Raw genomic sequence first — 115343 nt, forward strand, 5'->3', positions numbered from 1 at the left:
GGTTACGGTCGACCAGACCCTGAAGGCGGCGGGCGCGCTCCTTGGGCGTCTCGTCCGAGATCAGGTCGCGATAGGTCAGCCACAGGGCCGGGTGAGGGCGCGCGGCCCAGGCGGCTTCCAGCACGTCCTCGGCGCGGCCGATCTTGTTGGCCTTGCGCAGCAAACGCGCGGCGATAATGGCGGCCGGCGTGAAGGCCGGCTGCAGCTTGGCGGCGCGCAGGGCGTAGTCGAGTGCCTGGTCGCGCATCTGGGCCTCGTCCGAGGTTTCCAGGCGCGACGCCGAGGCCGCCATCAGAGACGCCTTGGCGCGTTCGGAGAACAGCGGCGAGATCAGTTTGCGCGTCAGGGCGCCTTCGATCAGGTCGAGCGCCTCGGCCCATTCACCCGCCTCGAGCCGGGCCTCGAACAGGGTCGTGAAGGCCCACATGGCGGGACGCGGCTGATTATAGGCTTCGCCGGCCAGCTTGACGGCCTCGGCCTTTTCGCCCTGGCTCTGGGCCAGTTCCATCAGGCCCTTCAGGCCGGCGGTCTTCAGTTCCGGTACGCTGATCATCGCCGAATAGGCGGTCTTGGTCGCCATGGTGTCGCGCGAGGTTTCGGCGGCGAGCGCATTGAGAATGCGCACCAGGACGATGTTGTCGCACAGGTCCAGCGCCTTGACGGCGTGGCGGCGGGCTTCGGTGCCATCACCGGCGGCGACCGCCATGAAGCCTTTGGTCAGGGCGTCTTCACCCTGGCGGCGGCGGGCTTCGGCGCGGCTGCGTTCAGCGCGCTGCGGCGAGCGGGCCAGCCACAGGGCCAGGTTCCAGAAGGCAACGGCGCACAAGGCAAGAAAGCCGATCACGATAAGGGTCACGGTGGCGGTGGCGTCGACGCGGTAGTTCAGCCAGCTGAGACTGGCCGTGCCGGGGTCGCCGGCGGCGCCCACCAGCAACATCAGCGCGACCAGGGCGATAATGCCGGCCAGGATCAGAAGTGTACGGATCACTGGACGCCTCCCGTCGCCGGCTGGGCGGCGTAGTCGCTGCTCTGGCTGAGTCGGGCCAGGGCGCCTTCGGTCAAACGCTGGGTGGCGTCATCGACGCTGAGGCGGTCCTGGGCGCGGTCCAGCCACGGCTTGATCGCGGCCTGTGCCGTGGGCGACAGCTTGGTCAGGTAGTTCACGGCGCCACGCAGGTCGCCGACATTCAGCCGCGTTTCGGCGCGCTGCAGATTGGCTTCGGCGCCTTCACCCTCGATATTGCCGGTGTGGCGCACGGAAATACCTATGGCATGCAGAACGCGATTCAACAGGCTTTCCTTGCCTGTACTGGCCTTGGCGGCCAGGTTGGCGTGCGCCGCGACGGTCGGGAATTCGATGGCCAGGGATACCTCGCTGGGGATGCCTTTCTCGGCAAAGGGACGCAGCAGGGCAATGGCGGCCGGGTCGTCGACACTGGCCTCGACCACGCTTAGCTGCGAGACGAACGGCGCGTCACCCCGGGCGGCCTGTTGCAGGGCCGCGGCGGCATTGGCGGCAGCCGCTGCACGCGCCAGGGCGCGTTGATTGGCTTCGATGCGGTCGACGCGGGCGGCCAGTTGCGCCAGGGCGGCAGGATCGGCGGAATAGACCGGTGCGCCCGGCATGACGGGTTGGCCGGCCTGGGCCTGGAGGGTAAGAATCTGGTTGCGCAGGCGGGCGATCTCGGCGTCCTTGTCGGTCACCGCGGCCGCCGCCGGCTGAGCCGTCGTGGCGGGAGCCTGGGCCGTCGGCGAGGACGGATGCCGGCTCGTCCAATAGAAGGCGAACAGCAGGATCGCGAACATGATGGCGAAGGGCACGGCCGCGACAATGAACCAGCGCGTCATCTTGCTGGCTTCGCGGCGATGCTCGCGCAGGGCAACGTCCTCTGCGTCGTAGTCGATAGGCGCGGTATCGGTCGAGTCGCTCATAGACGAAGTCCTGGCATAAGGTTAGTCGATCAGTTTTAGCATGGAAGCTTCATCAGGAAACGGCGAAATGCGCCGGATCAGTCGCTCGGCCGATATATTTTTGTCACCCGCCAGGCCGTGTTCGACCCCACCCCAGGCGCCTTGCGACAGACACACCAGGACCAGCCTGTCCAAGGCAAAGCGGCTGTGGTTGGCTGCGATCACCGCGGCAACGCCGCGGCCGGCCTTGGCCGAATGGACCAGGACATGGGTCATACGCCCCATATCGGCCGGGCTGAGCACAGGTGTGACCGGCCGGGTCTCATAAACGGCGGCCTCGCGGACCAGGAAGCCGGCTTCCCTCAGTTCGCCGCCCAGGTCGCCAGCGGGCTCCTTCGGCGCGGCATAGAACAGCCGGCTGGCCTTGTCCGCCGTGTCGAGAATCAGCTGTTTCAGTGCCGTGACGTCCCCGGAGGCGGACAGAACGGTCTGGAACTTGGCGGCGCGGGCGGCATCGGCCGTCGCTTCCCCGACGCACCAGGCGGTGATCGAGCGACGCTGGACCAGGTTGGTGAAGGCATTCAGCCCGTTGCGCGAGGTCAGGATGACGGCATCGAAACTGTGCGGGTCGATGATCGGTTTCAGGACGACGACCTTGAGCACAGGCGCCAGGATCGGCTCGCCGCCCAGGGCCGTGATCGCCCGGGCAGTGCCCTTTGCCCCGTCGGGCGTCCGCGTGACCCAGACAACCGGCTTGGTCATAGTGCCGGGCTCACAATCAGTTCGGCACCGGCTTCCGCCTTGATTTCGTGGCCGAGTTTTAGCCCGAGGGCGCGTACGCTTTCCACTTTCACGTCGAATAAGGTGGCGTGACGCCGCCAGCGCTTGCTGCCGTCGCCATTCAGGGCTTCAACGGTCAGGTCAAGATGGCCCTGTGACAGCCGCGCATAGGCCCCGACGGCCGTCCGGCATGAGGCTTCCAGCGCTTCCAGTGCGCCGCGCTCGGCCTGGACGCACAGATAGGTGTCCTGGTCATGGACCGTCGCCATCCAGTCAGCGCCGAGATCTGCGGTGCGGCATTGGATGGCCAGGGCGCCCTGGCCCGGTGCGGTCGGAGATTTATTCGCGTCGATATAGCTGCGGATATGGTGCGACAGGCCAAGCCGGTTAAGCCCGGCTGCCGCCAGCAGCAGGGCGTCGCATTCGCCGGCGGCCAGCTTGGCCAGGCGGGTATCGACATTGCCGCGCATCATGACGATCTCGAGGTCTGGCCGCTGCGCCAGGCATTGGGCGGCGCGGCGCGCACTGGCCGTGCCCAGCCGTGCGCCCTTCGGCAGATCGGCCAGCGTCTCATGGTTCAGCGATAGGAAGGCGTCACGCGGGTCTTCGCGGACGGGAATGGCGCACAGGCTGAGCCCAGGCACTTCGGCCGCGGGCATGTCCTTCAGCGAATGAACGGCGACATCGACCTCGCCGCGTAGCAAGGCGTCCTCGATTTCCTTGGTGAAGAGCGCCTTGCCGCCGGCCTCGATCAGCTTGCGGTCCTGGATGCGGTCGCCCTGGGTGGTGATGATTTTCAGCGGAGCGATTTCGTCAGCGCGCGCCGGATCTTCGCCCATGGCCGCTACGATCTGCCTCTGCACCCATCCGCACTGGGTCAGGGCCAGTTTCGAACCGCGCGTGCCGATTATCAGCTTTGGGGTGAGTGTCTTCATGGCTCTCCATCTAGCACTTTATTCCTCCCTTTCAAGCAAAACACTTGACGCTTTCGTCAGGGACAGCATCTAGGGGACATGCCGAAAAGCACACAAACCAGCCTGACTGTCCTGGGCGTCGAATCGAGCTGCGACGAAACCGCAGTTGCCGTGGTGCGCCGCCATGATTCGGGCCAGGTTGAGGTGCTGTCGAGCGTCATTCACTCCCAGGTCGTCAAGCACGCCGAATTTGGCGGGGTCGTGCCCGAAATCGCCGCGCGCAGCCATGTCGAGACCATAGACGACCTGGCGAGACGCGCCCTGTCCGACGCCGGCGACCCTGAACTCGACGCGATCGCCGCCACGGCGGGACCCGGCCTGATCGGCGGCGTCATGGTGGGTTTGAGTTTCGCCAAAGGGTTCGCCCTGGCGCGCGATTTGCCGCTGATTCCGGTCAACCATCTCGAAGGCCATGCCCTGTCGGCGCGCCTGACCGAAGACGTCGCCTTTCCCTTCCTGTTGTTGCTGGTCTCGGGCGGACATTGCCAGCTGTTGGCGGTGAAAGATGTCGGCGATTACGAACGTCTGGGCACGACGATCGACGATGCGGCCGGCGAGGCCTTCGACAAGATCGCCAAGGTGCTGGGCCTGGGTTATCCGGGCGGTCCGGCGCTGGAGCGGGCGGCGGCATCGGGTGACGTGACGCGTTTTGTCCTGCCGCGCGCCCTGCTGGGCCGAAAGGATTGCGATTTCTCGTTTTCCGGCCTGAAGACCGCCGCGGCGATCCTTGCCTATGAACATGTGAAGACGGAACAGGACCGCGCCGATCTGTGTGCCTGCGTCCAGGCTGCGATTGCGCGGCAGCTGGTGGAGCGCTCAGCTCGCGCTATGAAGGTGTTCAGGGAACACAACAGCGTGACCGGATCGCCTTTTGTTGTCGCCGGCGGGGTGGCCGCCAATGCCACGGTCCGCCGCGAGCTACAGGCCCTGGCGCAGGCCAACGGCTTTGTTTTTGTGGCGCCGCCGCTGAAATACTGTACCGACAATGCCGCCATGATCGCATTGGCGGGCCTTGAACATTTCGCCCGTCTTTGTAACAAGGAACCCATGGATCGGGCCAGTCTGGTGGAATCGGGTCTGGCTGCCGTAGCGCGACCGCGCTGGCCGCTCGACGAAGCCCGAGCGCACAGTACGCCGGTCCACAAAAAGCAGGGGCGCAAGGGAGCCAAGTCTTGAAGGGAACCAGGTCTTGACGGAAAGATTTACGCGGGTCGGTGTGATCGGGGCAGGGGCCTGGGGTACAGCCCTGGCCCAGGTCGCGACCTTTGCCGGCCACAAGGTGATCCTCCAGGCGCGCGAGCCCGAGGTCGTCGCCAGTATCCGCGAAGACCAGCAGAACCCGATCTATCTCAAGGACGTCGAGCTGTCGCCGGACATCCGCGCCACGCCCGACCTGGCCGACCTGGCCGATTGCGACCTGATCCTGGCCGTGCCGCCGGCCCAACATATGCGCGCGACCCTGAAGGCGCTGGCGCCGTTTGCCGCCGACGGGCTGCCGATCGTCCTGTGTTCCAAGGGCATCGAGCGCGACAGCGATAAGTTGATGAACGAGGTCCTGCGCGAGGTCATGCCGAACGCGCGCGCTGCCGTCCTGGCCGGGCCCAGCTTTGCCTCCGAAGTGGCGCGCGGCTTGCCGGCAGCTGTGACCCTGGCCTGCGACGATAAGGAACTGTGCGCTCGCATCGCCGCAACCCTGGCCGGGCCGACCTTCCGGCCGTATCAATCGACCGACATGATCGGCGCCGAGGCGGGTGGAGCGCTAAAGAACGTCCTGGCCATCGCCTGTGGGATTTCCGAGGGTAAGGGATTGGGCCGTAACGCTCATGCCGCCCTGATCACACGCGGCTTTGCCGAGATGTCGCGCCTGGCGGTGGCCATGGGTGCCAAGTTCGAGACCATGGTCGGGCTGTGCGGCCTGGGCGACCTGGTCCTGACCTGTTCCTCGAACCAGTCGCGCAATATGAGCGTCGGCTTTGCCCTGGGCCAGGGCCAGACCCTGGAAGAAGCGCTGGCCGGCAAGGTGTCAGTGGCCGAAGGGGTGCAGTCAGCGCCTGCGGCGGTCGACCTGGGGCAGAAGTTCGGCGTTGAATTGCCGCTGTGCACTGCGGTCAATGCCGTCCTGTCAGGCGGAATGGATGTGCGCACGGCGATCGAAGCCCTGTTGTCGCGGCCGCTGAAGTCCGAACGGGCTTGATCGGTCAGCGGACAAAGGCCTGGAGATTGGGGCTTAAACTCACCGTCGTGTGTCTGCGGTCCGTGTTCGGCTACATATTTCCAAAAATATTGTTGATTTTACAGCAATTTTCAACGCGGAAAGCGCGGAAAAGTCGGACAAGGCGCGGAAAAAGAGGCATTGGACGACCTGCGCCCGAAGGGCTGTCAATCCGGAAATTCGGCCATCACACAGCAGGAAGGCGCTTCGCGCGGTAGAAGTAGCAACCTAAATTTCAGCGTCTTTCCGTTTTTTCCGCGCTTTCCGCGTTGAAAACTACTGTAGTTTCAAAATATTAAGCGGCAGTTGATGCCACCCGTAAACGGCGTTAGCTCGCCGCAGGATATTATCTCCCGGTCCATTTCCCCCGCACGTCGAAGGTCATCTTCTCAAGCGTCACCTCGACCTTCTGCCGGATATCGTCGGAGTCCGCGCCCAGCATCACCGTGTAGGTGCCGGCCGCGACGGTCCAGGTCTTGGAGCCCGAATCATAGGTCGCCAGCAGGCGCGGATCGATCGTGACCTCGGCCGATTGGCTCTCGCCTGGCGCCAGGTCCAGCTTGGCAAACCCGCCCAGACGCTTGGGCGCTTCCCAGGCAGTGCCGGCGACATAGACCTGGGCGACGTCCTTTCCGGCAACGGTTCCGGTATTCTTCACCGTAAAGCCAACAATCAGGCCGTCGCGCTTGATATCGACCGGGTGGATCTCGGTCATCTCGAACGTCGTATAGCTAAGCCCGTAACCGAACGGGAACAACGGTTTCAGGCCTTTCTTGTCGAACCATTTGTAGCCAACCGCCGCGCCTTCGATATCGTAATTGACGGTGTAGATCCGGTTGCGGTCGGAGGACTTGTTGCCAACATTGCCGTCCAGAACCGGACGCGGCAACTGGTCCAGCGACGCCGGGAAGGTCGTGGGCAGGTGGCCGGACGGATTGACCTCACCGGTCAGGACGCGCGCAATGGCCTCTCCGCCCGAAGTGCCTGGGAACCACGCCTCGACCACGGCGCCGACGTCGTTCAACCATGGCATGGTGACGGCGCCGCCGGTCTCCAGCACGACCACAGTCTTCGGATTGGCGGCTGCCACAGCCGCGATTAGCTTGTCCTGGTCGTGCGGCAGGGTCAGCCCGTCCTGGTCCATGCCCTCAGCCGCCCATTGGGTGGCGAAGACGATGACGACGTCGCTTTTCGCCGCCAGGGCCGCGGCGGCCTTCACGTTCTTGCCGTCGGCATAGGTCACGGTGGCCGATGACCGCGCCTGAATGCCCTTCATCGGCGACGACGGATAATAGACCATCGGTCCCGGGAAGTTGTCGGGCCCTTCATTGGGCACGGCCATACCGCCGCGCGGATAGACCTGGGACGAGCCGCCGCCCGACAGAACGCCGACATCGGCGTGACCGCCGATTATGGCGATGGTTTTCGCGGTTTTAGCCAAAGGCAACAGGCCGCCGTCATTTTTCAGCAGGACGATGGCTTCCTCGGCGTCCGTCTGGCTGGCGCGGCCGTCGGCAGCGTAGTCGAGGCTAGACGCCTGGTCGCCCTTGACCGGGTCGTCGACCGCGCCTGTGGCGAACAGGCCCCACATGACGCGTCGGACCATGTCGTCGAGGCGTGATTGCGGCACTTCGCCCTTGACAATGGCGTCGCGCAGCGGTTGGCCGAACCAGTCGGTCTTGCCGAAGGGAAATCCTGACTGCTGGTCAAGGCCGCTATTAGCAGCCTTGACGGTCGAATGGGTGGCGCCCCAGTCGGTCATGACATAGCCCGGATAGCCCCAGTCCTGCTTCAGTACCTCATTGAGCAACCATGGATTTTCGCAGCCGTAGTCGCCGTGAATGATGTTGTACGAACACATGACTGAGGCCGGCTTGCCTGTTTCATTGGCGAACTGGAAGGCCAGCAAATCCGAGGTTCGCGCCGCCGCATCCTCGATGTGCGAGTCGAGTTCCGACTGCGAGGTCGACTGGTCATTGAAGGCATAATGTTTCAGGGTCGAGACGATGTGGTTGGACTGGATGCCACGAATCTGTTCGCCGACAATGACGCCGGCCAGCAACGGGTCTTCGCCGCCATATTCGAAATTTCGCCCGTTGCGCGGATCACGCAGCAGATTGACCCCGCCGGCCAGCATCACATTGAAGCCCGAGTAACGCGCTTCGTGGCCGATCATGGCGCCGCCGGCAAAGGCGACGTCGCGGTTCCAGGTCGCGGCGGTGGCCAGGCCTGACGGCAGGGCGGTGCGTTCGCGCGGCGTCGGCGACCGTTGCGTGGCGACCCCGACCCCGGCGTCGGTCTGCCACTGCGGCGGAATGCCCAGACGGTCGATACCAGGAATAAAACCGGCAGAGTCGGGCAGGGCGCCCTTGGGCAGGTCAAAGCCCATCCACGACGCCTTGGTGCCGAAATAGCCGCGCACCATCTGCATCTTTTCGTCCTGGGTCATGGCTTTGACGACCAGATCGGCGCGGGCGGCGGGATCGAGCTTCGGATCCAGCCACGGCCGATCGTCGGCCTGCACGGCAAAGGGCGCGGCGACAAGCGCGGTAGTGAGCAACAGAGTACGCAAAAGGCTCATCGGTGTTTCCTCAACAGGGGACGGCCTCTTGGTTGGGCCGTATTTGTCCATCAGCTTATCCGACTTGTCCGGCAGCGGCAATTGCGGCTAGTCTCGCGGTATGAAACACCCCCTGATTTCGTTAGCCGCCCTTCTGTCCGTTCTTGTGGCCGCGCCGGCCATGGCCCAGGACGATACGCCACCGACGCCGTTTATCGTCGTCGACCAGTTCGGTTACCTGCCAGATATGGTGAAGGTCGCGGTCATTCGCGATCCGGAGACCGGCTTCGACAGCGACTGGGATTTCACGCCGGGCGCGGTCTATCAGGTGGTCAATACAGTCACCGGCGCCGTGGTTTACGAAGGCAAGCCCGTGGCGTGGAACAGCGGCGCGGTCGATCCATCGTCGGGCGATCACGCCTGGTCTTTCGATTTCTCGTCCGTCACGGCGCCCGGCACCTATCTGATCCGCGACAAGCAGGCGGCCTACGATTCCTATGCCTTCGAAATCTCGAACAGCGTCTATAAGCCGATCCTGGTCGCCGCGCTGCGCGAATTCTATTATCAGCGCGCAGGCTTCCCCAAGGACGCGGCCTATGCCGGTGTTGGCTGGGTGGACAAGGCGTCGCACCTCGGTCCCGGCCAGGACGGCGAAGCGCGCCTCTACAGCGCCAGGGACGACAAGGCGACGCAGCGCGACCTGCGCGGCGGCTGGTACGACGCCGGCGATTTCAACAAATATACCAGCTGGACGGCGGACTATGTCGTGGGCCTGCTGTCGGCCTATTCCGAAAACCCCGAAGTGTGGACCGACGACTTTAACATCCCGGAATCCGGCAATGGCGTTCCGGATGTGCTGGATGAAGTGAAGTACGGCATGGATTTCCTGGTCCGCATGCAGAACCCGGACGGCGGTGTCCTGTCGATCGTGAGCCTGTCGCATGCGTCACCGCCATCGGCCGCTAAGGGGGCCAGTTATTACGGACCGGCGACGACCTCTGCCTCGTATGCCACGGCGGCGGCCTTTGCCTATGGCGCCAAGGTCTTCGGCGCCGATCCGCGCTTCGCCGATTACAGCGCCGATCTGAAACGCCGGGCGCTGGCCGCCTGGGCGTGGGCGCAGGCCCATCCCGACGTCACCTTCTACAACAACGACGCGTCGCACGGTTCCGAAGGCATAGGCGCCGGCCAGCAGGAAACCGACGCCTATGGCCGCAGCATGAAGGCGCTGGGCGCCGCCATCTATCTCTACGACCTGACAGGTGAAGTCGTTTATCGCGACTATGTCGACGCCCACTACCGCGAGACCCATCTGTTCGGCCAGAACATCAATCTGGATTTCGACTATAACAACAGCGCGCAACTGCTCTTTTACGCGTCACTGGCGGACGCGACACCAAAGACCGTCGCGGCGATCAAGACGGCTTTTGTCAGCGGCTTCGATAACGGCCTGGGCTGGGCACAGCAGGGCGTCGACCCTTATAACGCGTGGATCACCAACTATGTCTGGGGCAGCAGCGCCACCAAGGCCAATCACGGCAATATCTTCGCCGACGAAGCGCGTTATGGCCTGTCGGCCCACGACGCCAAGGCAGCCATGGATGCGGCAGCGGGCTATATCCACTACATCCACGGCGTCAATCCGCTGGGCAAGGTCTATCTGTCGAACATGAAGAGTTACGGCGCCGAAAACTCGGTCGATCGTTTTTATCACACATGGTATGCGCCGGGCGGGCAATGGGACAGCGTCTCGAAGTCGAAATACGGCCCGCCGCCGGGCTTTCTGGTCGGCGGCGCCAACCCCGGCTACAGGTGGGACGGGCGCTGCCCGCAGATAAGCCCGCAATGTGGCGCGGCCCTGTTGTCGCCGCCGGCCGGCCAGCCGGACCAGAAGGCCTATGTCGACTTCAACCAGGCCTGGCCGATCAATTCGTGGGAAGTGACGGAAAACTCCGAAGGCTACCAGACGCCGTATCTGCGCCTGCTGGCCCGGTTTGCCAGAAACGAATACCATCGGCCATAAAGCATGGCCGACGGGTATTCGCTTTTTGCAGCTCAAGCGCCGCATGGCGCGCGCAAACATGCGCGGCGGGCGGTCGCCCTTGCCAGGCTGCGGTGAGTCGAGGTCATCGCAGCCTGGAATAAACCCGGATCAGGCCAGGGCCGCCAGCAGGGCGGCGACCCCGGCGCCCGGACCTTCCGGATGGTTCCAAACGGCGCCCGATACAGCGATGAAGTCCGCGCCGGCATCAGCCACTTCGCGGGCATTGTCGGCCGTGATACCGCCGATGGCGACGCACGGTATTTCCATGATCTCCTGCCAGATGGTCAGGGTTTCCAGTTCGGCCATGTGTTCGACGGTCTTGGTCGTCGTCGGGAAGAAGGCCCCGAAGGCGACATAGTCGGCCCCGCCCTCGGCGGCTTCCATGGCCATGTGGCGGCTGTTGTGGCAGGTCACGCCGATCATCGCCTTGGGACCGAGAATACGTCGAGCTTCGCTGAGCTTCATATCCGACTGGCCGATGTGGGCGCCGTCCAGTCCCAATTCCTTAGCCAGGGCGACGTGGTCGTTCATCAGCACCGCGACATTATGACGATGGGCGACGGGCGTGATATGGCGCGTCACTTCGCGGATCTGGTCGAGCGAAGCGTCCTTGAGCCGGATCTGCAGGGCGGCGACCCTGCCTGCGGCCAGGGCGTCTTCAAGCCTGGCGGCAAAGGCGGTCGCGTCGATAATGTTAGGCGGCGTGATCAGATAAAGCTGGGTGTTCATGGCGGCGGTTTGCCTGAAAGCCGGGATGAAAGCAAGGATACATAAGGACAAGAGCTTACAGGGATTTTACGGTGGGGTGGTCCTTTCTACGCCTCGCCGGAATTGCCGCCAGGGCGGGTAGGGCTAAGATATCGGCAATGGGCGGGTGAATCTGTCTGCCTGAGGAGTTTTGCCATGATTACCAAGACTATGAAACTGGCGGCCGCGGCCGCTTCCGTACTGATGCTGGGCGCGCCGGTCGCGGCTCTGGCTCAGAACACATCCGAATCCTACGATGGCTACTGCTACGCCAAGAAGAACAACGCCAAGACGACGGGCACCGTCGTCGGCGCCGTTGCCGGCGGTGCGCTGGGCAGCCAGGTGTCGAAGAATGAAAAGGGCCTGGGCGCCATTGTCGGCGCGGTCGCCGGCGGTGTCTTAGGGCGCACCATCGCGTCTTCCACCGTCAAATGTCTGAACGGCGAATATTATTCCTACCAAGCGAGCAGCTATACACCGGAAGCGCCGCCGGAAGGCTATGACGTCGTCTATTACAAGCAACGCCCCAGCACCAATGCCTATTCCGTCGTCTATTACGACACGGCACGCCATACCTCGCCGAACTACGCCTATAACGGCAATGGCAATAACTATGGCCAACCCTACGACGGCAATGGCTACAATAACGGTAGCAGCTATAACAACGGGACCAGCTATAACAACGGCCAACAGGCCTATAACTCAGGCACGCAAGGCTGGAAGGACAATAATGGCAACTGGCACACCGGCCGCCCTGTTGCCCTGGGCTGGAAAGATAGCCAGGGGCGCTGGCACGAGGGCCAGATCGTCTCCTATGGCTACAAGGACACCCGCGGTTCGTGGCACGAAGAGACCGCGCCCAGCTACGGCTACAACACCAATAACGGCTATCGCAACGGCGGCAACAACTAGACAGGTTGACGCCACGATTGAAAATGCCTCCCGGTGCACGCCGGGAGGCATTTTCATGTGCGCGACAGGTGGTCGCCCTTGCCGAGCGCGATGAGTCAACGTCATCGCAGCTTGGTACTAAACTCTGACCTCACTTTGACCTGCCGCCATCAGGAGGTTTATTTGTCGGTAAGTCATAGGGGGAAGACATGTTCGGCTGGGTTAAAAAGAAACCGTCTGCGCCGCAAACCGCCACACCTAAATACTGGCCCGTGTAGTGCGGCCGGAATTTTAGACATCGACATAGATCAACTTGGCGCTCCAGCTGATGGCGCTGACCTTGCCGTTCTCAACAAAGACGAACACGTCGCCATCATACATGAATCGCCGTATGCGAAAGATCTCGGCCAGATCGCCAGGACGGCAGGCCACGGTCTCCGCGACATAGCGCTCGCAGCCGAAGACACCGTCGTCGCGCAGTCCCATCTCCAACAGGACCTGTTTCGCGTGCTCAAGGCTATCGCCGACGCGCACGCCAAAATTTGAGCCGGTATCGATATAGCCGTGGTAGACGCTATTCGTACCAAGCGGAATCGGGAAGGTCGTTTCCGCCGAAGCCGGCGCCGGCAACGATGCAAGAACGCCAAGCAACAAGAGCCCTTGTTTCAACTTCACCGCGCCACCTCCAACACCACCTTGCCGCAATGGCTGCCGTCCATCCAGGCATGGGCCCTGGCCGCGTCGGCGAAGGCAAACACCTCCGCCAGGACGGGCTTGATCAGCCCCTGTTCGATCAGCGGCCAGACGCGTTCGTGGACCTTGGCTGTCAGGCGCGCCTTTTCATCGGCCGAGCGCGGGCGCAACATCGAGCCCGTAATCACCGCCTGCTTCTGCATGATCCGGCGCAGATCCAGCTCGACCACCGCCGAGCGGCCATTGCCGACCTGGACCATCCGGCCCTTCATGTTGAGGCACAGGAGGTTTTTCGCCACGAAGTCGCCGGCGACGATATCGAGCACGACGTCGGCGCCGCCAAAAGTCTTCACCGCCTCGACGAAGTCCTCGTTCGCTTCGGTGTCGATGACCAGGTCTGCGCCCAGTCCTCTGGCAAAGGCGCATTTGTCCGCCCCGCGCGCCGTGGCGATGACCTTGGCGCCGAACGCCTTGCCCATCTGGATGGTCATGGCGCCGATGCCGGAATTGCCGCCGTGGACCAGAACGGTTTCGCCGGCCTGCAGGGCACCGTGCTCCATCAGGTTGGCGTAAACCGTGAGGGCCGCCTCCGGCAGGGACGCCGCTTGCGCCAAGCTCCAGCCTTTCGGCACCGGCAATAGATGGCGCAGGTCGACGGCGACAAATTCGGCATAGCCGCCGCCATTGACCAGGGCACAGACCTCGTCGCCGACCTGCCAGGCTACATCGTCGCCCGATTCCGCCAGGGGGTTGATCGTCTCGATCCGCCCCGACACCTCGAGCCCCAGGCCAGGCGCTGCGCCCGGCGGTGGCGGGTACAGGCCACGCCTTTGCAGGACGTCGGGGCGGTTCACCCCGGCATAGCTGGTTCGTATCAGCACATGACCGCGTCCCGTTTCGGGGCGCGGCGCATCATCGGCGAACAGGCAGGACGGATCGGCGCCGTCACCGCGAATGGAAATGACTTTCATGACCACGACCTCGAGGTGATTCTTTTTTCTTGATGTCTTCGCGTAAGAGGCGTTTCATCATTCTATTAACAATGGCCGGAAATGCCACCTTGTCCAGGACATAAACAGGAAGGTTTCCGATGATAGATGACGATCTGCCGCTGTCTCTGCGGCCCGGTCCGGCGGGCTCGGCCGCCTTGACCAGCCTTGTTCACGAAGACTTGACCCCGTACAGCGTCGAGGACCTCAACCAGCGTATCTCCATACTGGAATCCGAGGTCGTCCGTGTGCGCGAAGCCCTCGAACGCAAAAAAAACCGCTTATCCGAGGCTTCGGCTTTATTCTCTTTTAAGGGTAGTTAAGACTTAATAACCAAATGTGGGTTAACCGGCATGGCACAGGCGTTGCAGGCACCCCGCTTGAGGTTATGGTATGGCACGCGCCGGGCAACTGGCGGCACAGCGGGTCAGAACAGACCGCTAAATGATCAGCATAAGGCTTAAGTAATATGTCCGACAGCACCGCCCCCGCCCTGAATATGCGCCTGCACGTTGTGCGCGACTTCGCGTCTTCCGACCTGTTCGACCGCACCTTCAAGGAGGGCATGGCCCTGGTCGAAGAAACAGCTGCCTATCTGGATGGCGACGGACGCCGCGACTCGCGCCTGTTGTCGCGCGAAGACGCCCTGTTGTACGCTGGCGAAAGCATGCGCCTGACCACCCGTCTGATGCAGATCGCCTCGTGGCTGCTGGTCCAGCGCGCGGTCCGCGAAGGCGACATGGACGCATCCGACGCCTGTGACGACAAGTACCGCATCTCGCCCCTGACTGTCGACGCCATGGCTTCGCCGCAAGTCCTGCCAGGCGGCCTGCTCAGCCTGCTGGATCGTTCGAACCGTCTGTACGACCGGATCTCGCATATGGACAAGCGCATGTTCATCGACGCAGAATCCGACAAGGTGACGGTCAACGCGGTCATGAGCCAGCACCAGATGTTGCAATCGGCCTTTGGCATCGAACTCTGAGCAATACCTCAAATACGAATTCAAAAAGGGCGGCCTTCATCATGAGGGCCGCCTTTTTTGATGTCATTTTCGCCACAGAGTTAACCAAATGACAGCGCTGTCGTGACGATCTGTCGCATTTAACTTGTTACCCATTTCGCAGGCGCGTAAAATACAGTTGCGGACAAGTCTCCACATGGAGGTGCAACGGCATGAACATGCCAAACCCTGTTCCGCCAGCGACGACGCCTGCCAGGCATGTCAAGCCAGGGCGTTGGCTACTGACGGTACGCAAAGATCCAGACCCGCCAGACCATCTGGCCTTTTCACCGCCCGGATCGCTATTTTCTTTTTCCAGCCATACCCATACGACAGGAGAAATCGCCAAGACACCTGATCTCGGATTCCCCCCGCTCGCATTCGTATCGACGTTTGATCAAAGGGGGACAAGATGTTGAACTACAGTGTCAATGTCATTACCAGCTATATCCGTAACTTTACCGACGGCACCCTGTGGAGCCTGAAACGCCTGAACGACGAGGGCGAAAGCCATAAGCCGCTCTACCGCGTCGAAACCTCCAACTTCCTCCAGGTCCTGCCCGCCGACACCCGGCCCAATACGCTCGAAGACTACCGCGCCTTAACCAACGATCCCGAGCTCTGGGCGGCCTTCGAAGCCGCCCGGCTCGAGCCGTGCTTCCAGCATGTGCCTGATTTTCATCCCTTCGAAATCCACGCCGCCAATGACCACGACGCCATGCGTTACGGTGAAGACGCCGTCTCGCCGCTGGGCATCGTCAACCTGTCGCTGGACCGTATCGCCCACCGCTTTCCGGGCGGCGAAGGCCTGCCGGCGGATAATGACGTGCGCGACCTGATCACCGCCCAGACCCATGTCTTCCACTTCAACTACGCCAATCTGAACATCCGCCGGTTGGCCAATGTCCGCAGTTTCATGCGGATCACCCAGGGGCTTCAGGTCCTGTGGACGGTGTGGTTCCTCGAACTGTGTGTCGGCGACGGCGCCTTCCGCCCGCTGCACGCCGCCCTGGCGGTTGCCGGCGTCAATCCCGGCGGCGCCAACCCCGTCCTGGCCGTGCTCAGCAACCCAGTCAGTTTCGCAGTATTGACCGCGCTGCTCTATTTCGGCCTGTTCCGCCTGGCGCGCTATGTCCATGGCCTGCAACGCCAGCGCTTCGCCGCCTTTACACGCGCCTCGGCGGCAACCGTCAGCCGCTCGGTCATCTCGCGCCAGGACAACCTGGTTTACCTGACCCGCGCCATGCTGGAAGAGATCGATCGCGGCAAGGAAGCGGCCTGGGACGGCAATACGCTCAAGACCTGGGCCGGCGAGACGCAGAAATGGGCCAAGATGGTCTTCTGGTGCGACCAGCGCATCGAGGCAAATGAAGAGCATCTGCGCATGCACATGAAGCTGGCCGGCCTGGCCTATAGTGGAGTACGCAGCGAAGCTCGCTTCCGCGCCCTGCTGCTGATCAGCGGCCACCTCACCCTGGGTGCCGTTGTCGCCATCGCGGTGTGGATCGCCGGCGGCTTGATGGGCCTGCATGCCAACTGGCCGACGGCCCTGGGTGTCGGTGCCTATGTGGCTGCGACACTCTGCTTCGTGGCCATGCTGCTGGGCCTGCACAGCCTGGTCAAGTACGACGAAGCGCCACAAAGCCTGAACGACATCGTGCAGTGGGCCTCGACCCGGGCCATGAAGGGCTATCGCGACAACGCCCTGTATCGCGAAGTGGCCGAATTCATGACACGCGACAAACGCCGCCTGCTGCGCGAAGAAGAAAAGCGCCGCGCCGCTTAAGGTACGGTTGTTATGGCTCCGGGTTCGCCTTTCCTTGCCGCGCAAGGGAAGGCGAAGCCAATTATGGCGCTTACCCCCTTACAGGCGACTTGCAGATAACCTTGCTACGCCTTTGGCATGAGTTGTGAACCCAACAAGGCGAGCCGTCCCGTTATGGAACGTCGCGCCACACGAAACTTAGGGGTTTAGAAACCATGGCCACCGATATCGATCTTCACCTGGGCAAGCGTCTTCGTCGTCGCCGTCGCCTTCTCGGCCTCACGCAGCAGCAGCTGGCTCTGGCCGTCGGCATCCGCTTCCAGCAGATCCAGAAATACGAGTGCGGCGCCAACCGCATCTCCGCCGCCCGCCTGTTCCAACTCGCCAAGGCGCTGGAAACCCCGATCAACTATTTCTACGACGGCCTGACCGACGAGAAGACCGAAGTCGCCACCGTCAACAACGAAGGCATCGAAGTGTTCTCACGCAAGGAAACGCTCGACCTGATCCAGGCCTATTACCGCCTGTCCGAACGCCCGCGCCGCCGCCTGCTCGACCTGGCCAAGTCGCTGAACGGCGAAAACGAGCAAGCAGCCTAAGTCAAAGCGCGAGCGCTTCGCCTCAGGCTTTTTGCGTAAGAGATACCTCGCAACAGCTCGGGCGCGCCGTCGCGCTTGCCAAACGCCTAAGCGTTTGGAATTCTTTGGCCTTGTTCCCCGAAAAAGAAACGTGTGACGACTGGACCCGCCTGGCCTGACAGGCTATGCGGGTCCCATGTCCAGCACGCCCGATTTTTACCACCTCGAAGCGTTCGCGCTCGATCTGGCCGCAGCCGCCGGCGCCGTCGCCCTGCCGCTGTTCCGCACCAGCCTTGGCACCGACAACAAGCTGGCCCACCTGTCCCGCTTCGATCCGGTGACGGAAGCCGATAAGGGCGCCGAACGCGCCATCCGCGCCCTGATCAATCGCCATTTCCCCGATCACGGCATTATCGGCGAAGAATATGGTGAAGAAAACGCCGACGCCGAATATGTCTGGGTCCTCGATCCCGTCGATGGCACGCGCGCCTTTATCTCCGGCCTGCCCCTGTGGACGACCCTGATCGGCCTGCGTTATCGCGGCCGCTCGACCTTGGGCGTCATAGCCCAGCCGTTCCTGCAGGAAGTTTTTCTCGGCTCGCCGCTCGGTTCGCGCCTGATCACGCCGTCGGGCGATAGGCCTTTGCGCGTCCGCGCCTGTTCAGGCCTGTCCGATGCTGTCATCGGCACCACCGATCCCAACCTCTTCCCCGGTGAAGAAGGTATTGCCTATAACAGCCTGCGCGATGCCGTAAAGCTGGCGCGCTATGGCTGCGACGCCTATGCCTTCGCCATGGTCGCGCTCGGCACCATGGATATCGCGCTGGAAACCGGCCTGAAGACCTGGGATATCGAAGCCATCATCCCGGTCATCGAAAATGCCGGCGGCGTGGTCACCGACTGGCGCGGCGAGCCCGTGCCCGACACGGCCGGGCAGGTGATTGCGGCCAGTTCGCGCGAATTGATCGACGCCGCGCTGGAGCATCTGCGCCCCGCGGCAATCTGATTACGGCAGGACCGTCCCGGCCAGGACCAGGATGGCGATTAAGAGGCGATGGCCTCTCATGCGCTCTTCTGGTCTTCTTCGGTTGCGGTGGATACCGGTGCCTCTTCCGGCAGGCCATCTTCGCCGGCAACAGGCGTATCTTCGACCTGGTCGTCGCCAGCCTCCTCGAACCTGTCGCCGATCGAATCCGCGACCACGGCGCGGGTTTCGACGCGCACCTGGCCGGCAATACCGCGCGGCGCCACGAAATCGAGCAATTCGTCGAGTTGCGCCATGACCTGGTTGCGGTAGTCGTCGGACTCGATCAGCAGCTCGTGCTCCGCACCCGGAATTTCGACATACTGGCCCTTGAACAGCTTCTTGGCGAAGACCTTGGACGGCTGCTTGTTGATCAGCCGATCGTCGCCCGAACAGACGATGGTGACCGGCGTCTTCAGCTTCTTCAGCACCTTGCCCTTATCTCTAAGCAGGGTTTCACCGATCTTCAAGGCAAACGACAACCAACCCCAGGTCGGTGTGCCGACCGCCAGGTGCGGACAGGCGAACAACTGCTCGCGCCAGGTTTCGTAACGCCCGCGATCGTGAGTCAGGGCGTCGTTCTCGAAGGTGTGCTCGAATGGATCGTCGAAGATTTCCGGCACATAGTCCGTACCGCGGCCATGATTGACCTGCCAGTTGGTCTGGAAATTGACCGTCCACAAAGAATGCCGGCCCGTCTTCATGCGCAGCATCGGATTGCTGAAGAAGGCGCCGGAGATGCGCGGCTCGCCCTTGACCAGGGTGGCCAGGTTCAGGGCCGCGCCCATGGAATGGCCCAGCATGATCCACGGCTTGGGCGCCCGGTCTTCGAAGGCGTCCAGCAGGCGCTGATAATCGTCGAGGAATTCCTCGGTCGAACGGGCATGGCATTTCAGCCGGTCCGGCAGCAAACGCGCCGACAGGCCCTGGCCGCGCCAGTCATGGGCGACGACACACAGATCGCGCGCCAGCAGGTCGCGGATGGTCTCGTAATATTTTTCGATCGGCTCGGACCGGCCCGGCGAAATAAACACCGTCCCGCGAGCCGGGCGCTTCGGCTCCCAGAAACCCAGGCGCAGGCGCAGGCCACCGGCGCCACGAAACCATTCACCCGACCCGCCTTCGGGCACGCGCGACTCCGGGATCGACATCAAGGGTGCATTGGCAGACAGGGCGGCAATTCGGCTCATTGCGGCTTCCTGAATTTCAAGGTCATGCGATCGCTCTCCCCTATGGACTCATACAAGGCGCCGTCAAACTCCGGATTGGGCGCATCGCCGCGTTTGGCGGTCTGCCGGTACGGCGGTAATGTCCATACTCCGAAAGGATGATCCTTGTCATCCTTCGGATTGGCATTGATCTCGCTGCCCTGGACAAATTGAAACCCGACCTCGGCCGCCAGTTGCTTGACAAAGGGCTCCTGGACATAGCCGTTGGCCGCTGCCGGGTCCTGGGCGCTGCCGATATCGGCGCGGTGCTGCTCGACGCCCAGCACACCGCCGGGCTTCAGGGCGGCAAAGGCGTCGGTAAAGGCCTTCTCGGCGATTCCACGCGCCATCCACTCCTGGATGACCAGCAGCATCAGCACGCAGTCCGCCGACCCGGCCGGTACCAGAGGGCCGCTGTCGGGGCCGAAAACACTGTAGGCGACCGCGCCATACAGCTTCTTGTTACTCGAAAAATGTTCCTGGTATTTCTGATTGGCCTGAAGCTGGGCGCCCTGCGGCCCGCCGAACAGCGCCGCGACATAATGGCCCTTGCCATGCGTCAGGTACGGCGCCAGCACCTCGGTCATATAGCCTGTGGCACCCGGCCACATATCGATCACGGTCTGCTTCGGCCGAATCTCGAAGAATTTGAGCAGCCCCAGGGGATGGCGGTATCGGTCGCGCGATTTGTCAACGCTGTTGCGCCAGCCTCCGCTAACCGCCCATTCCGCCGTGCCGTCCTGACGGGCCAGCTTGGGATCGACAACCTCATCGCCTTCGGTACCGTCGGCAATGATCTGGTTTTCGTCCCGCTGACGCCGGCCGCAACCCGTCAATCCGGTAAGCAGCGTGCTGCTTCCCAGCGCGAGCCCCGCGCCCATCATGCCTCTGCGATCGATGACAGCCAAAATAAATTCCACACACACCAGATCAGATCCGGCGATCTCGTCCGGTCACGGTGCAAATTATGTGCTTCGTGGCAAAAGGTCAAAGAACATTAAGTATTAATTTGCGGAAGAGAATATTTCTGGCCGCCCGCTCAGCCCTCGCCTTCGATTTCCTTCATCGCGCTTTGGATGTAATTGGCCTCGCCCATCAGCTTGATCAGGCCGAGCTGTGTTTCCAGAAAATCGATATGGTGCTCGGTATCTTCGAGGATTCGGCGCAGCAGTTCGCGACTGACATAGTCCTTGTGGTCATCGCAATATTTGACACCGTCGACCAGAGTGGCGTGCCCGCCCGTCTCGACGCCCAGATCTGCCTGCAGACACTCGGTAATGGTTTCACCGATGCGCAGCTTGTGCAGGTCCTGAAGATTGGGCAGGCCGTCGAGGAACAGGACCCGCTTGATCAGCAGGTCGGCGTGCTTCATCTCCTCGATCGATTCCTTGTAGACGATGCGGCCCAGGTGATGCAGGCCCCAGTTCTCGATCATGCGCGCGTGCAGGAAATATTGATTAACTGCCGTCAGCTCATTGGTGAGCACCCGGTTGAGCAGTTTGATAACTTCGGGCTGACCCTTCATGGCGCAATCTCCAGAGATGATTTGCGCCGCACCATAATCCCGTCACTTCACCGTGTGAAGCGATTTTTACACATTAAAACAAAAACTTATGCGAATGAAAATGAGATTGAATCGCGGCCTGCGAATGCGTTTTATTCCGCCGCCATGCTGAGCGCCGTATTGGCCTCGTCAATCATTTCGCGGATTTCGCAAACGCACTTGGCGCATTGAGGACGGCAGCCGGCGTGGTCGAAGACCTGCCTGGGGGTAGAAGCGCCTGAGGAAATGGCGAGGCGGGCGTCGCGCTCACGGATGGCGTTGCAGTTACAGATGTACACGAAAAGGCCTACATATTGGTGCGAATGCCTCTCAATTAGCATGACCCAGAGTCTAATGCAAGTCATTCTCACTAAAATCCAAACCCGCTTGGTCCTGGATCGCGCATCTGAAGTGAACCGTTTGCCTCTCTGACTTCCGGAATCATGACCGAATGGCGCCACGTCCGGCTCAGACGGGGGGTGACGCCTCCGAAGCACATCACGGTCGTGTTCAGGCCGCGGCCGAGTCCGGGCGGATTTCGTCGGTATCCACGGCTGCGTCCGCGTGATGGTCCGGCTGTTGGACCGACTGCCGAATCGGCAGGATGACATTGACCGTCGTGCCGCTGCCTTCGACGCTGTCGATATCCATGTGGCCGTGGTGCATCTCGACCAGCGACTTGGTCAGGGCCAGGCCGAGGCCCGTACCTTCCTTGGTCTTGGAGAACTGATTCTCGATCTGCTCGAACGGGCGCGCCAGGCGTTCCAGATCGCGCTGTGCGATGCCGATGCCGGTATCGGCGACTGCGATATGGATATTGTCCTCGGTCATCGCCGCCGACACCGTCACCGTGCCATTCTGCGGCGTAAACTTGATCGCATTGGTCAGCAGGTTGAGCAGTATCTGTTTCAGGGCGCGGAAATCGGCCTCGATCTCGGGCAATTGCGGCAGGTGGACGCGGATTTTCAGCCCGGCCTTTTCAGCCCGCTGGCGTACCAGGCGCACTGTGTCCTCAACGACCTCGTCGAGGACAACCGGTTCGAAGCGCAGGCTCATCTTGCCAGCCTCGATCTTCGACATGTCGAGTATGTCGTTGATCAGGGACAACAGATGCTGGCCCGAGCTCAGGATATCGCCGGAATATTCCTTGTAGCGCGGGTGGCCCAGCGGCCCGAACATTTCCGATGCCATGATTTCCGAGAAGCCGTTGATCGCGTTGAGCGGCGTGCGCAACTCATGGCTCATATTGGCAAGGAATTCGCTCTTGGCATGGTTGGCGGCCTCGGCGCGGATCTTGGCCATCTCGTACTTGCGCGCCAGGACCATCTGCTGCTGGCGGCTCTGTTCCAGCTTCTCGACCAGGGCCTGAAGATCTTCCTCGTTCTTGCGGCGGAACTCCTCCTGGACCTTGACGGCCGTAATGTCGGCGCAGGTCAGGACGCGGCCGCCTTCCGCCGTACGGCTTTCCGAGATCTGGATCCAGCGGCCGTTGTTCAACTCGGCCTCGATGACGCCGTTGCGCGCATCCGGCGCCGGCTGCTGGCGGCGGATGGCGATCTGCATCACCTGGTCGATCAGTTCGCGCGGCGTGCCGACGCGCAGGAAGCGTTCGTCGATGCTGAAGGTGGCGCCGAATGTCGTGTTCCACATCAGCAGGCGGTGGCGGCGATCCCACAGGACAAAGGCGTCGGAGACCGAATTGATGGCGTCGAGCAGGCGGGCCTCGGCGCGTTGCGCCCGCAACTGGGCGATGCGCTCCTCGCTGACGTCAAGGGCCACACCGCTGAGGCGCATGAAACCCAGAGGGGTTTTCGCCCCCACCGACTGACCGCGCATGTCGATCCAGATCGACTGTCCGGTGGCACTGGGGACACGGAAGGAAACGTCGAAGGCGCCCTTGAAGCGCGCCGTGTCGAGCGCCTTCAGCACCTCGGCGCGTTGGTCCGGCGCAATGCGGTTCAGGACCTCGGCCGTCGAGGCGACGCCGCCGCCGCCCCAGCCCAGCATGACGCCGGTGACGTCGGACATGTAGATCAGGTCCTGTTCCAGGTCCCAGTCCCAGATACCGCAACGTGCCGCTTCCACCGCCAACCGGTAGCGCTGTTCATTGGCCTGGAACAGGCGCGTGTCTTCGCGGTTCTTGCGCGCCTGGAAGATCAGCAGCAGGCCGAACAGGGCGCCGATGAGCAATGGCCCACCGACGAAGATCACCCCCTTGATCAGGCTGCCCGACGGTGAGAAGAAGGGCTTGGTCGGCACGGCGGACAGGGCGACCATGTTGTCGTTCGAATCCTGGCCGACGGTAGGCGCCGAGGCAATCTTGTAAAAGCCGCCCTGGACGCGTGCGCCCTGGATCAGGTCGCGCGAGTCGGCACGGGAACGAAGCTGGCTGTAGGAAACATCAAGCGCCGACTTGATGTCCTGGCCGATCAGGTGCTCGTCGGAGGCGTCGAGGATGGTGCCGTCACCGCCGACCAGGACATTCAGCGCCTTGTCGCCGTCGGGCAGGCTGGTATCCAGGCGGGCGACCAGGGTGCCGCCGGTTGTGGCAAAGACCAGATAGGGGCGGGCAGACGAGGTCAGTCGCGAGCCCAGTGCCTGCAAACCGCCACTGGCGTGCGCGAGGTCCTGGGAAGCCCTTTGGGCGGCGCGCAGGACCAGATCGCTTTCATCCTCGCCACTGCGCGCCACGATAGCGCCATTGCGCACGACCGAGACGCTGAGAGCCGTGCGGTGGGACAGTTTCAGCCCCTCTTCGGCGGCGGCCAGGGGTTCGTCTGGATGCGCCGTCAGTTCGCTGCCGGCGGCTTCGAGTGCCGTGCGCACGGCATTGACATGCATGTCGACGCGGGCGGCGTTCAATTGCGCGGCGGCCAGCAAGACCTTGCCTTCGCTATCCTTGTCGGCCGACAGGCTGTTGCCCAGCTGCAGGGTCGACAAGCCCATGAACAGCACGAGGCCCAGGGTCAGACCCAGGGCGCCCAGGCGAATCCACAACGGCATGGCGGCGCCCACGGGGTAGGTCGCCATGGTCATGGCCGAGGCCTTGAGCACCTGCTTGAAGCTTTTGGACGGGGAGGCCCCGGACTCGGAGGCACCAGACGCGGGAGATTGGGCCCGGGACGCAGACGCACCGCTGGGTACCGCAGGTTTGCGAAGATTTTGACGCCCTGCCGCCACCTAATGTCCCGTCGTGATTCGCATTACTGTCGTGAGGGTAAACGTCTCGTTAAGCTATTGTCGAGAGTCTTAAGGTTTAATAAATCGTTCTGGCTAACGGCGCGTTTTTGCGGCGTGTTTTTGGCGCTGTTGCAAGATTGCGCCAAATCTCCGGCCCGCCTTCTGTCGCAGGTTGGCAGGGCAGGCGCCCTTCGTCTCTGATAGGCAGTAAAAACTAGCCGGCCGAAGTGTCATTGGGGTCGAACGGGTCGCCGGCGACCTTTTTCTTTTTGCCATGCATGGGTGGCTTGTGGTCTTCGCTCCAGCCTTCGCGGCGTTCCGGTCCGGCGTATTTTGGGTCGATCTTGCGGCGGCGGTCGGGGCCGAAATAGCCGCCGGTCTTGATATAGGGCCGCGGATAGTCGACGACGGCGACAACCTTGCGATGCAGTTCCAGGGCGGTGACCGGCTTGCAGCAAAATTCATTGGTGCCGGCGTCGCGGGCCGCCAGGACGCGCGAGCGTTCGGAGTGAGCGGTCAGCATGATAATCGGCACGTAGCGGTTCGGGCTGTCCGACGAGTTTCGCACCAGTTTGACGAACTCGACTCCGTCCAGAACTTCCATCTGATAGTCGGCGATGACGATGTCGATTGAATCGTGCTTCAGGCGGTGAAAGGCCTCGGTGGCGTCACGCGCCTCGAATATCTGCGTTGCGCCAAAACCGCGCAGGATGGTCTTGACGATATTGATCATGTGGGCGTTGTCGTCCACCACCATGAACCTGACTCGTTCAAGGCCTGCCAATCGTTATCTCCTGATCATTACGCGCAAAGGCCTTTGTATGGCCCGCAATTGTTGGCAGTTTCGCGGCATTTGGCTCAAAGCACTTCCCGACAAAGTGGACGCCACTTTTCGGATAAGAAGTGCGACAAAACAAAAACCTAGAGCATTTTTACCGATCAGTATGATCGGCAAAAGCTCTAGGATTGGTTAACAAACGTTAGCCCGTACTGGCCGTTCAGTGCTTTCCCGGCCAGTTCGGCGACATTCTTTGACAATTCAGGTGCCGCCAGGACCCTTTTTCAAAGCTTTTTGCATAGCTTCGCGATTAGCCCAGAGGCTCGCCTATCGCGCCACGGACTGCATCAAGGCAGCCAGGCGAACGATCCCCGGCTCAAGACGGTCGGCCGGCAGGCGACCGAACCCCAGGGCCAGGCCGTTCCGGGCCGTTTTCGGATCGGCGTAAAACCCGCCCAAAGACCACAGCCGCAAACCCTGGCGCGGACCCTCGATCTGGACCGTCATGCCCGAGATTTCCGGCTTCAACGCAACCGTCAGGTGGATGCCGCCTTCCGGGCTGATCGCGCCGATCCAGTCGCCGCACAGGTCGCGCAAGGCGCGCGTCACAATCTCTCGCTTGTGGGCATAGACCTTGTGCATCTTGCGGACATGGCGCGCCAAATGGCCTTCCGAGATAAACGCCGCCAGGGCGTCCTGCGGCACCTGCTGGCATTCCAGGTCGGCGATCTGCTTGGCGGCCAGCAAACTGGACGCGGCCCACGACGGCATGACGATAAAGCCCAGCCGCACCTCCGGAAACATGCTTTTCGAGAAGGTGCCGATGTAAAACACCGATTGGTCGCGGTCCAGGGTCTGCAGGGCGTCCAGCGGTTTGCCGGCATAGCGGAACTCGCCCTGGTAATCGTCCTCGAGAATGACGGCGCCGTGCGATCGGGCAAAATCCACCAACTGCATGCGCCGGCGCGCCGACATGGCGCAGCCCAGCGGAAACTGATGCGAAGGCGTCACGGAGATGATATCGACGTCGTCGGGGATTAAGTCGACGATCATGCCTTCGTCGTCGACCGGGACATGCACCAGCCGCGCGCCCGCCACCTGAAACGTCCGCCGGGCGGCAATATAGCACGGCTCCTCGACCGCCACCGTGGTCCTGCCCGGCGTCACCAGCACGCGCGACAGCAGGTCCATGGCCTGCTGGGTGCCGGCAGTTACCAGTATGTCCCCGGGGCCGCAGGCAATCGCGCGGGCAAACGACAGGTGGCGGGCAATGGCTTCGCGCAGGCCGGCGCGACCCTGGGCCTCCATATAGGCGCGCTCGCCCGGTTTGAACGCCCGCCCCGCCCGGGCGCACAGGCTGCGCCAGATGTCCATAGGGAAGTGGTGGGTGTCGGGGAAGCCGGGGTAGAAGTCGAAATCGATCGGCAGGCGGTGGCCGGGCCAGAAGCCCGCCGTCTGCCACAGGGGCCGGATATGGCGGTCGAGATGCGGCGAGCGTTCAGGTGTTTGCGGCGTGGGCGGGGTGGCGGCGGGCTGGAGGGTCAGGTGGCGGGTGACGAAGACGCCGACGCCGCGCCGGGATTCGATATAGCCTTCGACGCTCAGCCGGTCGTAGACGATGATCACGGTGTTGCGCGCCACGCCCAGGCTTTGCGCCAGTTCGCGCGTCGACGGCAGGCGCAGGCCCGCGGCCAGGCGGCCGTCGGCAATGGCACCGCGCAGGGTGCCGTAGAGACTGTGCGACAGGCCGCGCGACGGGACGTCGGAGAAGTCGATGGCGATCGGCAGGCGTGGTTCCATCAGATTTCGAATTCCTGGACCTTTAACAGGGCCACCCATAGGGATAATCCTTTATTTTGCTTGCCGCAACGGCCGGGTACAGTGCAGTGACGAAGAATTCTGGGATCAGGGATTCAGGGACGATTTTGGGGGATGTGCTGCGCGACTGGCGCCGCCATCGCGGCCTCAGCCAGATGGCCCTGGCGCTGGACTGCGGCATCTCGGCGCGCCATTTGAGTTTTATCGAGACCGGCCGTTCCCGGCCCAGCCGCGAGGTTGCCCTGCGTCTCAGCAACGGCCTCAACCTGTCGCCGCACGTCCGCGACCGACTGCTGCGGGCCGCCGGGCTGGCGCCGGAAATGCCGCAGCCCGTTCTGAATGTGCCGGCGCAGACAGTGATGGCGCAAACAAGTTTCGGGCAGGCTGGGGCCGGCCAAACGGGAATCGTCCAGACGGGGGTCGGGGGCGCCATGAGCGCGATCGAAGGTTTGCTGGCGGCCAGTGAGCCCTTTCCCGCCCTGGCCGTCGACCGCGCCTGGACCCTGGTGGCACGCAACGACGCCTTGTCAGCGGTAATCGGGGGGGTCGATGCCGACCTGTTGCGCCCGCCGGTCAATGTCCTGCGCCTGTACCTTCATCCGCGCGGCCTGGCTTCGCGCATCGTCAACCTGGCCCAATGGCGGGCCTATCTGCTCGACCGCCTGGCCGGCCAGATCGAACATGACGATGAACTGCTCCCGATCCTGAACGAGATTCGCGGCTATGGCGACAGCCAGCATGGCGGTAGCGGCGGCGCGACCGTGCCGCTGGTCCTGCAAGTCGACGGTGTGGCGCGAAACCTGCGTTTCCTAAACGCCACCACCGTCTTCGGCGGGCCTGGGATTGCCGGCGTCGAGCCCTTCGCAATGACCAGCTTCCTGCCGACGGACCCGTACACGCGGGCCTACCTCACGCGGTTTGCTTCAAGGCTTGACGCGTGGCCAGGGCGATGGTCAGCCCCACCAGGATCATGTGGGCGAACAGCGCCTTGGCCAGGGCCAGGTTGAGCACGGGCGGAACAGGCGGGTTGTGGCCCTGGGTGAAGTTCGACAGGGGGAGGACGATATAGGTCATGACGATGTACAGGCCGATGCCGTAGACGAGGCCGGCAGCGACGATATGGCGCGCCAGGACGGGTAAGAGACGGACCGCGAGATAGAAGACCGCAGCCATGACGGCAATGATGAAAAAGTGCAGGCCCAGCCCCAGCAGCATGGTCGGCACGCCTCCGCGAAAGGCCTCCTTGCCCAGTATGCCGGCGGCAATGGCCTGAGGGACCGAGGTCGGCCGGACACCTTTCAGGCTGGCCATGACGATAGCATAGACTATATCCAAAGTACCGGCAACCAATGTGCCAGTTATCATCCAGTATAAACGTTTCAACAGAACCTCCCAGGGGTGGATGTAAAATGCCGCCTTCGACGCGGCAGGCTCGCCTTTTGGGCGTAGTGGCGTGATGTCGCCGTCGGTAGAAATACTACCAACTTGTAATATTTGAAGGGTTGCGGGAAGGCGCGCCAACACCTTCCCGCGGTTTCATCCGGTCGCGGCAACCCGGAGTGGAAGCCTTGCCGGACAAAATGGCAAACTGTATTGGAGCCAGCCTATCGGTTCATATACTGGCATTTATGTCACATTTATTACCTTTCGGCATCGATACCGTCACAAACGACACTAAATGGCCACTGATGCCTGTGGCAATTACCTGCGAGGTAATTTCGGCCCCGATGCGGACCTGTTAGCAAAACAAGGCAGATTTGAAACTAACTGCACAGCAGCCCACATACGGAGAGAGTTACGTTGAAATTATCGCTGAAGACATCCGCCCTGATGGCGACGACTATGCTGGCCGGCCTGGGCGCCGCGTCGGTCCAGGCCCAGGACGCGGCGCCTGCCGCCGCCCCGGTGAACGACACTACGGTGGTGGTCATCACTGGGTCGATCCTGAAGAAAAAGAACCTGCAGTCGATCTCGCCGCTGACCACCCTGACCTCGGCCGACCTCGAAAAGCGCGGCGTCACCACGATCGAAAGCGCCATCCAGAACGTCGCCGGCAATAATGGCGGCGCCATGAACAATAACTGGAGCGCCGGCGGCAACTTCGCCGGCGGGGCGTCGGGCATATCGCTGCGCGCCCTGACCACCAACTCGACCCTGGTCCTGGTCGATGGCCTGCGCATGGCCTATTACCCCCTGGCCGACGACGCGACACGCAATTTCGTCGACCTCAACACCATCCCCAACGCCATTGTCGACCGGGTCGAAGTCCTGCAGGACGGCGCGTCGTCGACCTACGGCTCGGACGCCATCGCCGGCGTCGTCAATGTCATCACCAAGAAGCAGTTCAAGGGCTTTACCGCCAAGGCCATGGTCGGCTCGACGGAATACAACAAGGCCGGTGTCGGCGCGCTGGCGGCCACCTGGGGCAAGGGCGACCTGGACTCGGACGGCTATAATTTCTACATCAGCGGCGAATACCAGAAGAACGACGCCCTGATGGCCCGCGACGCCCGCTTCCCGTACAATACAGCCGATCAGAGCTCGTATTGCGCCCAGGTCGGCGGCCCGGCCGTCCCCGGCGCCGTCGACGCGCAAGGGCGGACCTGCCGCACCAACGGCATCACCAACGGCGTCCAGTTCGACGGCCGCTATACCGGCATCGTCGCCAATACCGTAGCGATGGTCCGTCCGTACAACGCCACCAATACCACGGCCCAGGGCAACTGGCAGCTGCTGAACCCGACGCGCGGCTGCGGCGACCTCACCCCCTATACCATCACGGCGGCCAACCTGCCGGTGGCGGTTTCGGGCATATCCGCCGGTACCCAGGTGTGCCAGCAGGACCTGACCCACGACTACAACACCGTCCAGCCGGAAGACACGCGCAAGAGCGTTTCGGCCCGCCTGACCAAGCGGTTCAGCGATACACTGGAAGGCTATGTCGCCATCAATCTGTATGAGAACGCCACCTTATTCACCGGGCGCAGCGGCCCGCGGACCATTCAGGGCGTGACCACGCCGGGTGTGGCGCGGACCTCGGTCAACCTGACCAATGTCCCGTTACCTGTCTATATCTGCCCGCGCACCACGGTCGGCGCCTGTAACTCGACCAACGGCGTGCTCAATCCCAACAACCCGTTTGCGGCTGCCGGCAATGTCGCCCGCATACAGTACCGTTGGGCCGACCTGCCCAACTATACCCAGACGCGTTCGGACACCGTGCGCTTCGCGGCGGGCCTCAGCGGCACGGCCGACGGCTGGGACTTCAATCTCGACTTCACCGCCATGAAGTCCAAACTGAACTACGACAAGTACGGTTCGCCCAACCTCCAGCACGTGCTGGACGTGATTAAGGATGGTTCGTACAACTTCCTAGACCCCAGCCAGAACAGCCAGGCGGTGCGCGACTATGTCTCGCCGCCCAGCCTGCAACGGGCCGAGTCAGAACTGGTCATGGGCCAGGCCAGTGCGTCGAAGAGCCTGATGGAGCTGGACGGCGGTGCACTGCAACTGGGTGTCGGCGTCGCCCTGCGCTATGAAAGAGTCAATAACCCGAGCGGCAATCCCGACCTGGTCGGCGCCAATCCGTTCGACCGCTACGACAGCGCGATCAACCCGTTCGGCGCCGTCGGCTTCCGCCACGTCACCTCGGCCTTCTTCGAACTGGATGCGCCGTTCACGCCGAAGCTGGACGTCAATTTCAGCGGCCGTTTCGACAGTTATTCGACCGGTTTCGCCAACTTCTCGCCGAAGATCGCCACCAGCTACAAGCTGCTGGATCAACTGCGGCTGCGCGGCTCGTTCTCCAAAGGCTTCCGCGCCCCGTCGATCGCCGAGAACTTCGGCGCACCGACGACCGGCTTCGTCGCCCAGAACGCGCCGCTGGCCTTCCGCCAGTTGCACAATGCCTCAGGTACGCCGGGCTACGGCCAGGGCTTCTCGCTGGGCCTGACCACGACCTCGGACCCCAACCTGAGGCCGGAGACGTCGGAAAACACCTCGCTGGGCGTGGTGTGGCAGCCGACCAAATGGCTGGGCGTTACCTTCGACTATTTCAACATCCACAAGGACGACATCATTGCCGGCGACGATCCATCCAGGGCGATCGAAGCCTATTTCGCCGGCCAGCCGATCCCGGCGGGCTTCACTGTGGTTCCGGGCGCCCCGGACCCGCTGCTGCCCAACACCCTGCCGGTGCCGGCTTTCGTCCAATACAACCTGATCAACCTGGCCGCCCAGGACATTGCCGGGGTCGACGCCTCGGTGACCGGGCGGTTCGTCTTCGGGCCGGTCAAGTGGACCACCTCGCTGGATGCCAGCTATATCCAGTATTACAGCCAGACCTATCCGGACGGCACGCGCCAGCGTTACGACGGCACGCTGGGCAATAACCAGATCACGTCCGGTTCGGGCACGCCCAAGCTGAAGGGCAACTGGCAGAACACGGTGGATTACGGTCCGCTGTCGGTGACGGCAACGGCCTACTACACCAGCGGTTACAAGTCGCTGGCGACCGACAATGGCGACGACTATTACGGCGAATGCGCCGATAACCAGACGGTCGCCTTCTACCGCGACGGCGCCACGCCGGTGAAGTGCGAGGTTGAGGGCTTCACCAATGTCGACCTGAACACCACCTATCGGGTCAACAGCCACTACACGCTGATGCTGGACGTCACCAATGTGTTCGACGCGAAGGCGCCCTACGATCCGTCGGGCACCTATGGCCTGGCCCTGTATAACCCGGCGTTTACCGCCACGGGTATGCTGGGTCGGTTCTGGAAGCTGAGCGGCAAGGTGACCTTCTAACGCATCTTTGAAATAATTGAGGAAAATCCGGGATTTGGGGCCGCCCCAGGTCCCGGATTTACTTTTTTCTGATCAGACGTCGGCCTTAAGGGGGCGCCGCAGCTCCCGTCTGGCTGTTCCTCGCCTTGCCGGCGAGTTCTGCGACGTTCTTCGACAAGTTCGGCGCTGCCAGGATCGCGTCGAGCGCCGCCTGCATAAGGTCGTTATAGGGAGCGGCGTAGTTTTGAAAGCGCGACAGGGGCTCGATCATACGCGCCGCCGTCATCGGGTTGAAGGCATCGACCGTCAGGACCTGATCGACCAGGAAGGCGTAGCCTTTGCCTTCAGCATTATGGAAAACGCTCTGGTTGGAAGCGAAACCGCCGACCAGGGCGCGCCAGCGATTCGGCACCTTTGCGTCGAAATCGGGATGCCGACTGAGCGCTTCGACGCGGGCCAGGGTATCCGGGTGCGGGCAGGTGGCCTGCAGGCTGAACCATTTGTCGATGACCAGCGGTTCGTTGCGGAAACGCTTGTAAAAGGCGTCGAGTGCGTCCTGGTATGGCGCGCCCTGGACGTGCATCAGCGCCTGAAGGCCGCCGACCATGTCCGTCATATTGGTCGCCCTGGCAAAATGCTGCTGGGCCAGGTCCGCCAGCCCCGCCGTATCGGCGGCCTCGGCACAACCGGCCAGCAGAAGGTCGAGCAGGGCATTGCGCAGGGCACGCAGGCCGGCCGCCTGGGCGTCCGGCGAGAAGCTGTCCGGGGTCGGGATCGCGGTGTAGAGACGCAGCAACGTGGCTTTCAGACGGCTTGACAGAGCCGCCTTCAAACGCCGGCGGTTGGCGTGGAGAAAAGCGGGGTCGACCGGTCTCACCGACTGGGCCAGGTCGCTTTCGCTGGGCAGGCCGACCATCAACGCCTTGAAGGCGGGCTCCAGGGCGTCATCGGTCAGGCAGGCCGACATGCCGTCGGCAAAGGCGTTGATCACATCCGCAGTTGGCGCTGCCTGCAACAGGATATCGCGCGCCAGGCCCTGGGCGGCTTCCCAGCGGTTGAAGGGATCGCTGTCGCCGCGCAGGCGGGCAAAGGCGTGGCTTGTGGGTTCGTCTACGCGCAGGACGACGGGCGCCGAGAAATGACGCAGGGCGGAGATGACCGGTCGTGACGCGACGTTGGTCAGCACCACATCCTGGCTCGCCTCACGCAGGACGATCAGCGTATCCGTTATGCCGTCGTTAAAGGTCAGGACCTTGCCCTGTTCGTCGAGCAGACCAAGGCGAATGGGAATGGGCAGGACCTTCTTGTTAGTCTGGCCCGGCGTCGGTTGGGTTTCCTGGCGCAGGCGCAAGGTAAGGGTTTGCGCCGTCGCGTCGTAGGCGGGCGTCAGGCTCAGATGCGGCGTACCGGCCTGGGTGTACCAATCGAGCATGCCGGAAAAATCTTCACCCGTGACCGCAGCAAAGCTGGCGACGAAGTCTTCCAGCGTCGCAGCCGTGCCGTCATTGGCGGCGAAATAATGGTCCAGCGCCTTGCGGTAGGTGTCGGGACCGGTCAAGGTCTTCAGCATGCCGACGATCTCGGCGCCCTTTTCATAGACGGTGGCAGTGTAGAAATTGTCGATCTTGGCATAGGAGGACGGCCGCGCCGGGTGGGCGAGGGGGCCTGAATCTTCCGGAAATTGCCTGGCCCTTAACGCCCTGACATCCTTGATGCGTGCGACCGCATGACCACGCTGGTCGGCTGAGAAACCCTGGTCACGGAAGACGGTCAGGCCTTCCTTCAGGCAGAGCTGGAACCAGTCGCGGCAGGTAACGCGGTTGCCCGACCAGTTGTGGAAATATTCGTGGGCGACGACGCTTTCGATGCGTTCGTAGTCGAGGTCCGTGGCGGTGGTTGCGTCGGCCAGCAACAACGACGCGTTGAAGATGTTCAGCCCCTTGTTTTCCATGGCACCGAAGTTGAAATCGCGCACGGCGACGATCATGAACAGGTCGAGATCATATTCGCGGCCATAGGCCTCTTCGTCCCACTTCATCGAGCGTTTCAGCGCGTCCATGGCGTAGGCGGCGCGGTCGCGCATGCCGGTATCGACGTAGATTTTCAGGGCGACATCGCGACCGGACATGGTGGTGAAACTGTCTTCGAGGACGTCGAGATCGCCAGCCACAAGGGCGAAGAGGTAGCAAGGCTTGAGAAAGGGATCTTCCCACTGGGCAAAGTGCCTGTCGTTGTCGAGATCACCTTGCTCGACCAGATTGCCGTTAGACAGCAGCCAGGGGAAGCCGGCCTTCGGGGCTTCGATGCGGACGCGGAACTTGCTCATCGCATCGGGGCGATCGAGATACCAGGTGATCTTGCGGAAGCCTTCCGCCTCGCACTGGGTGCAGTAACGGCCCGACGACATATAGAGGCCTTCCAGCGTCTTGTTGTCCGACGGATTGATCTCGGCCTCGGTCTCAAGGACAAAGCGATCGGGCACGCTTTTGATCGTCAGGGTTTCGTCGCCCAGGCTGTAGTCGGTGACCGGTTGACCGTCGATTGTGATGCTGATCAGTTTCAGGCGCTCGCCCATCAGGACGAGGGGCGCATCGGCCGCGCCCTGGCGTTCCAGGGTGAGACGCGCCCTGACCCGCGTGGCGGCGGGCGCCAGGTCGAAGGTCAGTTCGGTCGAAGGGATGGCAAAGTCCGGACGCTTGTAGTCGGCGAGGCGAATGGTCTGTGGGGTATCGGTGCGCATGAAAAAGGTCCGGTCTATGGGTTATCGGACCATATGGGGCGTCGCATCATGAAGGCAATATGCGATTGCAGTTGCCGGCTTAGTGTCGTGAAAATGATCTGGTGCTATCTTGCCGGTCGGCGGGCGGCGTCGGCGCCTTCGCCGTAATTGCTGCGCAGCCCGGCCTCGCGCGCCGCCTGGATGCTGAGGATGGAGGCGATGCGCGGCGCGTCCGACGTCCGGGTCAGCGGCCGTGCGTCGATATCGTACTGATGGCCGCCGACATTGAAGGCGGCCGGGTTGGCGGGGTCCTTATGGACCTGAAACGGCTGGTCGACGCCGTCAAGCTGGACCCAGGCACTTTCATACAGGCGAAAACTCATGACTTATCCAATATTCTGGCCAAGGTCCCGGGTGCCACGCAATTCGGCTGCCCCGCCGCTGCGAAACACACCCTGAATGGCGATCCGGGCGGCGGCGAGGGCGCCGGCGTGCGAAATATAGCCGCCGGACGGGCGGCCATCGCGCGTGACTTCCCACAGGTCGCCGTCCTGGCGGATTTTAAACCGAACGGGAATGTTTTCCTGCGCCAGACCCTGTTCGCCAAAGGTCGGCCACAGGTCGTCCCAAAGGGCGATGCGCGACAGGTTCCTGAGTTTCATCACGTGTTGCCTCCGCCCTGTCGAACCGTCGCCCAGCCAGGACCGGTTTCGTCGGCCGCGATATAGTGCCAGGCACCGCCGCAGCGTTCGATCCGGCCTTTCTCCCAACAGATAGGATCACTGGATTTGGCAAGATGTTCACGCATACCCTCATTTTCGCTGGTCTCTTCGGCCAGCCGATCCATGCGCAGGCGGGCCAGTAACAGCCCGCGGGAAAACTTAAATTGGTGGAGTGGCGCTCTGAGCGTCATATTGGCCCCTTTCCGGGGTGGGCCAAGGCTCCTGCGAGGCAGGACAGCTATAGCTTTTTCTTATATGGCGTCTCAGGGGGCGTAACGTAAGGGGCGGCGATGTCTTTAATTGCGGCTTAGCTCACGGCGTCCTGTAACGCAGCGCCGCCACGAGGGCTGAAAGGGCCGGTGAGGACTGCCGCCGGCTCGGATAATACAGGTGGTAACCGGCAAATGGCGCGCACCAGCTTTCCAGGACGCGGATCAATTGGCCGCGTTCCATGTACCGCAGCACCTGATCCTCCGGAACATAGGCCAGGCCAAGTCCGTCCAGCGCCGAACTCAGTCTTAGCGTCAGGTTATTATACACCAGTTGCCCTTCGACCCGGACATGCAGTTCCCGGCCATCCTTCTCGAACTCCCAGGGAAACAGGCCGCCATGGGTTGGAAAGCGCATGTTGATGCAGTTGTGCGCTGTCAGGTCATGGGGCGTGTCCGGTACCGACCGATCCGCGAAATAGGACGGGGAGCCGACCACGGCCATGCGCATATCGGGCCCGATCCGCACGGCAATCATATCCTTGGCGACCTGCTCGCCGAGTCTGACCCCGGCATCGAACCGCTCGGCGACAATGTCGGTCAAACCATAGTCGACTATGATTTCGACAGTTATGTCCGGGTGCGCCTCCAGGAAGGTCTTGAGTGCAGGTTCCAGGACGGACACAGCCGCATGTTCGCCGGCGGTGATCCTTATGGTTCCTGCAGGCCGCTCCCGCAGCGCGGTCAGCGCCGCCAGTTCGCTTTCGATCTCGTCAAACCTGGGGGCGAGCGTTTTCAGCAGACGTTCGCCGGCCTCAGTCGGAGAGACGCTGCGCGTCGTCCGGGTCAGCAATCTCAGGCCCAGACGTTCTTCCAGCCCACGTATTGTCTGGCTCAGGGCCGACTGGGACACGCCCAATCTTGCCGCCGCGCGCGTGAAACTCCGTTCCTTGGCCACAAGGGCAAAAGCGGCCAGGCTATCGAAACTGGGCGGCAACATTCATTAGCTCTTCTTATAAAGGCATGTGGATTATAGCATCTAATCGAATGGGTCTGCATGGGATAAATTCCACCGATGCCATATTTCCGAAAGGTGCATGACGATGCAAATTGTAACCCTGAACAACGGCCTGACCATGCCGGCCCTGGGCTTCGGGGTGTTTCAGATTGCCGATGCGAAAGACTGTGAGCGCTGCGTCATCGATGCGATCGAAACCGGCTATCGCCTGATCGATACGGCGGCTTCGTATCTCAATGAGGGGGCGGTGGGCAGCGGTATTCGCAATAGCGGTATCGCGCGGGGCGAGCTGTTCGTCACGACCAAGCTATGGATTCAGGATGCCGGTTACGACAAGACCCGGCGAGCCATCGATGAGTCGCTGCGGCGCCTGCAACTCGATTACCTGGACATGTATCTGATCCACCAGCCGTTCAGCGATGTGCACGGTTCTTGGCGTGCCATGGAGGAGGCTTATAAAGCCGGCAAGCTGCGCGCCATCGGCGTGAGCAACTTCCATCCCGATCGCTTGATGGACATCAAGGCGTTCAATGAGGTGGCGCCTGCCGTCAACCAGGTCGAGGTCAATCCGTTTCAGCAGCAAACCGATAGTGTGGACTTCATGACGTCGATCGGGGTCCAGGCCCAGGCCTGGGCGCCGTTTGCCGAGGGCCGCAACGGCCTTTTCCAGAACGCCTTGCTGCTCGAAATCGCCGCAAAGCACGCAAAGTCCGTGGGGCAGGTTGTCCTGCGCTGGCTGGTTCAGCGCGGGATCGTGGCGCTGGCTAAGTCCGTTCGCAAGGAACGCATGGCCGAAAACCTGGCCGTTTTCGACTTTCGGCTCGACGAGTCGGACATGGCGCGCATCGCAACTCTGGACACCAGGACCAGCAGCTTCTTCTCCCACCGTGACCCCGAAATCGTCAAATGGATGAGCGAGCGCAAGCTCGACATCTGAAAACGCTTATCTGATGGAAGGCTACGCCCATGTCCCGCCCCTCACCGAAAACTGAACAACCGAAATCGTTCGATCGCAGGCAGATGCTGTTTTCCGGCGCCGCCATTGCTGCTGCCACGCCTCTACTGGCCGCGGGAACCGCAACGGCTGCGGAAGGCGCCAATAAACCAGCCGGTACCGGCTCCGCGTCGCAACCCGTGCTCACGGCCGACACCCGGCGCCGGCTGGGCAGGCTGGAGGTGTCGTCGGTTGGCATCGGCGTCCAGAATATGAGCCGTACCTATCAGACGACGATTCCGAACCGGCCCGAGATGCTCACCATCATTCGCACAGCTTTCGATCATGGCGTCACCTTTTTCGACGCGGCGGAGGCCTATGGTCCGCATGAGGTTGAACGGATCCTCGGAGAGGGCGTTCAGCCGTTCCGCGACAAGGTGGCGATCACCTCGAAGTTCGGCTGGAATATCGATCTCGAAACCGGCGAACGGAGGCCAGGTCTCAACAGCCAACCTGCCCATATCCGGTTGGCCGTGGAGGGGATGCTGAAGCGCCTGCGGACCGACCGTATCGACCTGCTCTACCAGCACCGTGTCGATCCGCAGGTGCCGATTGAAGACGTTGCCGGCATGGTTGGTGACCTGATGAAGGAAGGCAAGGTTCTGCACTGGGGACTGTGTGAAATGGGGCCAAATACGCTGCGGCGGGCCCATGCCGAACAGCCCGTCACGGCCGTACAAAACGAATATTCGATGCTGTGGCGCGGACCGGAGGATGTCGTCCTTTCCCTGTGCGAGGAACTGGGCATCGGATTCGTGCCGTGGAGCCCCTTGGGGGTAGGCTTTCTCACCGGCGCTATCGACGCCAATACGCGCTTCGCCGACGGCGATATTCGCAAGGTTGAGGGAAGATTCGCGCCCGAAAACCTTTCGCACAACCTCGGTCTGGTCGCGCTTGTGAAAGCCTGGGCCGAACGCAAGCAGGCGACACCAGCTCAGATCGCCCTGGCCTGGTTATTGGCGCAACGGCCATGGATCGTGCCTATTCCAGGCACCACCCAGATGGCGCATATGCTAGAAAATACCGGTGCGGCTTCGGTGCGTTTCACGCCGTCCGAAATAGCCGAATTGAACGCCGCCGTCGCGGCCATTCAGGTTCAAGGCGCACGGCTGCCGGATCAGGTGCTGGCTTTTTCCGGCGTCGAAGCGCCACCAAAGCGTTGACAGCGGCTCCAAGCTGCGATGACACTGACTCATCGCGCTTGGCAAGGGCGACCGCCCGCCCGAGCTTATGCGAGGAGCCATGCGGCGTTTGAGCTGAAAAAATGCGAATACCAACCTGCACCTTGTGGGTCAGTATCTGTGCAGGTTGGTATTAATCGCGCGTAGCGGCCTCGACGTCGGTTTCGACCGCCTTGCGCAGTTGTTCGGCGCGCTTGGCCAGTTTCATCAGGTCGTCGTCGATATCGGCGCCGTTATCGCGGGCATATTCGCGCAGATCCTTGGCCAGTTTCAGCAGGCGCGGGGCCGCGGCGATCAGGCGGGCCTGCATCTCGATCAGGGCCGGGTCGCGCTCATATTCGGCGCCGGGCACGCGCCAGCCGCCCCAGTCGTTGATGTCGGTGACGACGATCGGATAGGTGCCGGGAAAGGGATGGTTGCGGCTTTCGTCCGGGCTCTGCCACTTGTTGCGCGCGCGCATCAGCCGCCAGTTGCCCAGATCGCTGTCCTTGGCCTCGGCCTCGCTTTCAGGGATCAGTTCATCGGCGGCGAAGTCGCGTCCCAGGCCGCAGTCATAGGTCACCTTGACGGGCTCATCGAAGCCCTTGACCCAGACCGGATTGACCTTGTCGATCACCGCCCAGGTGCCGACAGGCTCGACAAAAACGCGCTGGTGGCGGTGAAGGGTCGCTTTGGCCATGGCATCCTCGCTTATTTTCTTAGAGACTGTTTGCAAATCCGCCAGGCTGGTCTGCAAAGGGCCGTTTTCTGCGCTTCCGGTGCTCACGTACTTGAGTACGCTCCGCTCCGGTTCTCGAAACCAGCCCTTTTCGCCTCAGCCTTACGAATTTTCAAAACAGTCTCTTAAGCTGTCTTGAATGACTAAGCTTACACTCGAAGCGTTAAGATTTGGCACCGAGCTCTTTGCGGCTATTCGCTACGCGTATAGTCGAGCCGGACGGTCAGCGACTCTTTTCCGCCACGCGTTTCATAATAGTCGTAGCGGAAGTGGCGCGCGTCGGTGACGGTCATCACCTCCCTGACCGGAATGCCGGCTTCGCCCGGCGTCGATGCCGCCATGGTGCCGCGGAAAACATAGGTCTTCGAGGCGTCGTCATAGGCGCCGTAGGCCACCACTATGCCCGGAAAATTGACGTCCATCCAGGTGGTGAAATACTGCGCCGAACCATTATCGTAACCGATATAGCCCAGGCCTTCAAAGTCCGTGCCATCAGCGATATGCAACGACTGCCGCAGCTGCCGCTTCAGCACGACGGCAAAATCGGCGGTGCCTGTGTCGATCTTTGGGGACTGAGCGTCGCCGAGCCACAGCGACTGCTTGACGGTCCATGTGCCGGCCAATGACGCGAGCGCCTGGTGTTGTGGATCGATTGTCTGCGCACCGGCCGCTGCGGGAACCGCACACAACAGGGTTGCACACATAGCGATGATTTTCATGTCACGTCTCTCCCATGATCGATCCATTCAGATCGCATTCCGACAAGCGCAGTTCAACTACCTCGCAGGTCGTTGCGTTCAGTGCTAAGTCAGCCATTCTGCTCCCCTTCACCGAAAGAGCCGCCACGTGACGTCACCAGCCGCCAGCGAAGACTATCCGCCCATCGGCCTCCTGCTGCGCGAATGGCGCGCCATTCGGCGCATGAGCCAGTTCGACATGGCGCTGGAATGCGGCATGTCGGCACGCCACCTGGGCTTTGTCGAAAAGGGGAAGGCGCAGCCGTCGCGTGAGGCCGTGGGCCGTTTTGCCGACGCGCTCAGCGTCTCGCTGCGCGAACGCAATGCACTGCTGCTGGCGGCGGGTTACGCGCCCCAGCATCAGGAGAGCGACCTGACCTCTCCGGAACTGCTCCGCATGCATGACGCCGTCGCGCTGATCCTCAAGCATCAGAATCCCTATCCGGCCTTTCTGCTCAATCGCCAGTTCGATGTGCTCGACACCAATGAAAGCGCGGCGCGTGTTGGTGGCTTCATCAACCAGGGCCGCCCGCCCAAACACGCCAACCTGCTGCGCCAGGTGTTCGATCCGGAGGACCTGCGTCCCATTATCGCCAACTGGGACGAGGTCGCGGCCTGGTTCCTGCGCCGGCTGCAGGATGAACTGGCCGCCGCACCCGGCAACCTGACGGCACGGGCGCTTCTGGAAGAGGTGCTGACCTATCCCGACGTACCGCGCGAATGGCGCCATCCGAACTTTGGCAGCGATGCAAAACCGGTACTGACGATCGATTTCCGAAGCCCCGCCGGCCCACTGCGCTTCTTCGAGACCATTACCACCTTTGCCGCGCCGCTCAGCGTCACGCTCGACGATCTGCGCATCGACTGCGCCTTTCCGGTCGATGACAGGACGAAATCGATCTGTGAAGCCCTGGCGGTGGGCGAACTGGTCTGATAGCCGCCGTCGGCCCATTTGCGCGCCAATTTGTTGCATCTGCTACAACAATAATTGTCATCGTAAGCTATTGAATTATTTATTGATAACGCTAACAATTTTTGAAGAGTCAATTTGCTTTCTTGCGCTGCAGCAAAATCACGCTAAGCTTGCCGATTATAAAAAATTCGTCCGGACCAGCCACATCACGGACGCGGGGCAGTGCAACTTTTTGAAGGCTTATCAGCCATGACCGATACCGTGATCGACCACGTCCGCCAGAACGCCGCCATGCTGGAAGGCTATCTCAATGAAGCCGTTACGGACCAAGGGCGTGGCGCTGTTCTCGACAAGATCGAAGCTCTGACGCACGCGGATTTCGATTTCTCGACCTTGAGCGAATCCGATGCCGCCCATGCCGCACGCATCCTGACCTGCCAGTCGGCTTTGCAGGTGATCACCGAAGACGTATCGCAACTGGGCCAGATCGATACCTTCAAAAGCTTCGACGGCTCTATCCAGCCGATCAGCCTGGCCAATGCCGTGCGTTCGACCGTCCAGGAAGGCCTGGCCGACGCCGAGATCGAAGGCGTGCTCAAGGGCCTGCTGGCCTCTCCCGTCTTTACCGCCCACCCGACCGAAATGCGCCGGGCCAGCGTGGTCGAACGCGAATACGAGATCGCCACCCTGCTGCAGCAATATGAGAAGGTGACCAATCCGTCCGAGCGCGCCCAGATAGAGGACGACCTGTACCGCGCCGTGTCGCTGCTGTGGGGGACCCGCCTCAACCGGCCGGAACGGATCACCGTCCAGGACGAGATCAACAACCTTCTGGGCGTGGTTAAGCGTTCGATCCTGCCCGCCCTGGTGACGCTGTACAACGAATGGGGCCGCGACATTCCCCACGACGGCGCCCTGCCCAATATCTTGAAGCTGGGGTCGTGGATCGGCGGCGACCGCGACGGTCACCCGCATGTCGACGATGTCACGCTCAACTACGCCTTCAAGGAACAGGCCAAGGTCGCCTTTGCCTTCTACGCCCAGCAACTGGACAAGCTCGACACCGAACTGACCGTTTCCGACGAGGTGACCGAGGTGACCGAGGCGCTGAACGATCTGGCGCGCAAGTCGCTGAGCACCGACATCCACCGTATCGACGAGCCCTACCGTCGCGCCCTGTCGCACATCAAGCTGCGCCTGGCCCATACGCGTGCCAAAACCCTGGGCGAGGCGGTCGTCAACGGAGCTTCCGCCGCACCGCCCTACGAGACCTGCGACGCCTTTGCCCGCGAACTGCGAATTATACGCGACAGCCTGACCGGTCATGGTGGCCGCCGGATGATCGGGCGAACGCTGAAAACCCTGATCCGCATCGCCCGGTCGTGCGGCTTCCATCTGATGGCGCTGGATCTGCGGCAAAATTCCGACGTGCACGAGCGCGTCATCGCCGAACTTTACACCCAGTCGTCGGAATTGGTTGACTATCTCGGCATGTCGGAAAGCGAGCGTTGTTCGCTGCTGTTCGCCGAACTGACGACCGATCGTATGCTACGTTGGGAATTCGCCAAATATTCCGACGAGACGCGCAAGGAACTGCGTATCGTTGACGCGGCGGCGCAACTGATCAAGGCCTTCGGACCAGAGGCGTTCGGTGCCTATATCATCTCGAAGGCGGCGTCGGTCTCCGATATCCTGGAGCCCCTGGTCCTACTGAAACAGGCCGGCCTGGTGCGCGGCGGGACCCAGCCGCACACCATGATCAAGATCTCGCCGCTGTTCGAAACCATTGGCGACCTGGAAGCGGCGCCCGAGATCATGAAGAAGTGGCTGGGCAATTTCGCCGTGCGCTCGCTGATGGGCCGGCCGGCCATCCAGGAAGTGATGCTGGGCTATTCCGACTCGAACAAGGATGGCGGCTATACGGCGTCGCGCTGGCACCTGCATAAGGGTTCCAAGGCGGTCAAGGCGGTCTGCGACAAGGCCAAGGTCCAGCTTCGCCTGTTCCATGGTCGTGGCGGTTCCGTCGGCCGCGGTGGTGGACCGGCCTTCAACGCCATCCTGGCCCAGCCGGAAGGCACGGTCGGCGGCCAGATTCGCGTGACGGAACAGGGCGAGATGATCGCGCGCAAGTTCGGCAATGTGACGACGGCGCATAAGACGCTCGACAGCTTCGCGGCCGCAACCTACCTGGCGACGGCACCGAAGCAAAAGGACCTAAAGCCTTCGGACGACGCCAAACTGGAAGAAAAGTTCGCGCCCCTGATGGATAAGGTCTGCGACGCGTCGTTCGCCGCCTATCGCGGCCTGGTCTATGACGATCCGCATTTCCTGGCCTTTTTCCGCTCGGTGACGCCGATTTCGGAAATCTCCGACCTCAAGATCGGTTCGCGGCCGGCTTCGCGTACGGCTTCGGGTAAGATCGAGGACCTGCGGGCGATTCCGTGGGTGTTTTCGTGGTCGCAATCGCGCTTTGTCCTGCCGGGCTGGTACGGCTTTGCGGCGGCGGTGCGCGAGGTCGGCATCGCCGATGAAGTGCTACAGGAGATGGTCGGCTGGGACTTTTTCGACGTCTTTTTGGCCAATATGGAAATGGCCCTGGCCAAGGCCGATATGGACATCGCCGCGCTCTATGTCGGGCTGGCCAAGGAACCGGAAGAGGCCAAGCGCATCTTCGACAAGATACGCTTCGAATATGACGACACGGTCGCCCTGATCAAACGCATCCGCAAGGCGCCGACCCTGCTGTCGACCCAGGAACGCCTGCGCAGTTCGATCGAACGCTCGCGACCATTGCTCGATACGTTGAACCGGTTGCAGGCCTATCTGTTTGCCGTCCGGCGCGGTGGCAACCAGCACAAGCTGGTCAAGCTGGCCATGCAGCTGAGCGTCAACGGCATTGCCAGTGCCCTGCGCAATACGGGTTGAGGACCCCGGCTTTCAAGGCCTCAAGGTGCAGTGGTCGGGACTTTTAGGCTCGACTTCGAGGCAGGGAAGCTGTTTCCTGTGGAATCGAGGCGTCTGAAGGTTCGACCTTGCTCGCCAGGACCTTCGACGACGTCTTGTGCTTTTTCTCCTTGCCGCGGAGGATGGACAGGGCGATGGACGCAAGATGGTCGTTGATCTGGCGAAGATCGTGCAGCGTGTCGATTTCAACGGCGCTCGTCTCGACGCGTTCCGTCGAGCCCTGCCTGAGCCGATCGAGGTGAATGCGCGCCGCCTTTCCCTCCAGAATTTCCAGGGCATGTTTTTCATCGAACAGCGTCTTCAGGGATCGCTTGTCGCCGGTCATGAACACCGATGCCGTCAGCCGGACATTGGCGATCACGCGCCGGAAGATCGGTTCCAGATCCTGCCAGGCTTCCGTTGAGAAGGATTGCTGCCGTTTCAGCAACTTGCCGGCCCGTCGCGCCAGGCTGTTGCTGATAATATCGCCGACCTGTTCCAGCGTCGTCGCCGCGTAAAGCACCTGGTCGGACCTACGCCTGTCGCCGTCCGTGAACAGGTTCGCCGGAATGGCGGTAAGGTACATCTTTACGCTGCGGTTCAGGCTGTCCAGAATATCGTCGGTTCTGCGAATGGCGTCGACCTGGGTTTGGCCGGCGCCCTGGAAAGCCGCCGCGACCCCGACAAGCATGGTTTCGGCGACATCCGCCATGCGCATGACCTCTCGCCCGGCCGCCGCAACGGCAAGGTTGGGCTGCGTGGCCAGGGACGGATCGAGATAGATGGGCGCGCCGGCCTCGGTACTCAGCACCTCGGGGAAATACCGTTGCAGCAGACGCGCGCTGAAGCTGAGAAACGGCAGGCTGATCATGGCCATGATCAAATTGAAGACGAGATGGAAGTTGGCGGGGGCATGCGCCGTCAGTGTGGACAAGCCCGGCATGTGGGCAAACCAACCCAAGAGCGGGAGCGCGATCAGGCAGCCGAGCACCCGGTTGATCAGGTTGCCGACCGGCAGGCGAAGGGCAGCCGGATTTTTCCGCGACAGCATATTGAGCACGGGATTGATGGCGCTGCCCAGGTTGGCGCCCAGGACAAGCGAAAAGCTGACCGGCAAGGGGATCAGTTGCTGCTGGCTGAAGGACATGACCAGCAGGACGACCGCGATGCTGGAATGCATTGTCCAGGCCAGTACTGCGCCCAAAATCAGGGCGAGCACGAGATCACCGGTAACCAGGTTCAGCAGCGATTGGAAACCTTCGGTTTGCGCGGCATGGGTCAGCAGGGTCGTCATATGCGCCAGGGCGAACAGCATAAGGCCAAGGCCGATGGCGGCCCTGGCCAGGTCACGCTGCCGGTCTGTGCGGCCGAAGCGATGAAACAGCACGCCGGCGAGAACAAGAATGGGCGTGAAGGCGGACATGTCGAAGGACAGCAGTTGTACGATAAGGGTTGTGCCGACATTGCCGCCCAGTGTGATGGCCAGGCCCGAGAGGAGATCCAGCGTTCCTGACGCAGCGAGTCCGGCGGCGATGAGCGCCGTCGCCGTGCTGCTCTGGAGCAGCGTTGTGATGCCGAGCCCGGCCGCGAAGGCAATGAGGCGATGCTTCAGGCCGTGATGCAGAACGCGGCGGATCTGTGCGCCACAAGCCTCCATGACTCCGCCCTGCAACATGTGCAGGCCCCACAGCAGAAGGGCGACGAAGCCGGCGAGGTCCAGAAGTCCGAGAGTTTCCATTGCGCAACACTTTCACGACAGGCACGCAAAATATATCCGTGTTCGGATTAATTCAACTCACAATAAATTACGGAGTTTTGGAAAAATATGTTATTTTTGGCGAAGTTGGGCGGGTTTTTGAATTCAATAACCAGATGGTTGAAATCTGAAACAGGCGAAATTACGAAAAACTCGCCATGATGACGTCCATGAGGGAAGGACTGGTGACCATGGATTGTGCATGAACCGGTGATACCCACACCAAGGTGCGTTGACGGGCCTCCGGCCAGTAGGCCAGTTGGCGATCGACCCGCATCCTGTACACGTCGACGGAAAACTGTGACAGGACGTCCATGCCCTTGCGTTGTTTCTCGTAGGTGTAGACGCCGATCGGAACGGATTCGATTTCACCGATAAGGCCGGCCTCTTCGTAGGCCTCGCGGGCTGCGGCGTCCGGATCGCTCAGGCCTTCCATCGGCCATCCTTTGGGGATGATCCATTGTCGGGTGCCACGCGACGTCACCAGCAGGATTTCGACCTCGCCGGTCGTTGAGACGCGATAGGGCAGGGCGCCGACCTGTTGAAAGGGACTCTCTATCGACATGACATGGGCTTGCTAAAGAACCTGCCGCAGGCCGAAATACAGCAGCGCTGCGATGACAAGGGTTGCTGGCAAGGTCAGGATCCAGGCCAGGGCGATGCCGCGGATTGTATTCCACTGAAGGCCCGAGCGATTGGCCGTCATCGTGCCGGCAATGCCGCCCGACAGGATATGTGTTGTGGAGACCGGCAGGCCCAGGCGTTCAGCGGCAAAAATGGTGACGGCAGCCACCAGGCCGGCGGCCGCGCCCTGGCCATAGGTCATTTTCGAACTACCGATCTTTTCGCCGACGGTCACGACGATGCGCCGCCACCCGACCATGGTCCCCAGACCAAGCGCCAGGGCGGTGGCGACCTTGACCCAGTCCGGTATGAAGCGCGTCATGTCGTTGAGCGTCTTTTGCAGGCCGTCGAGCGACTTGATGTCCGCTTCCGGACTGGCCGTCTTGTCCGCCTTCAGTATCCCGACCGCGCCGTTGACCAGATACATGTCGTTGCGCAACTGTGACATCTCGCTGGCGGGAACATTACGCAGCGAACCGTGGTCATGAATCTGGCTTTCGATTCCCGCGGTCATCATGGCCAATGCGCCGAACACATCGCGCGTGTTGATCCTGCGCGCCCGGACGGCGGCATTCACCGCGCTGCGCGCGATGTCGAGTGTAGGCACGCTTGCGCCCTGGGCATGCGTGGCGAAGGTGGCTTCACCCGCCTGCAGCGCGGCAATATAGGCCGGCTGCCGGGCATCGGGCAGGTTGCGGTTCAGCGCGTAGGTGGCGGGCGCGACTCCGATCAGGATAATCATGATCAGGCCCATGCCCTTTTGGCCGTCATTGCCGCCATGGGCGAAGGAGACGCCGGTGCAGGCGGCGATCAGGGTTGCCCGGATCCACAACGGTGGCGGGGCTTCGCCCTGGGGCGCCTCGTAGAGCCTGGGGTTACGTATAAGCAGCTTCATGGCGATCAACAGCGTACCGGCGGCGATAAAGCCGATCAGGGGCGAGAAGATGAGGGCCTTTCCGACCTTGGCGGCCTGCGTCCAGTCGATGCCTGAGGTGGCGTGGACGGCCGAGGTCATCAGTTGGTTGGCGACGCCGACGCCCATGATCGACCCGATCAGGGCGTGAGAGGAGGAATTGGGAATCCCCAAGGCCCAGGTGCCGAGATTCCAGATGATCGCCGAGATCAGCAGTGCGAAAATCATGGCATAGCCGGCCCCGGTCCCGACCTGGAGAATCAGTTCGACCGGCAGCAACATGACGATGCCATAGGCAACCGCGCCGGTAGAGGCCATTACGCCCAGGAAGTTGAAAGCGCCCGACCAGATCACCGCGGTCAGGGGCTTCATCGAATGGGTGTAGATAACCGTGGCGACAGCGTTGGCCGTATCATGAAAGCCGTTGACGAATTCGAACCCGAACGCGACCAACAAGGCCAGGCCGAGAAAAAGGAAAGCGCCGATTGCGATCGGCTGGCCTATCTGTATGGCGTCTTCATGGACGCTGTAGCCGACATAGATCAGGCCCAGCAGGATAGGCACGATGAACAGGAGGGATGATGCCAGGACAAGTGTCTTGCGCGGTTTGCCCGGTCCCGCTGCGGGTTTGGGCTTTTGTGTTTCAGCGCTTGCGTCAAACATGATCGACTCGTGAAAATACCCGCCTGGCCGTCAGCCAGCGGCGCGTTGGCGCCTCATTGGCAGGAGATGGGCAAAGAGTCGATTTATTTTTATGACAGTTTTGTGACACCTGCCTGACCGCGCGCCGTCACCACGAACGGTCGGGAAACTGCAACTGCCGCCGTGCTCCTCGATTGCCTGGGTGATTTATTTCGCCGGCAAGTCGGAACCGCATCCTGTTGTGTTTCCAGCCTTTTTAAAGCGACCTGCACGCCCCTCCCATGTTGAATGCCGAGCCCTTGTGAGTCTTGGCTTTTACAAGCCGGTATTGTCTTGTCAGGACACGGAATTCTGGCCTATAGGGGACAGGTGCGCGCCCGGCTTGTGGCGCTGATTCCGATTAACGATTGACCTGCCCGAAGAGAGGGGCTATGACAGCGCTGTCATAAACGTTATCCGCGGACGCCCTGCTGACAGGGTGTTAACGGATAAACGATAAGCCTGATCCAACAGGCAGGTTATGTAGTCCAGGAAACGAACTTTTCATGTCGTCAAATTCAGCCGCGGCGGGTAGCCGTCAACAGGTATTTGTGCTCGTCGGGGGGACCGGCGATCTGGCCATGCGCATGCTGTGGCCGTCATTGGCCATGTTGGATCAGGACGGGTTCCTGAGTGACTCCCTGCGTATCATTTCGGTCGCGCGCGAAGACTGCGGCACCGAGGTCTGTGTCGATCGTATCGGCAATGCCGTTACTAAAAGGGTAGGGGAGTCGCTGGAAGCCGGCACCCTGGCGCGCTTTCGCAAGCGCATCGTCCACGTCGCGCTCGACGCCGCCAAGGACGACTGGGGCAGCAAGCTGAAGGCCGAACTGGGTGATATCGACAAGCTCGACATCGTCTTCTTCCTTTCGGTCTCGCCGTCGCTGTTCAAGCCGATCTGCGAACATATCGAGCGCGCCAGTCTCAACCGCGCCCCCAACCGCGTCATCATCGAAAAGCCGATCGGCCGCGACCTCAGCTCGTCCAGGGTGATCAATGATTCGGTCGCCCATGCCTTCGACGAATCGCGCACCTTCCGCATCGATCACTATCTCGGCAAGGAGACGGTGCAGAACCTGATCGCCCTGCGCTTCGGCAATATGGTGTTCGAGCCGCTGTGGAATTCGCAGTCGATCGACCACGTCCAGATCACCATCGCCGAGACCGTCGGGGTGGGCGAGCGTCTCGGCTATTACGACGAATACGGCGCCATCCGTGACATGTTGCAAAACCACCTGTTGCAGCTGCTGTGCCTGCTGGCCATGGAGCCGCCTTCGGCCCTGTCGTCCGACGCCCTGCGCGACGAAAAGGTCAAGGTGCTGCGCAGTCTCAAGCCGATCACGCCGGAAACGGTCAAGGACACGACAGCGCGCGGCCAGTATGGTCCGGGTTTTGCCGATGGCCATCCGGTCCTGGGCTACGAGGCCGAGAAGGGTTCGCCGTCCAACACCGAAACCTTTGTCGCCATCAAGGCCGAGATCGCCAACTGGCGCTGGGCCGGCACGCCCTTCTACCTGCGCACGGGCAAGTGCCTGCCGTCGCGTTCAACCGAAATTGTCATCCAGTTCAAGGCTTTGCCGCATTCGATCTTCGGCAGGGAAGCCCTGGCCAACCGCCTGTTGATCCGACTGCAGCCCGACGAAGACATCTCGCTGACCCTGAACAACAAGGCGCCGGGCCTGACCGCCGAAGGCATGCACCTTCAGGCGCTCGACCTGTCGCTGTCGCTGATCAAGGCGTTCGACAGTAATGGCAACAAGCCGCCGCGCCGCCGCATTGCCTATGAGCGGTTGATCCTCGACGCGCTGAACGGCAATAATGCCCAGTTCGTCCGCCGCGACGAGGTTGAAGCCGCCTGGATGTGGGTCGACGGCATTATCGACAGCTGGAAGACGGCCAATGTGAAGCCCCAGGCCTATCCGGCGGGCACTTTCGGACCGGTCAGCGGTTATCGCCTGATCGAACGCGACGAAGGCAGAACCTGGAATGATTAGGGTTTGGCAATGACTGAGGCCACCATTTCCGAGGCGCCTGAAGCCTCCCTGCTGCGCTGGAATGCGCCGCGCACCGCGCCCGGCGGTGGCGAGGTGCGCGTCCATACCTTTGCCAGCAAGGCTGAGGCCGGCCTCTATGTCGCCGGGGTCATCGCCGGCGCGCTGCAAGGCGCTGTCGCCGAACGTGGCGAAGCGCTGTGGATCGGTTGTGGCGGCACGACGCCCAAGCCGATCTATGAAAATCTCAACCGGCTCGATCTCGACTGGAAAAAGATTACCCTGGCCCAGGTCGACGAGCGTTTCGTTCCCGTTGACGACGCCAATTCCAACACGCGCATGATGAACGAGGCGCTGGATCCGATCCTGATGGAGGGGCTGACCTTTCTCAGCCTGATCGAGGACATCGATGACCAGGATGCCTGCGCCACCAAGGCCGAGGCGCGGTTGCGCGGACTGGCCGATGGCGCGGCACCCGTCTTCGACATCGCCCTGATGGGCATGGGACCCGATGCCCACTATGCGTCGATCTTCCCGCATCACCCTGTCAATGCCACGGTCTATGACACCGAACGCCTGGTTTTTCCGGTCGCGGCCAGCCTCAACGAGCATGAGCCGGCCCTGCCGCGCATCACCTTGACCGTGCCAGCGCTGAACAACAGCCGCCGCATCCTCTTCTTTATCACCGGCGAGACCAAGCTGGAGGTCCTGCGCACAGCCAGCCAGTCGACCGATCCGTTCCTGTCGCCGATCGGCGCTTTCCTGGCGCAATGTCCTTCGCCCGTCGATTTTGTCTGGGCCCCATAGATATGATACACCTGCATCCCGTCCTCGCCGAAGTCACCAACGCCATTATCGAGCGCTCGAAAGACCTGCGCGCCCAGTTCATGAGCCGCGCCGACCGCTATCGCTCGTCCGAACCCAGGCGCAAGAAACTGTCCTGCGCCAACTATGCCCACGTCGTGGCCGCCTCGGCGCCGGATGAAAAACTGCAGCAGGCGCTGGACGCCGTGCCCAATATCGGCGTTGTGACCTCGTACAACGACATGTTGTCGGCCCATCAGCCCTATCATGACTATCCGGAAAAGATCCGTCTGGCGGCGCGCAAGGTCGGCGCGACCTCGCAGGTCGCCGGCGGCGTGCCGGCCATGTGCGACGGCGTGACCCAGGGCCGCCCGGGCATGGAGCTGTCGCTGTTTTCGCGTGACGTCATCGCCATGGGCACGGCTATCGCCCTCAGCCACGACGCCTTTGACGCCGCCCTGATGCTGGGTATCTGCGACAAGATCGTGCCGGGCCTGGTCATGGGGGCGCTGTCCTTTGCCCACCTGCCGATCATCTTCGTCCCCAGCGGTCCCATGGGCTCGGGCCTGCCCAATCCCGAAAAGGCCAAGGTGCGCACCATGTACGCCCTGGGCCAGGTCGGACGCGACAAGCTGCTGGAAGCCGAGATGGCCTCGTACCATTCGGCCGGCACCTGCACCTTCTACGGCACGGCCAATTCCAATCAGATGCTGATGGAAATGATGGGCCTACACGTGCCGGGCGCCGCCTTTGTCTTTCCGGGCACTGGCCTTCGTGATGCCCTGACGGCCGCCGCCGTCGAACGCGCGGCGAAGACGGCCGAGAACTCGAAAAACCCGGCCAGGTTGGCCGACGTGCTGGATGCACGCGCCTTCGTCAACGGTGTGGTCGGCCTGCTGGCCACCGGCGGATCGACCAATCACGCCCTGCACCTGCCGGCCATGGCGCGCGCAGCGGGCGTGATCCTCACCTGGGAAGACATGGACAAGCTGTCGCGCGTCGTGCCGCTGCTCGCTCGCGTCTATCCCAATGGCTCGGCCGATGTGAACCATTTCCACGCCGCCGGCGGGATCGGTTTCGTCATTCGCGAACTGCTGGCCGCCGGTCTGCTGCACGGCGACGTCGAGACGGTATGGGGCCAGGGCCTGGCGCACTATGCCAAGGAGCCCATCCTCGACGATGGCCAGTTGATCTGGCGCGATCTGCCGGAAAAGAGCCTCGACGAGTCGGTGCTGCGGCCCATGTCCAATCCGTTCTCGCCCGAGGGTGGCCTGCGCGAAATCAAGGGCAATCTTGGCCGCGCGGTCGCCAAGGTGTCGGCCGTCAAGCCGGAGCATCAGGTGATCGAAGCGCCGTGCGTCGTGTTCGACGATCAGGACGACTTTCTTGCCGCCTTCAAGGCGAAGCAACTCCCGGAAAGCGATTTCATTTGCGTCGTGCGTTTCCAGGGGCCAAAAGCCAATGGCATGCCCGAATTGCACAGCCTGACTCCGTCGCTGTCGAGCTATCTCGACGCCGGACGCAAGGTGGCCCTGGTCAGCGATGGCCGCATGTCGGGCGCTTCGGGCAAGGTTGCGGGCGTGATCCACCTGACGCCGGAAGCGGTGGACGGCGGGCCGATCGCCAAGCTGAAAACGGGCGACCTGTTGCGGGTCGACTGCGAAAAAGGGACGATAGACTACCTCGGGGATGCCGCCGAGTTCGAGAACAGAACGAATGCCCAAAGGCCCGCAGAGGCCAACGGCGTAGGACGGGAACTTTTCGCACACATGCGCCGGGCGGTCGGACCGGCCGACGCGGGTGGTGCGGTTTTTTGGTAATCATATGACATCGTATTCAAAGACCGGGCATTTCGAGACGGGCTCCGTCATCCATTCTTCACGCGCCTTGCGGGGTTTGGTTGGCGATATCGGCGGCACCAATGCCCGTTTTGCCATTGCCGAACGCGTTGCAGGCAAGACGACCTTGGCGCATTTCAAATCGCTGGAATGTTCGGACTATAAGGACGTCTATGACGCCCTGAACGCCTATTTCGTCATGATCGGCGAAAAACCCGAACTCGACTATGCCTGCGTCGCCGTGGCCGGGCCGGTCAAGAACGGGGCGATCAAGTTCACCAATCTCGACTGGGAGGTCCGCGAGGATCTGCTGGCCCAGACGACGGGTGCGCGCAAGGCGCGCCTTATCAACGACTATGCGGCCCTGGCCTATTGCCTGCCGCATCTGTCGCACGACGACACCAAGACGATCGGCAGCGTCCGCACCGGCTTTGGCGATGTTCACGCCGTGATGGGCGCAGGCACCGGCTTCGGCGCCTCGGTCCTGGTGGGCGGCGAGTTTGGGCCCTATGCCCTGTCGACCGAAAGCGGCCACATGTCGTTTGCCCCGGTCAATGACTACGAAAGCGAAATCCTGCGTTTTCTGCGCAAAAAACATGGCCGCGTCACGATCGAGATGCTGTTGTCCGGGCCCGGCCTGGTCAATCTGTATATGGCGATCTCATCGATCCGTGGCGAACCGGCCCACGACTTGAACCCGGCCCAGATCACCCATCTCGATGGTGAAGACGCCACCGGATCGCGCTACACGGTCGAAGCCTTTCTCGACATCATGGCCAGCGTCTGTGGTGACCTGGCCCTGGCGCACGGCGCCGTGTCGGGCATGTTCATCGCCGGCGGCATTGCGCCACGCCTGATCAAGCATATCGACGAACTGCGCTTCCGCGCGCGCATGGAGGCCAAGGCGCCGCTGGCGCACATGGTCGCCTCCATTCCGTCGCGCATCATCATCCATCCGTATGCGGCGTTGCTAGGCTCGGCCAATGCGCTGACTGACGTTCAGATAACTGCGTAGATTAAGCACAGAGATCCACAGATTACACCGATTACACAGATTGTCGGCGAAGGTGCGGCTGCCCGCGCGAAGCGCAATATCTGTGTAATCGGTGAAATCTGTGGATGCCCTTTACATGACGTCGGCTGCGCCGCCGTCGTTTCAAGATAAGGATAACAGCCATGACGACCCATCCCGATATTCCGAAATACATGACCATGGGCCCAGTGCTGCCGGTGATGGTGATTCCGACGCTCGACCAGGCCCTGCCGTTGGCCGACGCCCTGCTGAAGGGCGGCATCCGCGTGCTGGAAATCACCCTGCGCACCGATTGCGCGCTCGAGGCCATCAAGCTGATCTCGAAGGAACGTCCTGACGCCGTGGTCGGCGCCGGAACGGTGCTGACGCCGAAGGATGCCGAAAAAGCCGCCAAGGCCGGTGCGAAGTTCCTCGTTTCGCCGGGCCTTACCAAGACCCTGGCGCAACAGGATGCCTGCCCGCTGCTGCCGGGTGTCGCGACCTCTTCGGAAGTGATGAAGGCAATGGAGTGGGGCTTTACGCACCTGAAATTCTTCCCGGCGGTTCCGGCCGGCGGCGTGCCCTATCTGAAGGGCATCGGCGGCCCTCTGCCCCAGGTCAAGTTCTGCCCGACCGGCGGTATCGACGCGAAAAATGCCGGCGATTTCCTGGCGCTGGACAATGTCCTGTGCGTCGGCGGTTCTTGGGTCGCGCCGGCCAAGGCCATGAATGAAGGCAATTGGGACGAGATTGCCCGCCTGGCCGCCGAGGCGGTTGCGACCTTTGGTAAGACCTAAGGCAGGCCCGAAAACGCGATAGGCCAGACAACGCCAGGGTTGACAAAGCTGTCAATGGCGGGGAATGCTGCGCAATAACACACTCATGTGATGTCCCGACAACGCAGGACACTCCCCGCTTGGCCACGCTGACAAAAGTTCCGCCACCTGGCACCGCGCCCAACACGGTGTCGACCATCAATGACGTGGCGCGGCTGGCTGGCGTATCGATCAAGACCGTATCGCGCGTCATGAACGACGAGCCGAATGTGCGCGACGAGACGCGCGCCAAGGTCAAGGAAGCCGCCAACCTGCTGCATTACCGGCCGAACCTGCTGGCCCGGTCGCTGGCCGGGTCGCGCAGCTTCCTGATCGGCCTGTTCTATGACAATCCGGTGCCATCCTATGTCTACGACCTGCAGATGGGCGCCATCAAACGCTGTCGGCGCAGCGGCTATCACCTGCTGGCCGAACCGCAGGACAGCCATGCCCCCGATCTGGAACGCTCGATCGCCGGACTCCTGGCGACGATACGCCTCGACGGGGTGATTCTGACCCCGCCGCTATGCGACATGGCGGTGGTTCTGCAGACGGTTGAGGCGGCGGGTGTGCCCTATGTCCGCGTGGCGCCATTCCTGTATCCAGGCCGGTCGGCCTGTGTACGCATGGACGATACCCGCGCTGCCTTCGAGATGACCGATCATCTGCTGAAACTCGGTCATACCGACATCGGCTTCGTGCTGGGCCATCCCGAACATGGGGCGTCGCACCTGCGTTACGAAGGCTTCGTCAAGGCGATGCGCGAGGCCGGGCTGGAACCGCGCGCCGAATGGGTCAAACAGGGCTATTTCACCTTCGATTCGGGTGTCGATGCCGCCAAGGCGCTGTTTGCCGGCACCCGTCGCCCGACGGCCGTATTTGCCTCCAACGACGTCATGGCGTTCGGCATGATGGCCCATGCCCAGCAAATCGGTTTGAAAGTTCCTGAAGACGTGTCGATCGTCGGTTTCGACGACACGCCCGGCTCGACCTTGATCTGGCCGCATCTGACGACGATCCGCCAGCCGATCGAGGACCTGGCGCATGAGGCGGCGGACATCCTGTTGGTCCGCGCCAATGGCGACGACGATGGCGCGCACCTGGGCCAAACCAGCCGCCTGCTGCCGTTCGAGCTCATCACGCGCAAGTCGGCGATCGCGCGCTGATTTTCCGCCAGCGCAAGTCGGTGGATGCACGTCTTCGGCTGTGGAATCTTGGATCACGAAAAGCACGAAAAAAGAGAAAAGCACGAACGGGAGTTACCGATACGCCCGCGCGAAGCGCCTCAATTCCTCCATGCCACTTTGCGAATGATTGCCCTTCGGGCGAGGAACGACCAGCGTGCTTCCGTTCGTGCTTTTCCCTTTTTTCGTGTGGTTCGTGTTGAAAAATTCCACTGTCAGGGCCGGTAAAACGCGGGCAGCGCTGTCGAAATGACCCAGGTCGAGATCAAAAAAAACCCGACGGATCCAAAAAGGAACCGTCGGGATTAAAGGCCAGTGCCTTCCAAATAATGCCACATTTAAGAAGGCGCTTTAAAACCACATAACACCCGGACAGTGAAAAAGGGAAAGAAGTCCGAACGTCAGCCAGCGGTCTTAAACACAAACCCGATACGTCATGAAACGCAGCGGGAAACAGGGTAGGGCCATCTATAGCCGCAAACTGACAACGCTGTCAAATAAATAATAAAACCAAAAATATTTTTCTTTTATGTTCAGCTGTTTGGCACCTTCAACGCCTGTCACAGCGCGATTTCGACCTTGCGTCAAAAAAGCGAGCGCGCTTGACGACGGGTGATAGCGCTGTCAATAGTCATACAAAAAGTCCGTATTATCATATGGTTCGTCACACGGTATTATGACCATCTGGAACATGCGGGCGTGGGTGTCGTGGTAAAGTCTGACTCCGGAGTCTGGCGTGTCGTCATCGACAGCAGCTTTGTTCCGTGCTTCGACCGTGCTAAACAACCTGAAAAATGTTGGGAAAAATGCGCTTAAGGAGCATCATGTCTGTCACGATTCCGCACCTCACGTTCAAGAGCGCGCTCAAGCTGGGTGCCGCGGTGGGCCTGGCACTTTCGCTGATCGGACCTACGCTTGCCGTCGATTCCGCCTGGGCGAAGAAGGCCAAGCCTGCGGCCCACAAGGTCGTCAAGAAGAAGGTGACGAAAAGGTCCGGAACGAAAAAGAAGGCTGCGCACAAGGCGACCCGCAAGGCTACCCGGGCAGCGCCAAAAGCCAAGCCGGCGCCCAAGGCTGTGGCGCAGGCCATTATTCCGGTCGATCCCGCCTGGCCCAAGCTGGGCGACGCCGGCCTGATCGATGCAGCGACCGAGGCGCGGATCAGCGACATCATGGCCCGTATGACGATCGAGGAAAAGGTCGGCCAGACCGTCCAGGCCGATATCAATTTCATCACGCCCGAAGAGCTCAAGACCTATCCGCTGGGCTCGATCCTGGCCGGCGGCAATTCCTCGCCCGGCGGCAACGAACGCGCTACGCCCGACCAATGGCTGCAACTGGCTGACAACTACTGGCGCGCCGCGCTGGATCGTCCAACCAATGCGCCGATTCCGTTGCTGTTCGGCATCGACGCCGTGCACGGCCACTCAAACCTGGTCGGCGCGGTCATCTTCCCGCACAATGTCGGCCTGGGCGCCATGCACGACCCCGAGCTGATCCGTCGCATCGGTGAGGTTACGGCCGACGAAATGGCGCTGGCCGGAGTCGACTGGACCTTCGCGCCGACGGTCGCCGTATCGCGCGACAAGCGCTGGGGCCGGTCCTACGAATCCTATTCCGAAAATCCCGGCGACGTCGCGTCCTATTCCGGCATGATGGTCGAGGGTCTGCAAGGCGTCGGCGCCGGCCATGACGGCGTCAAGCCCGGCCATATCATGTCGACCGCCAAGCATTTTCTCGGCGACGGCGGCACAAAGGACGGCAAGGACCAGGGCGACGCCGAGATGACCGAAGCCGATCTGGCGCGCATCCATGGCGCCGGCTATCCGCCGGCAATCCGCGCCGGCGTGCTGTCGGTCATGATCTCATTCTCGTCGTGGAACGGCGAGAAGATGGCGGGCAACAAGCACATCATTACCGGTGCCCTGAAGCAGCGCATGCATTTCGATGGCTTCACCATCACCGACTGGAATGCCCACCGCCAGCTTACGGGCTGCGAAACCGACGACTGTCCGCAGGCCATGAATGCCGGCATTGACATGTTTATGGCGCCCGACAGCTGGAAGCCGGTTTATGAAAACCTGCTGGCCGAGGTCAAGGCGGGCAAGATTCCGATGTCGCGCCTCGACGACGCCGTTCGCCGCATCCTGCGCGCCAAGATCAAGGGCGGCCTGTTCGAACTGGGCGCTCCGAAAGACCGTGCCCTGGCCGGCCATTGGGAAAATCTCGGTTCGCCTGAACACCGCGCGGTGGCGCGTCAGGCCGTGCGGGAATCGCTGGTCCTGATCAAGAACGAAAACCATACCCTGCCGCTGCGCGGGTCGTCGCATATCCTGGTCACCGGTTCGGGCGCCGACGATATCGGCAAGCAGGCCGGCGGCTGGACCATCACCTGGCAAGGGACAGGCAATACGCGCTCCGACTTCCCCAATGGCCAGTCGATCTGGGAAGGCATTGCCGAAGCCGCCGAAAACTACGGCGGCATTGCGTCGCTGAGCGTTGATGGCGTCTACAAGGAAAAGCCCGACGTCGCGGTGGTGGTGATCGGTGAGGATCCCTATGCCGAGTTCCAGGGCGATCGCGCCAATCTCGACTACCAGACCGGCGAACGTTCCGACCTGGCCCTGATCACCAAGCTGAAGCGCCAGGGCATCCCCGTCGTGACGGTCTTCCTGTCGGGCCGCCCGCTGTGGACCAACCCCGAGATCAATGCCTCGGACGCCTTTGTCGAGGCCTGGCTGCCCGGAACCGAAGGCGGCGGTATCGCCGATGTCATCGTCGGTGACGCCGACAAGCGCGTGCGCAACGACTTCCACGGCAAGCTGACCTTCTCATGGCCCAAGCGCGCCAACCAGGGTCCGCTCAATATCGGCACGCCCGACTATGACCCGCAATTCCCATACGGTTACGGCCTGACCTATGCCGATATCGGCGATGTGCCGCAGTTGTCGGAAGATTCCGGCCTGAGCAGCGAAGCCGTGGTCAATGTCGACACCTATTTCGCCGCCGGTCGCGTCAAGGCGCCGTGGCAACTCAACCTGATCGATGGCCAGGGCGCGACCAGCGGCGACCAGGGCAGTTTCTCGAGCCCGGGCGGCGTGGTCATGCAGAACGCCGTCGACGCCGGCAAACAGGAAGCCGGCCGGTCGCTGGTCTTTACCGGCCAGGGGCGTGGCGAAGCGGCCTTTGTCGGTGACGCGGTCGATCTCAGCCGTCAGACCACCGGCAAGATGGCGGTGGCCCTCAGCTATCGCCTCGACGCAGCCGTGACCGGTCCGGTCTATATGGCCATGGGAACCGGGTTGGGCGATGAACACGCGGTCGACATCTCCTCGGTCCTGACAGCGCCTACCGGCCAGTGGGCAACGCTGAAGATCACGCTCGACTGCTTCGTGGCGGCGGGTGTCGATGTCTCCAAGGTCGGGGTGCCGTTCTCCCTCAGCAGCGAGCAGCCCTTGTCGCTCAGCTATTCCGGCGTCAAGCTGGCTTCGGACGAAGGAGACGCGACCTGCCCTACGCAATAGGGGCATCTTATTCCAAGCGGCGATGACTTCATCGCGCTTGGCAAGGGCGCCAGAAAACACCCTTTGGCCGCCGCCGCCGCCGCCGATTCGGCGAGCCATCGGGGCCGGCCCTCCGGCGGCGCGTGAGCTAAAAACTAGAGCGGCGAAACCAATCGCCGCCATTCGCCTGTTGGGACCATAGGATTGATTTGGCGCTGGCGTCATGTCAATTGTATGATAATAACCGTGATAGGGACTAAAAAATCAACGGTCGCACAAAGCCGGCCATTTTACAGGGGTACCCATGCCTGATCTGAAGCAGTTTTTGCCGTCGGCGAATATTCTGTCCAGTTTCGATATCTGGATCGTGCTGTTCTACGCCGTCTCGATCTTCGTCCTGGCCCAGGTCGTTTCGCGCCGCAAGTCCGGCGAGGAAGTGTCGTCCAAGGGCTATTTTCTGGCCAATAACCAGCTGCCTTGGTGGGCTATCGGCGCTTCGCTGATCGCCGCCAATATCTCCGCCGAGCAGATTATCGGCATGTCGGGCTCGGGCTACCGTATCGGCCTGGCCATCGCCTCCTACGAATGGATGGCGGCGATCACCCTGATCATCGTCGGCAAGTACTTCCTGCCGGTCTTCCTGAAGAACGGCGTCATGACCATGCCGGGCTTCCTGCAGCAGCGCTTTGGTCCGTCGGTCAAGTACCTGATGGCCGTCTTCTGGCTGATCCTCTACGTCTTCGTCAACCTGACCTCGATCCTGTGGCTGGGTGGTACGGCGGTAACGACGGTGACGGCGGTAGAACCGCTCTATTGCCTGATCATCCTTGGCATTTTTGCCCTGCTGTACCAGATCTCGGGCGGGCTGCGCGCCGTCGCCCTGACCGACATCGTCCAGGTGACCCTGCTGGTTCTGGGTGGCCTTATCATTGTGGCCCTGACCCTGACCAAGATTGCCGGCGAGACCGGTGTGGCCGGTTTCCTCAGCGGTTTCGCGACCCTGAAGGAAAAGTTCCCCGACCACTTCCACATGATCCTCGGCAAGGATTCGCCCTTCTACAAGGACCTGCCGGGTATCGCCGTCCTGGTCGGCGGCATGTGGGTGATGAACATCTCCTACTGGGGTTTCAACCAGTATATCATCCAGCGCGCCCTGGCCGCCAAGTCGCTGCCGGAAGCCCAGAAGGGCATTGCCTTCGCCGCCTATCTGAAGCTGTTGATGCCGCTGATCGTCGTCGTTCCGGGCATGGCCGCCCTGATCCTGTCGCCGAACCTGGCCGTGGCTGACCATGCCTATCCGGAAATGATGAAGCTGCTGCCGACCGGTCTGCTGGGTCTGGTTTTCGTGGCGCTGGCCTTCGCCGTTATCTCGTCGACAGCGTCGAAGATCAACTCGATCGCCACCATCTTCACGATCGACATCGTCGCTCCGCTGAAGCCGGAACTGAGCGAAAAGGTCCTGGTCACGATCGGCCGTATCGCTTCGGTGGTCGCGGTCGCCATCGCCATCGCCGTGGCGCAACCGCTGCTCGGCAAGACCGACCAGGCCTTCCAATATATCCAGAACTTCACCGGCTATTTCACGCCGGGTATCGTCGTGATCTTCGCGTTCGGTATGTTCTGGAAGCGTTGCTCGACGGCCGGCGCCCTGGCGACCATCGTCGGCGGCGTGGCGATTTCGGCCATCTGGTCCTACCTGCAGCCGGACTATCCGTTCATGAACCGCGTCGGCTGGGTGTTTGTCGCCTCGGCGCTGATCTGCGTGCTGGTCTCGCTGGTTGTCCCGAACCGCAAGGAAGTCTCCACCCTGACGCTGGAAGGCGTCAGCTTCAAGACGACACCGTCGTTCAACGTCCTGGCGATCGGCGTGATCGTGATTCTGGTCGCGCTGTACACACTCCTTTGGTGAGAACGAGGGCTTTGCCAAAACGAAGAACGGCGGGAGCAATCCCGCCGTTTTTTGTTGAAGGCAGCCGGACGGCGGGAGAAGACGATGAGAGTGAAATGTCCACCATCGTTTTCAGCAATGGCGATCGGTCCTGAAGGCCAATATCATTTGCATTTCGAACCTCTGGACGAATGGGACGGCGTTACCACCACGGAAATCGCTGGCACGCCTATGCGTTGGAAAGTCGACGTAATTGAATCGGATGAAAGCGGGAATATCGCTTTCAGTGGGCTGACGAGGGGCTCCGAACCCGTTTGGCACGATTGCTTCTGGTTTGAGTTACGCCTGGATGCGAACTCAATAATCGCATACTGGGGCAATCAGGTTCTGTTGCGGACCGATCCGGTGACGGCTTCGCCTAAGGTGCGCTTCACGCACCTGCGAAATAGCCATTGACGAAACGCTGTTTGCCCGATTGACTGTCCTCTTTGCAGTCGCGGGGCCGGGCATGCGAATTTTGGCGGCAGTCTGGATGATACTGGCACTGGCCATGGCCGGCGCCACACCCGTCGCCGCCCGAACGCCGAGGTCTAAACCCGTGCAGATACCCCGCACCGCCATCATCCTGGCCTTCGAGCCGGAATGGCAGGCCCTGATCCCGCATATCGACCATGCCAGGACACGCAGCGAAGGCGGCGTCACCTACGTCACAGGTCGGCTGGGCGGCAAACCGGTCGTGGTGACCATGAGCGGCATTTCCATGGTCAATGCCGCCATGCATACCCAGCGCCTGATCGATCATTACAAGGTCTCGCGCATCGTCTTTTCCGGTATTGCCGGCGGCATAGATCCGTCCCTGCATATCGGCGATATCGTCGTTGCTGAACGCTGGTCCCAGCCGATGGAGACCCTGGCGGCGCGACAGACAGCTGACGGCTACAAAGCGCCGGGCTGGCTGTGGGGTATGTCGGCCAAACCCAATTACGGCATCTTCTTCCCGCGCCAGGTGCGCATCGATGAGACCGACTACGACGCCTTTCCGGCCGACCCCGCCCTGCTGGGTATTGCGCGCGAGGTCGCGGCGACCACGCCGCTGCGTGACCGGTCCGCGGTCGCGGGCAAGCTCGACCACGCGCCGCAGATAGTAGTCGGCGGGGAGGGCGTATCGGCGGCGTCGTTTATCGACAATGCCGAGTATCGCGACTACCTGTTTACCGCCTTCCACGCCCGGGTGACCGATATGGAAACCGCCGCGGTCGCCCAGGTCGCCTATGCCAACCATGTGCCCTTTATCGCCTTCCGCGCGGTTTCGGACCTGGCGGGAGGCGACAATGACAGCAACCAGATGCAGACCTTCATGACCGTGGCCTCCGAAAACTCGGCCGACGTCGTGATCGCCTTCGTCAAGGCCCTGCCTTAGGAGACTTAGAATGCGCCAAGCCCTCGACCGCTATTTCGGACTTGCCAACCAAGGCACGACGGTGCGCACCGAGGCCGTGGCCGGTTTCACCACCTTTCTGACCATGGCCTATATCATCCTGGTCAATCCGGCCATCCTGTCGCAAACCGGCATGCCGATAGCCGCCGTGGCCGCCGCCACCTGCGCCTCGGCGGCCTTTGCCTCGATCCTGATGGGCCTGGTCGCCAACTATCCCCTGGCTCTGGCGCCGGGCATGGGGCTCAATGCCTATTTCACCTTTTCCGTGGTCAAGGGGATGGGCCTGCCGTGGGAGGTGGCGCTAGGTTGCGTCTTTATCTCCGGCGTTTGTTTCCTGATCCTGACCGTGGCCGGCGTGCGGCAGCTGATCGTCAACGCCATTCCGCGTCCGCTATTCGCCGCCGTCGCCGCCGGGATAGGCCTGTTCATCGCCTTTATCGGTCTGAAGGACGCCGGCATCATCGTCGCCAACCCTGCGACCACGGTGGCCCTCGGCGACCTGCATGCGCCAACGGCCCTGCTGGCCCTGGCCGGCCTGGCGGTGATCGCCGTGCTCAATGCCTGGCGGGTCAAGGGCGCCATCCTGATCGGCATATTGGCGACAACAGCGATTGGCTGGCTGTTGCACCTGGTCAGCTATACACCGCAGCCCTACGACCTGACCGCCATGACGGCGACGGCGGGGCGGCTGGATATCCCCGGCGCTCTGAACATCAACAAGGCCGGGTTCGGTGTCCTGGAGATCATCTTCGTCTTTCTGTTTGTCGACCTGTTCGACAATGTCGGCACCCTGGTGGCGGTGACCAAACGCGCCGGCCTGGTTGCCGAAGACGGCACCATTCCGCGCCTCAACCGCATCCTGATCGCCGACTCGATCGCCACCATGGTCGGCGCGTTTCTCGGCACCTCGACCGTCACCAGCTATATCGAGAGCGCCGCCGGCGTCCAGGCGGGCGGGCGCACTGGCCTGACCGCCGTGGTGACGGGCCTGCTGTTCCTGGTCGCCATGGTCTTCGCGCCCTATGCCCAGATCATCCCGGCGGCCGCGACCGCGCCGGCTTTGATCATTGTCGGCGCCATGATGATGAAACCGCTGACCGAGATCGAATGGGACGATCCGGTCGTGGCCCTGCCGGCCTTTCTGACGGTGATCGGCATCCCGTTGACCTTTTCCATCGCCAATGGCCTGGCCTTCGGCATCACCGCCTATGCCCTGCTGAAGGTGCTGCGCGGTCAGGCCCGGCCTGGCGACTGGATGCTGCTGGTCCTGGCTGGGCTGTTCGTCGTGCGGTTTGTCTATCTGTCGGCCGCCTGATCGCCCGTTATGGGCCAGAGGAAGAAGCGTCTTCCCACAGATTGACACAGATTTTCACAGATTAAGGGTTATTTTTCAGAGGCTTATTTCCATATTTTCGCTCTTGGTGGCATGTGACAATGGCGCGCAGCGCCGGATTTCAAATCTGTGAAAATCTGAGCCAATCTGTGGGAAAATCCTTCTTTCTGTCTTACACGGCATCAATTTTGAACATTGTTCAAAATTATCTTGCGTCCCTTGGAGATAGTGATAGGGTCCCGGTCGCCGAGCCAATTGCGGTCGGCTTAACTGGACGTTTCCGAGGGGGAAATTTATGTCCGATATCGCACCCACGGCCCCACCCGACTACCATCCCCGCCGCGGCCTGATCAGCCGCAGCAAGGGCACCAAGCTGTTGATCGTCTGTATCCTGGCCGTCCTGATGTCTATTCCCGCCGGCGGGGTCTTCATGCTGCTGCTGGATCGCACCCACCGTGCCGAACAGGTCGCCAGCGAGATCGGCGGCCTGATGGGCGGGCCGCAGACCTTCCTGGGACCGGTCATCGCCGTGCCCTATACGACGCCGGCACGCGTTGAGACCGATGCGCAAGGTGTTCGAACCACCATTCCGCAGCAGACCTCGACCCTGGTCGTCTTCCCGATGACCGGTCAGGCCCAGGCTGGCAGCCGCAGCGAGGTGCGTTCGCGATCGCTGTTCCGCGTCCCAGTCTATACGTCGGACCTGCATTTCCAGGCCCATTTCGACCTCACACAGGTCACGGCGCCACAGGGGGCAACGCTCGACTGGAGCAAGGCGCAACTGCTGTCCGGCGCTTCGGATTCACGCGGCGCTCGCAAGGATATCGTGGCCACCATCGACGGTACCGCCGTCACCCTGGCGCCGGCTGCCGAAGGGGCGCAAAACATCGGCACGAGCGATGGCAATACGCAGCTTGACCTGTTCTCGGCGCCGTTGGCGGGGCTCGACACCGCCGCACCGCACGACATTACGCTGGATATGAGCTTCACCGGCGCCCAGAAGATCGGCGTCCTCGCCTATGCCAAGTCGTCTGACGTCACCATCTCGGGTGACTGGAACACGCCCTCCTTCGGAGGCGGTTTCCTGCCGGCCGCGCGGGCCTTTCACCACACGCGTGACGCGCCCCTGGTCAAGGGCGAGGAGGACCTGAAGTCGGGCTTCAAGGCGACCTGGTCCGTGCCCTTTATCGCCCGCGGTCTGCCGGCGGTCATCGGCCTCGACAGCCTGTCCAGTCTCGGCAAGTCGGAACTGTCGGTCACCTTCGTCGAAAACACCAACCCGTATCAGAATGTCGGCCGGTCGCTGAAATACGCTCTGCTGTTTGTCGGCCTGGTCTTTCTCACCTATTTCGTCTTTGAAAGCACCAGCAAGCGCGAACTGCATCCGGCGCAATATATCCTGATCGGCCTGGCCCAGATCACCTTTTACCTGCTGCTGTTGTCCCTGGCCGAACGGATCGGTTTCGACGCCGCCTTCGCGGTCGCAGCCTTCGCCACGGTGGGGTTGATCTCGTCCTATGCCTGGATGGTGTTCAAAAGCCTGATGCGCGGTCTGGCGGCGCTGGGCGTCTTCAGCCTGCTGTACGGCGTGATCTACACCCTGATGCGGATGGAAGACTATGCGCTTCTGGTGGGGGCGGTCGCGGCCTTCGTGGTGATCGCCACGGTCATGGTCCTGACGCGCAATATCAACTGGTACGGCAGCGAGCCCGAGCCGGCTTGATCGAAGTAGGGGACGTCGTCGCCGGCGTCCCCTGCACCAATAACCTTCGCCCGAAGGGCTGTTGCTTCCAATATGGGGCGCCGAGAGAGACCATGGGCGCTTAACATCCGTGCCTTCATCCGTGTCCGCGAAGCGGCATCCGTGGACTTATCCGTGGTTAAAATTCTTTTTCTGGCTGACAGTGTCGAAGCATGCCGCAGCACCGAAAGCTGGATCTCCCGGAGGCGGGGGGATCGTCAAGACTTAAGATTTGAACACGGATAAGGCACGGATGCCGCTTCGCGGACACGGATGAAGGCACGGATTTTCACATTATTATAATGCCGGGAAGAGTCCGATCTGACATGTGAACGCCCTTCGGGCAAGGAAGGCTACTGTCCCGTCAGATGCGGATTGTCATACAGGGTCAGGACCACATCGTCGCCGTTAGAGTAGTTGAAGCCCTTGACCTGGCTGACCACGTGCGGGACGATTCCGGCGGCTTTCGCTTCGGCCTGGAACGCCGCCTCGGCGCGCGACTCGACGAACAGAGGACGGCCGTCGCGCAAGGCCGCAACCGCGCCCCTGGCGTTGTCGTTGAGGATCTGGGTCTTGGTGCCCATCCTGAAGACAAAGCTCTGCTCGCCATAGCCCAGCACGGCCACCGGACCCGGCGCTATGCCTTCGCGCGGGTCGAGCTTTGCCGCGATCAGCGCGCCTTCCATAGTGCGCGACACCCAGAGGGGAGTGAGCGAGGCCGCCAGACCTATAAAGCTGAGGTGGGCGATGATGCCCGAGGCCAGCAGGAAACCGAAAGCCGTGCGCTGCTGGTTGCGCAGCAAAAGCCAGCTGGCGAAGATCATCAGGACCAGGGCCGAGGCGCCTACCGCGATGAGCAGCCGCAGGGAGTCGGCGCTGCCGTACTTGTGAAAACCAATATAGGCGGCGACGGTCAGGGCGACGCCACCCAGCAGGCCGATAACGACATTGGCGACCTTCGCCCAGGTTTTCAGCGGCACGTCCAGCGAGACGGCGCATAGCCAGGCCAGGGCGGCGAAGGTCGGCAGGGTGTAGTGCGGCAGCTTGGTCGGCATGATCTCGAAAAACAGGAAGGTCGGCACGAACCAGGCGACGGCGAACCGTATAGCCGGTTCCGTGCGGCGCTGGACCGCCGTCTGGATGGCGCCACCCAGCAGGCCACAGGCCGGGAAGAAGGTGATGGCCAGCAACAGTGTATGGGTGCCGGGCCAACCAAAATGGCCTTCCGACCCGCCGTTCAGTTTTGTCGCCAGGTCGTGGCCTATGGCGCCGGTCCAGAAGGCGCCGTCGGTCATGATGGTGATGGCCACGGCCCAGGGACCACAGAAGGCCAGGCAGAAGATCAGCCCCCAGCCCATATTGAGCCGGCGTAGCCAGGTGAGTTTGCGGTCCCATCCCCACAGGAACAGAATGGGGAGGACGACGGCCAGCACGGCCGCCGGTCCCTTGACGATAATGGCCAGGGCGATGGCCAGCCAGAAGAGACAAGTGTCACGCGCCAGGCCGGGCGCAGGATCGTTTTTGGCGAGATCACGCGTGCGCAGATAGATGCGCGACAGGGCGGCCATGGCCAGGGTCAGCAGGCCGCACAGGACGGCGTCGGTCTTGGCCCAGAAGGCTTCGGTCGACAGCATAAAGGTGACGGCGAAGATCAACCCGGCCTTGGTCCCGACGCGCGTACCAAAGGCGTTCGAAGCTCCCCAGGCGCAGGCGAAAGCGGCCAGGGCGGCTCCAAAGAGCGACGGCCAGCGATAGGCCAGGATGTCACGCGCATCGATCTTCGAGGTCAGTTTGACGGCCGCCACTTGCAGCCAATGAATACCCGGCGGCTTTTTGTAGCGCGGGGTATCCTGATTGAACATGCGGATATAGTCGTGGCCTTCCATCATCTGGGCGGTGGCCTGGACGAAGCGTGCTTCGTCGCGGTCGATCGGCGGCATGATGATGGCGCAGGGCAGGGCGACGACAAAGGCCAGCAAGGCGGCGGCGAGGGGGCCGCGCAGTCCTCGTGAGGCCTGGTCGAAGAAGGGCGTGTGCATGAGCCGCTCGAGCGCGGACTTCAGATCGGCCAGGATATCGGATAAGCGAAGCGCGAAAGACATCCGATCCCTTTATGCGTAATACAAATTGACGGCAAATGCCTGTTTACGGTTATGACGGAAAGCGATAAGAGGTGATAAAAAGCCTATCCGCCCCAAGTACTTAGGCCCAGCCATCATGCTGTGCCGCCCTATGGAACGCAAATTCGACCATGCCCCTGACCGTTTCCGTCGTCGTACCCGTCTATAACGAGGAAGGGGCCTGCGTACAAGTCGCACGCGAGATAGTCGCCTCCTTTTCAAAGGCTTATGGCGAGGACGGCTTCGAGGTCGTCTTCGTCGACGACTGCAGCAAGGACGCGACACTCAGTCGTCTGGAGGGGGTCTTAAGCGAAATGCCGGCCGTGCGCGTCCTGCACTTTGAGAAAAATGCCGGCAAGACCTGCGCTATCCGCACCGGCGTGATGGCGGCACGCGGTGAGATCATCGTCACCATGGACGGCGACGGGCAGAATCCGCCGGACGATGCTGCGCACCTGACCCAGGTCCTGGGGGCTGCCGGTCCGGACATCGGCATGGTCGCCGGCATCCGCCGCAATCGCCAGGACAATCTGTCGAAGAAATGGGCGTCTCGGCTGGCCAACAGCATCCGTCTGGCCTTGCTCAATGACGGTTGCGTCGACACCGGCTGCGGTCTGAAGGCCTTTCGCCGCGAGGTTTTCCTGCGCCTGCCCTACTTCGATCAGATGCACCGTTATTTTCCGTCCCTGGTGGCGCGCGAGGGTTTCGGCATGCTGTTCGAGCCGGTCGATGATCGCTTACGTACAACAGGTCAATCGAAATATACAAACCTGGGACGTTTAGCTGTGGCGCTGTTGGACCTCCCCGGTGTAATATGGCTGAACCATCGTTATCGAAAACCCGGCAAGGTGTCGGAAAGCGGGCGGTGAGGCAAGCGGGGCGGGAGGACATTTTATGGCCATTGATCACGACCTCATTGCCAAGGAAGCTGCCATCGGCATGTACGATGAGCAACAGCCGGCCGCGAGACAAAAAAAGGAATTCAGCGTGATTACAGCCTTCCCGCTCCTGCTTTTACCCTGGTTCGTTTACAATGTCCTGGCCGTGTTCGCCATCCTGGCCGGCAGCGACGCCGGTTCGGCCTATAACGCCATGGTCCAGCCGCTATTCACCCTGCCCATGCCGTCGCCCGGCACCCACTGGACGGTCGCGGTCGGCGACATCATCCTGCTGGGCTCGCTGATCTGCCTGTTCTTCGAGCTGCTGAAATCGACCAAGTCGGACAAGGTGGCGATCATCAACCACTCCTTGTCGATGGTGCTGTTCATCGTTTGCCTGGTCGAATTCCTGCTGCTGCGGCCGTTCGCCACCTCGACCTTCTTCCTGCTGACCAGCATGACGTTGATGGATGTGCTGGCGGGCTTTATCGTCACGGCCATCTCGGCCCGGAAAGATATCGACTTCGGGCATTAGGTTCGGTCGGTATTTGAAGTTTGAAAAACCCCGGATCGGCAACGGTCCGGGGTTTTTGTTGCGCGTTGGGTAATAGGAATTTGGAACCGCGAATGAACGCGAATAAACGCGAATGAATTGAGCGCTTTGCGCTCTTAAGTTCGATTGGGCGCAGTCTGATGGAAGCAATCCGGAAATTCGCGTTTATTCGCGTTCATTGGCTTCGCCGAACGTTGTTTCGCGGTTCCAGGCCTTACGAACCTACCCGAAGATTGAGAAGATCAGCGTCACCACAAGGGTGTCGAGCGCGAAGGTCCAGAAGCGCTTGGGCGCGCGTTTTTTGGCTCTGGCTGGATTGAACACATCGGGCTCCGCATACAGGAGCCATCCATCGTGCAATTTTCGTGCCGCGAAATAACTGTTAGATTTCTGTCTTGGTCACCCGGCCCGGACGCGGGCGGCGGTCGTTGGAGCCCGAATATTCCGACTTCAGATAGGTCGATTTTGCCCGCTCCAGCGTTTCCGGCCCGCCCTTCAGGCCGCGCTTTTCACCGCCGCTCAGCAACTGGGCCGCATAGGTGCTGTCGTCGGCAGTGGCTGCCGGTCTGCGGCGCGATGGCCTGCCGGTCGTATTGCTCCCAGTCGCGTGATCAATGACGGGACCAGACGGAACAGGCAGGCCGGATTTGGGATCGGAGTCGCTCATGCACTCAGATTAGATCAGATTTCTAAACGAACAAGGCTATAGTCCGGCGAAATTTGCTCAGCTCTTTTGCGCCAGCTTGTCGATCTGCGCCTTCATGGCTTCCATCTGCTCGCGCAGTTCGCGAACCTGGTCGGTTTCGGGACGCTCGGCCTTGGCCGGAGTCGGGTCCAGGCCCTCGGTTGCCGAGACGGTCGAACCGCCTGCCGCATTTGCGAAGGAGAAGGGGGAGAACATGCGCATGGCACGGTCGAACATGGCCAGGTTCTGCGACACCTGCTCATCGAAATAGCCGATGCCGGGCGTGCCGCCGAAGGCCTGGGCGAATTGCGAGCGGAACCGCTCCTGCTGCTTGGCGAAACCGTCGAGGGACATTTCGAGATAGGTCGGCAGCAGGTTCTGCATGCTGTCGCCATAGAAGCTGATCAACTGACGCAGGAACTGGATGGGCAGCAGGTTCTGGCCGCGGCTTTCCTCTTCGAATATGATCTGGGCCAGTACCGAACGCGTGATATCGTCACCGGTCTTGGCATCGAAGACCACGAAATCGACACCCTGGCGCACCATGTCGGACAGGTTGTCGAGCGTGACGTAGGATGAGGTGGCTGTATTGTAGAGGCGGCGGTTGGCGTATTTCTTGATAATGACGCGATCGCCTTCGCCGCGTTTGGCTCGTGTTTTAGGCTCACTCACTGTGTCTACTCCCGATGTCTGACCTGGGTTTCTCTATATTCGGCGGTCTTTTGCCGCCGTCATATTGCACCACAATAAACCCTTTTGTGCTGGTGCGTAAAGGGGTGTCGTGTTGCGACGGAATTTTCATGAAAATCAATCAATTAACCTGCAAAAACAAGCTTGTTTCGAGGTTTCGCATGTTGCGGGGCATATTGCGCACAAAAAATTGATTGTTGCGGGGTCTGCACCACCATTTTGCGGGTGACGTCGGCCGGCAGATGGCGCAGGGTCCGTCACAAAACCGATTACAATGGGAAACGACAGTTCAAGGGTTCGGGGAATGGTGAAACTTGATTTCGCCTGACAGGTGGCCTAAGTGCCCGTCATTACTCTTTAATTCCCCTCCGCCCCTAAAGGGAAATCTCCATGTCCATCAATGAAGTCGTTATCGTCGCCGCTGCCCGCACCCCGGTCGGTTCCTTCCTCGGCAGCCTGTCGACCCTTACGGGTCACGACCTGGGCGCCCACGCCATAAAGGCGGCGCTGCAACGTTCGGGTGTCGAGGCCTCCGAGGTCAGCGAAGTGATCCTGGGGCAGGTGCTGCAGGCTGCGCAGGGCCAGGGACCGGCGCGCCAGGCGTCGATGAAGGCAGGCCTGCCCTTTACCACCCCGGCCTGGTCGCTGAACCAGATCTGCGGTTCCGGCCTGCGCGCCGTGGCGCTCGGCGCCCAGCAGATCGCGCTCGGCGATGCCAAGATCGTTATCGCCGGCGGACAGGAGAGCATGTCCATGGCGACGCATGCCGCCTATATCCGCACCGGCCAGAAGATGGGCGACCTGAGCCTGGTCGACACCATGATTAAGGACGGTCTGTGGGACGCCTTCAACAACTATCACATGGGCCAGACGGCCGAGAACATCGCCACCAAGTACGGCATTTCGCGCCAGGAACAGGACGAGTTCGCCGTCGCTTCGCAGAACAAGGCCGAAGCCGCGCAAAAGGGTGGCAAGTTCGACGCTGAAATCGCGCCCGTCACCATCAAGGGCCGGAAGGGCGACACCGTCGTCGACAAGGACGAATTCATCCGTCACGGCGTGACCTACGACTCGATTTCGGGCCTGCGCCCGGCCTTCGACAAGGAAGGCACTGTGACCGCCGCCAATGCTTCGGGCCTGAATGATGGCGCCGCTGCCTTGGTCCTGATGTCGAAGGCCGACGCTGAAGCTCGCGGCCTGAAGCCGCTGGCCCGTATCGTCGCCTCGGCCGTTTCGGGCGTCCAGCCGGAAATCATGGGCACCGGCCCGATCTCGGCCACACGCAACTGCCTGGCCAAGGCCGGCTGGTCGATCGGCGACCTCGACCTGATCGAAGCCAATGAAGCCTTCGCCGCCCAGGCGATCAGCGTCAATCGCGACCTGGGCTGGGACACGGCCAAGGTCAATGTCAACGGCGGCGCTATTGCCATCGGCCACCCGATCGGCGCTTCGGGCGCCCGCGTCCTGACTACCCTGCTGTTCGAGCTGCAACGTCGCGGCGGTGGTCGTGGTTTAGCTACCCTCTGCATAGGCGGCGGTATGGGGGTTGCCCTCGCTGTTGAAGCTTAATTGCGAGCCACGTTGGTGGCCTGCAAATCATCATCTGGCTGCGATACGGTGCTCACGTACTTGAGTACGCTCCGCTCCGTTTCTCGCCAGCTAATAATTTTCGGCTCACCATCGCGGCTCGCGGGTGGGTACTCTTGAAGGAGAAGTTTATGGGCAGAGTAGCACTGGTCACCGGCGGCACGCGCGGCATTGGTAAGGCGATCGTCAAGCGTCTGAAAGACGCCGGCCTGACGGTCGCCGCCGGTTATGCCGGTAACGAAGAGAATGCCAGAAAGGTCGCCGAAGAACTGGGCGTTATGGTCGTCAAGGGCTCGGTCGACAACTTCTTCGACTGCAAGCGCGCGGCGCAGGAAGTCGAAGCCGCACTCGGACCCATCGAAGTCCTGGTCAACAATGCCGGCATCACCCGCGACGGCTTCTTTCACAAGATGACGGTCGATCAGTGGCAACAGGTCATCCACACCAATATGGACAGCGTCTTCAACATGACGCGCCAGGTGATCGAAGGCATGCGCGAGCGCAACTACGGCCGCATCATCAACATCTCGTCGATCAACGGCCAGAAGGGCCAGGCCGGCCAGACCAACTACTCCGCCGCCAAGGCCGGGATGATCGGTTTCACCAAGGCTCTGGCCATGGAATCGGCCAATAAGGGCATCACGGTCAACTGCGTCGCGCCGGGCTATACCTCTACGGAAATGGTCTCGGCCATTGCGCCCGCGGTTTTGGAAAAGATCGTCGCCGGAATCCCCGTCGGCCGTCTCGGCACGCCGGAAGAAGTCGCCGAAATCTGCGCCTTCCTGGCGTCGGATATGGCGTCATTTATCACGGGTGCCACGATAGCGGTAAATGGTGGTCAACATATGCTGTGATGGCGAAGCCATCGCAGCATGCGATTTATGAAAAGCGCGTCCGGTCGGGCGCGCTTTTTCTCTTTAGCAGATCATGCTACGGTGCAGCAGCGTCAAGGAGAAGTGATGTTCGATTCTGGGGTTGGGAGGTTTTGTCTTGGCGCAGCCTTGATGATACCATTTGTCGTACTGCTTAACTGTGTCGACGTCGGCCATCTTCTTTATCGTCGCTGGTATAACGAAAAAATTGCTACTCATCGCTGGAACCAACCTGTCCGCGATTATGACGGTAGTGGTGCCTTTGGCCGCATGTATTTAGAAATACTACAGGCGCCGATCAACCCTTCGATGCCCCGTCAATTGCGCGACTGTATCGTTTGGGTTCGCGGACTATCGCTGTATCTTGGTGCTTTTGTAGTTGTGGCCACTGTCTGGCAAGTATTCTTTTAAGTTACCAGTTGCTGCGCCAGGCCCAGTTCCTGCATGGCCAGGGTCGTGGCCTCGGTCCGCAGACCGCGCTGGGCGGCGGAAAAGCCCGGGGCGCCGCCGCCGTCGCTGTTGTACAGGATGGCGACCGTCAGGGCCTGATCGGGGAACATACGCAGATGGCCGGTAAAGCCGTTGATGCGCCCGCCATGGGAAGCGAAACGCAGGCTGCCCTGCGTCCCCAGTCCGAGACCGAAACCGTATTGCAGTGTTTCCGGACCGCGCTTTTCCAGGGCCGGCGTGCCGTCTTTCAGCATCACCGGCGTCAGCATGGCCTGCAGGCTGCGCGCCTTCAATACCTTGCCCGACATCAGCGCCGCCTGCCACAGGCACAGGTCCTCAGTGGTCGAGCGGATTGCTCCGGCGCCCGAGGCGAAGCTGGGTGAAATCGGCAGAACCTGATCGAACTTGGTTTCGGCATGATAGTTCGGGCGATAGCCGGAACAGCCGCTGACCGCGGTGCACGACTTATCGATGGCGGTTCGCGTCAGACCGGCGGGCTTGAACAGGCGTTCGTGCATGAAATCGCCCAGCGGCTGGCCCGACAGCCGTTCGGCAACCAGGCCCAGCAGGGTGAAGCCGCTGTTGCTGTAAAGCCAGGCCTCGCCCGGCTGGCGCTTGTACAGAGGCTTGCGGTTCTCCACCACGGTGAGCAGTTCGGTGGAATTGTAATCGCGCCGCGCCGCCTCATCGAGGATGCTCTTGCTCTGGCCATTGATATAGTCATTGAGGCCCGCTGTATGGCTGAGGAGCTGACGTAAACTGACCTCGGAACTGCGCGGAAAGTTCGGCAGGAAGCGGCTCAAAGGCTGATCGACACTGAGCTTGCCATCCTCGGCCAGCAGCAGGATGGCGGCGGCGGTGAAATGCTTGGTGATCGAGGCGATGCGAAAACCGGTCTGCGGCGTCACGGCCTGATCCGTTCCAACCTGGGCCAGGCCGAATCCTTTCGAATAGAGCAGGGTGCCGGCATGCATGACACTGAGCGACAGGCCTGGCGTCTGTTTGGCCTTGACCATCTTCTCGCCCAGGGCGTCGAGGGTCGGCCAGTTTTTCAGGGGCGGGGCTGCGACGGTGGCCACCTGGGTCGCTGGGGGTTTGTCGCGCTGGATCAGGCAGCCGATGGTCGCAGCGCCGGCGAGACCACCCAGGCCCAGCCCAAGGGCGGCCCGGCGGTTCATGAATGAAGACAGATTAAAAGGTGGCGTCATGACTGTTACTCGCGCTGAACCTGCCGTCTTCCACCCCGATCCGCCGACCGGGGAGAGGAAACGCGCCGACATGTTCAAAGGGAATGCTGCCGATATTCGCAGACGATGTCCAGCCTAATATAGCGAACCTTTCCACTTCGTTTGCGCCGCGGAGCTGCCTTAATTTATTTTAACATTCGTCTCAAATTCGCCCAACTCGGACCCTAACAATCCCCCCAATGCAGTCCCGTCCCGTACACATCTCAGGTCACCGTCTCGATCGTCCCCTGGCGCTCTGCCTGATGCTCATTATGGGCATGGCAGGCATGGCCACAGGCACGACCCAGGCGCAATCCTTTCAGGAACGTATGTTCGGCAGCCACGGACAGGATGGTCGCGCCAAGGCTGCCCCGACCGTGGCGCGGTTTGAATCCGACAGTGGCGACGGTTTCGTCCTCGACGAATCGACCGGCCATCCGCTGGTTCGTTTCGACGGTGAAACGGAAGTCTGGTCGCTGACCGTAACCCAGGGACCCAAGGGCGACCTGATCTACAAGAACGATGTCGGCCAGCCGGTGCTCAAATCGACGCGCTGGGGTGGCATGATCCTGTTCTCCGACGAACGCCCGACGGGCGATCCGGTCGCCATGACCGGCAAGGCCGATGCCTTCCAGCCGGGCCGCATGACGCCGGCGCTACTGTGGCAGACCCTGGCGCGCGGCAGCAAGCGTGTCTCGCAGGCGGTCGGCCGGCTGGTACCCTTCGATGCGCCGGACGTGACGCCGGGCGCGGATACGCTCTATGCCCAGGCAGCGGACGTGGCATCCAATGCCCTGGTCCAGATTGCCCTGCAGACCAAAGGACGCAGTCAGTTGGGGCCGCTGCACGGCGTACAGTTCGTTGAAGGCCGCCCACCATCGGCCACGGTGACCAATGGCGTACTGGTCATGAAGCTGGACACATCGCGCGGTTCGTGGGGCGGCCATGTCTCATCGAAGCGCATCGTCAATGTGATCATGACCAGCTATTCGGTCGCCGACCGGCGCTGAGTGCCTGGCAATTCGAGCGATATCGTCGGATGCCGAAGACGCCACTACTGGAAATCTCTGGGATGAAAAATCCCTTTAATCATGGCGTCATTGCACACAGCAATCTGAACATGGGTGCGTTCACGAAATCCACCATGGCGATATAGCTTTTTTCCTTCAGTGAACATGCCTCTCACGGTATCAATGGGCGGTCTCCCGTCGTCTGCGAGCGCTTTGTGCAAGTATCTGATGACGGCGCAATCCAGGAACCGCAAGATCCGATCTTTATTGGGATCGTTTGGCACGCTCTTATTTTTCAAAGGCGGGAGTTTCAAAGTTTTTTGGTCGGCAAGCAAACGGCGGTGAGCAATCTTCACCAGTTCGATATCGTCGCGATTCATCAGGTCAAGACAATTGCCCAAATCTATAACTGCGCCGACGACTGCGGCTTTTTTATAAGCTTTGGTTGATACTTTCCATTCGGCCCATTCCTTTGCTCGCTTAGGGTCAGATTCCCAGAAATAAGCACCAGGTCCCAACCAGTCGTAATCTTTTTCGCTTTGGAGTATGCCTATGTCGCCGTTAACGGCGCTGATTGCGACGTCATAATCGCAGCCGTGATAACCGAGAACAAAGGAAGTCGCTAAACGGCTCAAGCGGCGTTTTTAGCTTTTTTGGACTTGGGCTCGCCGCCGTATTCGACGCTGACTTCGCCGTCGGTCGTGTAGATTCCCGTTTCAATAAGCGCCTGCCGGCCTGCTGAAGGACTGACACGATTTTTTGCAGAGAACTTGTCTAAAGCCTCTCGGATGCCTTGGTTGCGTTCAGCATGTGTCATAATCTCAGGCCTCCTTTGCTGGTGCAAGAGTGCATCATTTCGAGCATTTGTGCAACTTTATACATTGCCGGCAGCCTGAGGCAATTCACGCAAATACGTCCTTCGCCGCCCGCAGTTCGCCGAACTTCGCTGCCTGCGCTTCAAAGCCGGTCTCGCGCAGCGGATAGACGACGAACGGATTACTGGCCTTTTCCTCAGCTACGGACGACGGCACGGTATAGTCCCCGCGTTCGCGTGTCGCCCGCACAGCTTCACCCCGCGCCTTCAGGGCGCTGTCTACCCCCAGGCTCTCGGCGAATCTCAGATTGCTCAGCGTATATTCATGGGCGCTATACAGCCGTGTATCGTCCGGCAGTTCGACAATACGCGCAATGCTCGCCCACATTTCCTCGCGCGTGCCTTCGAACAACCGGCCGCAGCCCAGCGGAAAAAGCGTGTCCCCGATAAAGGCATTATGCCCGGCGCGATCGACATAGCCGATATGACCGAGGGTGTGGCCTTTCAGATTGATGATATCCAGCGTGGTTTCGCCCAGCCGAAAAACCTCGCCCGGCGTTACGACATAATCCACCGGTCCGATGCGGCTGACTTCCTGGGGGCCATAGATGGTGCAGCCATATTGCAGCTTCAGCGCCGCATTGCCGCCGGCGTGGTCCGGGTGCCAATGGGTATTGAGGATGAAGTCGAGACGGTGATGCCCCAGCTCCGCGAGGCGATGGCTTATCCGTGACGCTTCAGGCGTGTCGATGACGGCGGTTACACCGGTCGCTTCGTCGACGACGATAAAGCCGTAATTGTCCGTCAGACAGGGAAAGACATCGATTTTCAGGCCCATGTTCAAACTCACCCTGCCAAAACTTGTAAACTGCCCTATATCTAGGTGCCTTATTGCTAAAAAGGAACCCGCTTGCGTCGTTCGGTCGAAGACCTCAGCCGTTTTTACGCCACTCCGGAAGGTTTGGTGGCGCGACGCCTGATCGCCGCCAAGCTGAACGAGGCCTGGCCCGAGGCGCGCGGCAACGACGTTCTGGGCATCGGCTACTGTACGCCCTATCTCGATCGCTTTATGGAAGCGCGCCGCGTTTTGCAGGCCATGCCGGCGGCCCAGGGCGCGGAGATCTGGCCTGCTGACCTGCGCGTTCGAACCACCCTGGTCGAGGAAGAGGCCCTGCCGTTTCCGACCGGCCTGTTCGACCGCATATTGATGGTCCACGCCCTGGAAGAATCGCCGTCGCCGCAGGGCCTGCTGCTCGAAGCCGCCCGGCTGCTGTCGCCCAATGGCAAGCTGATCGTTGCCGTGGCGGCGCGCGGCGGATTCTGGGCCCATGCCGAAAAGACGCCCTTCGGCTATGGCCAGCCCTACAGCCGCACGCAACTGGAAAGCGCCCTGCGCGACGCCGAGCTGGAGCCGCTGGCCTGGAGCTACGCCCTCTACACGCCGCCGATGCAGTCTTTGCTCCGTTGGGCCGGCGCGCTGGAAAACATCCTGCCGCGTATCTGGCCGATGAAGGGCGGGATGATCCTGATGGAGGCAGGGCGCAAGCCCTTCGTCGCCCACACCGTCAAGGCCCAGCCATCATTGCTGCAGGAATTGCGCGGCGTCCTGGGCGCCCAGCAACCGGTACCGACCGGTCGCGAAGTATCTAGTTAGAACTCGCAGCCTTGCCCGACATCATGAAACCATGTTGCACGGCGAAGTTCAGCCCCTGATCGCCCAGCGCCTCTGTGGGTTTGCCTTCCGTCTTGTCACCGTTCGGCCATTGCCAGCTACCGTCGGGCATCTTGCGCAGGGACGTCACCTCATGATCGTCATTGGCGCTGAGACAGGTTGCAGTGACTTCCTTTGCATTTACCCAGCGCAGCGGTGTGCAATAGGCGGTAAAATTATAGTTCACGTGCTGCGGGCCGCTCCAGTCGTCGATGGCGAAACTTCCCTCAACTCCGGCATTCGCACTGCCGCTGGCGATCAGCGGTCCGGCACGGACAATAACCTCCTCGTACACCCAGTCCACCGGCGCGCCGAGTTCGTCGACGATAAGACTGTATTGTGTTGAGTCGTTTTCTTCCAGAAGCCGGAAGACGTAGTACGAACGGTTAGCCTTATCTTCGAAACGGGTGACGAACTGCCACGTGTCGCCGTCGGTATCGCTCAGGGTCGCACGAACTTCGGTGTCGGCCTTCAGTCGCAGCGCGATACCGACTCTCTCCACGTTAGGAAAGGCCGCAAGCGCCTTCAATTCCTCAGCCTCGAATTCAGCATTCGGATAGACGTGCGACGACGGCATGTAACGTACGACCTTGCGTGGCGACGTGCTGGCCGTGGCCTCGGCCGATGATGCCGGCGTCTCAGCCGGCGCCGGTCGGTCGCAGGCACTCAAGCCGGCCATCGCGCCCATTATCAACGCCATCATTGTATAACGCATCATCCCCTCCAGAATACCCTTCCGCAGGTTAACCCGGATCACGCAGTTCGCAAAGGCCAACGTCAATATGGCTTTTCGCCTATCCAGTTGCCCGGCGGGCCATAGCGGCAGACCAGGATGTCCCAACTGCCGCCGGTCGCCACCGCGCATCCGACCTGAGTCGTGTTCTTCCAGATCACCTGGGTGTAGTGGCCGACATTAGCCCAGTTGCCGTCACTGCTGACTTTGGGAAAGGTGCCGTAGACGAAGAGCCGCTTTTCGTCGGCCCAGCTTTGCGCCATGGCGCTGTAGCTGTAGTAGCCCGTCGAGCCCATCCACAGGTTCTCGCCATAGGCCCTGCCGCCGGAATGCTGGAGTTCGCCCAGCGAAGCCAGGTGCAGCGCCCACTCGGCGGAGCTGGCGGCCAGGTCGTCGCTCCACGTCAGAGGCGGCGCGCCGACCTCTGCGCGCTCGCGGTTGTGCACCTCCAGAACTTGATCGGACAGGTCGTCAGCCAGAACGGGCGTAACAAAGGCAAGGCAGGCAATGGCGCAGGCGAGCATTTTCATGGAAGTCCCCTTATGCCGCCATCTTACCCGATCCGGCGAGGACACCAAGTTACATCCATTGAAAGATTGACTGGCATTGACAGGTTGACCATCCGGCGGATTCTGCGCCATAGCGAAGGTCATGAAACATCTCATCATCATGCGTCACGCCAAGGCTGAAAAGGACGCGGCCTCAGGCGAAGATTTCGACCGCAGGCTTATGAACCGTGGCCGTGAAGAAGCTTTGAGTGTCGCCGTGGCCCTGAAAGCCTATGGCCTGAAGCCCGATTTTGCCTTGGTTTCGGCGTCGGCGCGGACGCGGGAAACCTTTGCCCAGGTCGAAAATGTGTTCGGCAATATCGCGTCCGAAGTTTCGAAAGACCTTTATAACGCAGGTTCTGACGCCTTGCGGCGGATGATCGAGTCGCACGAGGATGACGGTGAGTGCGTCCTGCTGGTGGCCCACAATCCGGGAGTCCAGGTCCTGGTGGCGGAGTATCTTTTCGAAGGCGCGGCCGGGGCTGATATTGTCGAAAAGGTGAGGGGGAACTATCCCACCGCGACCGCCACGGTGTTCGAAGTCGACGCCGCCGGGCGGGCGATCTATGACGGGATTTATCTGGCCAAGTGATCTATTCCTTCGCTACCCGCGCCCTGCACATCTTGCCGCCCGAGCGCGCGCATACGACGACGATTGCCCTGCTCAAGGCGGGGCTTGGTCCGGTGTCGAACCTTCAGACGCCGGAACTGGCGGTTTCGGTACCGTTTTCGGGCGGCGTTCTGGATATCCCGAACTGCGTCGGCCTGGCGGCCGGCTTTGACAAAAATGCCGAGGTGCCGGTGGCCATGGCGCGGGCCGGCTTCGGCTTTGTCGAATGCGGCACGGTGACGCCCTTGCCCCAGACCGGCAATCCCAAGCCGCGCCTGTTTCGCCTGACCGAAGACGAAGCGGTGATCAACCGCATGGGCTTCAACAATGGCGGGCTCGAAGCTTTTGCGCATAACCTGGCCAAAAACCTGGCCAAAAACCTGGAAACCGTGCGCGGTCGCGCCGTTGTTGGTTTGAATATCGGCGCCAACAAGGATGCCAGCGATCGCATGGCCGACTATGTCACCTGCCTGAAACGGCTGTGGGGCATGGGTTCCTACGTCACGATCAATATCTCGTCGCCCAACACGCCGGGCCTGCGCGCACTTCAGGGCAAGTCGCATCTCGACGACCTGCTGTCGCAGATCGCCGGCGCGCGTGGCGACCTCGTCCGGGCGTCCGGGGCCAATATGCCGATCTTTCTCAAAATCGCGCCGGACCTTGAGGACGCGGAGATCGAGGACACGGTCGTGGCGGCGGTGACCCATGGCCTGGATGGGCTGATCATCTCCAATACGACCTTGTCGCGTGACGGGCTGAAATCGCCGTTCGCCGGAGAGGCGGGCGGTTTGTCGGGCAAACCTCTGTTCGCCCTGTCGACGCGGGCTTTGAAAGTGGCGGCCGATGCTGCGGCGGGACGGCTGGTCCTGATCGGAGCGGGGGGGATTTCCTCCGGCGCCGAGGCCTATGCCAAGATCCGCGCCGGCGCATCCCTGGTTCAGCTCTATTCGGCCCTGGTCTATAAAGGGCCCGGACTGGCCGACGAGATTCGTCGCGACCTAGTGGCGCGCCTTAAGGCCGATGGTTTTACGTCGATTGGTGAAGCGGTCGGTACGAGTTAGACACCCTGCCGTAATCGCCCGCTCGCGTTGTTAAAAGATAACCGCAGATTTCGCAGATTTACGCAGATTTTTCAGAGCCGTGGCCGGTCGGTTTCAATGATCGCATCGCGATCGCAAACCGATCTGCACAGCACGCCGGTGGTAACAGTAACGCTCTGAAAAATCTGCGTAAATCTGCGAAATCTGCGGTTAAAAACCTTAAGCGTCGTCTTCCAGCCGGTTCGCTGTCAGCCGTGCCATTGCGGCGACGAACAGGGCCCAGATCAGCGAATTCTGCGACAGGATAAAGCTCTCTGACATGATCAGGAAGCTGAACAGCAACAACAGCAGCACCGAGAAAAAGCCGTCCTTCACGCGGTCATAGCGGAACAGGGCGCAGAAGAAGCACGCCGCCAAGACCGATCCGAACAGGATGACGCCAACCCACCCCAACTGGATCAGCAGGTCCAGCCAGCCGTTGTGCGCCGACGGCACATCCCAATGGGTCTCGGCGCGGACGACCGAAGCCGGGACCGACTCCGGCGTCCAGAAGGCCTTGTAGCCATAGCCCAGCCACGGCCGCTTGTCCGACAGGCGGCCCAGTGATGCCCAGATCTCGGTCCGGCCGGTCAGGGTCGGATCCTTGCCCAGCGCCTTGAAGATCAGCTCCGGCGCCATCATGTAGACGGCTGATCCGACCAGGGCGACCGTGGCCGAAAGCCAGACGAACAGGATGCTGAGCACGCCGCCGCGCCGTAAGGCGAGAAAGACCGGAAAGGTGCCGGCCGCCAGAAGACAGGCGAGAAGCGACGTCTTGGACCGCGTCATCAGCACCAGAAAGAACATCAGCACGGCAAAGGCGATCCACATGCGCCGGCGTTCCGGCACCTGATAGGCCGAGGTCGTGCAGGCGATGAAACCGATGGTCATCATGGCGGCCATCTGGTTTTTCTCGTACCACAGGCCTTTCCACATGCCGGCATTGACATCCTGATGGACGCCAAAGCCCGGTGTCAGGACGCAGGCCAGGGTGGCGCCGACGGCCAGGATAATAAAGGTGATGCCGAGAAGCTGGGTTAGCTGCGGTCCGCGAAAGCGTGCCCCGATAAAGAGGCCGAACAGGCAGGTAAAGGCCAGGGCGATGGTCCGCCGCAAGGTCGTCGATGGATCGATCGACCAGAATTTCGAGACAAAGCACAGGAGGACCAGGACGCCGATAATGAACAGACCGGGCAGGATACGCAGGAACTTCTGGGCGCGAAAGGCCGACAGGAACACGGCGGCGCCATAGACCGGCAGCCATAACAGGCGCAGGAAGCCGGCATCGTCGCCCTGGGTCGGATTGAACAGCGGCCCGATCAGGGCGTTGGACAGCAGCAGGAAACACAGGATGGTCAGCCCGGCTTCGGCGCGGAAAATCCACAGCGCCAGGCCTTCCAGCCCGGGTGGCTGGACGAGCTGGGTGCGGGATGCGGAAAGCGGTGCGGTGGTGGGCAAGAGTCTGACAGCCTGGAACAGGCGTAAAACCTAGCTGCAAAAGGTCAAAATAGCGTCAAGAGCCGGAAATTTTGAAAAAGGGTTGCGGTTGAAAGTCCGGATGTTCCAGCCATTAACCCTGCTGCTTAAGCGGGACTTAAACGCGGCCCTGTAGGCTTTGAGGGCGATTATCTCGGGGGATGACATGCAGAAACCTGTTCCATCGAATGCGCCGGCGCCCAGGCGATGCCACGCGGTCGGCGTCTGATGGCGGAAACCTCTGCGGCCAGTCCCTTGACCGCCAGTCCCTTGACCCAACGTAGCCGTCGCCTCGGATATATCGGGGATGGCTTTCTGTTGGCCGCCCTCCTGGCCATGACCGCGGCGATCGCGCTCTGGGCTGTCGACCCAACCTCCGTCCATGCCTTCAATGACAAGATCGACGTCCCACCGTCCCTGCTCCCCACCCTGCGCTCGGCGGGCCTGCGCCTGTTCGAGCAAGACGTCGCGGATTTGTCGTCCGCCTGGCCCCCTATCCGCGCCGAGGTCGCCTTGGCTTGCGCGCTCCTTCTTGTCTCGGTTGGCGCAGCCCTGCGCCTGCGCTGGCCGTTGTATTTCGCCTGCCAGGGCCTGCTACTCGTGGCAAGTCTGGTTGCTTCGCGGTTCGGGTTCGAGCTCTCGCTGCAATGGACCGTTTTGCCAGCCATTGTCGCCGGCTTGCGCGTGCTCATCGCCAGGCAAGGACGGATGATCCTGGTCCTGGTCACGCTCGCCGGGGTGGCCGTGGGATTGGGCAGCCTGGTGCCGTTGTCCTCGGCAACCTATGGCGCGGAGGGCCATCGTTCACTGCGGATTCGGGAAATCGAGCGCCTGGCAAATGTTCCCGGTGCGACCCGAATGAACGATATCGTAGCCGGCCTGCCTGTCGGCAGCGATCGCAACTATTTCGAGGCGCAACTGGCCTACAACAAGCGCGATTGGCCCGTGCTTTCCGCCAGGGCGGGGGCCTTGCCCACGCATGACTACGCCAATATCCAGACCAGCCGGCGGCTTGCCATCCTGCGCCAGACGGCCGATTTCCTTGCAGGCGGACGCAGGTTCGACCTGTTGCAGCGCCTGCCGGGCTACGGTTTGGCCTTGTTGACCTTCGCCCTGGCCTTGGCGGCCTTCGTCGTCGGCCATCTGGCGCGAACCATTGGCCGGCGCGAAGGCAGGCTGAACAAATTGTCGGCGCAGTTGCGGGTTCTGCGCGCCGCGGGCGGTGTCACGGTATGAAAACGGTATCCATTCTAGCTTTGCGCCAGCGTGCCGGTTTCTATCGGCGCCTCGCAGCGTTCCTGCTGGTCGGCGGGCTCGCCTGCCTGGCAGGCGCCATCTTCTGCTGGATGCCGCCACCGGCGTCCAATCACGCCTTCACCCATGTTGCCGTGCCCGGGGGATTAAGCGAGTTCTGGGCCAAACGTGTCGGCACGCTTCACAATGCCGGCCAGTCCGCGGTCATCTATGCCGGCCTGCTGGCGATGGCCGGCCTAGTGTTGCTGGGTATCGTTCTGGCGGTCAAGCGCAGTTTTCGCTGGCTGATAGCGATCGCTGCCCTGCTATGGTTGATTAATGAAGGCGGCCAAAGCATGGTTCGACGGGGCGGTCTCGCCTATGCCGAACTGGGCGAAATTCCGGCTGTCGAGATGCAGCGCCTGACGGCGCTCGCCTCTGATCCCGCGCGCGAAGCCCAAATGATCGCCACCGGTGGCGTCGTTGCGCGCGACATTACCCATAATGGCGTGATCTCGGGTAAGGACATTACGCCGATCGACGGCAAGGCGACCCACAGCCTCGACCTGCGCCTGACGTTCGATCCGTTCGAGGGCCCGCGGGAGGGCTATGTCGTCCTTTTCCGCGATGGTGGCCCGATCGACTTCTTCACCTATCTGCATTATTGCCTGGCGCAAAACGCCTATCTCAAAGGCGATCCCGCCGCGGTACGCGACCAGCTCAATCGCATCGACCACCGAACGACGCACGTTCACCACCTTAACGGTTTTGCGATCATGGACTGGCGCATCGCCGTCATGCGCGAATGGCTGGCGGCCAAGGGCATGCCGGTCAGCCAAACCAGTTACAAGCCCCTTGTCGGTTTCGGCCTGTTGACGATCGGCGTCTCGCGGGTGCTGAGCTGGGCGGCCATGGCGCTGGCGGTCGCGTTGCTGGTCATGGCGGGCCTGCTGACCGGCCTGGCCGTTGTCATGCACCGGCGCATCGGCAGGATCGATCAGCTATGGCAGCCTGATATCGCGACGGGTCGTGCCATCTCTTGATTCTGACCGTCGCGTGTGAAACCATCCGGCGTTTCTCGGGAGGCAAGCATGCGGTGGATAGCAATCGTCTCGGTCCTGGCCGTTTTCAGCACCAATGTTATCGCCAAGACGCCTTACGAGGCCGTCGATCCGATGATCGGCACCGGCGGCGACGGCCACACCTTCCCCGGCGCGGTCGCGCCGTTCGGCATGGTGCAGCTTAGCCCCGACACAAATATCACCTATTTCAAGCAGAGCTACAAATGGGCGGCGGGGTATCGACATGAGGACAATACCATCCTCGGCTTCTCGCAGACCCATTTTTCCGGTGCCGGCCATTCTGACCTTGGCGACGTCCTGGTCATGCCGGTCAGCGGCGATGTCGTGACGCTCGAACCCGGCGACGACACCACACCCGGTTACCGTTCCCACTTCGATCATGCCGATGAGACCGCGACACCCGGCTACTATGCCGTAATCCTGAGCGACGCCCATGTTCGCGCCGAACTGACGGCCGGCACGCGGATCGGCGTGCAGCGCTACAGTTTCGCGCCGGATGCGGCGGCGCATCTGGTCGTCGACCTGCGCTCCAGCATCTATAACTATCCCGGCAAGGTGCTGTGGTCGTCGCTGCGTTTGCGGCCCGACGGGACATTTACCGGGGCGCGCGAGACGCGCGGCTGGGCGCCCGACCGCAAGATATTTTTCGCCATGCGTTTTTCAGCGCCCCTGACCGGCCACGCCTTCGTCAATGCGGAATCCGACGTCCCTTACAAGGGTTTCCAGGGACCCGGGCGCGGCTCGGACGATGTAATGATGCGCGAAGGGCGCGCCCTGGTGGCGCGTCTGGACTTTGGCCAACTGACTGGGCCGCTGGTCGTCAAGGTGGCGCTCTCGAGCGTCGACGAGGACGGCGCGCTCAAGAACCTGGACAGCGAAGGCGGCGCCGGCCTGCCCGAAAGTGAGACGTTTGATGCTGTACGCGCCAGCACCCGCGCCGCCTGGGAACAGGCCCTGGGCGCCGTCGATATCGACGCCGATGATGCCATGCGCACCACGCTTTACACCGCCCTCTACCATACCCTGCTGGCGCCTTCGGTCGCCGGCGATGTCGATGGGCGTTATCGTGGGGCGGACAACCAGATCCATAAGGCGACCTTCCGCTTTCGCTCGACCTTTTCGTTGTGGGATACCTTCCGCGCCGAGCATCCGTTGCTGACCCTTATCCGTCCCGACAGCGACAATGCCGAGATCGTCAATTCCCTGCTCGCCAGCCAGCAGGACAGTCCGTTCGGCATCCTGCCGGTGTGGCAGTTCCAGGGCCGCGAAACCTGGACCATGATCGGCTATCACGCCGCGCCGGTCATTGCCGACGCCTATATGAAGGGAATCAAGGGGTTCGACGCCAATGCTGCCCTGGACGCCATGGTCAAGAGCGCCACTTACGGCCCCTATGGCGGACTCGACGGCTATATGGCGCACGGCTATGCGGCGATCGACAAGGAACCCGAGGCGGCGTCGAAGACGGTGGAATATGCCTATGACGACTGGACCATCGCCCAAATGGCGCGAAAGATGGGGCGCATCGATATCGCCGACACCTTTGACAAGCGTGCCGCCTATTGGCGCAACACCTTCGATGCCAAGACAGGCTGGGTGCGCGCGCGTCTGAGCGACGGCAGCTACCGGACGCCGTTCGATCCGACCGCCATCAACTATGGCAGCGACTATACCGAAGGCAATGCCTGGCAATACAGCTGGTTCGTGCCGCAGGACGAAGGCGGGTTGATCCGGCTGCTGGGCGGCGACGCGAAAACCGTGACCAAGCTCGACGCCATGTTCGACTACGACAATTCAAAACTGGACTACAGCCACGCGGAAGATATTGCCGGGCTGATCGGCCAGTATATCCACGGTAATGAACCCAGCCATTCGGCGGCCTATCTCTATGTCTATGCCGGGGCGCCATGGCGGACGCAAAGCCGTCTCAAACAGATCGTCACAACGCAGTATAAACCGACGCCGGACGGCCTGTCCGGCAATGACGACCTGGGGCAGATGTCGGCCTGGCTGATCTTTACCGGGCTTGGCTTCTATCCGGTCACGCCGGGCAGCGGCCAATATGTCATCGGTCGTCCGTTTGTCACCCGCGCGGCCCTGAACCTGCCTAACGGCAAGGTGTTCACCGTCACCACGGAAGGGGCCGGCGACTATGTGGCAAAGGTGACCTTGAACGGCCGCGTGCTCGACCGGGCCTATATTCTCCACAGCGAAATCCTGGCGGGCGGGGAACTGCATTTCGTCATGCAGGCCAAACCCAATACGACATGGGCGGCGGGCAAGAACAACCGGCCTTATTCGATGACGGGGTACTAGCCGCCGACCTAGAGACTGTTTTGAAAATTCGTCGGGCTGAGGCGAAAAGAGCTGGTTTCGAGAACCGGAGCGGAGCGTACTCAAGTACGTGAGCACCGGAAGCGCAGAAAACGGCCCTTTGCAGACCAGCCCGGCGGATTTGCAAACAGTCTCTAGAACGGGCTGAACTTGTCCATCAGGTTCTGCGCCACCGGGGCCTGCTGCATATTGGTGATGTCGCCGCGGCCGCCGTAGGAGATGCGCGCCTCGGCCAGCTGCGTATGCTTGATCGTGTTGGTCGAGGAAATATCCTCCGGCCGGGCAATGCCCGACACGGTCAGCACGCGGACTTCGCGGCCGGTGCGGACCTCCTGGGTGCCCTGGATGATCAGATTGCCATTGGGCAGCACGCCCGAGACGATGGCCGCGATGGTGACGGAAATTTTTTCCGAGCGCTTGACCGAACCTGAACCGGCAAAGGTCGAGCTGCCGTCCGCCGACAAGGCATTGGCAGGGTCGTATTGTGACGGCAGGATCTTGCCCAGCGACGATTCCAGGCCGAAGACGTTCGGAGTCTTCGCAGAGTAGTTGTTGCTGCGCTCGCGGTCGGTCGAGTTCTGCGTCTGGGCGCTGTCGTCGATTTCGACCATGACGGTCAGGATGTCGCCGACACTGCGGGCGCGCTGGTCGTTGAAGAAGGTGCGCGCGCCGGCGCGCCACAGCGAATTGGACGAGGCCGGGGTCTGTTGCGGAACCAGGACGACCTGTTGCTGTGGCACCAAGGCGGCCGGATAGCCCATGGCCGACAATTCCGGGCCCTTGACGGCCTGGCGGACCGAAGAGCAGCCCGCCAAGGCGGTGCAACCGGCCAAGACTGTAATCATAAGGGAATGGGACAGTTTCATCTGGAACACCTTAACGCATGGATACTTGAGTAGAACGGAAACGGTTGGCGGTCTGGCCGGCGACGCCCTGGCCCGGGCCGGTGACGACGACATCGACCAGCTTCTTCGAGACGGGGTTCAGCACCTGGATCAGGTCGCCGACGGCGGCGTCCTTCTGAACCAGGCCATTCATGCTGAGCGACAGGCTGCCTGAGGTCCAGGTGACCGTCAGGGTTTCACCGCGATGGACGACGGTCGGCGAGGTCAGGTCGCCTGAGCGCACCACGCCACCCTGGCGCAGAGGAAAGCGGACCGTCTTGCCGATGACAGCCGACGGATCGGAGGGCAGGAAGCCCGAGGTTGCGGCAACCTGGGCATATTGCAGGTCTTCCGGCTGGACGATGTCGCCGGTGTTCATGGCATGGGTAAAGACCAGAACCTCCCGGTTCATACCGTCGCGGTTAGAGGTGCCGGCCGTCTGCGAGACCGTCTGAAAGCTGGCCACATCGGCTTGGGGCTCGCCATCGGCGCCGCCCGAGACGATAATGCGGCGCAGTCCGCGCGGATTGTCCCAATAGACGCCATTGCGGGCGGCGATCGACTGGACAGCGGCGGCGTCGAGTATGGCGGTGGCGCCCGACCGCGTACCGACCACGACTTTCGAAGCCGAGCCGGCATTGTCGAACAGGTCGCCCAGGGTGACCTGACCGTCGCCGTCGCTGACCGAAGACCGCAGGCTGAGCGGAGCGTTCTGGGCAAAGGCGGGCGTCGACATCAGGGCCAGCAGGGCCAGCAGATAAAAGGTCTTGCGCATCATGGTACTCTACTCCTAGCCGCGGGCCAGCTGGCTGGCCGTCTGCAGCATTTCATCGGCCGCCGTGATCACCTTGGAGTTCATCTCGTAGGCGCGCTGGGCGACGATCAGGTTGGTGATTTCCGACACGGCGTCGACGTTCGAGGCTTCGGTATAGCCCTGCAGCAGGGTGCCGAAGCCGACATCGCCGGGCGTCGAGACATTGGGTGCGCCCGACGCGCCGCTTTCGAGGAACAGGTTGTCGCCGATGGCGTCGAGGCCGGCCTTGTTGTAAAAGGTCGCCAGTTGCAACTGGCCGATCACGGTCGGCGCCGCCTGGCCCTGCTGGGTCACCTGGACCTGGCCGGACTTGGAGATCGTCACGCCGATGGTGTTCTGCGGAATGGTGACGGCGGGCTGGACCAGATAGCCGTCCTCGGTGACCAGACGGCCCTGGTCGTCGACGGCGAAGTTGCCGGCCCGCGTATAGGCAGTTTCACCCGACGGCATCTGGATCTGGAAATAGCCTTCGCCCTGGATGGCCAGGTCGTAATCGTTCTGGGTCAGGGTCATGCTGCCCTCTTCCATGATGCGGTAGACGCTGCCGGTCTTGACACCGGCGCCGATCTGGATGCCGGTCGGCACGACGGTGCCGGAATCCGACGACTGGGCGCCCATCCTTTCGAGGTTCTGGTACAGCAGGTCCTGGAATTCGGCCCTCTGCTTCTTGAACCCGATCGTGTTCATGTTGGCGATGTTGTTGGAGATGACTTCGACGTTCATCTGCTGGGCGGCCATGCCGGTTGTGGCGGTACGAAGAGCGCGCATCGGTTATTTGTCCTTAGGCGACGCGGCCCAGCCGCTCGACGGCTGTCCGGTTCAACTGGTTGTTCTGTTCGATAATGGCGGCGAGCTGGGTGTAGGCGCGGCTGATCGAGACCAGGCGCGTCACCTCCACCAGCGGATTGACGTTCGACGATTCCAGGAAGCCCTGGCGCACCCGGGCGTCGGTGGCTGGCACGGCCGTGGCGTTGGAGGTCAGGCTGTAGGTGCCGTCGCCGTTTTTGCTCAGGTCGCTCATATTGGAGATGCGGACGATGGCCAGCTTGCCGACTCGTTCGGTCTGGCCTTGGTAGTCCTGGGTAATGATGCCGTCCGCGCTGATCGCCGGCTGGCCCTTCTTGGGGTCCAGCGTGATCTGGCCGCCGTCGCCATCGACTGTGTGGCCATCCTGATCCATCAGAACGCCCTCGCCATTGACCGTGAAGGCGCCGTTGCGGGTATAGGCCGTGCCCTGCGCCGTCGTCACCGAGAAGAAGGCGCCGTCGCCGTCGATCGCCACGTCGAGCGGCGCGCCGGTCTGCTGGAAAGACCCTTGCGAAAAGTTGCGGCCGACGCCGTTGTCATAGGCAAAATTGGCCGGCGTGCGGATCGGGTCGTCATAGGCGGGGGCGCCATATTCCGGATTGACCAGCAGTTGTTCGAACTTGAAGCCGTTTGTGTTCATGTTGGCCAGATTGTTGGCCGTGATGTCCATCGCATGCTGCAGCGTAATCTGGCGCGACAGAGCGACGTAGTTGGCATTGTCCATGGCGCGGCCTTTCAGTTCGAGGTTAGAATCAAGGACTTGAACGGTTAATGGCGGAGTGAAGGGTTGAGGCATTAACCGTACTTTTCGACTGTGCAAGCGTCATGCCAGCCTTGGTTAATATGCTAGTGCTTTGAATAATAAGGGAATTGCCTTTATCGACATGGCTAAACTATCCACAGGAGGCGGCAAAAAATGCCCGGTTCACCATGGTGGCAAACGGATCGTTAACCATGTGCGGTGATAGTGACACCCTGTGCGCCCCGGGTCCGGCCCTGGGCGATTGAAGCTTTAACGGTGGGTCGATTGGCCAAGACGGAAAAAAAGAAAAAGGAAGCGCCAGCGCCCGAGGCTGATGACGACGGCGAAGCCAAACCGAAAAAGAAGGGTCTTCCCATCATGCTGATCGCCATCATCGGCGGCGCCGTTCTGGTGCTGGGCGGTGGTGGGGCAGCGGCCTATTTCCTGTTCCTGGCCCCCAAGCCACCGGCCGGCGCCGAGGCGGCCAAGGATCCGCACGCCGAGAAAAAGCCGGAAAAGAAGGAAAAGAAAGAGGGCGGGCATGGCGGCGAGGGCGCGGCCAAGGTCGACCCGAAGACCCAGCCGGTGATCACCGAAGGGCCCAATGGCACGGTCTATTTCACCATGCCCGACACGATTGCCAATATCGAGTCGGCGGCCGGCGCCAAATCCTACGTCAAGGCCAAGCTGACCTTTGAATGCCCGGACGAGGAAACCGCCGACCTTCTGCAGGAAAACATGCCGCGCATCAACGATGTGCTGCAGGGCTTCATGGCCGAGCTGCGCCCCGAGGATCTGGCGGGCAGTGCCGGCAAGATCCAGCTGCGCCTGGAAATACTGCGTCGTATCAACCTGATCCTGGCCCCGTCCAAGATCAATGCTGTCCTGATCGAGCAATTGATCATCACCTGAGTTTGATTTTTGTAGTGCCGCGCCCAACCGGGCCGCGGATTAATTTTGGGAAGTGCGCGTGACCGGAGACGTCGATCAGGAAGCCATGATGGCCCAGTGGGAGGCGGAGCTTGCCGCCGAAGCTGAGGCCGCAACCGCCGGCGTCACCGCCGACGGCGGCGATCTGGCTGCCGAATGGGAGGCCATGGTCGGCGGCGGCTCGATGGGCGAGCGCTTCAACATGCCCGCCGGCGCCGAGCGCATCCTCAACCAGGACGAAATCGACAGCCTGCTGGGCTTCGACCTGTCGGAAGACGACTACAACGAACGCTCGGGCATCCGGGCGATCATCAACTCGGCCATGGTGTCCTATGAACGCCTGCCGATGCTCGAAATCGTCTTCGACCGGCTGGTCCGACTGATGACGACGTCCTTGCGCAACTTTACCTCCGATAACGTCGAAGTCTCGCTCGATAACATCTCGTCGATCCGTTTCGGCGACTACCTCAACTCGATCCCGCTACCGGCCATACTGGCGGTTTTCCGTGCCGAGGAACTGGACAATTACGGCCTGCTGACCGTCGATTCCAACCTGATCTATTCCATCGTCGACGTGCTGCTGGGCGGTCGCCGTGGTACCGCGGCGCTGCGTATCGAAGGCCGGCCCTACACCACCATCGAACGCGTGCTGGTCCAGCGCATGGTCGAGGTCGTGCTGAATGATGCCCGCCAGGCCTTCGAACCCCTGACGGCAGTCAATTTCAACCTCGACCGCCTCGAAACCAATCCGCGCTTTGCCGCCATCGCGCGTCCCGCCAACGCGGCGATCCTGGTCAAGCTGCGCATCGACATGGAAGACCGCGGCGGGCGTATCGAACTGCTGCTGCCCTATGCCACGCTGGAACCGATCCGCAAAATGCTGCTGCAGCAATTCATGGGTGAGAAGTTCGGCCGCGATAACATCTGGGAAAGCCACCTGGCCACCGAACTGTGGACAACTCAGATGGAGGTACGCGCCGTGCTCGATGAACAGCAGGTCCCGCTGTCGAAGGTCTTGAACCTTCAGGTCGGAGAAACGATTGTGCTGAATGCGCAGGCCGATTCGCCGGTACAGCTGCGCTGTGGCTCGATTCCCCTGACGACCGGGCGAATGGGGCGAAAAGGACATTCGATTGCCGTGCGGGTGGATGCGCCCCTGGCGTCGACGACCAAGCGGCGATTGTCGCAACTACGGAAGAAATAATTTCTTTCCTGCTGCAGAAGCGGCTGATCACAAACAATTAGGGGTACCCATCGCCGTGTCGATGACGAACGCCATTATGGATTTTGTCCTCATGGGGCTGCTGATCGCAGCCCTGTGGTTCGGCGTGCGCCTCGATGCCAAGCTGAAAGCCCTGCGTGCCGCCCATGAAGGCTTTGCCCGGGCGGTCGGCGAACTCGACAGTGCCGCCATCCGCGCCCACGCCTCTTTGCAGGAACTGCGCGGCCATGCCGACGACAGTCAGGAACTGTTGCACGGCCGCATTCTGGCCGCTCGCGATGTGCTGCAAAAGCTGGACGCCCAGGTGGCGCGCGCCGAACGCGTGGGCAACGAACTGGATCGTGGCCTGACGAGCTACGAGGCCGCCCGCACCATGCCGCCGCCGCGCGCACCCTTGCCGCGCGTCGAAGCTCCCCGAGTAGAGGTGCCGATCATCGTCCGGGCGCCGGTCGATACGCCGGTTGCGCGACGTCCTTTCGATCGTGACGTCGTGCGCGATAATACGCCAGCACCGCGTAATGACGACGGCCGCCCCACGGGGACAGGCCAGCGTGCACGCAGTGCCTATACGCGCCTACCCGAGGTCGAACCCGAGGACGAAGGTGACATGCTCGACAAGGTGCAGATGTCGGAACTGGTGGTGGCCAATCTCAATGAGATGATCCGCACCCTGACCCTGCCGTCGCGCCAGCCCGAACCGCGCATCCGGTCGGTCGAAGACGACCTGTTCGGCAGTGAAGACTTTAGTAAAAAGAGATAGTTAGACCATGGCAATGCCCCGACTCCTGCCCATCGTGTTCGTTGCCGTGGGCGGCGTACTGGCCCTGAAGGCCCTGACCAGCCTGGAAGTGGTGCCTGATGTCTTCCACCAGGCGCAGGCCTTTGCCGCCGATACCGTCAAGCCGGCGCCAAAAGCGGTTAAAAAGCCTGCCGCAAAAGCTGCGGCGGATGAAGAGGCCAGCAAGGGCGACGACCCCACCGAAGCCTATTCGGTTCTGGGGCTGGCGGACGATGCAGCGGCTTCGGCGACGGATGCGGCCGCGACGGCGCCCGCCACACCGGTGTGCGCGACCTCGATCAATCAACTGGCCCAGGAAGCCGGTATTTCGCCCAATGAACTGCAGATACTGGAAAGCCTGAAGACTCGCCGGACCCAGTTGGATCAGCGCGAAACCAATCTGAACAGTCGTGAGCAATTGATCAACGCGGCCGATGCCAAGCTCGACAATCGGATCAACCAGCTGCAGGACCTGAAGAACCAGGTCCAGACCCTGCTCGATGCCGCGGCCAAGGCCAAGAACGACGACACCAACCGTTTGATCGCCGTCTATACGGCCATGAAGCCCAAGGATGCCGCCGCCGTATTCGCGACCATGGACGACGATGTCCGCCTGCCGATCGCTGCCGGCATGAAGGATCGCAGCCTGGCCGCTATTCTGGGCGCCATGCCGGCGCCGGCGGCCAAGGAGCTGACCGAAAAACTGGCGCGCCGGATGAATGCGACGGGCGGCCTGCAGCAACAGCTCGACAAGACCACGGCCAATGGCGGCAGCCAACCCCAGGCCAATGCTGCCCCCGCTGCGGCTAAACCGGGCGCTGCACCCGCCGCCAAACCCGCGGCCAATGCTTCCGCAAGTGCGGCTGCCGCACCTGCGAAAAAGGGCTAATTCATTAACCAAGGTTAAACCTGGATTAGGCATTGTTAACCGGCCATGATTCGACCTCGTTCCCCGTCTGGGCCTGCGCGCCCCTCGGCCCTCAAGCGTGAGGTCGATCGCGCACGCCAGTTGCTGGACAGGCCCGAGACGGTACCGTCGAAGCCGCTATCCCTGAATGGCGTCCTGCGTACGGCGGCGGCGATGGCCGCCCTGGCCAGTATGGGCATGGCGACTCTGGCGTTCGGCGATACGCCGCAATTCGACAGTGTCGCGCCGCGCTCGGACATCGATATCCGTGTCGGCCGCAACGCCAAGTCGGGACGCATAGAAATCTACGGCGCTGTCGGCAGCCGCGCCTCGGTCCGCCGCGACAACGGTCAGGTCGTCATCCGGTTGCCCGGCAAGCAGAAGCCCGATCTTGGCGATATCCGAGCCCATCCGCCGCTAGGTGTCTCCACCGTCGACCTGAAGAGCGACGACCGGGCCAGCGAGATATGGTTGAAGGTCGCCGACGGCTACGACACACATTTCGGACGCTCCGACGGCGCGGTATACGTACAGATCGACCCTGCCGCCGCGCCGGCAGGCGGCACGGGCAAGACGATCGGCGTCAATCTGCAGGACCTGATGAAACCGGCGGAAACGCCAGCATCAGCGGCCAATCAGGCACATATCAACAAGGCCGCGGCTGTGCCCGTGGTCGCGCTCGACGTATCGAGCATCGACGGCGGCAAGGATATAGCCTTCCCCTTTGCCGGGCCGGTGGCGTCGGCGGTGTTCCGGCGCGGCGAGTCGGTATGGGTGGTGTTCGACCAAGAGGTCGATCTGCGTCTGCCGCCAGAACTGAAGGACGGCATGGTCGTCCAGGATGCCCAATGGACGCATAATGACGGCTTCACCGCCCTGCGGCTGAAAGCGCCGACGGTCGGTTCGCTGTCGGTGATCAATGACGGCCTGGTATGGCGGGTGCGACTGGGCGGACGCGTACCCGAGACCAAGCCATCGGAAGTCTCGGTCATCCGTGACGATTCCGCCGGTGTGCCGGGGCTTAACATCAATATCGCCGGCGCAACACGCATCGCCTGGATCCGCGACCCCAGCGTGGGCGACCGCATGGCCGTGGTGACCGCCCGCGCGCCGGTCAAGAACCTGTCCGCGACCCGGACCCTGGTCGAGGCGACCCTGGCCTCGACCGCCCAGGGCGTGGTGGTGGCGCATATGACGCCGGACGTGAAGGTCAATCTGACCGGAGACCTGGTCGAGATTTCGCGGCCCAACGGCCTGACCCTGTCAGCGCTCGACCCCAATGCCCGGCCCAATGACAGCCGGCTGGAGTACAAGAGCGCCCTCTATCCCTCGCTGATGAACGCCGACTGGAGCGCTACGCCGGCCGAGGGCTTTCTGCCACGTTACAATGCGTTGCAGGTCGAGGCTGCCGATGAGGGCACGCAAGGCTTGGGGGCGCCGACCAAGGCGCGGCTGGCCCTGGCGCGCTTCCTGGTCGGGCAGGGCCTGACCTTCGAGGCCCAGGGCGCGCTTGATCTGCTGGTCCGGCAAAGCCCGCGTGCTCTGGAAGACCCACAGGTGCGGGGCCTGCGCGTCGCGGCCAAGATGCTGTCGGGACGCTTCGCCGACGCGGCCGGCGACCTGACGTCGTCGCAACTGATCAATGATTCGGCGGCGCGGTTGTGGCAGGGCTATGCCGAAAGCAAGGCCGGCCACTATGCCGACGCGGTCAAGGATTTCAAGGCGGGTCTCAAGGCGATGGACGCCTTTCCACCGGCGTGGCGGGCAAAATTCGGCGCCGCCTATGCCTATGCCGCCATGCAGCAGAAGGACCAGGCGACGGCCGAAGCCATGATCGCCTTTGCCGTGTCGCAGGATATTCCGCCCATCGACAAGCTGGCCGCCTATCTGGTCGACGCCCAGATCATCGAGGCGACCGGCGACAAGGCACGGGCGCTGAAGGTTTATCAGGCCGTGGCCAAGGCGTCGGACGACAGTATCGCCGCACCCGCCACCATGCACGCCGCCATGCTGGCCTTCGATCTGAAGAAATCGACGGGCGACCAGACCCTGGCGGCGCTTGACGCCTTGCGTTATCGCTGGCGCGGCGACGGTACGGAACTCGAGATTGTCAGCAATATGGGTCAGATCTACCTGTCGCAGGGGCGCTATCGCGAGGCCCTGTCGGTGCTGAAGACCGGCGGCCAGCAATTCATGAATGCGCCGCAGGGGGCGCAGATCCAGACGTCGCTGAACCAGGCCTTCCGCAACCTGTTCCTGGGCGGCATGGCCGACGGGCTGCAGCCCGTCGAGGCACTGGGCCTGTTCTATGATTTCCGCGAACTGACGCCTTTGGGCGCCGACGGCGATGAAATGGTGCGTCGGATCGTGCGCCGCCTCGTCGATGTCGATCTGTTCGACCAGGCGGCGGACCTGCTGGAACATCAGGTCAATGAGCGTCTGGACGGCGTCGCCAAGTCGGCGGTCGCCGCCGACCTCGCCGCCATCTACCTGATGGATCACAATCCGCAGAAGGCCCTCCAGGCCCTGTGGAACACGCGGACCACCCTCCTGCCCAAGTCCGTCATGGCCGAACGCCGGGTGCTGGAGGCACGGGCGCTGAACGAGCTCAACGAGCCGGACAAGGCGCTGGACGTGCTGGGCAACGACAACTCGCCCGATGGCGACGATGTTCGTGCTGATATCTACTGGCGCAAGAACGACTGGGCCAAGGCCGCGGCCGTGCTGGAACGCCGGCTGGGCGATCGTTACAAGACCGATACACCGCTGAACCTGGCCGACGAAGGCCGGCTGATCCGCGCCGGCGTGGCCTTCAGCCTGCTCAAGGATCCGGCCGGTCTGGCGCGGTTGTCGGAGCGCTGGGGTAAGTTCGTCGATACGGCGTCATCACCGGACGCCATGCGGGTTGCCCTGGCGCCGATGGACGGAGGGACGCTGAACGCGCGCGACTTTGCGTCGGCGGCGGCCCAGACCGACACCTTTGCCGGCTGGGTGACCAATATGAAGAAACGCTTCCGCCAGAAGGACGATGACGCAGCCAAGGCCCTGAACGCCGCCAAGCCGGCGGCGAAAACGTAAGCTCTCTTGACATCTCCACGCGCTGGTTTCTCAATGCGCAGGTAAGCGGAGATCGCCATGACCGTTCAGACCTCGAATGTAGAAGCTGGAACCCTGGATCATGTCTTCGAAATGATCTGGCGCGCGATGCCGGAGACTACCCGCCACGGCGGAAAATGCCCGACCCTGTTATGCTGGCATGCGCTCAAAACCTGGCTTTCGGCCCGCGAACAAACCGGGCGATTGGTGCCCGGAACCGTGCTTACGGAACTCGACGGTTTTTTCTATGACGATATGAAGCGTGATCTGCGGCGGCAGGGGTGGCATATGCCGGAGCGCCGCTATCAGTCGGAGACCTGGATCGTAGCGGTGCTGCTGACGCTGGGACTGAGTCTGGGGTTTCTGCCACTGTTGGGTGCTTATCTGCTGGTGATCGCGCCCATCTGCCTTGCATGTGCCGTCCGGTGGCTGCATCGCAACGTTTTCCGCTCAAGCCTGCCAGATGCGGCATCGGTTGGTGAACTGGCGCGGCACATGTGTGTTCTGCAAAATGCCAGGAAACTGCGCAAGATGGGCGCGACCTTCAATCGCCGCAACCTGCGGGCGCTGTTTGACAAGGCGGCGGCAGAACTGGACGTCGATTAACCGAACGGCCACTTTATTTTCTGCACCCCTTCTGCCAATCGCTTTCGTTTCGCCTGAGGGGCTAAATGGCTCGGCGCGCAGGCTCAAAGTCTTGCGCAACATCACGCCACCTTGGCCCATTCCAGGAAAGATTCGATCATGTTCTCTACAGCCACCAAAGTTGCCGCCGGCGTCACCGAAGCTTCGGCTGAAAATGATATCCGCTCGAAGATCAGCTCCACCGTCTCGTCCGCCGAACGCAAGCTGCATAACCTGGCCGACGATGTCAGCGATCGCGCCCATGATGCCGGCGCCAAGGCACGTCACTATGCCGAAAAGGCTCAGGACCAGATCAAGACCGTCGCCGACCGCGTGAATACCGAAGTTCATGGCAATCCGCTGCGCTCGGCCCTGATTACCTTGGGCGTCGGCTTCGTGCTCGGCATGCTGCTGAGCGGTTCGCGCCGCAGCTACTAAGCAGCGTACATCTGAATCAAGAAAGCCGGTCCTGGTCATGCCTGGGCCGGCTTTTTGTCGTTTCCTTCACATCCGCGTGACCCTCGTCCGGATTCGCTTTGCGGCAAACCTGTGTCCCTGTAATATATACGTGTCCCCAAGCTTTTCGGGGATAGCGCGACCAACAAGGAACCCGATCGCAAGCAAATAGCTAATACAGCCGCATTACGATGCGCGGCGACATGTCGAAATCCCGGCACAGCCCATATTTGCTTTCATGCGATCAAGCCCCGAATTCCCTGACATTTTCGATTCCCGTTAAGGGAGCGCGCATCTTCTTGCGGTATCTTGCATCCATCTCAGAAGGGACGCGAGCCGCCAAACGGCCGCGTGAAGAACGTCATGAATGAACTGCCAAAACGCTTTGCCATACCCGCCCGTCTCAAGGTCTTCGTCACCGCCGGCATTATTGCCGTCGTCGGACTGGGGCTCCTGGTTTCGTGTGGCCAGACTATCCAGCCCGGCAATGTCGGGGTGAAGATTCGTACGCTCGGCCCCCAGGCCGGGGTCGACCGCGCGCCGCTGCCGGCGGGGTGGCACATCAATCTGCTGGGCGAACGCATTATCGACTTTCCGGTCATCCAGCGTACCTACACCTATACCCGTGAAGCCGATGAACGCGGGCCCGAGAACGAGGAAGTCACTTTCAGCGACAACAACGCCCTGCCGATGACGGCGGACGTGCAACTGGTCATGCGTGTCGATCCGTCCAAGGCGCCGGCGCTCTATACCCGCTACCGCCTGACCTTCGACCAGATTTTCGAAGGCCCGCTGCGTAACGATGTGCGCACGGCCATTGCCGCCGAAACCGAACTGGTCAGTGTCGAATATCTGTACCGCGGCGGCCGACAGCAGGTCATTCAAAAGGCCCTGGCGCGCGTCAACCGTAAATGGGCGACACAGGGCGTCGAGATCAGCCAACTCGACTGGATCGGCACCATTCGCTATCCGCAGGTCATTCTCGACTCGATCCAGATGAAGACCAAGGCGGATGCCGACGCTTCCGCCGCCCAGGCCCAGGTTGCAGTCGCCAAGGCCCAGGCCGACGCCCAGATCGAACAGGCGCGCGGCCAGGCTGAATCCAACCGCCTGCTGGCCCAGTCGATCGCTTCCAGTCCGGAGGTCGTGCAACTGCGCGCCATCGAAAAATGGGACGGTCATCTGCCCCAGGTCACCGGCGGCTCAGTCCCCTTCGTCAATATCGACAAGAGGTAATAGTATAACGTACCGGGCGGTGTATCACATCACTGTGATCGTCGTCCGGTTTCGCTTTTCAGTCATTTCGCACAAGCGTAATATACGTGCATTCCAAGGATGAGCTGCTTATCCTAAGGTATAAAAGCGCAGGAAAGGCGTTTATCGTCAGATAGTTAAATCGCGCCGTGCGATCAGGACACGGCAACAAAAGTCAGGATGCGACATTGAGCTAGCCGCTCTGTCCAGCAGTCCTTCTTTAAGGTCCCGGCCTGAGGTCTTCATCGACCCGACGTCCCCGAACACTTGAGACTTTTGCGAACGCTCTTGTCCGAGCGTGTAAAATTGCGCACCGCAATGGGTATTATTATACCTAATTGCGTAGCATTGAGATGAGACCGGTGTCGAGCCTGCATCTGAGGATGTGTCCGGCGCTGGTCTCTGGGGGGCCTGTGAGGAGATACGCACAAAGTCCGGGGGGACGCGTATCCGGGGAGCGGGCTGGAAGGGGAGGTTGCCGGTTGGCGGCCTCCCTTTTCTCATGGCCCCCTCTGTGTTACTAACTGTTAGTAACAGTTAGTGGAGATTACCATGCCAACCTCCGTTGCGCTCGGCGCCCATTTCGAAGGCTTTATCAAGGAACAACTGGCCAGCGGCCGTTACAACAACGCTAGCGAGGTTGTGCGCGACGGCTTGCGGCTTTTGGAAGATCGACAGCAGGACAAGCAAGCCAGGCTCGACGCTTTGCGAGCAGAAATCGCCAAAGGACTGGAGGGGCCGTTCATTCCGGCGGAAGACGTATTTGCCGAAGTCTATGCAAGAATTGATGCCATTGCCAAAGCAAAAGCTGCGGAATGAAAGTCATATTTTCGGCGGCAGCGCGTTTCGATTTGATCGAAATCGGTGATTACATCGCCATGGACAGCCCGGCCAATGCCACCAGCTTTGTGAAAACCTTGCAGGAAAAGGCGCTGGGGCTAGCTCATACGCCTCTTAAGGGAACAGAACGCAACCATTTGCTATCCGGTCTTCGTCTGTTGCCCCACCGCTATTACAACATCTATTACCGAGCGAATGACGATGCAATAACTGTCGTCCGCATCATGCATAGCGCCCGGGACATTGGGCCCGAGGATTTCACATGACCAAGGTCTGTGCTAGCCTGAAAAAAACAGGTGGGTTCATGACCAAAATATTCGATCGTCGCGGCTTTCTCACAGCCTCCGCCGCCCTGGGTCTGGCGACAACCGCCAAGGCTGCGCCGGCCAAGCCCATTCCGGTCATTTTCGATACTGATATCGGTGGCGATGTTGACGACACCTGGGCGCTGTTGCTGTTGCTGCGGCGGGCGGAACTCGATCTCAAACTGTGCGTCACCGAAACCGGCAATGCCGTCTATCGTGCCCGATTGCTCGCCAAACTTCTCACTCTGGGTGGGCGAAGCGATGTCGCGGTCGCCACGGGGCCGGGTAATGGCGATGGCAGTGGGCCGCAGGGCGCGTGGCTCGGCGATTACGACCTGAAATCCTATCCGGGCCCATTCATCGCCGACGGCGCCCAGGCGATTGTCGACATGGTCATGGCTTCACCCGAACCGGTGACCATCATCAGCGTGGGCCCAACACCGGTCCTGGCCGATGCTTTGAAACGTCAACCCGCCCTGGCCAAGAAGGCTCGTTTTGTCGGCATGCAGGGCGCGGTGCGCGTCGGTTACGGCGGCGCGGCCAAGGTTGAGCCTGAATACAACGTCAAGACCGATCCGGGCGCCTTGCAGACCGTCTTCGCGGCCGACTGGCTGTCATGCGCGATTACACCGCTCGACACCTGCGGCCTGGTCATTATCGACGGCGACGACATGCACAGGCTGCGCGAAAGCCATGATCCGTTCGCCCGAGCCGTCATCGCCAACAGCGAGGCCTGGCTGCCCAATGCGCCATGGATGCCGAAGGATTTCGACCTGACGAAGCAGAGTTCGACGCAGTTCGATTCGGTGGCCGTGATGATGGCCTGTGACGAAAGTGACCTGGTCATGGAGACCCTGCCGCTTAGTGTACTGGACGACGGCATGACGGTGATCGATGAAGTTCATGGCCGGCCGGTGCGTGTGGCTTCGGCGTGGAAGGATCTCGCCGGCTTCAAGCGCAAGATGGTGGATGATCTGACCCGGCATCCCGGCTGACCCGGCATTCCGGCTGACCCGCTAACCTGCGTAGGCCTATCCGCTCCCGGTTAACGCCGGATGGAAACTCTGGACCAGAGAGCCGGCGACCAGTCGCCAACCGTCCACCAGGACGAAGAAGATCAGCTTGAATGGCAAACTGATCACCACGGGCGGCAGCATCATCATGCCCATGCTCATCAGGACGGATGCGACAACCAGGTCGATGACCAGGAAGGGTACGAACAGCAGGAAGCCGATCTGAAAGGCTTTCTTCAGTTCCGAAATCATGAAGGCCGGCGTGACCACCCGGACCGGCAGATCCATCCGATCCTTGGGCATTTCCAGCTTCGATAGCCCGACGAACAGGGCCAGGTCCTTCTGATCGACCTGGGCCAGCATGAAGCCCTTGACCGGTTGGCTGGCGGCGTCGAAGGCCTGGGGCAATTCGACCTCCTGATCCATCAGCGGGCGGATACCGGCCTGGTAGGCGGCTTCGTAGGTCGGCGCCATGACGATGGCCGACAGGAACATGGCCAGGGCAATGATGACGGCATTGGGCGGACTTTGCTGCAGGCCCAGGGCCGTACGCAGCAGGGACAGCACCACCACGATGCGGATAAACGACGTGGTCATGATGACGATGCTGGGCGCCAGGGACAGCACGGTCATCAGGCCGATCAACTGGACGACGCGCGCCGACAGGCTGCCGCCCTTGCCGAGGTCGACATTCACCGACTGGGCCAGTGCGTCGTAGGGCAGGATCATCAGCGCAAAGGCGACGATAAACGTCACCAGGACGATGATGTTCATCATCCGTGGGGAGATTTTTTTGCTTTTCTCGCGCTCAGGCGCCGCGACAGGGAACTCAGAACAGGTCGTCATCTTGAACCACGGCAGGCGTAGAAGCAGAGGCGGGTGCCTTCGCAGAAGGAGAAACAGCGGGTTTGGATGCGGGACGATGGCGAGGTTCGATCAGTTCGCGACCTTCGCCGAGCAGAATCAGCCGCTCTTCGTCGTCGAGCTTGACCAGGACCAGCCGGCGCGCTGGATCGAGCACCAGGGTTTCGACGACCCTGAGGCGGCGCTCACCGCGCTGGGCCTGTAATTGCGCCATCAATTGCGGCGCATAGCGGCGCAGCAGATAGGCAAGGCCCAGGATCAGCCCCAGCACGATGGCCAGTGCAAAAACTGCTTTCAGGATATCAACCAGGCCCATTCCCGTCCCATTCCGGCGCTGCATGCACCAAGTAGGCACTATCTGCACGGGGAATGGTTAATGCCGTATTTACTTAAAGCCTTCGTTAACCAAAAGGTGGGCATAATTTGCCCAACAGGCGTCGTGCGACCGGATGTCCGGCACATTGGACGGCCTAAAGGGCGTTGCCATGGACACGCAAGGCATATCACTTCTGGGCGCACTGAAAACGCGCATGAACTGGCTGGGTGACCGGCAAAAGGTGGTGGCGGAAAACGTCGCCAATGCCTCGACGCCGGGCTTCAAGCCGCACGACATGTCGGCGCAGGATTTCGGCGCCCTGGTCCAGGGCCAGCAGCCCGAAGGCAATCTCGGCCTGACCATGACCAATTCGATGCATATGGCGCCCGAAACGCCGTTCTCGCCGGGGGCGAAGGTCGTGACCTCGCTCGATTCGGAAACCACCATGGACGGCAACAGCGTGGTCTTGGAAGAGCAGATGCTGAAGATGGCGGAAAGCCGGCTGCAGTTCCAGGCGGCTGTCGGTTTTTATGAGAAGTCGCTGAACATGGTGCGCATGGCGATCAAAGCGCCCGGTAAGTAAGGATTAGACCTATGATCAAGGGCCCTGTAAACGGCAGTTCGACCATGGCAGTGGCGGCCTCGGCCATGAAGGCGCAGCAGGCCCGCATGCGCATCGTCGCCGAAAACATCGCCAATTCCGACTCAACCGGCAAGACGCCGGGTTCCGACCCGTACCGGCGCCAGACGCCTGTTTTCACCTCGGCGAAGATCGATGGTGCGACAGGGGTCAAGCTGGCCCAGGTGCTGCCGGACATGTCGGATTTCACAATGGAATACGATCCAACCCACCCGGCGGCCGATGCCCGCGGCTATGTCAAGAAGCCGAACGTCAATCCTTTGATCGAAACCATGGACATGCGCGATGCGCAGCGCGCCTATGAAGCCAACCTCAATGTGATCGAGACGGCGCGCGACATGGACCAGAAGATCCTCAATATCCTGCAAAAATAAGGGGCTGAACCATGACACCACTGGTCGCGGCACGCGCCTACGGGGCGGCGCTGAAACAAGGCACGAAGCTCGGCGATGTGGGCGATCCCGGCAAGACCGTGGGTGCGCCCGACTTCACCAAGATGCTGCAAGGCGCGATGGATCAGACGCTGAAGTCAACCCAGAACGCCGAAACCATGATGATCCAGCAGCAGTCGGGCAAGGTCGACCTGGTCGACGCCGTGACCGCGGTGGCCAGCGCCGAGACGTCCCTGCAAAGCGTGATCGCCATCCGCGACCAGGTTATTTCCGCCTATCAGGAAATCATGCGCATGCCGATCTGAGCCGGTCGGGTCGGGTGGGCTCACTCCGTGCCCCGTCACGCGAATCGTCTTGACCGCTATGCGGCACATGCGATAGATCGTGACGACGGTGGGCGTCGGAGCACGGACGCGCACAGCGCACTTTATTTTTGCGTATATGTCCACGCAGTTTTGCGTTGGCTATGTGTCGGGGGGCACATTTGTGAATATTACGACATCGAACGATTCTGAGCCTGGCGTGCCTGAGAGCACCCGGGTCATCCCCATCTACATTCTGGCGGGACAATCGAATGCCCAGCGCATGGGAATCGACGCCGCCCTGGTTGCTGCGCTTAGTGAGATTTCGCCCGCCTTCGAACTGATCAAATATGCCGTCGGTGCGACGCCACTGGCCCGCTCGGGTGGCATCGACTGGAACGTCAATTCCACCAACGAGTTGTATGACGGCCTGCTGGCCATGGTTCGCGACCGTATCGCCTATGTTGTGGAGCGGGGCTATATTCCGCAGATTGCCGGCGTGGTGTGGATTCAGGGCGAGGACGACGCAGCGTACGATTTCCGGGCCAACCAGTATTTCCAGAACCTTAGTGATTTAATAGCGCACCTGCGTCTCGATCTCGGAACCGACATGCCGTTCATCATCTCGGAACTGAGCGTGACATCGGACGAACCGTTCAATGCCGCCGTGCGTGAGGCTCAGGTCCGCGCGGCGGCGTCGATTGCCGGCGTGACGCTGGTCAACACTGACGACCTGACGCTTCAGGCTGGCAACGTTCATTACACCGCCATCGCGCGGCTGGTGCTTGGGCAGCGCCTGGCCCATGCCTTGCCGCCGCCCGCGACGCACCCTTCCGACTATGTTTCGCTGACGGGACCCCAGACCTTTTGGGGTAGCGAAGGCAGCGACACGATGGACTATGACGGCGATGACAGCCGCTACAGTATCAACGACTATCGCAGCATGGTGCTCTATGGTTTGGGTGGCAACGACACCATTGTCACCGGCAGCGGTAGCACGACCGCCTACGGTGGTACGGGCGATGACCGCCTTCAAGCCAGTTTCAGCGACGACAGACTGTTCGGTGGCGACGGCAATGACGTCATTATGGGCGCCTACAATTACGCTAACCTGCTTGGCTCGCAAAGCGCGCAGACCCGATGGGAATTCGATCGCGACTATATCGACGGCGGTCCCGGCGACGACACGCTTTCCGATATGATCGGCGACAATGTCGTCCTGGGCGGTGACGGGCGTGATGCGATCGCGACCGGCGGGGGCGACGACACCCTGTATGGCGGCGACGGAGCCGACCTTATTGAGGCTGGCGCGGGCCGGGACAAGCTGGTCGGTGGCGCCGGGGCCGACGTCATGGCCGGTGGAGCGGGCAGCGACTATTACGTTATCGATAATGCGGACGACAGTATATTGGAACTGAGCGACGAAGGCATCGATACCGTCTACGCCGAAATCGGCGTGACCCTGGGTGCCAATGTCGAGCGGCTGCACCTGGCCGGAACGGCCAATATCAACGGTACGGGTAACGCGCTGGATAACGTCCTCGCAGGCAATTCCGGCAATAATCGGTTGGACGGCGGTCAGGGCGCAGATACCATGGCTGGCGACCTAGGCGACGATACCTATGTCGTCGAGCAGACCGACGATATCGCCCGCGAAGGGATCAATGCCGGTAATGACACCGTTTACAGCAGTATTCGGCTGACGCTGGGGCAGAATATCGAAAACCTCATCCTGACCGGCGCTGCCGACCTGAACGGGACGGGTAACGGCCAGAACAATGTGATCATCGGCAATGCCGGCAACAATATCCTCCAGGGCCTTGACGGTAATGACAGTATCGACGGAGGTTCAGGCGGCGATATCATGACGGGCGGCGCGGGTAACGATAGCTATGTCGTCGAACAGCCGACGGACATCGTGCGGGAACTGGCCCAGGGCGGCACGGACACCATCTACAGCAGCATTGGCCTTATCCTGGCGCAGAACGTCGAGAACCTGATCCTGACCGGCGGCGCCGGCCTGACCGGGACCGGCAACGCCCTGAACAACGTCATTACAGGCGATGCCGGCAACAACAATCTGCTTGGCCTGGACGGCGACGACCGGATTGACGGTGGCGCTGGCTCTGACACCATGGCAGGGGGGCTGGGCAACGATACCTTCTATGTCGACGACGCCCTGGATCGCCTTATCGAAATCAGAGATGGCGGGATCGATACCGTGTTCTCCTCCGTGACTTTTGCGACCCGCAACGTCTTCGTCGAAGTCGTGACCCTGACCGGAACAGGGAATATAAACCTGGCGGGCAATGGCGTTTCCGAGCGCCTTAGCGGCAATGCAGGAAAAAATCTCATCTCGGCGGGCAGCGGGGACGACATGCTCGACGGCGCTGCCGGCAACGACACCCTGACCGGCGGCTTGGGCGCCGATACCTTCCGCTTCACCGCCGGATCGGGCGTCGACCGCATCGTGGATTTCAGTGCCGCGCAAGATGACCATATCGATACCCACGCCATTAGTCGCGGCATCGCCAATGGCGGCGGCGTCACCATTACCCAGCAAGGCAGCGCGACCCTGATAAATCTGGGCGTTGGCAACGTTATCGAGGTGCTCAACACCGTCGCCACCAGCGCAGACCTCCTCAGCCATATCGTCTGGTAACCTGTCCCCGGAAACGCCGCCGCCGTCGTAGCCGCGCTTGCGGGGGTTTACGGGACCTGAAGTCTGTCATACCTTGTCGGCACGAAATCAGCGCTTCCGCATGAGCCTATGCGTAACTATTGCGGCGCAGGTGGGATGGGGGATCAAGCCATGCCTGAATTATCTGAAACATCTGTCACAGTTGTGACGGCCGACACGCCTGACAGCCGGATCGTTCCGATCTATATCCTGGCCGGGCAATCCAATGCCAGCAATGCCGGCCTCGACTCGGCCCTGGTCAACAGCCTTGGCCTGCAGAGCGACAGCTTCGAACTGGTCAAATATGCCTTTGGCGGCACCGGCCTGCGCTCGAATGGACCCGGCAGGGGCGACTGGAACGCTCATTCACGCGAAGAATTGTTCGACGGCATGATCGCCGCCGTCAAGGAACGCATCGACTATGTCCTCAGTCAGGGTTACACGCCGGTTCTGGCGGGGCTCTTCTGGCTACAGGGCGAAGCGGATGCGACCGACACGCGGTGGGCCAATGCCTATGCGCAAAACCTGACCGATCTTATCAACACTGCCCGCCAGCTTCTGAACGCCCCGGACATGCCGTTCATCATTGCTGGCCTGCCGACGCCTGCCGACGTCCTGGCCTATGCCGATACGATACGCGCCGCCCAGGCCCAGGTTGCGGCAAGCGTACCTCTGACGCGGCTGGTCGATCCGAGCGGACTCACCTTGCTGTCCGATCGCGTGCATTACACGATCGAGTCGCGCGGCCTGATGGCGCAGCGCCTGACCAACTCGGTTCAGGACGGCGTGCCGCAGCACCATGTCGATGGCTATGTGTCGGCTACCGCCGCACAGACCTATACCGGCACGTCGGGGAATGACGTGATGGACTACGGCAGAGAATTCCGCGACCTGGTCCTTGATGGCGGCGCAGGCAGCGACAAGATCGTCAGTGGGGCCGGGGACAACCGCATCGATGGCGGCGCAGGCAACGACGTCATCACGGCACAGTTGGGTAACGACACCGTATATGGTGGTGACGGCAATGACCGGATTACGACGCCCTATAGCGAAGCCTCGCGGCTTGGCACCTTCGATCCGGAACATCCCTGGTCGGGGTTCGATAACGACTTTATCGACGCGGGCGCGGGCAGTGACGTCGTTACCGATCTGACGGGCGATAATATTGTCCTCGGCGGTACAGGCGGTGACCGCCTCGTCGTCGGTTACGGCATTGACACCGTGCAGGGTGGCGACGGCAATGACACGCTTGCCAGCGGCTTCGGCAATGACAATCTGACCGGTGATGCCGGTGACGACAGTCTGTCGGGCGAACTGGGTAACGATACACTGCTGGGGGGCGGCGGTCAGGATCAGCTGGACGGCGGCGGTGGGGCCGACGCCATGGCCGGCGGGATCGACAATGATTACTACGTTATCGACGAGCAGGGCGACCTGGTCGACGAACAGGGCGACGAAGGCATAGACACCATCTATGCCTTGATCAGCGTCACTCTGGGCGTCAATATCGAGCGGCTGCACCTGGCGGGCATGCTAGATGCCCAGGGCATCGGCAACGAGCTGAACAACAGCCTGGCAGGCAATACGGGCAACAACTGGCTGGATGGCGGCCTGGGCACCGATACCCTGGCCGGCGACCTTGGCAACGATACCTATGTCGTCGAACGGGCGGGCGACATCGTCCGCGAATTTGCCGATGCCGGTACCGATACGATCTATAGCACCATCACGCTGAGACTTGGGCAGAATGTCGAAAATCTTAGCCTGACGGGTAGCGACGACCTGACCGGGACCGGCAATGATCTGGACAATGTCCTGATCGGCAATACCGGCAACAACGTTTTGTCGGGCCTGGGCGGCAATGATGTCGTCGACGGGGGCACAGGCGCCGACAAGATGGCGGGTGGTCTTGGCAACGACTATTACGTCGTCGACGATCTGGGCGACCGGGTATCTGAAAAGAGCGATGAGGGGATCGACACCATCTATGCCCTGGTCAGCGTAACTCTGGGCGCCAATGTCGAGCGCCTCCACCTGGCGGGCACGGTTGATGCCCAGGGTATCGGCAACGACCTGAACAACAGCCTGGCCGGCAATGCCAGCAATAACCGGCTGGATGGCGGGTTGGGCACGGATACCATGGCCGGCGACCTTGGCGACGATACCTATGTCGTCGAACGGGCCGGTGACATCGTCCGCGAGTTTGCTGATGCCGGTACCGACGCGATCTACAGCAGCATCGCTCTGAAACTTGGGCAGAATGTCGAAAATCTCGTCCTGACGGGCAGGGACGACCTTTCAGGAACCGGCAATGGCCTGAACAATGCGATCACCGGTAACGCTGCCAGCAATATCCTGGACGGCGGGGCGGGGAACGACACCTTGACCGGCGGGCTGGGCGCCGACGTGTTCCGCTTCACCGCGGGGTCGGGCGCCGACCGCATCGTTGATTTCCGCGCCGCTCAGAATGACGTCATCGATATCCACGCTTACAGTCGCGGCGTGGTCAATGGCGGCGGCGTTACTGTGACCCAGCAGGGCACAGTTGCGATTATCAACCTGGGCGGTGGCCATCTCATCGAGGTCCTCAATACCAGCGCCGCCAATGCGGATTTCCTTAGCCATATCGTCTGGTAGGGCTCCGGAACCATGCAGACATCATTTGCTGCGGCTGGAGCCACGCTCGAAATGCCGGCCGCGGGTCAGGCGGAATCCGAGGATGGCCTGATTGTGCCGATCTATATCCTGGCCGGCCAGTCGAACGCCCTGCGTATCGGCCTGGACGCCGCCCTGGTCGGGGCTTTGGGGGGGAGGGGCGGACCGTTCGAGGTGGTCAAACTGGCGGTGGGCGCCACCAGTCTTATCCAGGCCGGAACCGACTGGAATGTCCATTCCACGGGCGAGCTCTATGACCAGCTGCTGGCGGCGGTGCGCGACCGCATCGCTTACGTGGTGTCGCAAGGCTATACGCCGCAGATTGCCAGTGTCTTCTGGATTCAGGGCGAGGCCGACGCCACGCATGAGAAGGGCGCTCTACAGTATCAACAGAACCTCACCGACTTCATCAATCGTATTCGTGCCGATCTGGGCACCGAAATGCCCTTTATTATTGCGGAACTGAACAGCCTGTCGGCGGAGCCCTATGTTCCCGAAGTGCGCGCGGCACAACTGGCCGTCGCGGCGAAGCTCGACAATGTCAGGCTGGTCGAGACTGACGATCTGCCGTTAACGCGCGACAGCATTCATTATACCGCCGCGTCGCGTGTCGTATTGGCCCACCGGCTGGCGGAGGCCTTGAGCTCGCCGCCTGACCAGGCCGGAACGTCCGGTTACGTCTCGCTGACCGGGCCCTACACCTTCACCGGTACCGCCGGTAACGATACGATGGACTATGGCGGTGACGATGCGCACAACATATCGAACGACTTTCGCGACCTGACCCTGCTGGGTGGCGATGGAAAGGACCGTATCATCACCGGCGCCGGCAACAGCGTCGTCGACGGCGGGGCAGGTGACGACCGCATCTTCGCTCACTTCGGCAGCGACCGGATCTATGGCGGCGGCGGCAGCGACATCATCGATGGCTCGCTCAACTATATGTATCTTCAGGGGGCGACCGATCCTCATATTCCGTGGTCGTTCAACCGTGACTTTATCGACGGCGGTGACGGCAACGACGTGCTGATCGACATGGTTGGCTCCGATACCGTCCTGGGCGGGGCTGGCAATGACAGCATCACTGTGGGCTGGGGCGACGATGTGCTCGATGGCGGCAGCGGCGCGGATAGCCTGGTCGGCGGATCGGGTAATGACAGCTACCTTGTCGACCAGACAGACGATATCGTCACTGAACTGGCCGCCGGCGGGTCGGATACGGTGTTCACGCCACTGTCCTGTACGCTCGGTGATAATCTGGAGAACCTGACTTTTACCGGTGCTGCGGCCAACGACGGCACAGGTAATTCGCTCGCCAACCTCATCACCGGCAACAGCGCCGCCAATAGGCTGAGTGGCCTGGCTGGCAATGACGTGCTCGATGGCGGCGCGGGCGCCGATACCCTGATCGGGGGGCTGGACGGTGACACCTATGTCGTCGACAGCGCCGGCGACGTCATCATCGAGCTGGCCGGCGGCGGCACCGATACGGTGCGGTCGGCCGTACCCTATGTGCTGGGCGATACGATCGAGCGCCTGACACTGACAGGAACAGCCAATTTAGACGGTGCGGGGAACAGCCTGGTCAATATCATCACGGGTAATGCCGGCAATAACCGCCTTGACGGGGGCGCCGGCGCCGACAGCCTGGCCGGCGGTTCGGGTGACGACACCTATCTGATCGACAATATCGGCGACACGGTCCGCGAATTTTCAGGCCAGGGCAATGATCTGGTCTTGTCGTCGGTCTCATTCGGCCTGGGCAACCAATATATCGAATATCTGATTCTCACCGGCACGGCCGACCTCAGTGCGACCGGCAATGCCGTGGCCAATAACCTGACCGGCAATGCCGGCAAGAATGTGCTGAATGGTGGCGCCGGCGCCGACCGGATGTCCGGGGGGGCGGGCGATGATACCTACTATGTCGACAACGTCCTGGACATCGTCCTCGAAGGGCGCGGCCAGGGTAATGACTCGCTCTACAGTTCGGCTAGTGTGGTTCTTGGCGATCAATATATCGAATTGGTCACCCTGACGGGCGCGGGCAATATTGCGGCCACCGGCAACGCCATCGCCAATGCGCTGATCGGAAACAGCGGCAACAATATATTGGATGGCGGCACCGGCGCCGATAGCCTGACCGGCGGCCTGGGCGCCGACCGCTTTGTGTTTGGTGCCAGCACCGGCGTCGACACCATCCGCGATTTCAGCGCCGCGCAGGGCGACATGATCGACATCCACGTCTACAGTAACGGTGTCGTCGACAGCCGCGGCATTATCCTGACCCAGGTAGGGGCGGACACCCTCATTCATCTCAGCAGCGCCAGTTCCATTACAGTCATGGGGGCTGTGAAGGCCGATGTGCTGAGCCATATCGTCTGGTAAGCCACAGCCATCCCCCGAACTTATCCGCCGTTTTTTCGCGTAGCAGTCCCATACTTCGCGACCCGGCTTAAGGGGAAATTAACCCTGCACACGGCAAAATCGGCCGGGTAAAGCCCGGCATAATTTGCCGGGCCTCGTGTGGTTTTGAGGTTCGGTGATGGACGGTACGGAAGTTCTGGGTTTTGGGCGCGACGCGATCTGGCTGACGATTCAGCTATGCACGCCCATCCTGCTGGTCGGTCTGGTCGTGGGGGTCGCCATCGGCCTGTTCCAGGCCCTGACCCAGATTCAGGAAGCCACCCTGATCTATGCCCCCAAGATCATCGCCATCTTCCTGGCCCTGCTGCTCCTGCTGCCGTTGATGGGGTCGCTGCTGGCCAGCTTCATGCACGAAGTCGTCAACAAGATTGCGATGATGTAGGCATAATCGGATGTTCCTCCAGGAACTGGCCCTGCGCAGCACGCCCCTGGCGACCGGAGGCGACGTCACATCCTTCTTCGGTACCGGTGCGCAGTTGTGGGCCGTCGGACTGATCTTCCTGCGCCTGGCCAGCATGATCATGCTGGTGCCGGGGCTGGGCGACACAGCGGTGCCGCCGCGCCTGCGGCTTGGCTTTGCCCTGCTGCTGGCCATGACCATAACGCCCGTCGTCAGCGGAACCCTGCCCGTCATGCCGACCACGCTCGGCGTGCTGGTCGGCGATGTCCTGCATGAGGTGATTATCGGCCTGATGCTGGGGACCTTGATGCGCGTGCTGACGTTCGCCCTGTTGATCTCAGGGGAAATCATGTCGCTGCAAACGACCCTGTCCTTTGCCCAGACGGCCAATCCGACCCAGGCGCAGCCGTCGACCAGCCTCGGCACCTTCCTGGCCATGACCGGCCTGGTGCTGATCTATTCGACCAATCTGCACCACCTGTTCATCCGCGCCATGATCGACAGCTTTACGATCTTCGCGCCCACCCGGCCGGTCATGATCGGCGATGCGACGACCCTGATGCTGCAAACCGTGACCAAGACCTTCGTCCTGGCCTTGCAGATGTCTGCGCCGCTGATCGCCTTTGCCCTGATCTTCAATCTCGCCACCGGATTTGTCGGGCGCATCATGCCCAATTTTCCGGTTTTCTTCGCCGCGACGCCGCTTATCGTGCTGCTCGGGCTCAGTATTTTCGCGCTTGGCCTCGGTACCACCGGGATGGTCTTCATCGACCATTACGAGGACATGCTCGCCATCTTCATCCGGGATGCCAGATAATGCGCTCAAACGCCGCGCAGGCTTACCTCGCATCAGCTCGGGCGCGCAGTTGCGCTTGCCAAATCTCGATAGGAGATTTGGAGCATGGCTGAGGGCGGTGACGGCGAGGACAAGACAGAAGACGCCTCTGGCAGGAAACTCCAGCAGGCGCGTGAACAGGGCGATGTCGCCAAATCGACGGACGTACCGCAGGCCCTTTCGCTGATCGGGGCGTGTGCCATTGTCGCCCTTCAGGGGCCGTCCATCTGCCAGAACATGGTCAGCGACCTGCTGCCCTTTTTCGCCCATCCCGACCAGATGCTGGGATCGCTTGAGGGCGACGGCGGGGTGACCATCCTGCAGGATCTCGTCTTCGACATCATTCCGATCCTGATCATCACCCTGGGCACGGCGATGGTTTTCGGCGTCGCCGGCCACGTCTTCCAGACCGGCCTGATGTTCTCGCCGGCCAAGCTGAAACCCAGCCTGGACAAGCTGAACCCCATGGCGGGCTTCAAGAAGCTGTTCGGCATGGACGCCTTCATCCAGTTCGGCAAGACGATCATCAAGCTGATCATCACCGGATTCATTGTGTGGAACGTCATCAAGGACCGGCTGTACGACATTCTGGCCCTGGCCCAGGCGTCCCCTCTGCTTATCCTGCCCTATGCCCGTGAAGCCTTTATCGCCCTGGCCATGGCGGTCTGCATCTTCCTGTTTATCGGCGGCGCCGGCGACTATATGTGGCAGAAGTACCGCTTCATGGAACGCATGAAGATGTCGAAACAGGAACAGAAGGAAGAATACAAGCAGACCGAAGGCGATCCGCACATCAAGGGCAAGCTGCGCGCCCTGCGCATGGAAAAGTCGCGCCGCCGCATGATGTCCAATGTCGCCAACGCCACCGTTGTCATCACCAACCCGACCCATTACGCCGTGGCGCTGCAATTCGAGATGGGTCAAATGTCGGCGCCGCTATGCGTTGCCAAGGGGATGGACGCCATCGCCCTGAAAATCCGGGAGGAAGCCGCGAAACACGATGTGCCGATCGTCGAAGATCCGCCCCTGGCGCGTGCTTTGTATGCCGCCATCGATATCGATGACGAGATTCCGGAGGCGCACTTTGCCGCCGTCGCCAAGTTGATCGGATTCGTTCTCTCCAAGAAGCGACGTGGCTTCTAATAGAGCTCAGGCGCCGCATGGCTCGCGCAAACGTGCGCGACGGCCAAGAAAGTTTTTGCGGCGCCCTTGCCAAGGACTCGTGAGCCCTTGGATTTCCCACAGCTATTTGAATTTTCATAAGTTTTGAATCAGCGCACGAATTTTTCAAATGGGATACACTAACCAGGTGATTCGCTGCGGGGCGCACGCTGTTCTCGCAGCTTTGAGTTGAGTGAGGATTTCGTTTTGCCCGACAGTCAAGGTGCCGCCATAACCCCCGCAGCGGAAACCTCCGCGCCAGCCAGGCCAAAAGCCGACTCGGCCGCCAAGTCCGTGACTCACAAAGCCGGTAAAGGTAAGTTGGGACGACTGGAAAAGGTCGTCAGCCCGATGAGTCTGGCCATCGTCGTCGGAGTCGTGGTGTGCGCCAGCGCCGCCGTCTGGCTGGTCGCCGGCAAGCTTCCCATTGGTGTCGTCCTGGCCATTATCCTCATCGCCTTCGCCGGGGTTATTTTTCTCGGCATGTATGCCTTCAACACCGAAGAGGAAATCCTGAGCAGCGAAGGCTTTACGGGCAGCGATATCGTCGGCGCCCTGGAAGAGCCCGCCGCGGTTGCCGGTTTTGACGGCCACATCCTGTCGGTCAATGCGGCCTGGCGCGACGCCGGCGGCGGCCATCGTCGTCTGCCCCAGGGCGATGAGGCGCCAGCCCTGTTTGTGGCGCTCCGCGAAGCCAAGTCCCAGGGCCACGGCCGTGCCCTGGTTCGGTTGGGCGGTTTCGACTACGAAATGATTGCCTCGCGTCTCGGCGAAGACCTGGTCCTGGTTCGCGCCGCCTCGCAGGGCGTGCTGGGCAACGGCCTGATGCTCAACCATGACGAGCCCAGCGCCGTGCAGCGCGACAACTTCCTGGCCGACGCCGACGACAGCGAAGCGCGCCCCGTCGTGGACATGCCGCCGGCCGAGATGGATGCCTTTGCCGAGGCAGCCCCCTTCGGCGCCGCCCTGGTCATCGACAATGGCGGCCATGGCGATCTGTTTTCGTCGCGCGTCCGCGACTACAACACCGTCTTTGCCGCCCTGGTCGAAAAGACTCCGGACGACCTGGCCGGCCTCGAATTCGGCGCGTTGGTCACCGAAGCCTCCAAAGCTGACCTGACCGAGAAGCTGGCGACGGGTCGCTCCG

The 115343-nt window shown here is 61.6% G+C and carries 102 protein-coding genes (2 of these 102 running past the window's edge); 60 read left to right on the forward strand and 42 right to left on the reverse strand.

Annotated features, from left to right (window positions below; genetic code table 11):
* The 4 genes in view from AC1DXO_RS02835 to hemC are tightly spaced (at most 21 nt apart) and all read right to left on the reverse strand, a layout consistent with a single transcriptional unit that may run on beyond the window.
* A protein-coding gene (locus AC1DXO_RS02835; RefSeq protein ID WP_476976567.1) for a heme biosynthesis HemY N-terminal domain-containing protein crosses the window boundary here: on the reverse strand, positions 1 to 988 show its 5' portion. Its footprint begins 569 nt before the window's first position; only the first 988 of its 1557 coding nucleotides appear in the window; the start codon lies at positions 986 to 988; its stop codon lies off the left edge, out of view.
* Positions 985 to 1932, reverse strand: coding sequence for a COG4223 family protein (locus AC1DXO_RS02840; RefSeq protein ID WP_476976568.1), 948 nt, complete (start codon positions 1930 to 1932; stop codon positions 985 to 987). Before AC1DXO_RS02840 ends, AC1DXO_RS02835 begins: the two co-directional genes overlap by 4 nt.
* A 21-nt stretch (positions 1933 to 1953) precedes the next feature.
* Positions 1954 to 2673 carry a uroporphyrinogen-III synthase gene (locus AC1DXO_RS02845; RefSeq protein WP_476976569.1) on the reverse strand — a complete coding sequence of 240 codons (720 nt, stop codon included), beginning with the start codon at positions 2671 to 2673 and terminating at the stop codon, positions 1954 to 1956.
* On the reverse strand, positions 2670 to 3626 hold the full coding sequence (gene hemC, locus AC1DXO_RS02850) for a hydroxymethylbilane synthase (RefSeq protein ID WP_476976570.1): 957 nt from the start codon (positions 3624 to 3626) through the stop codon (positions 2670 to 2672). Before hemC ends, AC1DXO_RS02845 begins: the two co-directional genes overlap by 4 nt.
* Before the next feature lie 78 nt (positions 3627 to 3704).
* On the opposite strand from hemC, the gene tsaD reads away from it, so the two are divergent.
* Both tsaD and AC1DXO_RS02860 read left to right on the forward strand, forming a co-directional pair.
* Positions 3705 to 4841: a tRNA (adenosine(37)-N6)-threonylcarbamoyltransferase complex transferase subunit TsaD gene (gene tsaD / locus AC1DXO_RS02855; protein ID WP_476976571.1), complete on the forward strand. Its 1137-nt coding sequence runs from the start codon at positions 3705 to 3707 to the stop codon at positions 4839 to 4841.
* Positions 4842 to 4854: 13 nt separating this feature from the next.
* Positions 4855 to 5859 (forward strand): NAD(P)H-dependent glycerol-3-phosphate dehydrogenase, encoded by a 1005-nt coding sequence (locus tag AC1DXO_RS02860; protein ID WP_476976572.1) that lies wholly within the window; start codon positions 4855 to 4857, stop codon positions 5857 to 5859.
* 364 nt (positions 5860 to 6223) lie between these two features.
* Here AC1DXO_RS02860 and AC1DXO_RS02865 read toward each other — a convergent pair whose 3' ends face one another.
* The gene (locus tag AC1DXO_RS02865; RefSeq protein ID WP_476976573.1) at positions 6224 to 8458 is read right to left on the reverse strand and encodes a beta-glucosidase; all 2235 of its coding nucleotides are present in this window, start codon (positions 8456 to 8458) and stop codon (positions 6224 to 6226) included.
* Positions 8459 to 8558: 100 nt separating this feature from the next.
* Between AC1DXO_RS02865 and AC1DXO_RS02870 the strand changes: the two genes are divergently transcribed.
* Complete coding sequence (locus tag AC1DXO_RS02870) at positions 8559 to 10460, forward strand: glycoside hydrolase family 9 protein (protein ID WP_476976574.1); 1902 nt, start codon at positions 8559 to 8561, stop codon at positions 10458 to 10460.
* Positions 10461 to 10589: 129 nt separating this feature from the next.
* On the opposite strand, the gene thiE is transcribed toward AC1DXO_RS02870, so the two are convergent.
* Entirely contained in the window at positions 10590 to 11210 is a 621-nt protein-coding gene (gene thiE, locus AC1DXO_RS02875) for a thiamine phosphate synthase (protein WP_476976575.1), read from the reverse strand.
* 174 nt (positions 11211 to 11384) lie between these two features.
* On the opposite strand from thiE, the gene AC1DXO_RS02880 reads away from it, so the two are divergent.
* Positions 11385 to 12140: a glycine zipper 2TM domain-containing protein gene (locus AC1DXO_RS02880; RefSeq protein ID WP_476976576.1), complete on the forward strand. Its 756-nt coding sequence runs from the start codon at positions 11385 to 11387 to the stop codon at positions 12138 to 12140.
* 270 nt (positions 12141 to 12410) lie between these two features.
* On the opposite strand, the gene AC1DXO_RS02885 is transcribed toward AC1DXO_RS02880, so the two are convergent.
* The gene (locus AC1DXO_RS02885; protein WP_476976577.1) at positions 12411 to 12794 is read right to left on the reverse strand and encodes a hypothetical protein; all 384 of its coding nucleotides are present in this window, start codon (positions 12792 to 12794) and stop codon (positions 12411 to 12413) included.
* The gene (locus AC1DXO_RS02890; protein WP_476976578.1) at positions 12791 to 13783 is read right to left on the reverse strand and encodes an NAD(P)H-quinone oxidoreductase; all 993 of its coding nucleotides are present in this window, start codon (positions 13781 to 13783) and stop codon (positions 12791 to 12793) included. Before AC1DXO_RS02890 ends, AC1DXO_RS02885 begins: the two co-directional genes overlap by 4 nt.
* A gap of 119 nt (positions 13784 to 13902) precedes the next feature.
* Here AC1DXO_RS02890 and AC1DXO_RS02895 point away from each other — a divergent pair, with 119 nt between their 5' ends.
* The 5 genes from AC1DXO_RS02895 to hisN all read left to right on the forward strand — a co-directional run bounded on the left by AC1DXO_RS02895 (position 13903) and on the right by hisN (position 18153).
* Complete coding sequence (locus tag AC1DXO_RS02895) at positions 13903 to 14124, forward strand: DUF1192 domain-containing protein (protein ID WP_476976579.1); 222 nt, start codon at positions 13903 to 13905, stop codon at positions 14122 to 14124.
* A 146-nt stretch (positions 14125 to 14270) separates the two neighbouring features.
* Positions 14271 to 14786: a protease adaptor protein RcdA gene (gene rcdA / locus AC1DXO_RS02900; RefSeq protein WP_476976580.1), complete on the forward strand. Its 516-nt coding sequence runs from the start codon at positions 14271 to 14273 to the stop codon at positions 14784 to 14786.
* 430 nt (positions 14787 to 15216) lie between these two features.
* Positions 15217 to 16590 carry a hypothetical protein gene (locus tag AC1DXO_RS02905; protein ID WP_476976581.1) on the forward strand — a complete coding sequence of 458 codons (1374 nt, stop codon included), beginning with the start codon at positions 15217 to 15219 and terminating at the stop codon, positions 16588 to 16590.
* A 194-nt stretch (positions 16591 to 16784) separates the two neighbouring features.
* Positions 16785 to 17168: a helix-turn-helix domain-containing protein gene (locus tag AC1DXO_RS02910; RefSeq protein WP_476976582.1), complete on the forward strand. Its 384-nt coding sequence runs from the start codon at positions 16785 to 16787 to the stop codon at positions 17166 to 17168.
* Between the two features lie 175 nt (positions 17169 to 17343).
* Entirely contained in the window at positions 17344 to 18153 is an 810-nt protein-coding gene (hisN, locus tag AC1DXO_RS02915; protein WP_476976583.1) for a histidinol-phosphatase, read from the forward strand.
* Positions 18154 to 18209: 56 nt separating this feature from the next.
* On the opposite strand, the gene AC1DXO_RS02920 is transcribed toward hisN, so the two are convergent.
* The 7 genes from AC1DXO_RS02920 to pdxR form a co-directional block, all read right to left on the reverse strand.
* Positions 18210 to 19361: an alpha/beta hydrolase gene (locus AC1DXO_RS02920; RefSeq protein WP_476976584.1), complete on the reverse strand. Its 1152-nt coding sequence runs from the start codon at positions 19359 to 19361 to the stop codon at positions 18210 to 18212.
* Complete coding sequence (locus AC1DXO_RS02925) at positions 19358 to 20287, reverse strand: class I SAM-dependent methyltransferase (protein ID WP_476976585.1); 930 nt, start codon at positions 20285 to 20287, stop codon at positions 19358 to 19360. Before AC1DXO_RS02925 ends, AC1DXO_RS02920 begins: the two co-directional genes overlap by 4 nt.
* Positions 20288 to 20418: 131 nt before the next feature.
* Complete coding sequence (bfr, locus tag AC1DXO_RS02930; protein ID WP_476976586.1) at positions 20419 to 20904, reverse strand: bacterioferritin; 486 nt, start codon at positions 20902 to 20904, stop codon at positions 20419 to 20421.
* A 131-nt stretch (positions 20905 to 21035) separates the two neighbouring features.
* Complete coding sequence (locus AC1DXO_RS02935) at positions 21036 to 21221, reverse strand: (2Fe-2S)-binding protein (protein ID WP_476976587.1); 186 nt, start codon at positions 21219 to 21221, stop codon at positions 21036 to 21038.
* A gap of 211 nt (positions 21222 to 21432) precedes the next feature.
* Complete coding sequence (locus tag AC1DXO_RS02940; protein WP_476976588.1) at positions 21433 to 23952, reverse strand: sensor histidine kinase; 2520 nt, start codon at positions 23950 to 23952, stop codon at positions 21433 to 21435.
* 364 nt (positions 23953 to 24316) lie between these two features.
* Complete coding sequence (locus AC1DXO_RS02945; RefSeq protein WP_476976589.1) at positions 24317 to 24886, reverse strand: response regulator; 570 nt, start codon at positions 24884 to 24886, stop codon at positions 24317 to 24319.
* 321 nt (positions 24887 to 25207) lie between these two features.
* Positions 25208 to 26680, reverse strand: a complete 1473-nt coding sequence (gene pdxR, locus AC1DXO_RS02950; protein ID WP_476976590.1) for a MocR-like pyridoxine biosynthesis transcription factor PdxR — start codon at positions 26678 to 26680, stop codon at positions 25208 to 25210.
* An 86-nt stretch (positions 26681 to 26766) separates the two neighbouring features.
* Here pdxR and AC1DXO_RS02955 point away from each other — a divergent pair, with 86 nt between their 5' ends.
* Positions 26767 to 27705, forward strand: a complete 939-nt coding sequence (locus AC1DXO_RS02955) for a helix-turn-helix domain-containing protein (RefSeq protein WP_476976591.1) — start codon at positions 26767 to 26769, stop codon at positions 27703 to 27705.
* On the opposite strand, the gene AC1DXO_RS02960 is transcribed toward AC1DXO_RS02955, so the two are convergent.
* A complete protein-coding gene (locus AC1DXO_RS02960) occupies positions 27608 to 28081 on the reverse strand; it encodes a hypothetical protein (RefSeq protein ID WP_476976592.1) in 474 nt (157 codons plus the stop codon). The genes AC1DXO_RS02955 and AC1DXO_RS02960 overlap by 98 nt on opposite strands.
* 417 nt (positions 28082 to 28498) lie before the next feature.
* Here AC1DXO_RS02960 and AC1DXO_RS02965 point away from each other — a divergent pair, with 417 nt between their 5' ends.
* Positions 28499 to 31507, forward strand: a complete 3009-nt coding sequence (locus AC1DXO_RS02965) for a TonB-dependent receptor domain-containing protein (RefSeq protein WP_476976593.1) — start codon at positions 28499 to 28501, stop codon at positions 31505 to 31507.
* A gap of 85 nt (positions 31508 to 31592) precedes the next feature.
* Here the strand turns inward: AC1DXO_RS02965 and pepN are convergent, their stop codons facing one another.
* The 5 genes from pepN to AC1DXO_RS02990 all read right to left on the reverse strand — a co-directional run bounded on the left by pepN (position 31593) and on the right by AC1DXO_RS02990 (position 36136).
* Positions 31593 to 34226 carry an aminopeptidase N gene (pepN, locus tag AC1DXO_RS02970; protein ID WP_476976594.1) on the reverse strand — a complete coding sequence of 878 codons (2634 nt, stop codon included), beginning with the start codon at positions 34224 to 34226 and terminating at the stop codon, positions 31593 to 31595.
* Between the two features lie 104 nt (positions 34227 to 34330).
* Complete coding sequence (locus AC1DXO_RS02975; RefSeq protein WP_476976595.1) at positions 34331 to 34588, reverse strand: hypothetical protein; 258 nt, start codon at positions 34586 to 34588, stop codon at positions 34331 to 34333.
* 3 nt (positions 34589 to 34591) lie between these two features.
* On the reverse strand, positions 34592 to 34870 hold the full coding sequence (locus AC1DXO_RS02980) for a hypothetical protein (RefSeq protein ID WP_476976596.1): 279 nt from the start codon (positions 34868 to 34870) through the stop codon (positions 34592 to 34594).
* Positions 34867 to 35118, reverse strand: a complete 252-nt coding sequence (locus AC1DXO_RS02985) for a hypothetical protein (RefSeq protein WP_476976597.1) — start codon at positions 35116 to 35118, stop codon at positions 34867 to 34869. The genes AC1DXO_RS02980 and AC1DXO_RS02985 overlap by 4 nt, the downstream gene beginning before the upstream one ends.
* Positions 35119 to 35239: 121 nt before the next feature.
* Entirely contained in the window at positions 35240 to 36136 is an 897-nt protein-coding gene (locus AC1DXO_RS02990; RefSeq protein WP_476976598.1) for a LysR substrate-binding domain-containing protein, read from the reverse strand.
* Positions 36137 to 36233: 97 nt separating this feature from the next.
* Here AC1DXO_RS02990 and AC1DXO_RS02995 point away from each other — a divergent pair, with 97 nt between their 5' ends.
* Together AC1DXO_RS02995 and AC1DXO_RS03000 are read left to right on the forward strand one after the other, a co-directional pair.
* Positions 36234 to 37091, forward strand: a complete 858-nt coding sequence (locus AC1DXO_RS02995; RefSeq protein ID WP_476976599.1) for an aldo/keto reductase — start codon at positions 36234 to 36236, stop codon at positions 37089 to 37091.
* Positions 37092 to 37120: 29 nt separating this feature from the next.
* Entirely contained in the window at positions 37121 to 38311 is a 1191-nt protein-coding gene (locus tag AC1DXO_RS03000; RefSeq protein ID WP_476976600.1) for an aldo/keto reductase, read from the forward strand.
* A 151-nt stretch (positions 38312 to 38462) separates the two neighbouring features.
* On the opposite strand, the gene AC1DXO_RS03005 is transcribed toward AC1DXO_RS03000, so the two are convergent.
* Together AC1DXO_RS03005 and AC1DXO_RS03010 are read right to left on the reverse strand one after the other, a co-directional pair.
* Positions 38463 to 39008: a hypothetical protein gene (locus tag AC1DXO_RS03005; protein ID WP_476976601.1), complete on the reverse strand. Its 546-nt coding sequence runs from the start codon at positions 39006 to 39008 to the stop codon at positions 38463 to 38465.
* 230 nt (positions 39009 to 39238) lie between these two features.
* Positions 39239 to 39766 (reverse strand): DUF1579 family protein, encoded by a 528-nt coding sequence (locus AC1DXO_RS03010; RefSeq protein ID WP_476976602.1) that lies wholly within the window; start codon positions 39764 to 39766, stop codon positions 39239 to 39241.
* Positions 39767 to 39893: 127 nt separating this feature from the next.
* On the opposite strand from AC1DXO_RS03010, the gene AC1DXO_RS03015 reads away from it, so the two are divergent.
* Complete coding sequence (locus tag AC1DXO_RS03015; protein WP_476976603.1) at positions 39894 to 40718, forward strand: helix-turn-helix domain-containing protein; 825 nt, start codon at positions 39894 to 39896, stop codon at positions 40716 to 40718.
* A 228-nt stretch (positions 40719 to 40946) separates the two neighbouring features.
* The gene (ppc, locus tag AC1DXO_RS03020; RefSeq protein ID WP_476976604.1) at positions 40947 to 43622 is read left to right on the forward strand and encodes a phosphoenolpyruvate carboxylase; all 2676 of its coding nucleotides are present in this window, start codon (positions 40947 to 40949) and stop codon (positions 43620 to 43622) included.
* Positions 43623 to 43665: 43 nt separating this feature from the next.
* Here ppc and AC1DXO_RS03025 read toward each other — a convergent pair whose 3' ends face one another.
* From AC1DXO_RS03025 to AC1DXO_RS03035, 3 genes are all read right to left on the reverse strand, one after another.
* Entirely contained in the window at positions 43666 to 45378 is a 1713-nt protein-coding gene (locus tag AC1DXO_RS03025; protein WP_476976605.1) for a Na/Pi cotransporter family protein, read from the reverse strand.
* A 160-nt stretch (positions 45379 to 45538) separates the two neighbouring features.
* The gene (locus AC1DXO_RS03030; protein WP_476976606.1) at positions 45539 to 45961 is read right to left on the reverse strand and encodes an NUDIX hydrolase; all 423 of its coding nucleotides are present in this window, start codon (positions 45959 to 45961) and stop codon (positions 45539 to 45541) included.
* A 12-nt stretch (positions 45962 to 45973) separates the two neighbouring features.
* A complete protein-coding gene (locus AC1DXO_RS03035; protein ID WP_476976607.1) occupies positions 45974 to 47596 on the reverse strand; it encodes an inorganic phosphate transporter in 1623 nt (540 codons plus the stop codon).
* 524 nt (positions 47597 to 48120) lie between these two features.
* Here AC1DXO_RS03035 and zwf point away from each other — a divergent pair.
* From zwf to creD, 12 genes are all read left to right on the forward strand, one after another.
* Positions 48121 to 49608, forward strand: a complete 1488-nt coding sequence (zwf, locus tag AC1DXO_RS03040; RefSeq protein ID WP_476976608.1) for a glucose-6-phosphate dehydrogenase — start codon at positions 48121 to 48123, stop codon at positions 49606 to 49608.
* Positions 49609 to 49617: 9 nt separating this feature from the next.
* Complete coding sequence (gene pgl / locus AC1DXO_RS03045) at positions 49618 to 50412, forward strand: 6-phosphogluconolactonase (protein ID WP_476976609.1); 795 nt, start codon at positions 49618 to 49620, stop codon at positions 50410 to 50412.
* Between the two features lie 2 nt (positions 50413 to 50414).
* Positions 50415 to 52229, forward strand: coding sequence for a phosphogluconate dehydratase (gene edd / locus AC1DXO_RS03050; protein ID WP_476976610.1), 1815 nt, complete (start codon positions 50415 to 50417; stop codon positions 52227 to 52229).
* Positions 52230 to 52233: 4 nt separating this feature from the next.
* On the forward strand, positions 52234 to 53262 hold the full coding sequence (gene glk, locus AC1DXO_RS03055; RefSeq protein WP_476976611.1) for a glucokinase: 1029 nt from the start codon (positions 52234 to 52236) through the stop codon (positions 53260 to 53262).
* A 161-nt stretch (positions 53263 to 53423) separates the two neighbouring features.
* Positions 53424 to 54056 (forward strand): bifunctional 4-hydroxy-2-oxoglutarate aldolase/2-dehydro-3-deoxy-phosphogluconate aldolase, encoded by a 633-nt coding sequence (gene eda / locus AC1DXO_RS03060; RefSeq protein ID WP_476976612.1) that lies wholly within the window; start codon positions 53424 to 53426, stop codon positions 54054 to 54056.
* 119 nt (positions 54057 to 54175) lie between these two features.
* Positions 54176 to 55240, forward strand: a complete 1065-nt coding sequence (locus AC1DXO_RS03065) for a LacI family DNA-binding transcriptional regulator (protein ID WP_476976613.1) — start codon at positions 54176 to 54178, stop codon at positions 55238 to 55240.
* Positions 55241 to 56082: 842 nt separating this feature from the next.
* Positions 56083 to 58782: a glycoside hydrolase family 3 protein gene (locus AC1DXO_RS03070; RefSeq protein ID WP_476976614.1), complete on the forward strand. Its 2700-nt coding sequence runs from the start codon at positions 56083 to 56085 to the stop codon at positions 58780 to 58782.
* A 283-nt stretch (positions 58783 to 59065) separates the two neighbouring features.
* Positions 59066 to 60670 carry a sodium:solute symporter family transporter gene (locus AC1DXO_RS03075; RefSeq protein WP_476976615.1) on the forward strand — a complete coding sequence of 535 codons (1605 nt, stop codon included), beginning with the start codon at positions 59066 to 59068 and terminating at the stop codon, positions 60668 to 60670.
* An 84-nt stretch (positions 60671 to 60754) separates the two neighbouring features.
* Positions 60755 to 61105 carry a hypothetical protein gene (locus tag AC1DXO_RS03080; RefSeq protein ID WP_476976616.1) on the forward strand — a complete coding sequence of 117 codons (351 nt, stop codon included), beginning with the start codon at positions 60755 to 60757 and terminating at the stop codon, positions 61103 to 61105.
* Positions 61106 to 61181: 76 nt separating this feature from the next.
* Positions 61182 to 62069 (forward strand): 5'-methylthioadenosine/S-adenosylhomocysteine nucleosidase, encoded by an 888-nt coding sequence (locus AC1DXO_RS03085; RefSeq protein WP_476976617.1) that lies wholly within the window; start codon positions 61182 to 61184, stop codon positions 62067 to 62069.
* Positions 62070 to 62079: 10 nt separating this feature from the next.
* Positions 62080 to 63402, forward strand: a complete 1323-nt coding sequence (locus AC1DXO_RS03090; protein ID WP_476976618.1) for an NCS2 family permease — start codon at positions 62080 to 62082, stop codon at positions 63400 to 63402.
* A gap of 313 nt (positions 63403 to 63715) precedes the next feature.
* Positions 63716 to 65143: a cell envelope integrity protein CreD gene (gene creD / locus AC1DXO_RS03095; RefSeq protein ID WP_476976619.1), complete on the forward strand. Its 1428-nt coding sequence runs from the start codon at positions 63716 to 63718 to the stop codon at positions 65141 to 65143.
* A 371-nt stretch (positions 65144 to 65514) separates the two neighbouring features.
* Here creD and AC1DXO_RS03100 read toward each other — a convergent pair whose 3' ends face one another.
* Positions 65515 to 67263, reverse strand: a complete 1749-nt coding sequence (locus tag AC1DXO_RS03100; protein ID WP_476976620.1) for an ArnT family glycosyltransferase — start codon at positions 67261 to 67263, stop codon at positions 65515 to 65517.
* A gap of 149 nt (positions 67264 to 67412) precedes the next feature.
* Here AC1DXO_RS03100 and AC1DXO_RS03105 point away from each other — a divergent pair, with 149 nt between their 5' ends.
* Complete coding sequence (locus AC1DXO_RS03105) at positions 67413 to 68150, forward strand: glycosyltransferase (RefSeq protein ID WP_476976621.1); 738 nt, start codon at positions 67413 to 67415, stop codon at positions 68148 to 68150.
* A gap of 25 nt (positions 68151 to 68175) precedes the next feature.
* Positions 68176 to 68694: a hypothetical protein gene (locus AC1DXO_RS03110; RefSeq protein WP_476976622.1), complete on the forward strand. Its 519-nt coding sequence runs from the start codon at positions 68176 to 68178 to the stop codon at positions 68692 to 68694.
* A 400-nt stretch (positions 68695 to 69094) separates the two neighbouring features.
* On the opposite strand, the gene AC1DXO_RS03115 is transcribed toward AC1DXO_RS03110, so the two are convergent.
* Positions 69095 to 69379, reverse strand: coding sequence for a hypothetical protein (locus tag AC1DXO_RS03115; protein WP_476976623.1), 285 nt, complete (start codon positions 69377 to 69379; stop codon positions 69095 to 69097).
* 57 nt (positions 69380 to 69436) lie between these two features.
* Positions 69437 to 70069: a polyhydroxyalkanoate synthesis repressor PhaR gene (gene phaR, locus AC1DXO_RS03120; RefSeq protein ID WP_476976624.1), complete on the reverse strand. Its 633-nt coding sequence runs from the start codon at positions 70067 to 70069 to the stop codon at positions 69437 to 69439.
* A gap of 414 nt (positions 70070 to 70483) precedes the next feature.
* On the opposite strand from phaR, the gene AC1DXO_RS03125 reads away from it, so the two are divergent.
* From AC1DXO_RS03125 to AC1DXO_RS03135, 3 genes are all read left to right on the forward strand, one after another.
* On the forward strand, positions 70484 to 71656 hold the full coding sequence (locus AC1DXO_RS03125; RefSeq protein ID WP_476976733.1) for an acetyl-CoA C-acetyltransferase: 1173 nt from the start codon (positions 70484 to 70486) through the stop codon (positions 71654 to 71656).
* A gap of 149 nt (positions 71657 to 71805) precedes the next feature.
* Positions 71806 to 72528, forward strand: a complete 723-nt coding sequence (gene phbB, locus AC1DXO_RS03130; RefSeq protein WP_476976625.1) for an acetoacetyl-CoA reductase — start codon at positions 71806 to 71808, stop codon at positions 72526 to 72528.
* A gap of 27 nt (positions 72529 to 72555) precedes the next feature.
* Positions 72556 to 72957: a hypothetical protein gene (locus AC1DXO_RS03135; protein WP_476976626.1), complete on the forward strand. Its 402-nt coding sequence runs from the start codon at positions 72556 to 72558 to the stop codon at positions 72955 to 72957.
* Here the strand turns inward: AC1DXO_RS03135 and AC1DXO_RS03140 are convergent.
* Positions 72954 to 74204: a serine hydrolase domain-containing protein gene (locus AC1DXO_RS03140; RefSeq protein ID WP_476976627.1), complete on the reverse strand. Its 1251-nt coding sequence runs from the start codon at positions 74202 to 74204 to the stop codon at positions 72954 to 72956. The genes AC1DXO_RS03135 and AC1DXO_RS03140 overlap by 4 nt on opposite strands.
* A 218-nt stretch (positions 74205 to 74422) precedes the next feature.
* Here AC1DXO_RS03140 and AC1DXO_RS03145 point away from each other — a divergent pair, with 218 nt between their 5' ends.
* On the forward strand, positions 74423 to 75232 hold the full coding sequence (locus AC1DXO_RS03145; RefSeq protein WP_476976628.1) for a DUF4908 domain-containing protein: 810 nt from the start codon (positions 74423 to 74425) through the stop codon (positions 75230 to 75232).
* A 44-nt stretch (positions 75233 to 75276) separates the two neighbouring features.
* On the opposite strand, the gene AC1DXO_RS03150 is transcribed toward AC1DXO_RS03145, so the two are convergent.
* The 3 genes from AC1DXO_RS03150 to gloB all read right to left on the reverse strand — a co-directional run bounded on the left by AC1DXO_RS03150 (position 75277) and on the right by gloB (position 76884).
* Positions 75277 to 75867 carry a hypothetical protein gene (locus AC1DXO_RS03150; protein ID WP_476976629.1) on the reverse strand — a complete coding sequence of 197 codons (591 nt, stop codon included), beginning with the start codon at positions 75865 to 75867 and terminating at the stop codon, positions 75277 to 75279.
* Positions 75864 to 76049, reverse strand: coding sequence for a hypothetical protein (locus AC1DXO_RS03155; protein WP_476976630.1), 186 nt, complete (start codon positions 76047 to 76049; stop codon positions 75864 to 75866). Before AC1DXO_RS03155 ends, AC1DXO_RS03150 begins: the two co-directional genes overlap by 4 nt.
* An 85-nt stretch (positions 76050 to 76134) precedes the next feature.
* Complete coding sequence (gene gloB, locus AC1DXO_RS03160) at positions 76135 to 76884, reverse strand: hydroxyacylglutathione hydrolase (RefSeq protein ID WP_476976631.1); 750 nt, start codon at positions 76882 to 76884, stop codon at positions 76135 to 76137.
* Positions 76885 to 76956: 72 nt separating this feature from the next.
* On the opposite strand from gloB, the gene AC1DXO_RS03165 reads away from it, so the two are divergent.
* Positions 76957 to 77700, forward strand: a complete 744-nt coding sequence (locus tag AC1DXO_RS03165; RefSeq protein WP_476976632.1) for a class I SAM-dependent methyltransferase — start codon at positions 76957 to 76959, stop codon at positions 77698 to 77700.
* Here the strand turns inward: AC1DXO_RS03165 and AC1DXO_RS03170 are convergent.
* On the reverse strand, positions 77693 to 78460 hold the full coding sequence (locus AC1DXO_RS03170; RefSeq protein ID WP_476976633.1) for a hypothetical protein: 768 nt from the start codon (positions 78458 to 78460) through the stop codon (positions 77693 to 77695). The two genes, AC1DXO_RS03165 and AC1DXO_RS03170, sit on opposite strands and share 8 nt — an antisense overlap.
* Before the next feature lie 74 nt (positions 78461 to 78534).
* Positions 78535 to 79020, reverse strand: a complete 486-nt coding sequence (locus AC1DXO_RS03175) for a CAP family protein (protein WP_476976634.1) — start codon at positions 79018 to 79020, stop codon at positions 78535 to 78537.
* A 121-nt stretch (positions 79021 to 79141) separates the two neighbouring features.
* Here AC1DXO_RS03175 and AC1DXO_RS03180 point away from each other — a divergent pair, with 121 nt between their 5' ends.
* Together AC1DXO_RS03180 and AC1DXO_RS03185 are read left to right on the forward strand one after the other, a co-directional pair.
* Positions 79142 to 79630, forward strand: coding sequence for a SixA phosphatase family protein (locus AC1DXO_RS03180; protein ID WP_476976635.1), 489 nt, complete (start codon positions 79142 to 79144; stop codon positions 79628 to 79630).
* A complete protein-coding gene (locus AC1DXO_RS03185; RefSeq protein WP_476976636.1) occupies positions 79627 to 80709 on the forward strand; it encodes a quinone-dependent dihydroorotate dehydrogenase in 1083 nt (360 codons plus the stop codon). Before AC1DXO_RS03180 ends, AC1DXO_RS03185 begins: the two co-directional genes overlap by 4 nt.
* Before the next feature lie 198 nt (positions 80710 to 80907).
* Here the strand turns inward: AC1DXO_RS03185 and AC1DXO_RS03190 are convergent, their stop codons facing one another.
* Positions 80908 to 82185 carry an O-antigen ligase family protein gene (locus AC1DXO_RS03190; protein ID WP_476976637.1) on the reverse strand — a complete coding sequence of 426 codons (1278 nt, stop codon included), beginning with the start codon at positions 82183 to 82185 and terminating at the stop codon, positions 80908 to 80910.
* Between the two features lie 246 nt (positions 82186 to 82431).
* Between AC1DXO_RS03190 and AC1DXO_RS03195 the strand changes: the two genes are divergently transcribed.
* From AC1DXO_RS03195 to AC1DXO_RS03205, 3 genes are read left to right on the forward strand one after another with little or no spacing between them, the layout of a single operon-like run.
* The gene (locus tag AC1DXO_RS03195) at positions 82432 to 83439 is read left to right on the forward strand and encodes a hypothetical protein (protein WP_476976638.1); all 1008 of its coding nucleotides are present in this window, start codon (positions 82432 to 82434) and stop codon (positions 83437 to 83439) included.
* Entirely contained in the window at positions 83436 to 84479 is a 1044-nt protein-coding gene (locus tag AC1DXO_RS03200) for a hypothetical protein (RefSeq protein ID WP_476976639.1), read from the forward strand. The genes AC1DXO_RS03195 and AC1DXO_RS03200 overlap by 4 nt, the downstream gene beginning before the upstream one ends.
* A 48-nt stretch (positions 84480 to 84527) precedes the next feature.
* A complete protein-coding gene (locus AC1DXO_RS03205; protein WP_476976640.1) occupies positions 84528 to 86834 on the forward strand; it encodes a GH92 family glycosyl hydrolase in 2307 nt (768 codons plus the stop codon).
* Positions 86835 to 86986: 152 nt separating this feature from the next.
* Here the strand turns inward: AC1DXO_RS03205 and flgH are convergent, their stop codons facing one another.
* From flgH to flgF, 4 genes are read right to left on the reverse strand one after another with little or no spacing between them, the layout of a single operon-like run.
* Positions 86987 to 87697 (reverse strand): flagellar basal body L-ring protein FlgH, encoded by a 711-nt coding sequence (flgH, locus tag AC1DXO_RS03210; RefSeq protein ID WP_476976734.1) that lies wholly within the window; start codon positions 87695 to 87697, stop codon positions 86987 to 86989.
* A gap of 31 nt (positions 87698 to 87728) precedes the next feature.
* On the reverse strand, positions 87729 to 88514 hold the full coding sequence (gene flgA / locus AC1DXO_RS03215) for a flagellar basal body P-ring formation chaperone FlgA (RefSeq protein ID WP_476976641.1): 786 nt from the start codon (positions 88512 to 88514) through the stop codon (positions 87729 to 87731).
* Positions 88515 to 88526: 12 nt separating this feature from the next.
* Positions 88527 to 89318, reverse strand: coding sequence for a flagellar basal-body rod protein FlgG (flgG, locus tag AC1DXO_RS03220; RefSeq protein WP_476976642.1), 792 nt, complete (start codon positions 89316 to 89318; stop codon positions 88527 to 88529).
* Positions 89319 to 89331: 13 nt separating this feature from the next.
* Positions 89332 to 90153, reverse strand: a complete 822-nt coding sequence (gene flgF / locus AC1DXO_RS03225; RefSeq protein ID WP_476976643.1) for a flagellar basal-body rod protein FlgF — start codon at positions 90151 to 90153, stop codon at positions 89332 to 89334.
* Positions 90154 to 90384: 231 nt separating this feature from the next.
* Between flgF and AC1DXO_RS03230 the strand changes: the two genes are divergently transcribed.
* The 11 genes from AC1DXO_RS03230 (at position 90385) to AC1DXO_RS03280 (ending at position 101506) form a co-directional block, all read left to right on the forward strand.
* Positions 90385 to 91011 (forward strand): flagellar basal body-associated FliL family protein, encoded by a 627-nt coding sequence (locus AC1DXO_RS03230; RefSeq protein WP_476976644.1) that lies wholly within the window; start codon positions 90385 to 90387, stop codon positions 91009 to 91011.
* Positions 91012 to 91195: 184 nt separating this feature from the next.
* The gene (fliM, locus tag AC1DXO_RS03235) at positions 91196 to 92233 is read left to right on the forward strand and encodes a flagellar motor switch protein FliM (RefSeq protein WP_476976735.1); all 1038 of its coding nucleotides are present in this window, start codon (positions 91196 to 91198) and stop codon (positions 92231 to 92233) included.
* Positions 92234 to 92309: 76 nt separating this feature from the next.
* Positions 92310 to 93011 carry a DUF6468 domain-containing protein gene (locus tag AC1DXO_RS03240; protein ID WP_476976645.1) on the forward strand — a complete coding sequence of 234 codons (702 nt, stop codon included), beginning with the start codon at positions 92310 to 92312 and terminating at the stop codon, positions 93009 to 93011.
* A 7-nt stretch (positions 93012 to 93018) separates the two neighbouring features.
* Positions 93019 to 93918: a MotE family protein gene (locus AC1DXO_RS03245; RefSeq protein WP_476976646.1), complete on the forward strand. Its 900-nt coding sequence runs from the start codon at positions 93019 to 93021 to the stop codon at positions 93916 to 93918.
* A 45-nt stretch (positions 93919 to 93963) separates the two neighbouring features.
* Positions 93964 to 97014: a tetratricopeptide repeat protein gene (locus tag AC1DXO_RS03250; protein WP_476976647.1), complete on the forward strand. Its 3051-nt coding sequence runs from the start codon at positions 93964 to 93966 to the stop codon at positions 97012 to 97014.
* Positions 97015 to 97071: 57 nt separating this feature from the next.
* On the forward strand, positions 97072 to 97638 hold the full coding sequence (locus tag AC1DXO_RS03255) for a hypothetical protein (RefSeq protein ID WP_476976648.1): 567 nt from the start codon (positions 97072 to 97074) through the stop codon (positions 97636 to 97638).
* 138 nt (positions 97639 to 97776) lie between these two features.
* Positions 97777 to 98094 (forward strand): ElaB/YgaM/YqjD family protein, encoded by a 318-nt coding sequence (locus tag AC1DXO_RS03260; protein WP_476976649.1) that lies wholly within the window; start codon positions 97777 to 97779, stop codon positions 98092 to 98094.
* A 381-nt stretch (positions 98095 to 98475) separates the two neighbouring features.
* Entirely contained in the window at positions 98476 to 99348 is an 873-nt protein-coding gene (locus tag AC1DXO_RS03265) for an SPFH domain-containing protein (protein WP_476976650.1), read from the forward strand.
* Positions 99349 to 99918: 570 nt separating this feature from the next.
* A complete protein-coding gene (locus AC1DXO_RS03270; protein WP_476976651.1) occupies positions 99919 to 100185 on the forward strand; it encodes a type II toxin-antitoxin system ParD family antitoxin in 267 nt (88 codons plus the stop codon).
* A complete protein-coding gene (locus AC1DXO_RS03275; protein WP_476976652.1) occupies positions 100182 to 100472 on the forward strand; it encodes a type II toxin-antitoxin system RelE/ParE family toxin in 291 nt (96 codons plus the stop codon). Before AC1DXO_RS03270 ends, AC1DXO_RS03275 begins: the two co-directional genes overlap by 4 nt.
* Positions 100473 to 100510: 38 nt before the next feature.
* Positions 100511 to 101506: a nucleoside hydrolase gene (locus AC1DXO_RS03280; protein WP_476976653.1), complete on the forward strand. Its 996-nt coding sequence runs from the start codon at positions 100511 to 100513 to the stop codon at positions 101504 to 101506.
* A 36-nt stretch (positions 101507 to 101542) separates the two neighbouring features.
* On the opposite strand, the gene fliP is transcribed toward AC1DXO_RS03280, so the two are convergent.
* Complete coding sequence (gene fliP / locus AC1DXO_RS03285) at positions 101543 to 102298, reverse strand: flagellar type III secretion system pore protein FliP (RefSeq protein ID WP_476976736.1); 756 nt, start codon at positions 102296 to 102298, stop codon at positions 101543 to 101545.
* A 55-nt stretch (positions 102299 to 102353) separates the two neighbouring features.
* Positions 102354 to 102704: a FliO/MopB family protein gene (locus AC1DXO_RS03290; protein ID WP_476976654.1), complete on the reverse strand. Its 351-nt coding sequence runs from the start codon at positions 102702 to 102704 to the stop codon at positions 102354 to 102356.
* Between the two features lie 133 nt (positions 102705 to 102837).
* Between AC1DXO_RS03290 and flgB the strand changes: the two genes are divergently transcribed.
* The 10 genes from flgB to cckA form a co-directional block, all read left to right on the forward strand.
* Positions 102838 to 103287, forward strand: coding sequence for a flagellar basal body rod protein FlgB (gene flgB / locus AC1DXO_RS03295; protein ID WP_476976655.1), 450 nt, complete (start codon positions 102838 to 102840; stop codon positions 103285 to 103287).
* Positions 103288 to 103298: 11 nt separating this feature from the next.
* Entirely contained in the window at positions 103299 to 103718 is a 420-nt protein-coding gene (gene flgC, locus AC1DXO_RS03300) for a flagellar basal body rod protein FlgC (protein ID WP_476976656.1), read from the forward strand.
* Positions 103719 to 103729: 11 nt separating this feature from the next.
* Positions 103730 to 104041: a flagellar hook-basal body complex protein FliE gene (fliE, locus tag AC1DXO_RS03305; RefSeq protein WP_476976657.1), complete on the forward strand. Its 312-nt coding sequence runs from the start codon at positions 103730 to 103732 to the stop codon at positions 104039 to 104041.
* 217 nt (positions 104042 to 104258) lie between these two features.
* On the forward strand, positions 104259 to 106700 hold the full coding sequence (locus tag AC1DXO_RS03310) for a sialate O-acetylesterase (RefSeq protein WP_476976658.1): 2442 nt from the start codon (positions 104259 to 104261) through the stop codon (positions 106698 to 106700).
* Positions 106701 to 106850: 150 nt separating this feature from the next.
* Entirely contained in the window at positions 106851 to 109355 is a 2505-nt protein-coding gene (locus AC1DXO_RS03315; protein ID WP_476976659.1) for a sialate O-acetylesterase, read from the forward strand.
* A 12-nt stretch (positions 109356 to 109367) separates the two neighbouring features.
* Complete coding sequence (locus AC1DXO_RS03320) at positions 109368 to 111761, forward strand: sialate O-acetylesterase (RefSeq protein ID WP_476976660.1); 2394 nt, start codon at positions 109368 to 109370, stop codon at positions 111759 to 111761.
* Positions 111762 to 111918: 157 nt separating this feature from the next.
* Complete coding sequence (gene fliQ / locus AC1DXO_RS03325; RefSeq protein ID WP_476976661.1) at positions 111919 to 112182, forward strand: flagellar biosynthesis protein FliQ; 264 nt, start codon at positions 111919 to 111921, stop codon at positions 112180 to 112182.
* Between the two features lie 10 nt (positions 112183 to 112192).
* Entirely contained in the window at positions 112193 to 113017 is an 825-nt protein-coding gene (fliR, locus tag AC1DXO_RS03330) for a flagellar biosynthetic protein FliR (RefSeq protein ID WP_476976662.1), read from the forward strand.
* Positions 113018 to 113101: 84 nt separating this feature from the next.
* Positions 113102 to 114178 (forward strand): flagellar biosynthesis protein FlhB, encoded by a 1077-nt coding sequence (gene flhB, locus AC1DXO_RS03335; protein ID WP_476976663.1) that lies wholly within the window; start codon positions 113102 to 113104, stop codon positions 114176 to 114178.
* A gap of 369 nt (positions 114179 to 114547) precedes the next feature.
* Positions 114548 to 115343, forward strand: the 5' end (the start) of a protein-coding gene (gene cckA, locus AC1DXO_RS03340; protein WP_476976737.1) for a cell cycle histidine kinase CckA. Its footprint extends 1301 nt past the window's final position; the window shows 796 of its 2097 coding nt (coding positions 1–796); its start codon is at positions 114548 to 114550; its stop codon lies beyond the right edge, outside the window.

Source organism: Asticcacaulis sp. P2_C5 (assembly GCF_056404555.1).

Bases quoted from the DNA above. Each gene is read 5' to 3' on its own strand.
- AC1DXO_RS02840 (WP_476976568.1), bottom strand. From the start codon at position 1,932: ATGAGCGACTCGACCGATACCGCGCCTATCGACTACGACGCAGAGGAC.
- AC1DXO_RS02845 (WP_476976569.1), bottom strand. From the start codon at position 2,673: ATGACCAAGCCGGTTGTCTGGGTCACGCGGACGCCCGACGGGGCAAAG.
- hemC (WP_476976570.1), bottom strand. From the start codon at position 3,626: ATGAAGACACTCACCCCAAAGCTGATAATCGGCACGCGCGGTTCGAAA.
- tsaD (WP_476976571.1), top strand. From the start codon at position 3,705: ATGCCGAAAAGCACACAAACCAGCCTGACTGTCCTGGGCGTCGAATCG.
- AC1DXO_RS02865 (WP_476976573.1), bottom strand. From the start codon at position 8,458: ATGAGCCTTTTGCGTACTCTGTTGCTCACTACCGCGCTTGTCGCCGCG.
- AC1DXO_RS02870 (WP_476976574.1), top strand. From the start codon at position 8,559: ATGAAACACCCCCTGATTTCGTTAGCCGCCCTTCTGTCCGTTCTTGTG.
- thiE (WP_476976575.1), bottom strand. From the start codon at position 11,210: ATGAACACCCAGCTTTATCTGATCACGCCGCCTAACATTATCGACGCG.
- AC1DXO_RS02880 (WP_476976576.1), top strand. From the start codon at position 11,385: ATGATTACCAAGACTATGAAACTGGCGGCCGCGGCCGCTTCCGTACTG.
- AC1DXO_RS02890 (WP_476976578.1), bottom strand. From the start codon at position 13,783: ATGAAAGTCATTTCCATTCGCGGTGACGGCGCCGATCCGTCCTGCCTG.
- AC1DXO_RS02895 (WP_476976579.1), top strand. From the start codon at position 13,903: ATGATAGATGACGATCTGCCGCTGTCTCTGCGGCCCGGTCCGGCGGGC.
- rcdA (WP_476976580.1), top strand. From the start codon at position 14,271: ATGTCCGACAGCACCGCCCCCGCCCTGAATATGCGCCTGCACGTTGTG.
- AC1DXO_RS02905 (WP_476976581.1), top strand. From the start codon at position 15,217: ATGTTGAACTACAGTGTCAATGTCATTACCAGCTATATCCGTAACTTT.
- AC1DXO_RS02910 (WP_476976582.1), top strand. From the start codon at position 16,785: ATGGCCACCGATATCGATCTTCACCTGGGCAAGCGTCTTCGTCGTCGC.
- hisN (WP_476976583.1), top strand. From the start codon at position 17,344: ATGTCCAGCACGCCCGATTTTTACCACCTCGAAGCGTTCGCGCTCGAT.
- AC1DXO_RS02920 (WP_476976584.1), bottom strand. From the start codon at position 19,361: ATGAGCCGAATTGCCGCCCTGTCTGCCAATGCACCCTTGATGTCGATC.
- bfr (WP_476976586.1), bottom strand. From the start codon at position 20,904: ATGAAGGGTCAGCCCGAAGTTATCAAACTGCTCAACCGGGTGCTCACC.
- AC1DXO_RS02940 (WP_476976588.1), bottom strand. From the start codon at position 23,952: ATGGCGACCTACCCCGTGGGCGCCGCCATGCCGTTGTGGATTCGCCTG.
- pdxR (WP_476976590.1), bottom strand. From the start codon at position 26,680: ATGGAACCACGCCTGCCGATCGCCATCGACTTCTCCGACGTCCCGTCG.
- pepN (WP_476976594.1), bottom strand. From the start codon at position 34,226: ATGCGCACCGATACCCCACAGACCATTCGCCTCGCCGACTACAAGCGT.
- AC1DXO_RS02975 (WP_476976595.1), bottom strand. From the start codon at position 34,588: ATGAGTTTTCGCCTGTATGAAAGTGCCTGGGTCCAGCTTGACGGCGTC.
- AC1DXO_RS02985 (WP_476976597.1), bottom strand. From the start codon at position 35,118: ATGACGCTCAGAGCGCCACTCCACCAATTTAAGTTTTCCCGCGGGCTG.
- AC1DXO_RS02990 (WP_476976598.1), bottom strand. From the start codon at position 36,136: ATGTTGCCGCCCAGTTTCGATAGCCTGGCCGCTTTTGCCCTTGTGGCC.
- AC1DXO_RS02995 (WP_476976599.1), top strand. From the start codon at position 36,234: ATGACGATGCAAATTGTAACCCTGAACAACGGCCTGACCATGCCGGCC.
- AC1DXO_RS03000 (WP_476976600.1), top strand. From the start codon at position 37,121: ATGTCCCGCCCCTCACCGAAAACTGAACAACCGAAATCGTTCGATCGC.
- AC1DXO_RS03005 (WP_476976601.1), bottom strand. From the start codon at position 39,008: ATGGCCAAAGCGACCCTTCACCGCCACCAGCGCGTTTTTGTCGAGCCT.
- AC1DXO_RS03010 (WP_476976602.1), bottom strand. From the start codon at position 39,766: ATGAAAATCATCGCTATGTGTGCAACCCTGTTGTGTGCGGTTCCCGCA.
- ppc (WP_476976604.1), top strand. From the start codon at position 40,947: ATGACCGATACCGTGATCGACCACGTCCGCCAGAACGCCGCCATGCTG.
- AC1DXO_RS03025 (WP_476976605.1), bottom strand. From the start codon at position 45,378: ATGGAAACTCTCGGACTTCTGGACCTCGCCGGCTTCGTCGCCCTTCTG.
- AC1DXO_RS03030 (WP_476976606.1), bottom strand. From the start codon at position 45,961: ATGTCGATAGAGAGTCCCTTTCAACAGGTCGGCGCCCTGCCCTATCGC.
- AC1DXO_RS03035 (WP_476976607.1), bottom strand. From the start codon at position 47,596: ATGTTTGACGCAAGCGCTGAAACACAAAAGCCCAAACCCGCAGCGGGA.
- zwf (WP_476976608.1), top strand. From the start codon at position 48,121: ATGTCGTCAAATTCAGCCGCGGCGGGTAGCCGTCAACAGGTATTTGTG.
- pgl (WP_476976609.1), top strand. From the start codon at position 49,618: ATGACTGAGGCCACCATTTCCGAGGCGCCTGAAGCCTCCCTGCTGCGC.
- edd (WP_476976610.1), top strand. From the start codon at position 50,415: ATGATACACCTGCATCCCGTCCTCGCCGAAGTCACCAACGCCATTATC.
- glk (WP_476976611.1), top strand. From the start codon at position 52,234: ATGACATCGTATTCAAAGACCGGGCATTTCGAGACGGGCTCCGTCATC.
- eda (WP_476976612.1), top strand. From the start codon at position 53,424: ATGACGACCCATCCCGATATTCCGAAATACATGACCATGGGCCCAGTG.
- AC1DXO_RS03070 (WP_476976614.1), top strand. From the start codon at position 56,083: ATGTCTGTCACGATTCCGCACCTCACGTTCAAGAGCGCGCTCAAGCTG.
- AC1DXO_RS03075 (WP_476976615.1), top strand. From the start codon at position 59,066: ATGCCTGATCTGAAGCAGTTTTTGCCGTCGGCGAATATTCTGTCCAGT.
- AC1DXO_RS03080 (WP_476976616.1), top strand. From the start codon at position 60,755: ATGAGAGTGAAATGTCCACCATCGTTTTCAGCAATGGCGATCGGTCCT.
- AC1DXO_RS03085 (WP_476976617.1), top strand. From the start codon at position 61,182: ATGATACTGGCACTGGCCATGGCCGGCGCCACACCCGTCGCCGCCCGA.
- AC1DXO_RS03090 (WP_476976618.1), top strand. From the start codon at position 62,080: ATGCGCCAAGCCCTCGACCGCTATTTCGGACTTGCCAACCAAGGCACG.
- creD (WP_476976619.1), top strand. From the start codon at position 63,716: ATGTCCGATATCGCACCCACGGCCCCACCCGACTACCATCCCCGCCGC.
- AC1DXO_RS03100 (WP_476976620.1), bottom strand. From the start codon at position 67,263: ATGTCTTTCGCGCTTCGCTTATCCGATATCCTGGCCGATCTGAAGTCC.
- AC1DXO_RS03105 (WP_476976621.1), top strand. From the start codon at position 67,413: ATGCCCCTGACCGTTTCCGTCGTCGTACCCGTCTATAACGAGGAAGGG.
- AC1DXO_RS03110 (WP_476976622.1), top strand. From the start codon at position 68,176: ATGGCCATTGATCACGACCTCATTGCCAAGGAAGCTGCCATCGGCATG.
- AC1DXO_RS03115 (WP_476976623.1), bottom strand. From the start codon at position 69,379: ATGAGCGACTCCGATCCCAAATCCGGCCTGCCTGTTCCGTCTGGTCCC.
- phbB (WP_476976625.1), top strand. From the start codon at position 71,806: ATGGGCAGAGTAGCACTGGTCACCGGCGGCACGCGCGGCATTGGTAAG.
- AC1DXO_RS03135 (WP_476976626.1), top strand. From the start codon at position 72,556: ATGAAAAGCGCGTCCGGTCGGGCGCGCTTTTTCTCTTTAGCAGATCAT.
- AC1DXO_RS03140 (WP_476976627.1), bottom strand. From the start codon at position 74,204: ATGACGCCACCTTTTAATCTGTCTTCATTCATGAACCGCCGGGCCGCC.
- AC1DXO_RS03145 (WP_476976628.1), top strand. From the start codon at position 74,423: ATGCAGTCCCGTCCCGTACACATCTCAGGTCACCGTCTCGATCGTCCC.
- AC1DXO_RS03155 (WP_476976630.1), bottom strand. From the start codon at position 76,049: ATGACACATGCTGAACGCAACCAAGGCATCCGAGAGGCTTTAGACAAG.
- gloB (WP_476976631.1), bottom strand. From the start codon at position 76,884: ATGGGCCTGAAAATCGATGTCTTTCCCTGTCTGACGGACAATTACGGC.
- AC1DXO_RS03170 (WP_476976633.1), bottom strand. From the start codon at position 78,460: ATGATGGCGTTGATAATGGGCGCGATGGCCGGCTTGAGTGCCTGCGAC.
- AC1DXO_RS03175 (WP_476976634.1), bottom strand. From the start codon at position 79,020: ATGAAAATGCTCGCCTGCGCCATTGCCTGCCTTGCCTTTGTTACGCCC.
- AC1DXO_RS03180 (WP_476976635.1), top strand. From the start codon at position 79,142: ATGAAACATCTCATCATCATGCGTCACGCCAAGGCTGAAAAGGACGCG.
- AC1DXO_RS03195 (WP_476976638.1), top strand. From the start codon at position 82,432: ATGGCGGAAACCTCTGCGGCCAGTCCCTTGACCGCCAGTCCCTTGACC.
- AC1DXO_RS03200 (WP_476976639.1), top strand. From the start codon at position 83,436: ATGAAAACGGTATCCATTCTAGCTTTGCGCCAGCGTGCCGGTTTCTAT.
- AC1DXO_RS03205 (WP_476976640.1), top strand. From the start codon at position 84,528: ATGCGGTGGATAGCAATCGTCTCGGTCCTGGCCGTTTTCAGCACCAAT.
- flgH (WP_476976734.1), bottom strand. From the start codon at position 87,697: ATGATTACAGTCTTGGCCGGTTGCACCGCCTTGGCGGGCTGCTCTTCG.
- flgA (WP_476976641.1), bottom strand. From the start codon at position 88,514: ATGATGCGCAAGACCTTTTATCTGCTGGCCCTGCTGGCCCTGATGTCG.
- flgG (WP_476976642.1), bottom strand. From the start codon at position 89,318: ATGCGCGCTCTTCGTACCGCCACAACCGGCATGGCCGCCCAGCAGATG.
- flgF (WP_476976643.1), bottom strand. From the start codon at position 90,153: ATGCCTCAACCCTTCACTCCGCCATTAACCGTTCAAGTCCTTGATTCT.
- fliM (WP_476976735.1), top strand. From the start codon at position 91,196: ATGGTCGGCGGCGGCTCGATGGGCGAGCGCTTCAACATGCCCGCCGGC.
- AC1DXO_RS03240 (WP_476976645.1), top strand. From the start codon at position 92,310: ATGGATTTTGTCCTCATGGGGCTGCTGATCGCAGCCCTGTGGTTCGGC.
- AC1DXO_RS03245 (WP_476976646.1), top strand. From the start codon at position 93,019: ATGGCAATGCCCCGACTCCTGCCCATCGTGTTCGTTGCCGTGGGCGGC.
- AC1DXO_RS03250 (WP_476976647.1), top strand. From the start codon at position 93,964: ATGATTCGACCTCGTTCCCCGTCTGGGCCTGCGCGCCCCTCGGCCCTC.
- AC1DXO_RS03255 (WP_476976648.1), top strand. From the start codon at position 97,072: ATGACCGTTCAGACCTCGAATGTAGAAGCTGGAACCCTGGATCATGTC.
- AC1DXO_RS03260 (WP_476976649.1), top strand. From the start codon at position 97,777: ATGTTCTCTACAGCCACCAAAGTTGCCGCCGGCGTCACCGAAGCTTCG.
- AC1DXO_RS03265 (WP_476976650.1), top strand. From the start codon at position 98,476: ATGAATGAACTGCCAAAACGCTTTGCCATACCCGCCCGTCTCAAGGTC.
- AC1DXO_RS03270 (WP_476976651.1), top strand. From the start codon at position 99,919: ATGCCAACCTCCGTTGCGCTCGGCGCCCATTTCGAAGGCTTTATCAAG.
- AC1DXO_RS03275 (WP_476976652.1), top strand. From the start codon at position 100,182: ATGAAAGTCATATTTTCGGCGGCAGCGCGTTTCGATTTGATCGAAATC.
- AC1DXO_RS03280 (WP_476976653.1), top strand. From the start codon at position 100,511: ATGACCAAAATATTCGATCGTCGCGGCTTTCTCACAGCCTCCGCCGCC.
- fliP (WP_476976736.1), bottom strand. From the start codon at position 102,298: ATGAACATCATCGTCCTGGTGACGTTTATCGTCGCCTTTGCGCTGATG.
- AC1DXO_RS03290 (WP_476976654.1), bottom strand. From the start codon at position 102,704: ATGGGCCTGGTTGATATCCTGAAAGCAGTTTTTGCACTGGCCATCGTG.
- flgB (WP_476976655.1), top strand. From the start codon at position 102,838: ATGTCCGGCACATTGGACGGCCTAAAGGGCGTTGCCATGGACACGCAA.
- flgC (WP_476976656.1), top strand. From the start codon at position 103,299: ATGATCAAGGGCCCTGTAAACGGCAGTTCGACCATGGCAGTGGCGGCC.
- fliE (WP_476976657.1), top strand. From the start codon at position 103,730: ATGACACCACTGGTCGCGGCACGCGCCTACGGGGCGGCGCTGAAACAA.
- AC1DXO_RS03315 (WP_476976659.1), top strand. From the start codon at position 106,851: ATGCCTGAATTATCTGAAACATCTGTCACAGTTGTGACGGCCGACACG.
- AC1DXO_RS03320 (WP_476976660.1), top strand. From the start codon at position 109,368: ATGCAGACATCATTTGCTGCGGCTGGAGCCACGCTCGAAATGCCGGCC.
- fliQ (WP_476976661.1), top strand. From the start codon at position 111,919: ATGGACGGTACGGAAGTTCTGGGTTTTGGGCGCGACGCGATCTGGCTG.
- fliR (WP_476976662.1), top strand. From the start codon at position 112,193: ATGTTCCTCCAGGAACTGGCCCTGCGCAGCACGCCCCTGGCGACCGGA.
- flhB (WP_476976663.1), top strand. From the start codon at position 113,102: ATGGCTGAGGGCGGTGACGGCGAGGACAAGACAGAAGACGCCTCTGGC.